Annotated in this window: 94 protein-coding genes (1 of these 94 running past the window's edge); 60 read left to right on the forward strand and 34 right to left on the reverse strand. The window is 38.6% G+C overall.

Features of this window, described 5'->3' with window-relative positions:
• Positions 1-556, reverse strand: a 556-nt coding sequence (locus ACRD64_RS09015; RefSeq protein WP_430932985.1) for a fasciclin domain-containing protein, incomplete at its 3' end; no start/stop codon positions are given.
• A 359-nt stretch (positions 557-915) separates the two neighbouring features.
• On the opposite strand from ACRD64_RS09015, the gene ACRD64_RS09020 reads away from it, so the two are divergent.
• Entirely contained in the window at positions 916-1,662 is a 747-nt protein-coding gene (locus tag ACRD64_RS09020) for an NADPH-dependent oxidoreductase (protein ID WP_430932987.1), read from the forward strand.
• A 368-nt stretch (positions 1,663-2,030) separates the two neighbouring features.
• Here the strand turns inward: ACRD64_RS09020 and ACRD64_RS09025 are convergent, their stop codons facing one another.
• Positions 2,031-3,107: an Ldh family oxidoreductase gene (locus ACRD64_RS09025; RefSeq protein ID WP_430932988.1), complete on the reverse strand. Its 1,077-nt coding sequence runs from the start codon at positions 3,105-3,107 to the stop codon at positions 2,031-2,033.
• 198 nt (positions 3,108-3,305) lie between these two features.
• Between ACRD64_RS09025 and ACRD64_RS09030 the strand changes: the two genes are divergently transcribed.
• The 4 genes from ACRD64_RS09030 (at position 3,306) to ACRD64_RS09045 (ending at position 10,172) form a co-directional block, all read left to right on the forward strand.
• Positions 3,306-5,156 (forward strand): DUF3858 domain-containing protein, encoded by a 1,851-nt coding sequence (locus ACRD64_RS09030; RefSeq protein ID WP_430932989.1) that lies wholly within the window; start codon positions 3,306-3,308, stop codon positions 5,154-5,156.
• On the forward strand, positions 5,140-7,047 hold the full coding sequence (locus ACRD64_RS09035; protein ID WP_430932990.1) for a DUF3857 domain-containing protein: 1,908 nt from the start codon (positions 5,140-5,142) through the stop codon (positions 7,045-7,047). The genes ACRD64_RS09030 and ACRD64_RS09035 overlap by 17 nt, the downstream gene beginning before the upstream one ends.
• Before the next feature lie 108 nt (positions 7,048-7,155).
• Positions 7,156-9,369: a TonB-dependent receptor plug domain-containing protein gene (locus ACRD64_RS09040; RefSeq protein ID WP_430932991.1), complete on the forward strand. Its 2,214-nt coding sequence runs from the start codon at positions 7,156-7,158 to the stop codon at positions 9,367-9,369.
• 20 nt (positions 9,370-9,389) lie between these two features.
• Entirely contained in the window at positions 9,390-10,172 is a 783-nt protein-coding gene (locus ACRD64_RS09045; RefSeq protein ID WP_430932992.1) for a DUF4249 family protein, read from the forward strand.
• 314 nt (positions 10,173-10,486) lie between these two features.
• On the opposite strand, the gene ACRD64_RS09050 is transcribed toward ACRD64_RS09045, so the two are convergent.
• Together ACRD64_RS09050 and pheT are read right to left on the reverse strand one after the other, a co-directional pair.
• Complete coding sequence (locus ACRD64_RS09050) at positions 10,487-11,632, reverse strand: hypothetical protein (protein ID WP_430932993.1); 1,146 nt, start codon at positions 11,630-11,632, stop codon at positions 10,487-10,489.
• Positions 11,633-12,018: 386 nt separating this feature from the next.
• Entirely contained in the window at positions 12,019-14,472 is a 2,454-nt protein-coding gene (gene pheT / locus ACRD64_RS09055; RefSeq protein ID WP_430932994.1) for a phenylalanine--tRNA ligase subunit beta, read from the reverse strand.
• 322 nt (positions 14,473-14,794) lie between these two features.
• Here pheT and surE point away from each other — a divergent pair, with 322 nt between their 5' ends.
• The 9 genes from surE to ACRD64_RS09100 all read left to right on the forward strand — a co-directional run bounded on the left by surE (position 14,795) and on the right by ACRD64_RS09100 (position 25,842).
• Positions 14,795-15,559, forward strand: a complete 765-nt coding sequence (surE, locus tag ACRD64_RS09060; RefSeq protein WP_430932995.1) for a 5'/3'-nucleotidase SurE — start codon at positions 14,795-14,797, stop codon at positions 15,557-15,559.
• Complete coding sequence (locus tag ACRD64_RS09065) at positions 15,549-15,845, forward strand: hypothetical protein (RefSeq protein WP_430932996.1); 297 nt, start codon at positions 15,549-15,551, stop codon at positions 15,843-15,845. Before surE ends, ACRD64_RS09065 begins: the two co-directional genes overlap by 11 nt.
• A gap of 10 nt (positions 15,846-15,855) precedes the next feature.
• A complete protein-coding gene (gene lpxB / locus ACRD64_RS09070; RefSeq protein ID WP_430932997.1) occupies positions 15,856-16,986 on the forward strand; it encodes a lipid-A-disaccharide synthase in 1,131 nt (376 codons plus the stop codon).
• Between the two features lie 7 nt (positions 16,987-16,993).
• A complete protein-coding gene (gene gldF / locus ACRD64_RS09075; protein ID WP_430932998.1) occupies positions 16,994-17,725 on the forward strand; it encodes a gliding motility-associated ABC transporter permease subunit GldF in 732 nt (243 codons plus the stop codon).
• Positions 17,726-17,782: 57 nt separating this feature from the next.
• On the forward strand, positions 17,783-19,477 hold the full coding sequence (gene gldG, locus ACRD64_RS09080; protein ID WP_430932999.1) for a gliding motility-associated ABC transporter substrate-binding protein GldG: 1,695 nt from the start codon (positions 17,783-17,785) through the stop codon (positions 19,475-19,477).
• 13 nt (positions 19,478-19,490) lie between these two features.
• Positions 19,491-20,426, forward strand: a complete 936-nt coding sequence (locus ACRD64_RS09085; RefSeq protein WP_430933000.1) for a hypothetical protein — start codon at positions 19,491-19,493, stop codon at positions 20,424-20,426.
• Between the two features lie 378 nt (positions 20,427-20,804).
• Positions 20,805-21,932, forward strand: a complete 1,128-nt coding sequence (dnaN, locus tag ACRD64_RS09090; protein ID WP_430933001.1) for a DNA polymerase III subunit beta — start codon at positions 20,805-20,807, stop codon at positions 21,930-21,932.
• A gap of 221 nt (positions 21,933-22,153) precedes the next feature.
• A complete protein-coding gene (gene mnmA, locus ACRD64_RS09095) occupies positions 22,154-23,353 on the forward strand; it encodes a tRNA 2-thiouridine(34) synthase MnmA (protein ID WP_430933002.1) in 1,200 nt (399 codons plus the stop codon).
• Between the two features lie 179 nt (positions 23,354-23,532).
• Complete coding sequence (locus ACRD64_RS09100; RefSeq protein ID WP_430933003.1) at positions 23,533-25,842, forward strand: beta-N-acetylhexosaminidase; 2,310 nt, start codon at positions 23,533-23,535, stop codon at positions 25,840-25,842.
• Positions 25,843-25,944: 102 nt separating this feature from the next.
• Here ACRD64_RS09100 and ACRD64_RS09105 read toward each other — a convergent pair whose 3' ends face one another.
• Positions 25,945-26,448, reverse strand: coding sequence for a SixA phosphatase family protein (locus ACRD64_RS09105; protein ID WP_430933004.1), 504 nt, complete (start codon positions 26,446-26,448; stop codon positions 25,945-25,947).
• Between the two features lie 127 nt (positions 26,449-26,575).
• On the opposite strand from ACRD64_RS09105, the gene ACRD64_RS09110 reads away from it, so the two are divergent.
• Positions 26,576-27,088 carry a metallophosphoesterase family protein gene (locus ACRD64_RS09110; RefSeq protein ID WP_430933005.1) on the forward strand — a complete coding sequence of 171 codons (513 nt, stop codon included), beginning with the start codon at positions 26,576-26,578 and terminating at the stop codon, positions 27,086-27,088.
• A 79-nt stretch (positions 27,089-27,167) separates the two neighbouring features.
• On the opposite strand, the gene ACRD64_RS09115 is transcribed toward ACRD64_RS09110, so the two are convergent.
• The gene (locus ACRD64_RS09115; protein ID WP_430933006.1) at positions 27,168-28,010 is read right to left on the reverse strand and encodes a hypothetical protein; all 843 of its coding nucleotides are present in this window, start codon (positions 28,008-28,010) and stop codon (positions 27,168-27,170) included.
• A 102-nt stretch (positions 28,011-28,112) separates the two neighbouring features.
• Complete coding sequence (locus ACRD64_RS09120) at positions 28,113-28,943, reverse strand: hypothetical protein (protein WP_430933007.1); 831 nt, start codon at positions 28,941-28,943, stop codon at positions 28,113-28,115.
• Positions 28,944-29,447: 504 nt separating this feature from the next.
• On the opposite strand from ACRD64_RS09120, the gene ACRD64_RS09125 reads away from it, so the two are divergent.
• Positions 29,448-30,383: a GDSL-type esterase/lipase family protein gene (locus tag ACRD64_RS09125; protein ID WP_430933008.1), complete on the forward strand. Its 936-nt coding sequence runs from the start codon at positions 29,448-29,450 to the stop codon at positions 30,381-30,383.
• 92 nt (positions 30,384-30,475) lie between these two features.
• On the opposite strand, the gene ACRD64_RS09130 is transcribed toward ACRD64_RS09125, so the two are convergent.
• Positions 30,476-31,522 (reverse strand): TRM11 family SAM-dependent methyltransferase, encoded by a 1,047-nt coding sequence (locus ACRD64_RS09130; protein ID WP_430933009.1) that lies wholly within the window; start codon positions 31,520-31,522, stop codon positions 30,476-30,478.
• 214 nt (positions 31,523-31,736) lie between these two features.
• Positions 31,737-33,350 (reverse strand): ABC-F family ATP-binding cassette domain-containing protein, encoded by a 1,614-nt coding sequence (locus ACRD64_RS09135; RefSeq protein ID WP_430933010.1) that lies wholly within the window; start codon positions 33,348-33,350, stop codon positions 31,737-31,739.
• A gap of 511 nt (positions 33,351-33,861) precedes the next feature.
• On the opposite strand from ACRD64_RS09135, the gene ACRD64_RS09140 reads away from it, so the two are divergent.
• From ACRD64_RS09140 to ACRD64_RS09175, 8 genes are all read left to right on the forward strand, one after another.
• Positions 33,862-34,653, forward strand: a complete 792-nt coding sequence (locus ACRD64_RS09140; RefSeq protein WP_430933011.1) for an META domain-containing protein — start codon at positions 33,862-33,864, stop codon at positions 34,651-34,653.
• 173 nt (positions 34,654-34,826) lie between these two features.
• Positions 34,827-35,675, forward strand: a complete 849-nt coding sequence (locus tag ACRD64_RS09145) for an HAD-IIA family hydrolase (protein ID WP_430933012.1) — start codon at positions 34,827-34,829, stop codon at positions 35,673-35,675.
• An 81-nt stretch (positions 35,676-35,756) separates the two neighbouring features.
• On the forward strand, positions 35,757-36,593 hold the full coding sequence (locus ACRD64_RS09150) for a CvfB family protein (protein ID WP_430933013.1): 837 nt from the start codon (positions 35,757-35,759) through the stop codon (positions 36,591-36,593).
• 331 nt (positions 36,594-36,924) lie between these two features.
• Positions 36,925-37,719 (forward strand): sirohydrochlorin cobaltochelatase, encoded by a 795-nt coding sequence (locus tag ACRD64_RS09155; protein ID WP_430933014.1) that lies wholly within the window; start codon positions 36,925-36,927, stop codon positions 37,717-37,719.
• Positions 37,720-37,845: 126 nt separating this feature from the next.
• Entirely contained in the window at positions 37,846-38,439 is a 594-nt protein-coding gene (locus ACRD64_RS09160; RefSeq protein WP_430933015.1) for an ABC transporter ATP-binding protein, read from the forward strand.
• Positions 38,440-38,445: 6 nt separating this feature from the next.
• A complete protein-coding gene (locus ACRD64_RS09165; protein ID WP_430933016.1) occupies positions 38,446-39,234 on the forward strand; it encodes an ABC transporter permease in 789 nt (262 codons plus the stop codon).
• 220 nt (positions 39,235-39,454) lie between these two features.
• The gene (locus tag ACRD64_RS09170; protein ID WP_430933017.1) at positions 39,455-40,225 is read left to right on the forward strand and encodes a polysaccharide biosynthesis/export family protein; all 771 of its coding nucleotides are present in this window, start codon (positions 39,455-39,457) and stop codon (positions 40,223-40,225) included.
• Positions 40,226-40,247: 22 nt separating this feature from the next.
• Positions 40,248-42,653 carry a polysaccharide biosynthesis tyrosine autokinase gene (locus ACRD64_RS09175; RefSeq protein WP_430933018.1) on the forward strand — a complete coding sequence of 802 codons (2,406 nt, stop codon included), beginning with the start codon at positions 40,248-40,250 and terminating at the stop codon, positions 42,651-42,653.
• A 6-nt stretch (positions 42,654-42,659) separates the two neighbouring features.
• On the opposite strand, the gene ACRD64_RS09180 is transcribed toward ACRD64_RS09175, so the two are convergent.
• Both ACRD64_RS09180 and ACRD64_RS09185 read right to left on the reverse strand, forming a co-directional pair.
• On the reverse strand, positions 42,660-45,731 hold the full coding sequence (locus ACRD64_RS09180; RefSeq protein WP_430933019.1) for an AAA family ATPase: 3,072 nt from the start codon (positions 45,729-45,731) through the stop codon (positions 42,660-42,662).
• On the reverse strand, positions 45,728-46,954 hold the full coding sequence (locus ACRD64_RS09185; protein ID WP_430933020.1) for a metallophosphoesterase family protein: 1,227 nt from the start codon (positions 46,952-46,954) through the stop codon (positions 45,728-45,730). Before ACRD64_RS09185 ends, ACRD64_RS09180 begins: the two co-directional genes overlap by 4 nt.
• 543 nt (positions 46,955-47,497) lie before the next feature.
• On the opposite strand from ACRD64_RS09185, the gene ACRD64_RS09190 reads away from it, so the two are divergent.
• From ACRD64_RS09190 to ACRD64_RS09200, 3 genes are all read left to right on the forward strand, one after another.
• Positions 47,498-47,770: an HU family DNA-binding protein gene (locus tag ACRD64_RS09190; protein ID WP_430933021.1), complete on the forward strand. Its 273-nt coding sequence runs from the start codon at positions 47,498-47,500 to the stop codon at positions 47,768-47,770.
• 134 nt (positions 47,771-47,904) lie between these two features.
• A complete protein-coding gene (locus ACRD64_RS09195) occupies positions 47,905-48,576 on the forward strand; it encodes a TrmH family RNA methyltransferase (RefSeq protein WP_430933023.1) in 672 nt (223 codons plus the stop codon).
• A gap of 140 nt (positions 48,577-48,716) precedes the next feature.
• Positions 48,717-49,430: a LytR/AlgR family response regulator transcription factor gene (locus tag ACRD64_RS09200; RefSeq protein ID WP_430933024.1), complete on the forward strand. Its 714-nt coding sequence runs from the start codon at positions 48,717-48,719 to the stop codon at positions 49,428-49,430.
• Between the two features lie 71 nt (positions 49,431-49,501).
• Here the strand turns inward: ACRD64_RS09200 and trmD are convergent, their stop codons facing one another.
• A complete protein-coding gene (gene trmD, locus ACRD64_RS09205) occupies positions 49,502-50,176 on the reverse strand; it encodes a tRNA (guanosine(37)-N1)-methyltransferase TrmD (RefSeq protein ID WP_430933025.1) in 675 nt (224 codons plus the stop codon).
• Positions 50,177-50,395: 219 nt separating this feature from the next.
• Here trmD and ACRD64_RS09210 point away from each other — a divergent pair, with 219 nt between their 5' ends.
• The 9 genes from ACRD64_RS09210 (at position 50,396) to hemF (ending at position 61,649) form a co-directional block, all read left to right on the forward strand.
• On the forward strand, positions 50,396-52,903 hold the full coding sequence (locus tag ACRD64_RS09210; RefSeq protein WP_430933026.1) for a DUF349 domain-containing protein: 2,508 nt from the start codon (positions 50,396-50,398) through the stop codon (positions 52,901-52,903).
• Between the two features lie 634 nt (positions 52,904-53,537).
• On the forward strand, positions 53,538-54,794 hold the full coding sequence (gene hemA, locus ACRD64_RS09215; RefSeq protein WP_430933027.1) for a glutamyl-tRNA reductase: 1,257 nt from the start codon (positions 53,538-53,540) through the stop codon (positions 54,792-54,794).
• A 191-nt stretch (positions 54,795-54,985) separates the two neighbouring features.
• A complete protein-coding gene (gene hemC / locus ACRD64_RS09220; RefSeq protein ID WP_430933028.1) occupies positions 54,986-55,918 on the forward strand; it encodes a hydroxymethylbilane synthase in 933 nt (310 codons plus the stop codon).
• Positions 55,911-56,696: a uroporphyrinogen-III synthase gene (locus ACRD64_RS09225; protein ID WP_430933029.1), complete on the forward strand. Its 786-nt coding sequence runs from the start codon at positions 55,911-55,913 to the stop codon at positions 56,694-56,696. The genes hemC and ACRD64_RS09225 overlap by 8 nt, the downstream gene beginning before the upstream one ends.
• Positions 56,697-56,744: 48 nt before the next feature.
• A complete protein-coding gene (gene hemB, locus ACRD64_RS09230; RefSeq protein ID WP_430933030.1) occupies positions 56,745-57,713 on the forward strand; it encodes a porphobilinogen synthase in 969 nt (322 codons plus the stop codon).
• Positions 57,714-57,883: 170 nt separating this feature from the next.
• Positions 57,884-59,176 carry a glutamate-1-semialdehyde 2,1-aminomutase gene (gene hemL, locus ACRD64_RS09235; protein ID WP_430933031.1) on the forward strand — a complete coding sequence of 431 codons (1,293 nt, stop codon included), beginning with the start codon at positions 57,884-57,886 and terminating at the stop codon, positions 59,174-59,176.
• Positions 59,177-59,245: 69 nt separating this feature from the next.
• Positions 59,246-60,277 (forward strand): uroporphyrinogen decarboxylase, encoded by a 1,032-nt coding sequence (hemE, locus tag ACRD64_RS09240; protein ID WP_430933032.1) that lies wholly within the window; start codon positions 59,246-59,248, stop codon positions 60,275-60,277.
• A gap of 79 nt (positions 60,278-60,356) precedes the next feature.
• Complete coding sequence (locus tag ACRD64_RS09245; RefSeq protein ID WP_430933034.1) at positions 60,357-60,671, forward strand: DUF6787 family protein; 315 nt, start codon at positions 60,357-60,359, stop codon at positions 60,669-60,671.
• A gap of 78 nt (positions 60,672-60,749) precedes the next feature.
• Positions 60,750-61,649, forward strand: coding sequence for an oxygen-dependent coproporphyrinogen oxidase (gene hemF, locus ACRD64_RS09250; protein WP_430933035.1), 900 nt, complete (start codon positions 60,750-60,752; stop codon positions 61,647-61,649).
• Between the two features lie 191 nt (positions 61,650-61,840).
• Here hemF and murB read toward each other — a convergent pair whose 3' ends face one another.
• From murB to ACRD64_RS09265, 3 genes are read right to left on the reverse strand one after another with little or no spacing between them, the layout of a single operon-like run.
• Positions 61,841-62,854, reverse strand: a complete 1,014-nt coding sequence (gene murB, locus ACRD64_RS09255) for a UDP-N-acetylmuramate dehydrogenase (RefSeq protein WP_430933036.1) — start codon at positions 62,852-62,854, stop codon at positions 61,841-61,843.
• A 6-nt stretch (positions 62,855-62,860) separates the two neighbouring features.
• A complete protein-coding gene (locus ACRD64_RS09260; protein ID WP_430933037.1) occupies positions 62,861-65,239 on the reverse strand; it encodes a GumC family protein in 2,379 nt (792 codons plus the stop codon).
• Between the two features lie 31 nt (positions 65,240-65,270).
• Complete coding sequence (locus ACRD64_RS09265; protein ID WP_430933038.1) at positions 65,271-65,798, reverse strand: hypothetical protein; 528 nt, start codon at positions 65,796-65,798, stop codon at positions 65,271-65,273.
• Between the two features lie 252 nt (positions 65,799-66,050).
• Here ACRD64_RS09265 and ACRD64_RS09270 point away from each other — a divergent pair, with 252 nt between their 5' ends.
• From ACRD64_RS09270 to ACRD64_RS09295, 6 genes are all read left to right on the forward strand, one after another.
• Positions 66,051-67,241 carry a pyridoxal phosphate-dependent aminotransferase gene (locus ACRD64_RS09270; protein ID WP_430933039.1) on the forward strand — a complete coding sequence of 397 codons (1,191 nt, stop codon included), beginning with the start codon at positions 66,051-66,053 and terminating at the stop codon, positions 67,239-67,241.
• A gap of 216 nt (positions 67,242-67,457) precedes the next feature.
• Entirely contained in the window at positions 67,458-68,462 is a 1,005-nt protein-coding gene (locus ACRD64_RS09275) for a GntR family transcriptional regulator (RefSeq protein WP_430933040.1), read from the forward strand.
• Between the two features lie 208 nt (positions 68,463-68,670).
• Entirely contained in the window at positions 68,671-69,714 is a 1,044-nt protein-coding gene (locus ACRD64_RS09280) for a UDP-glucose--hexose-1-phosphate uridylyltransferase (protein WP_430933041.1), read from the forward strand.
• A 213-nt stretch (positions 69,715-69,927) separates the two neighbouring features.
• Entirely contained in the window at positions 69,928-70,473 is a 546-nt protein-coding gene (locus tag ACRD64_RS09285; protein WP_430933042.1) for an NADPH-dependent FMN reductase, read from the forward strand.
• A 174-nt stretch (positions 70,474-70,647) separates the two neighbouring features.
• Positions 70,648-71,010, forward strand: a complete 363-nt coding sequence (locus tag ACRD64_RS09290; protein ID WP_430933043.1) for a DoxX family protein — start codon at positions 70,648-70,650, stop codon at positions 71,008-71,010.
• 19 nt (positions 71,011-71,029) lie between these two features.
• Positions 71,030-71,641, forward strand: a complete 612-nt coding sequence (locus tag ACRD64_RS09295; RefSeq protein WP_430933044.1) for a class I SAM-dependent methyltransferase — start codon at positions 71,030-71,032, stop codon at positions 71,639-71,641.
• A 67-nt stretch (positions 71,642-71,708) separates the two neighbouring features.
• On the opposite strand, the gene ACRD64_RS09300 is transcribed toward ACRD64_RS09295, so the two are convergent.
• The gene (locus tag ACRD64_RS09300) at positions 71,709-72,707 is read right to left on the reverse strand and encodes a YhdH/YhfP family quinone oxidoreductase (protein ID WP_430933045.1); all 999 of its coding nucleotides are present in this window, start codon (positions 72,705-72,707) and stop codon (positions 71,709-71,711) included.
• Between the two features lie 136 nt (positions 72,708-72,843).
• On the opposite strand from ACRD64_RS09300, the gene ACRD64_RS09305 reads away from it, so the two are divergent.
• The gene (locus ACRD64_RS09305; protein ID WP_430933046.1) at positions 72,844-73,170 is read left to right on the forward strand and encodes a winged helix-turn-helix transcriptional regulator; all 327 of its coding nucleotides are present in this window, start codon (positions 72,844-72,846) and stop codon (positions 73,168-73,170) included.
• A 150-nt stretch (positions 73,171-73,320) separates the two neighbouring features.
• Here the strand turns inward: ACRD64_RS09305 and ACRD64_RS09310 are convergent, their stop codons facing one another.
• A complete protein-coding gene (locus ACRD64_RS09310) occupies positions 73,321-74,739 on the reverse strand; it encodes an MATE family efflux transporter (RefSeq protein ID WP_430933047.1) in 1,419 nt (472 codons plus the stop codon).
• Positions 74,740-75,325: 586 nt separating this feature from the next.
• On the opposite strand from ACRD64_RS09310, the gene purL reads away from it, so the two are divergent.
• Positions 75,326-79,012, forward strand: coding sequence for a phosphoribosylformylglycinamidine synthase (gene purL, locus ACRD64_RS09315; protein WP_430933048.1), 3,687 nt, complete (start codon positions 75,326-75,328; stop codon positions 79,010-79,012).
• A 77-nt stretch (positions 79,013-79,089) separates the two neighbouring features.
• Here purL and ACRD64_RS09320 read toward each other — a convergent pair whose 3' ends face one another.
• From ACRD64_RS09320 to ACRD64_RS09330, 3 genes are all read right to left on the reverse strand, one after another.
• Positions 79,090-79,452 (reverse strand): DUF5684 domain-containing protein, encoded by a 363-nt coding sequence (locus ACRD64_RS09320; RefSeq protein WP_430933049.1) that lies wholly within the window; start codon positions 79,450-79,452, stop codon positions 79,090-79,092.
• Between the two features lie 129 nt (positions 79,453-79,581).
• Positions 79,582-80,466, reverse strand: a complete 885-nt coding sequence (locus tag ACRD64_RS09325) for an alpha/beta hydrolase (RefSeq protein WP_430933050.1) — start codon at positions 80,464-80,466, stop codon at positions 79,582-79,584.
• A 454-nt stretch (positions 80,467-80,920) separates the two neighbouring features.
• The gene (locus ACRD64_RS09330; RefSeq protein ID WP_430933051.1) at positions 80,921-81,949 is read right to left on the reverse strand and encodes a J domain-containing protein; all 1,029 of its coding nucleotides are present in this window, start codon (positions 81,947-81,949) and stop codon (positions 80,921-80,923) included.
• A 309-nt stretch (positions 81,950-82,258) separates the two neighbouring features.
• On the opposite strand from ACRD64_RS09330, the gene queC reads away from it, so the two are divergent.
• The 7 genes from queC to ACRD64_RS09365 all read left to right on the forward strand — a co-directional run bounded on the left by queC (position 82,259) and on the right by ACRD64_RS09365 (position 89,692).
• Positions 82,259-82,930 carry a 7-cyano-7-deazaguanine synthase QueC gene (gene queC, locus ACRD64_RS09335; RefSeq protein WP_430933052.1) on the forward strand — a complete coding sequence of 224 codons (672 nt, stop codon included), beginning with the start codon at positions 82,259-82,261 and terminating at the stop codon, positions 82,928-82,930.
• A gap of 27 nt (positions 82,931-82,957) precedes the next feature.
• Complete coding sequence (locus ACRD64_RS09340) at positions 82,958-83,890, forward strand: 7-carboxy-7-deazaguanine synthase QueE (RefSeq protein WP_430933053.1); 933 nt, start codon at positions 82,958-82,960, stop codon at positions 83,888-83,890.
• A 210-nt stretch (positions 83,891-84,100) separates the two neighbouring features.
• Positions 84,101-84,982, forward strand: coding sequence for an NADPH-dependent 7-cyano-7-deazaguanine reductase QueF (locus ACRD64_RS09345; RefSeq protein WP_430933054.1), 882 nt, complete (start codon positions 84,101-84,103; stop codon positions 84,980-84,982).
• Between the two features lie 83 nt (positions 84,983-85,065).
• On the forward strand, positions 85,066-85,989 hold the full coding sequence (locus tag ACRD64_RS09350) for a 2-dehydropantoate 2-reductase (RefSeq protein WP_430933055.1): 924 nt from the start codon (positions 85,066-85,068) through the stop codon (positions 85,987-85,989).
• Between the two features lie 201 nt (positions 85,990-86,190).
• Positions 86,191-86,940, forward strand: coding sequence for a class I SAM-dependent methyltransferase (locus tag ACRD64_RS09355; RefSeq protein WP_430933056.1), 750 nt, complete (start codon positions 86,191-86,193; stop codon positions 86,938-86,940).
• Positions 86,940-87,689 carry a DUF429 domain-containing protein gene (locus ACRD64_RS09360; RefSeq protein ID WP_430933057.1) on the forward strand — a complete coding sequence of 250 codons (750 nt, stop codon included), beginning with the start codon at positions 86,940-86,942 and terminating at the stop codon, positions 87,687-87,689. The genes ACRD64_RS09355 and ACRD64_RS09360 overlap by 1 nt, the downstream gene beginning before the upstream one ends.
• 713 nt (positions 87,690-88,402) lie before the next feature.
• The gene (locus ACRD64_RS09365) at positions 88,403-89,692 is read left to right on the forward strand and encodes a DEAD/DEAH box helicase (RefSeq protein WP_430933058.1); all 1,290 of its coding nucleotides are present in this window, start codon (positions 88,403-88,405) and stop codon (positions 89,690-89,692) included.
• A 105-nt stretch (positions 89,693-89,797) separates the two neighbouring features.
• Here ACRD64_RS09365 and ACRD64_RS09370 read toward each other — a convergent pair whose 3' ends face one another.
• Positions 89,798-92,389 carry a T9SS type A sorting domain-containing protein gene (locus ACRD64_RS09370; RefSeq protein WP_430933059.1) on the reverse strand — a complete coding sequence of 864 codons (2,592 nt, stop codon included), beginning with the start codon at positions 92,387-92,389 and terminating at the stop codon, positions 89,798-89,800.
• Positions 92,390-93,000: 611 nt separating this feature from the next.
• Between ACRD64_RS09370 and ACRD64_RS09375 the strand changes: the two genes are divergently transcribed.
• Positions 93,001-93,726, forward strand: coding sequence for a DUF6261 family protein (locus ACRD64_RS09375; RefSeq protein WP_430933060.1), 726 nt, complete (start codon positions 93,001-93,003; stop codon positions 93,724-93,726).
• Between the two features lie 1,137 nt (positions 93,727-94,863).
• On the opposite strand, the gene ACRD64_RS09380 is transcribed toward ACRD64_RS09375, so the two are convergent.
• The 4 genes from ACRD64_RS09380 to ACRD64_RS09395 all read right to left on the reverse strand — a co-directional run bounded on the left by ACRD64_RS09380 (position 94,864) and on the right by ACRD64_RS09395 (position 97,789).
• A complete protein-coding gene (locus tag ACRD64_RS09380) occupies positions 94,864-95,124 on the reverse strand; it encodes a hypothetical protein (protein ID WP_430933061.1) in 261 nt (86 codons plus the stop codon).
• A gap of 175 nt (positions 95,125-95,299) precedes the next feature.
• Positions 95,300-95,479: a hypothetical protein gene (locus ACRD64_RS09385; RefSeq protein WP_430933062.1), complete on the reverse strand. Its 180-nt coding sequence runs from the start codon at positions 95,477-95,479 to the stop codon at positions 95,300-95,302.
• 338 nt (positions 95,480-95,817) lie between these two features.
• Complete coding sequence (locus ACRD64_RS09390; RefSeq protein ID WP_430933063.1) at positions 95,818-96,762, reverse strand: hypothetical protein; 945 nt, start codon at positions 96,760-96,762, stop codon at positions 95,818-95,820.
• Between the two features lie 214 nt (positions 96,763-96,976).
• Complete coding sequence (locus tag ACRD64_RS09395; RefSeq protein WP_430933064.1) at positions 96,977-97,789, reverse strand: LytR/AlgR family response regulator transcription factor; 813 nt, start codon at positions 97,787-97,789, stop codon at positions 96,977-96,979.
• Between the two features lie 259 nt (positions 97,790-98,048).
• Between ACRD64_RS09395 and ACRD64_RS09400 the strand changes: the two genes are divergently transcribed.
• Positions 98,049-98,630 (forward strand): outer membrane beta-barrel protein, encoded by a 582-nt coding sequence (locus ACRD64_RS09400; protein WP_430933065.1) that lies wholly within the window; start codon positions 98,049-98,051, stop codon positions 98,628-98,630.
• A 334-nt stretch (positions 98,631-98,964) separates the two neighbouring features.
• Here the strand turns inward: ACRD64_RS09400 and thpR are convergent, their stop codons facing one another.
• From thpR to ACRD64_RS09425, 5 genes are all read right to left on the reverse strand, one after another.
• Positions 98,965-99,516, reverse strand: a complete 552-nt coding sequence (gene thpR, locus ACRD64_RS09405) for an RNA 2',3'-cyclic phosphodiesterase (RefSeq protein WP_430933066.1) — start codon at positions 99,514-99,516, stop codon at positions 98,965-98,967.
• Between the two features lie 69 nt (positions 99,517-99,585).
• Positions 99,586-100,560: a hypothetical protein gene (locus ACRD64_RS09410; protein WP_430933067.1), complete on the reverse strand. Its 975-nt coding sequence runs from the start codon at positions 100,558-100,560 to the stop codon at positions 99,586-99,588.
• A 109-nt stretch (positions 100,561-100,669) separates the two neighbouring features.
• A complete protein-coding gene (locus tag ACRD64_RS09415) occupies positions 100,670-101,752 on the reverse strand; it encodes a family 10 glycosylhydrolase (protein ID WP_430933068.1) in 1,083 nt (360 codons plus the stop codon).
• Positions 101,753-101,790: 38 nt separating this feature from the next.
• Positions 101,791-102,891 carry a carbohydrate-binding family 9-like protein gene (locus ACRD64_RS09420; RefSeq protein ID WP_430933069.1) on the reverse strand — a complete coding sequence of 367 codons (1,101 nt, stop codon included), beginning with the start codon at positions 102,889-102,891 and terminating at the stop codon, positions 101,791-101,793.
• Between the two features lie 222 nt (positions 102,892-103,113).
• Positions 103,114-103,434, reverse strand: coding sequence for a hypothetical protein (locus tag ACRD64_RS09425; RefSeq protein ID WP_430933070.1), 321 nt, complete (start codon positions 103,432-103,434; stop codon positions 103,114-103,116).
• Between the two features lie 199 nt (positions 103,435-103,633).
• Between ACRD64_RS09425 and ACRD64_RS09430 the strand changes: the two genes are divergently transcribed.
• The 3 genes from ACRD64_RS09430 to ACRD64_RS09440 all read left to right on the forward strand — a co-directional run bounded on the left by ACRD64_RS09430 (position 103,634) and on the right by ACRD64_RS09440 (position 105,016).
• Positions 103,634-104,302, forward strand: a complete 669-nt coding sequence (locus ACRD64_RS09430; protein WP_430933071.1) for a Crp/Fnr family transcriptional regulator — start codon at positions 103,634-103,636, stop codon at positions 104,300-104,302.
• Between the two features lie 78 nt (positions 104,303-104,380).
• On the forward strand, positions 104,381-104,554 hold the full coding sequence (locus ACRD64_RS09435) for a YgaP family membrane protein (protein ID WP_430933140.1): 174 nt from the start codon (positions 104,381-104,383) through the stop codon (positions 104,552-104,554).
• Between the two features lie 93 nt (positions 104,555-104,647).
• On the forward strand, positions 104,648-105,016 hold the full coding sequence (locus tag ACRD64_RS09440; protein WP_430933072.1) for a hypothetical protein: 369 nt from the start codon (positions 104,648-104,650) through the stop codon (positions 105,014-105,016).
• 80 nt (positions 105,017-105,096) lie between these two features.
• Here ACRD64_RS09440 and ACRD64_RS09445 read toward each other — a convergent pair whose 3' ends face one another.
• Positions 105,097-105,579 (reverse strand): hypothetical protein, encoded by a 483-nt coding sequence (locus ACRD64_RS09445; protein WP_430933073.1) that lies wholly within the window; start codon positions 105,577-105,579, stop codon positions 105,097-105,099.
• A gap of 208 nt (positions 105,580-105,787) precedes the next feature.
• On the opposite strand from ACRD64_RS09445, the gene ACRD64_RS09450 reads away from it, so the two are divergent.
• Positions 105,788-105,994: an ERCC4 domain-containing protein gene (locus tag ACRD64_RS09450; protein WP_430933142.1), complete on the forward strand. Its 207-nt coding sequence runs from the start codon at positions 105,788-105,790 to the stop codon at positions 105,992-105,994.
• Between the two features lie 384 nt (positions 105,995-106,378).
• Here ACRD64_RS09450 and ACRD64_RS09455 read toward each other — a convergent pair whose 3' ends face one another.
• Positions 106,379-106,975, reverse strand: a complete 597-nt coding sequence (locus tag ACRD64_RS09455) for a hypothetical protein (protein ID WP_430933074.1) — start codon at positions 106,973-106,975, stop codon at positions 106,379-106,381.
• 485 nt (positions 106,976-107,460) lie between these two features.
• Between ACRD64_RS09455 and ACRD64_RS09460 the strand changes: the two genes are divergently transcribed.
• The 3 genes from ACRD64_RS09460 (at position 107,461) to ACRD64_RS09470 (ending at position 112,292) form a co-directional block, all read left to right on the forward strand.
• Positions 107,461-108,003: a pyridoxamine 5'-phosphate oxidase family protein gene (locus tag ACRD64_RS09460; RefSeq protein ID WP_430933075.1), complete on the forward strand. Its 543-nt coding sequence runs from the start codon at positions 107,461-107,463 to the stop codon at positions 108,001-108,003.
• Between the two features lie 401 nt (positions 108,004-108,404).
• The gene (locus tag ACRD64_RS09465; protein ID WP_430933076.1) at positions 108,405-111,086 is read left to right on the forward strand and encodes a DUF4135 domain-containing protein; all 2,682 of its coding nucleotides are present in this window, start codon (positions 108,405-108,407) and stop codon (positions 111,084-111,086) included.
• 171 nt (positions 111,087-111,257) lie between these two features.
• Positions 111,258-112,292 carry a hypothetical protein gene (locus ACRD64_RS09470; protein WP_430933077.1) on the forward strand — a complete coding sequence of 345 codons (1,035 nt, stop codon included), beginning with the start codon at positions 111,258-111,260 and terminating at the stop codon, positions 112,290-112,292.
• A 13-nt stretch (positions 112,293-112,305) separates the two neighbouring features.
• Here ACRD64_RS09470 and ACRD64_RS09475 read toward each other — a convergent pair whose 3' ends face one another.
• Positions 112,306-114,759 (reverse strand): glycosyl hydrolase family 18 protein, encoded by a 2,454-nt coding sequence (locus ACRD64_RS09475; protein WP_430933078.1) that lies wholly within the window; start codon positions 114,757-114,759, stop codon positions 112,306-112,308.
• A 33-nt stretch (positions 114,760-114,792) separates the two neighbouring features.
• Positions 114,793-115,343: the end of a contractile injection system tape measure protein gene (locus ACRD64_RS09480; protein WP_430933079.1), read on the reverse strand. Its footprint extends 2,794 nt past the window's final position; the window shows 551 of its 3,345 coding nt (coding positions 2,795-3,345); the start codon falls outside the window, past its right edge — the gene reads right to left on this strand; the stop codon is at positions 114,793-114,795.

Below are 115,343 nucleotides of genomic sequence, written 5' to 3' on the forward strand. Positions count from 1 at the left end.
CCAGTTCTGCGGCAATGACGGCCGCTTCCAGGGTGTTATGGTCCTCGCTGTTCACGATAATGTCAACCACGGTTGTTTTAGGTATAATAACCTTGTCAATAAAATGAATGATTGATCGTCCAAAGTGAACATCTGCTCTCCTCACTTTTGAATCATTTACATAAATGTTGTGATCAACATGCGATATTAACAATGGGTTACCATTTATGGCTTCAAGATGAGTGCCATCAGTTAAATCAGTAGAGCTATAAACTCCGGAAACCATATGACCTTTCAGCAAATCAATAAGGTCAATGAAAGGATGCTGGAAGTAGAAATCTTTCTGTTCTTCCGTTAAATGTTCAAAAGCATCTTTGGTAGGTAAAAAAACGGTTAGAGGAGCTTCATCCACAATACTCTGAAAAAGGGAGTTTAAAAATTCATAATGTGGATCATCATAAAAATTGAAAATGTTGCTTTGGGTAGCACTTTTTGTTTGTCCGGAGGTAGAAATAACAATAGGACAGAGTAGTAAAAGAACCAGAAGTCTTTTTACAAAGTAGTAATAGTTTTTCATGACATAAGTTTATTTTGGAAAAAAAAGAATAAAGTAAGAGAGGGAGGGGACCTTAAACAATTAAATTCAGTTGCTTGATGGAGAATTTAATAAAACCTGAATTGAAATAAAAAGATAGTCATAATTAAAATAAATTTCAATGGTTAATAGATATCAATATTTCTTAAACAATAATGTTTAAGAAAAGTTCATAAAAATTAAACAAAAAAACTTAATGTGGTATTTTTATTCTAATATTGTGGTTATATAAAGGCAAAGGAGTGGGTTTATATTTATTTTAAAATGGTTTGAGAAATTGAGCTCAAATATATTTCTTATCGTATTTTTATTTAACAATCATATATTTGTAAATAAAAAAGATGATTGATACTTTGTTAAATCACAAAACCATCCGAAAATATACTTCTCAAAAAATTGATGAAGCGTTACTTAACCAGATTCTGGAAGCAGGAATTCGAGCATCAACAACGGGGAATATGCAATTGTATAGCATTGTGGTATCACAGGATGAAGAAATGAAGGAGAAGTTGGCTCCTTGTCATTTTAACCAGCCCATGATTAGGCAGGCGCCTGTTGTGTTAACCTTTTGTGCAGATTATAACCGCTTTAATAAATGGTGCCAATTAAATAATGCTAATCCGGGTTACGATAACTTTTTATCTTTTATGACAGGAGCAATAGATGCTTTGTTGGTTGCCCAAAATGTTTGTGTTGCAGCAGAAAGCAACGGGTTGGGAATCTGCTATCTGGGTACGGTTATCTATACTTCGGATAAGATAATTGATGTGTTGAATCTTCCCAAAGGTATTGTGCCGGTGGCTACTGTAACCATAGGTTACCCTGATGAGAATCCAGAACAGGCTGAAAGGTTGCCGCTAGAAGGTGTAGTACATTATGAGAAATATGTGGATTATTCGGATGAGATGATAAAACGTATATATTCCGAAAAGGAACAGCTTGCGTCAAATAAGGCTTTTGTAAAAGAGAATGACAAAGAAAGTTTAGCACAAGTGTTCACGGATGTTCGTTATAAAAAGCAAGATAATATTGCCTTTAGTAAGGTGCTGTTGGACGTGCTTAAAAAACAAGGTTTTATGAATCAGTAATAAGCTATTGTTAATTATCGGAATGAAATAATAGTATAGACAGAAATAAAGATGACTTTTTTATAGGATATGATTGAACTTTTTATTGCAAAACTGCGTTTTAAAGGTAGATTATTTATAATAATTTTAAGGTTAACTATTGCATTTTTGTCTGTTTATAGCTAACTTGCTTGATGTATTAGTTTAAAAAATGATATTAAATTATTAAGCAATTCATTTGTTTGTGTTGTGTGTTAACAAATGAATTTTGTGTGTTGTGTTAGTTGAGAATGAAAAGGCCTTTATTTCCCCAAAACAAAGGCCTTTTTCAATAATATTAGCTTAAATATAACGTAATCTTGAAATTTTCCTTTACTCATCAATACGCTCTATGCTTTCTTAAATGTAAGCCCCAACGATTCCCCAATCTCGTTTAATTCATGGATGACCGGAGGCAATAGATTAATCCCGTTTTTCATTCTTTCTTTGGTCAATTCTCTTTCCGGATCACCGGGAACCAAAACTTTTTCAAATCCCTCAGCAGGTGTTGCATTTCTGAATGTGGTAATCCAATTGTCCATGTGTTTCTTGAACTCATCTGCGGGACGAAAGGCGTCTATCCTCATAGCTCCCAGGAAATGACCAATACCTTCTCCTACGGGGTTGTCCGGCACAGGAATATAAGACACAAAAGGCGGAACCCATGGGCCGTAATTTGCACCGGGTAATACAGCCGATAAAATATCAACCAATGCACCCAGACAATAGCCTTTATGGCTTCCGTGTTCGCGGTCGCTACCTAAGGGCAACATGGCACCGCCTTTTCTCAGGATGGCGGCATCGGTTGATGGATTTCCCTTTTCATCTTGCGCCCACCCCAACGGAATATCTTCTCCTTTACGTTGCAGAACTTCCAGTTTTCCGTTGGCAACAGGAGTTGTTGCCATATCAATAACAACAGGAGGTTGTTTATCTGCAGGAATGGAAACCGAAATAGGGTTGGTACCCAAAAACTTACTTTTTGAAAAAGTGGGCGATACCAAAGGACTGGCATTGGTCATCGACCATCCAATCATATCTTCTTCAAGTGGCAACATGGAATGAAATCCGGCAATGCCGTAATGGTTAGAGTTTTTGACCGCAACCCATCCGGTTCCAACATTCCTGGCTTTTTCCATAGCTATCCGCATGGCTTTAGGAGCAACCACCAATCCGGCACCTAAATCACCATCAATAACCGCTGTGCTTGGTGTTTCATGAACAATTTTAATTTTTGGGGTGGCATTGAGCCTTCCTTGTTTCCATAAACGAACATAGCCACCCAGTCTGGCGACACCATGAGAGTCCACCCCTCTTAAATCTGCTGAGAGTAAAACATCGGCAGCTAATGCTGCATCCTCTTTCGAACTTCCCATCTTAAGAAAAATATCACGGGTAAATTCTTTTAAATATTGTATGGTATACATTATGACTTGATTTCGTATGAAATATAAAGATAGATAAAACACGCAATACGGGTTATTTGGTACGATTGTTTTCGTGAATGATTATATTTTTAATATAAACTATTTGTAATTATGTTTCGATTTTTGTTAATTTATAATAAATATTTTATACCCTAAAACTAAATAAATATGGCTAGATCTACTACCCTTGCAATAATTATGTTTATTGCAGTACAGCTGTTTGCTGGAAAACCCCCCATCAAATTTGGTAAAATCGATATTGAGGATCTAAAAATGACCGTGTACGAACCTGATACTAGCGCGGCTGCCGTGGTATTGTGCAAATATGGATATTTTAATGGAAATCAATTTGAGTTTACCACAGTTACCCGCATAAAAATTCTAAAAAAAGCAGGAGTAAGCTTATCCGAGTTTTCTTTTCCGGGAAAGGAAGATATGCAAGTACGTGGCAGAGTATATAATCTCGAAAATGGGGAAATAGTTGAAGAAAAATTAAAAAAGGAATCCATTTATAAACTAAAAATAACGGAAGACTATTATCGATTGAAGGTGGCATTGCCAAATATAAAAGTTGGAAGTGTTTATGATATAGAGACAACTCAAGCCTTACTTCCCGCGGAATTCGCATTTCAAAGAGAGATTCCTATAAAATATTGCGAACTTGTTTTGGAATCAACATCTGAAATTGAATTTAGGAAAAGAGCTCGTGGTTTTGGCAGAATTAATCCAATAGGCAGCGATAAATATGTGGTGGAGGATATGCCTGCTTTTAAAGGAGAATCATTTATGGATTCTAAAGAGAATTATTTGACAAAGTTCGAGTTTGATATTTTAAGCATCAGTATTCCAGGTTATTATAAAGGATTTACTACATCATGGGAAGCTGTAAATAAAATGTTGCGATCGAATCTATATTTTGGTGGGACTTTAACGAATGGTGGTGCTTTCTTGAATAGTATCAAAAAAGAAATTGAAGCAAAGTATACTGATCCTTACGATAAAATGGTAGCTGCCTATGAGGCTATTAAACAGGTAAAATGGAATGAAGTTGAATCACTTTATGCTTCAGAATCTCATTTGGGCGGTGCTTTTAAAGATAAAAAAGCTAATTCGGCAGAAATAAATATGATGTTATATCAGTTGCTACAGAAACTGGATATTTATGGATTGCCGGTAGCAATAAGTACAAGGGAGAACGGACGGTTGCATCAATTTTATCCAAGTCTGGAAAAATTAAACTATATGTTTATTCGTGCAAAAATTGATAATGACGAATATTTATTGGATGCAACAGAGGAATTAATGCCGGTCAACATGCTTCCGATGAGATGTTTGAATAAAAGCGGTAGACTGATTAATAACCAAAGCGGTAGTTGGATTAACTTAAAGACCGATAAGAAGGATAAATCTGCTATAGTTTATAATTTGAAACTTACGAAAGAAATGGTTGCGGAAGGTACAATGGCGTGTAGCAGAAGTGACTATTCTGCCTACTATTTCAGAAAAGATTATAAAGGCTTTGCGAGTGATGATGAATTTATACAGCATATGGAAATGGAACATCCAGGTTTAAGAGTGAAAGATTTTGAAGTAAATAATATAGATTCCATTTATAAACCACTTAAGGAGAAATATAATGTCAAAATTCGTAATTTGGCGCAGCAAGTAGGTGATATGGTGATGATTAATCCATTTATTTACGAGAGAGTAAATGATAATCCTTTTAAACTTGAAGAACGGAAGTATCCTGTGGATTTTGCTTATAAACGAGAGAAGTTAGTTATGTCTTCTATTACAATACCAGATGGGTACACTTTTAATGCCGTTCCAAAACCAACTAAAATTGCTTTGCCTGAAAAAGCGGGTTCTGTTTTGATTAATTATTCAACAAATGGTAATGCGTTAAATGTGCTTTATAAAATTAAAATTAATAAAGCGGTATTTACTCCAGAGGAATATGCTTATTTAAAACAATTGTATGCTTTAATTATTGAAAAACAAGCAGAACCAGTGGTAATTAAAAAGAATCAAGATGCGGCTACGTTATAAATTAATATTTGCATTGTTTGTGTTTACAACGTTAGCTTTCGCCAAAAAAACACCAATGTATCCGGTTTCTGCTATTCCCGCAGAACTATTAAAAGGTGCCGATGCTGTTGTTCGTAAAAAAAGTACGGTAGTAGAAGTAGTATCGGAAAGCAAGATGTACTGTTCTGAGAAATTTGCTATTACCATACTTAAGGAAAGTGGCAAGGATAAAGCATTGTTCCGGGAAAGTTATACCAATTTAAGTAGTGTCAGCAATATTACGGCTATTGTGTATGATGCACTTGGAAAAAAAGTAAAGTCAATCCCTACAGGTGAGATCAATGATTTTACGGCTATATCTGGAGCTTCTTTGTATGAAGATAGAAGGGTGAAAGCAATCGATCCTAAATATTCCGTTTACCCTTTTACAGTAGAATATACTTTTGAAAAAAAATATAATTCGGCCTATTATTTACATGGCTGGTATGCTTTCCAAGGATACAATACGGCAGTTGAGGATTACCGATTTAAACTATTGGTGCCTCTAGACTTTAAGTTTCATTATAAAGAATATAATTTGCCCAAGACAGCTGAGGAGGTTGAGGTGGATGAGAAAAGGCAGTTGTTTTGGCAAATTCAAAATTATAAAGCCCCCCAGAAAGAAGTATTAAGTGCCCATTACGAACATTGGGGGCCTGCTGTGGCTATTGCACCTAACCGTTTTGAAATCAATGATTACAAGGGAGATTTAAACAGTTGGGCAAGTTTTGGTCGTTTTTTCTTTGAACTAAACAAAGGCAGAGACAATGTTCCCCAGGCAACAATTGATCATTTGGCAACTATGTTAAACGAAAATATGTCAGATTATGAAAAGATATCAACAATCTATCAGTATTCACAGAAGAAAAACAGGTATATAAGTATACAGGAAGGTATAGGTGCACAACAGCCATTTGAGGCTGAAACGGTGGACCGATTATCTTATGGAGACTGTAAAGCTTTATCGAACTATGTAGTTTCAATATTGCGTAATTTCGGCTACAATGCATATTATGTACTGGTTCAGGCGGGTGAAGAAAGTTTTTCGGAGAAAGATTTTGTGAATGACTATTTTAATCATGTCATAGCTTGCGTTCCACTTGATACCGATACGATATGGTTAGAGTGTACCAATTCTTTTATTCCATGTGGATATTTAGGCGATTTTACGGATGACAGAAATGTTCTATTGATAACAGAAGAGGGTGGGAAACTGGTAAAAACACCCGGGTTCGATGTAGAAGAAAATAATCAGTCAATAAAAGGAGATATCAAAATTTTTGATGATGGCTCTGCTTCAGGGAAAGCTCTAATATCCTATAAAGGATCATTATATAGCGATGAATATGGCTTATTGTTGATGGATGAGACTGATCGTAGAAAGAAAATAATAAAGTCTATAAATGTCCCCCACTTCGATTTAATAGATTATGAAATAGTTCAACACAAGTTAAGAAAACCATGGTTGGATAAAAGTTTGTCCATATCCATTCCTGGTTTTGCCAGTAAAATGGGAGAGCGGTTATTCTTTTCTTTAAACGGGATGAATAAGTCATCTGTTATTCCGCCATATTCCAGAAACAGAAGATCACCTATGATGATTTCACGTTCATATAGTGAATGCGATTCAATGACCTACCTGCTTCCAGAGGATTATAAGATGGAAGCTATTCCTGAGCCGGTTGAACTGAAATCTGAGTTTGGAGAGTATCGGAGCAAAGCAAAAATAATAGAGAATAGGATTGTTTATGAAAGATCTTTGAAAATTTGGAAAGGGCAATACCCCAAAGAAAGATATAATGACTTTGTAGAGTTTTTAGAGAAGATAGCGAAGTACGATGAAGTAAAGGCTGTACTGGTGAAAAGCTCTTAGGTTAGTGACTGATGAATTACGATACATAAATAAAGCCTGCTTGTTTCAAGTAGGTTTTTTTTATGAAATAATTGTATTTTCACTGCTCTAAACTAAATATTCCAATTCTTGAATCGCTTTACTGTCTGTCTGTTTCTGTTTTTCAGCTGTTCCTGCTTGTTCGCTCAAATCATAGGGGTGGTTGTAAACGCGGAACAGGTGCCAATTGAATCGGTTCATGTTCGGAATGTGAGCACAGGAAAAGGGGTGGTGTCCGATAGCTCGGGTTTTTTTAGCATTGAGGCATCAGTGGGCAACATACTGGAATTTCACCATCTCAATTACAGCAGTTGTTATCTACCCGTTTCATCCCCAAGTTTAGACATAATAGTATTGCAAAAAAAGGATTTTTCCATTGATGAAGTAAATGTAACTTCCCATATCAATCCCGAATTTACCCAATCAACCATAACCAGCATTAATAGGGTGCCTAGTTTTTTGGGGGAGCCCGATGTGATTAGGTACCTGGGCACTTTACCCGGGGTTACCTCTCTGGGAATGCTGGATGCGGGTATTTATGTAAGAGGTGGGAACAGCTCTCAGAATTCCTATTTGGTAAACGGCAACCCGGTAGGTGATCCGCAGCATATCGCCGGTCTCTTGTCAACATTCGATCCTTATATTCTAAACCAATCCAAGTTCTTTAAATCAGGTTTTCCTGCAAAATATAATGGTTATTTATCTTCTTATGTTAATATGAAACCGGTAGATTATTTAATGGAAGATTTTAATGGAGAGGTGTCTTTGGGGTTGTTATCATCATCTGCAAGAATTAAGATTAAACCTGATCGAAAGAAAAAGTCACTTTTAGGAATTTCATTTCGTCAATCTTACTTTCAATTACTTGCCAATGCATATAATAGAGACAAAGAGAGTAACCAACAATTGCCGGCTTATTCTTTTAATGATTTTACGCTATCCTATAATTTTTCGTTAAGCAGAAACTGGAATGCCACGTTTTTTTTCCTGATGACCTCAGATCATTTGCCCATGGATTTTGGCGAGGGTTTCAACTATGGATTGAGGTGGAGTACTTTCTCCAGTTCGGTACAACTAACAGGAAGGATATATGAGGGAATCCGGGCAATTGTGTCGTTAGGATATAATCGCTATATGTCAGACGTCAATATGGATTCATGGGTGAACTCAAACAGTATAAATAAAACCAGGCAGTTCAACGCGAGAGCTCAAATGGTGCAAACCATATCATCAAACATAGGCATCAATTATGGAATCGAAACCACCTTTAAACAATATGATTACAACCAGGAAATAGAGAATTCAACGGAGAACTATTTTGCAAATGAATTGATTTTCGCATTTACCGAAGGCAGAGTAAAGTTGAACAATAGCCTTTCGCTAATTGCCGGAGTAAATGCATCTACTTATTTAAGCGGTAGTGCTAAGTTTTTTTTATCGCCCAGGCTAAAGTTGTCTTATAATAATAGCATTTGGTCGGCATGGATGGACTATTCCAATTCACTGCAGTTTGAAGAACGGATGAATATATTTACGGTTCAAAGCCCGGTGGATATTTGGCTGCCGGTAAAAGAATATTCACCTTCAAAAAGCGATCAGGTATCTTTGGGAGTAAAATTAAGGCTAGGTGCCAAAACTAGTGTTCATCTGGGAGCATTCTATAAAAGTTTAACGGACATTAAAGAATTTGAGACTTTTAACAGGGTTGATCTGAGCGAGAGTATCGATAAGATGATATCAGGGTGGGGAAATTCTAAAGGCGGAGAATTGGATGTTACCTATAATTCGGGCAAAGTATATACACGGGTAAACTATACGCTTTCGCATGTGCGGGCAAAGTTTAAAGGCATCAACAATGGCAACTTTTTTGATCCGCCTTATGATTTGCGTCACAATATCCTGTGCAATACCTCATTTAAGGTTCTGAAAGCATTGAACTTTAACTTATTGTGGACATATAAATCCGGAGTTACGGCAACTGTTCCCGCCGGTGTTGCTATTGCGAAAGATATTGGTGGAAACGGTTCGGAATTTATACCCGTATATGAAGAACGGTATAATTACAGAATGCCTTCGACACATCGCATGGATTTAAATATGGAATACCTGAAAAAAACCAAGGGCAACTTGTTGAAAGTTAATGTGGGTGCTTACAATGTATATAATCAACAGAACCCGAGCTTTGTGTTTGTTCAGGCTGAATCAAAAGATGATTATTTTATTAAGTTTAAACTCAATTCAAAAGTTATATTCCCATTTATGCCGTATTTCTCGGTTAGCTATAATTTTAATGTTAAAAAATAGACAAAGGATATTTTAAAAAGATGAAGTTTACAATTATAGTGGTTTTAGCGTGGTCGTTGTTGTTTTCATGCATCGAAAACAGAGAGCTGCCATACAATGGTTTATTGGCCGAGCCAGGGTATTTTATTGAATGTTATTTGGTGCCGAATGATAGGTACAAATTAACAGCAACGAAATTGCAGCCTTTATACGACGATTATATTTTGGATTATTCGTTGGAGTTTGATGTGAGGATAGATACGTTGAAACTTTGGCAAGGGTTATTTAGAGAGAATAATTCGGATTACGTGTTTAATTATAGGCATAGTTATCGATTTGAACCATCCAATAAAACTTCGATAGATGTACAGGTAATTACACCTGAAATGGATACAGTTGTGGCTACGACAACTATACCGGAGGAAATTGATATTTTAAACGAGAAGAGAACAGGTGATGATATATCATTTGGTTTCGAACTGTCGGAACAGGGGTGGCACAACTATTTCATGATAAATATAAACACGGCACAAAAGGATACCACATTCCGGAAAGTACGCTTTTTAGACTATAGCCATATGAACACAAGAGATACAGTAAATATTAATTATACAGTTTTAAATAGTGAAACTTTTGATCGTATAGAAATAATTCTTCGAAGAATAACAAAGGCCAACTACGATTATCAGATATCTCTTGAAAACGCCAAGGATGCCAACAGCGATAATTTAATTTTACCATCGCCATTGGCAGGGAACTTAAAGAATGCTACGGGTATTTTTACCTGTTTCACTCGGGATAGTGTGGTATGGAACAGGGAGTAAATTATTCAAGAAGAAAGTACGAGCTGCAATAAAAGTGTTGGCCAGAGCGATAGATCTTATCGGTGGTGGCGGGAGGAAGGATTCTATTGGTCTATATTTTTTTGCTTCCGTGCCTGTCAGCAAGACAAGGTTTTTGCAGCGAAGATATAAATGAAGTATCGTCCCAAAATCAAATAAATTATAGAACGAAATTCGTTGACTTAACAATATTACCCCAGCTAGAGGAAAAAGGTTTATTTTGTTGTAAGTAAGGATGTTTCAAGAGGAGAATGCTTAATGTGGACCTCTGTTTTGACTTGGCACATAGTAAGAAGCTACTCAAAATCCAATTTGGTAATAAAAAAGTTAGGCGTAAAAACCAGGCTGATACCATAGGCGTATTCCAGCGCTGATGCTTCAACATCGTAGTAACTCTCCACTTGAGCGTTAAATTTAACTTGTTTCATAAGAGTTTTGTGGTAGGTGAACTTGGCGGTTATTATTTGCCTTTTTTTGGTATAATAATCTAGCTTGTAGTCGGATACTGAATAAAACAGCGCACTTCCTTTTGGGGCAAAGAAATTACTGGCGTTCCAATAACCGGCCATTATTTCACCATGCTTGTAGGTGAGGATTCCGGTAGGATAAATTGCACCACCTTTATTGAATGGGAATGTTCTGGCGTCTGTTAAATCATTATAGCTGCAAAAATAGGTGGCAAGACTAATCTTCTTTATAAAAGCGCCGTCAATCTGCTGTGATACTTTAAAGCCTGATACCAGGTTTATCAATGAATACGATTCGGTTAAATAATCACTGATTTGACCACCTAAATGAAATGCGGTCATTTGAAATGGTATGCTCAGATTAAACCGGGCTTCGGGTTGTGTGATTTTGTAATCGAGGCTGATTCCACCGGTGAACTTCTCGGGAATTTCATCACCATGGAATATAAACTGTTCCCAATCTATCCAGGTGTCTAACCAAAGTCGTTCGGATTGGTGAAAAAACTGAACACCGGTTTCGGTAGGCCTTAAATATTGCCATTCCGGATTAAACAAAGGTTCAATAAGTCGGTGATGAACATCTCCTTTAATATTCCCCAATATCATGTCCCATTTTTTACCCAGCTTAACATACGCGGAAACTACAGGAACAAATTCGCTAAAGTCTTTGATACCACTATATTTTACGAGGTGTGCACCAACTTGCAGACGGACATTTTTACCTGCGTAATACATCAGCGACGGCTGGATTGAATAACCGGGTAGCGTATATCCTTCGGTATATTCGCCAAAATATTCGTTGTTTTTTACAAAGTTGTTGTTTTCTATTCTGAAGTATAATTTTCCTGTCGCACTCGTATCAAATTCCGCAAAGGTATATCTATGTGACAAGTCGATTTGAGCCCTGGAAGTATAAGATGCTCCAATTAGAATAATCGTGAAAAAAAAACTTTTTAAACAAGTATTTGCTTTCATTGAGTCGCTTATATAAAAGTCGGTAATTGGTACATCATACTATCGGGCAAGTATAAGGTTACAAATAGGTATAAAAATATAAAAAAGCCGTAAATACTGTGTAAATACGGCTTTTGTTTATTGTTAATTTATTTTTTTTGCCACGTTAATTGGTCAGTGTGTGCCAATGGGTTTGTCTTTGTATCAAACAAGAATGTAGGTTTGACGTATTTTTGGGAACGGTTTTGAGGAAATCACTACAGCTCAAAACGGCACATTGCTTTTCCTTTCGGCTTTTTACTCTCCGCGTTCCGCTCTCTGCACGTTCCGATTTTCGACTTGTACATCTCGCTTAACGACAACACTGGATTAGTTTTGTTCAACAACTATTGACCAGTTGGCATTGTCTATCTTAATTGCGCACCAACTTCTTTCTCAAAATTGCGGATCATATTATTCATGATCTTGTCAATTTGTTTGTCGGTAAGTGTCTTGTTTTCATCTTGCAGAATGAAGTTTACGGCATATGACTTTTTATCAGCACCCAACTTTTCTCCTTCGTAAATGTCAAATAGCGAAACGCTCTTCAAAAGTTTTCTTTCTGTTTTTTGAGCTACCGTTTTTATCTGGCCAAAAGTCACTTTTTTGTCTACCAGCAATGCCAGGTCGCGACTTACCTCGGGATATTTAGGGATTTCCTTGTAGGTTAAGGATTGTCTTCCTGCTACTTTCAAAAGATTATCCCAATTGAATTCGGCGAAATAAACAATGTCTTTTAGGCCGAAGTTTTTTCCAATCTCAGGACGTACCAAACCATAGTCTACCAGATGGATTTTGTTTTTGGTGGCGACGGTAACTCCCTCTATGAAAATGTCATTTGTGACATCTTCCTCGCTGAGCATACCTTCAGGCAAGTTTAAACGACGCATTACCTGGTCAACCACAGCTCGCATATCCGCAAAAGAAACCTCCCTATCCTGGGCGTTCCAGTTCGCGGCAATCATCTTACCTGACAAGAAAATACCCAAATGGTGTTCCTCGTTATACTTTTCGAGCGATCCTTTTTCTCCTTCAGGGTTCAGATAATAACAATTTCCGAATTCAAAGATCTTAAGATCGCTGTTTCTACGGTTTATGTTATGCGCGATAGATTCCAGTCCCCCCATTACCAATGACTGACGCATTCCTGCCAAGTCGTTGCTCAACGGGTTGAACAATGCTACCACATTCTTTTCGGGGTATTTCTCCAGTTTTTCGTAGAATGATGGCTTCGTCAATGAGTTGCACATGATTTCGTTAAAACCCTGTGCCACCAATTGGTTTGCAATAATATTTTTCACCTTATGATCATCCGGCTTATCCGAATACACCAAGGTAGAGTGCACTTCATTTGGAATTTCGATATTGTTGTAACCGTATATTCTTAAAATATCCTCGATCACATCTACTTCGCGCTGTACGTCTACTCTGTATGGAGGAACGGACAACAACATGCCTTTTTCGTCCTCCCTTACAATCTCCATCTCCAAGGCAGAAACAATGTCTTTAATTTTCTCCTGACCCAGTTTTTTTCCGATTAAACGATCTATGTTTTTCCATGTAACCGCAACCTCAAAGTTTTTAACGGGGTTAGGGTAGATGTCTGTAATATCCGATGAAATGGTTCCGCCGGCCACTTCTTTGATTAATAGCGCAGCTCTTTTTAAAGCATAGACAGTAATGTTCGGATCAATCCCTCTTTCGAAGCGGAAAGAGGCATCGGTGCTCAAGGTATGCCTTTTGGCCGTTTTACGCACAAACACAGGATTAAAGTAGGCACTTTCCAAAAACACCTTGGTGGTAGACTCTTTTACCCCACTTTTTGTTCCACCAAACACACCCGCGATACACATGCCTTCTTCAGCGTTACAAATCATCAGGTCCTGATCGGAAAGTTCTCTTTCCATCTCGTCCAAAGTCATGAACTTGCTTTTTTCAGGCAGAGTTTTTACGATAACTTTGTTGCCTTTTATCTCGTCCCCATCAAAGGCATGCAAGGGTTGGCCCAACTCGTGCAACACATAGTTGGTAACATCTACAATATTATTGATGGGTGACAAACCGATTGAAACCAACTTGTTTTTTAACCACTCCGGAGAATCTTTTACTTCAACATCTGAAATGGTTAAGCCTGCGTATCTTGGACAAGCCTCTTCGTTTTCAACGGCGACATCCACCACAAAGTTTTTGTTTTCTACAGCAAAGTCATCAATCGAAGGAGGCGATAAGACAGCATCCTGGCCGTTTGACTTTAAGTAAGCCGCCAAATCGCGTGCTACACCATAATGTGATGCTCCGTCTACCCGGTTAGGTGTTAAGTCAATTTCAATTACCGTATCGGTCTCCACATTAAAATAATCTTTGGCCAACGTTCCAACGGCAACATCTTCCGGTAAAACCATAATTCCGTCATGGCTGCTTCCCAAACCAATCTCGTCCTCGGCACAAATCATTCCCAAAGAAGCTTCGCCTCTGATCTTTCCTTTTTTTATGGTGAAACTATCTTCGCCATTATATAACACAGTTCCAACAGTTGCCACAACTACCTTTTGTCCTGCAGCCACGTTAGGTGCACCGCATACAATAGCTAGGGCATCTTCGTTACCGATGTTTACGGTTGTTTTGCTAAGTTTGTCGGCGTTAGGGTGCTTTTCACAGGTAAGAACCTCACCAATCACTAAACCTTCCAAACCTCCTTTGATAGATTGAACCTCTTCGATTCCACCTACCTCAAGACCAATGGCTGTAAGTATTTCGGAAACCTTTTGGGTTTCCATATCTATGTTTAAGTAATTCTTTAACCAGTTGTATGAAATCTGCATTTTATACTATTTAAAATAAATTTAGTGTTCGGTAAAATGCCAATATTATAAATGAAAACCGTTAATGATCTAATGAAATTAACGGTTAACTCATTTAAAAATCGGAATTAACTATTTTCTATCCGTTGAAAATGAATACAATCGCAAAAGGTTTTATGGGTGAAATCGGTCATATTGCATTTCAAGGCAACAAAAGTAATTATTTTGATGTCAAGTTGCCAATAACAGAACCGAAAACTAATAATACGTATCATACATTTTTATATATATGCTTATCTATTGTATATTTGGGGACTTATTTTTCAATAAAAAACAACGCAACGTGACCAATAAACCATTGATATTAGTAACCAACGACGATGGAATCCATGCCAAAGGGATGGCCTGTTTGGTTGAAGCTGTGAGCGAATTTGGCAAGATTGTAGTGGTATCTGCCAACAAATCTTTTTCAGGCATGTCACATGCTATTACGGTAAAAAACCCGTTATACATTAAGGATATGGGAGAAAAGGATGGAGTAAGTTATTACGTAACCAACGGAACACCGGTTGATTGTGTAAAGCTTTCTTTGCATACGATCTTGCATCGTCATCCCGATTACATTGTTTCCGGCATTAATCACGGCTCAAATAGTTCAACAAGTGTACATTATTCAGGCACTATTGGGGCTGCTCGCGAAGGCTGTATGAATGGTGTCCCATCTATCGGATTTTCTTTGTTAAGTTATCAATCGGATGCTGATTTTAGTGAAAGTATGAAAGTAGTTAAGTCTGTTTTTAGGTCTGTGCTTGAAGAGGGTTTGGCTAAGGATACTTATTTAAATGTGAACATTCCTGACACAGATAACGTAAAGGGAATTAAAATGTGTCGTCAGGGTAAAGGGAAATGGGTGGAGGAATTTCTGGAAAGGACTGATCCCAGAGGTAGAAATTATTACTGGTTGACAGGTCATTTCGAAAATTTAGAACCGGAAGCTACAGATACTGACGAATATTATTTGGAAAATTATTTTGCAACAGTTGTTCCCTGTGCCATTGATGCAACGGATGCAGCTTCGTTAAAAGAAAATAAAAATTATGAACTGTAAATGTAATAAACTCTATATAGGCCTTTTGATAGGTATTGTACTGCCCTTGATAACCTCATATATAGTATTCTATGTGCGCTTTGGGGATACTTTAACGATACCTGAATTTATATCGGGCTTAATAGAATTGGATGGGTTTACTAAACTGTTAAGTTTAAGTGTTATTCCGAATTTAATATTCTTTTTAATTGCCATTAATTTAGAAAGATTATTGGCGGCCAGAGGAATTGTTACGGCAACGGTGCTATATGCCGTTGTGGTTATGGTATTGCGTTTTTCATTATAAAAGTATAACATTGAAATATTATATCATTGCAGGTGAGCCTTCGGGAGATTTACATGCATCCAATTTAATGAAATCCCTAAAAGTTGAAGACCCTAAATGTGAATTTAGGTTTTGGGGCGGAGACCTGATGAAGGAAGTAGGAGGGGATTTAGTGCGACATTACTCCCAAACGGCTTATATGGGCATTAAGGAAGTGGTTTCCAATTTAGGTAAGATAAAAGCCAATTTTAAGTTGTGTAAGAGCGACTTGCTCAATTATAATCCTGATGTTCTTATTTTGGTAGATTATCCGGGATTCAACCTGCGAATGGCCGAATTTGCCAAGAAAAAAAGCATCAAAGTTTTTTATTATATCTCGCCAAAAATTTGGGCCTGGAATACCGGAAGGGTTAAAAAAATTAAGGCTTATGTAGATAAAATGTTTACCATTCTACCGTTCGAAACCCAGTTTTACCAACAATACGGGGTACCTATCGATTACGTGGGTAATCCGGTTTTAGATGCTATCGACAACAGAAATAACAAAGGTGAGGATTTTAACGCATTTAAGGAGCGTAATGGGTTGGATAAAAGGCCTGTTGTGGGGCTGCTGGCAGGATCCAGGGTGCAAGAAATAAAATACGTTTTGCCCGAAATGGTCAGGATGATCGACCAGTTCCCCGATTATCAATTTGTAATTGCAGGTGCCCCCTCGTTTACCAAAGCGGATTATCAACCATTTGTAGCGGGTAAAGATGTAAAGATTATTTTTAAGCAGACTTATGAATTATTGCAACAGGCTCAGGGTGCCCTGGTTACTTCAGGAACCGCCACTTTGGAAACGGCTTTGTTGGATTGTCCACAGATTGTGTGTTACAAAATGTGGGGAGGAAAGAATTTTCATAAGTTTATCAAAAGATTCGTGTTAAAGGTCGAGCATATCTCTTTGGTAAATCTAATACTGAATAAAGAAGGAGTTCGGGAGATGGTTCAGGAAGAACTAAATTTTAGAGATTTAAAGTCTGAGTTGACTAAACTTTTGACGGATCAGGATTATAGAATAAGGATGTTTAATAATTATAACGAGCTGCACAAAATAATGGGAGAACCGGGAACTAGTTCCCGTGCAGCAAAACTAATGGTTCAGGCATTAAATAATTAGTATTTCCATGTGGAGTTTATATCATAAAGAGATAACATCATTTTTTAGTTCCCTGACCGGATACTTGGTGGTGGGTGTGTTTTTGGTGCTCACAGGTTTGTTTTTATGGGTGATACCGGGCGAAATGAATATTTTATTTGGCGGGTACGCTACCCTGGATTCATTATTTTACCTGGCACCCTGGTTATATTTGTTTTTGGTGCCCGCGGTTACCATGCGTTTGTTTGCCGAAGAAAAAAGAAGCGGAACAATCGAACTTCTATATACCCGACCATTAACGGAATTTCATATTGTTCTGGCTAAATATTTGGCGGGATTTACTTTGGTTGTCATTAGCTTGCTCCCTACCCTTATTTATTTTTATTCGGTAGTACAGCTGGGAAATCCGGTTGGAAATATTGATTACGGTGGTACATGGGGATCGTTTGTGGGGCTGCTTTTTCTGGCAGGAATTTATGTGGCAATAGGGGTTTTTTGCTCTTCGTTGACCGACAATCAGATAGTTTCCTTTGTAATTGCCGTATTGCTTTGCTTTGTTTTTTATTATGGATTTGAGGCTTTGTCGCAATTGGTTCCCGGGAGTAACTCGCAATCGCTAATTGTAAACTTAGGGATAGATGAACACTATCAATCAATGAGTCGCGGGGTAATCGATTCCCGTGATTTGCTTTATTTTATTAGTGTAATCACCCTATTGTTATTTCTTACCCGAACAGTTATGGGAAGCAGAAAGTGGTAGGAGTTAGTTAAAAGTTGAAAGGTATGCGAGTTGCTAATTGCTAAATGCTAAAGAAAAATGTCTAGAGATATTCGATCAAAAAATATTTGGCAGCTGGTTGTTTTGCTGGTTGCCATTGTGGTAGTAAACATGTTGGCAGGTTCCTGGTTCTTTCGCATGGACCTGACCAGTGAGAAGCGTTATTCCCTCTCTGAAAACACAAAGGACTTATTGGTGGATTTGGAGGAAGCCATTTTTGTTAAGGTTTATCTGGAGGGTGATTTAAACGTAGGCTTTTCAAAATTATCGAAGGCTACTTACGAGTTGATGAACGAATTCAGGGTGTATGGCGGAAGTAATATAGAATTTCGTTTTATCGACCCGGCAGAAGGAACCAAAAAGGAAAAGGAATTAGTTCAGAAGGAAATGCAGGAGCTTGGATTAAGTCCTGTGCCGGTGTATGAACAAGCCGAAGACGGGAGAAATACGACATCGTATTTTTATCCATATGCTGTAGTATATTACAACGATATGCAGCTGCCATTAAACCTGTTGGAAAATATCAAAGGTTTTTCCGGTGCGGAGAATCTCAATAAATCCATTGAAAGCCTCGAGTTTAAATTTACCGATGCCATTAGACGGGTTACCATGGACGAAAAACCCAGGGTTGCTTTTATTGAAGGACATGGAGAGCTGGATGATTACGACGTGATGGACATCACTGATCATTTATCACAATACTATCAAGTAGATAGGGGGGTAATCGGAAATGATCCAAGTATTCTTGATCCATACAAGGCTATTATCATTGCAAAACCCCAAAGCAAATTTTCTGAAAGTGATAAGTATGTAATCGACCAATATATGATGAATGGGGGACGGGTGATGTGGTTGGTGGATGCGGTAAACGTTACCTTGGACAGTCTGAGGAAAGCCAGGGAAACCATTGGTATGATGGCCGATTTAAATATCGAAGACCAGCTTTTTAAATATGGTGTCCGTATCAATCCGGTATTGATTCAGGATATCCAATCGGCCATGATTCCCATGTCTGTCTCTACAGGCGGTCAGCCAAGGATAGTTCCTGCGCCATGGTTATACAGTCCTTTGTTAATTCCGCAGCCCGATCATGCTATTTCGCGAAATATGAACGTGGTGCAGGGCGAGTTTGTAAGTTCTATCGATACGGTGAACAGTCAGCTTCATATTAAACGAACGGTTCTGTTGAGGACATCGCGTTATTCAAAGGCTGATCAAGTGCCTGTTTTTGTTAGTTTGGCCTTTGTGAACGAAAAACCGGATCAAAGAACCTTTACACAATCGTTTATGCCGGTTTCCGTTGTTCAGGAAGGGGTGTTTACCTCAGTGTTCGAGAATAGAATGGCACCCGGGAATATTTCCCCACAACCAGTAGAGATTAAAACCCAGAGTGTTCCTACAAAAATGATTGTGGTAGCCGATGGGGATTTAATAAGGAATAAGGTCCGCTTTAAAAACACCAATCCAAAAATCCTACCATTAGGCTATGACGAGCTCACCAAGCAAAATTTTGGCAACAAGGATTTTATCCTGAATGCCATTCACTATTTGTGCGACGATGCCGGTTGGATGGATCTGAGGGCCAGAAGTTATACGTTAAGGTTGCTGGACAAAAGCAAGATAGCCGACCAATCGTTTTTCTGGAAGATGATTAATGTATTACTACCCCTTTTCCTGGTGCTGGCATTGGGGTTTGTAGTTTCGTTCTATAGGAAGTATAAGTATATGAGATAAGTTTGGTATTAAGATGAATAATAAGCGTTACTTTCTGATTCTTCTCGCCTTTTTAACATTAGGCCTTGTTTACTATTTCACTCAATCCAAAAGTACGCTTGAGGATGAGTTTGATATTGCGTTGGCGTCGGTGGAGGAAGTAGATGAAATTGAACTGAGTTCTGGAAACGATGCCGTAAAACTAAGAAAAATTGGAGGACTGTGGGATATCAATAAACAAGGCATTGCCTCAAAAGTTAAGATAGATGCATTCCTTAAGGTGCTTGCTTCTTTATCGGTACGTAATCCGGTAACGGGCAGTAGAGGCCAGCAGATTAAAAACGTACTTTTGGAGGAAGGCGTATGGGTAACTTGCAGCAGCAATGGAAACAAACTATACAAGCTTGGTTTTATATTGAACCCCTCGGATATGGTGGGGAGTTATGCTTTTCGTGAGGATCACAGATATGCAGTGCAGTTAAATGTTGTAGATAAGGAGGCTCGTGTGTTTTCTGCAGATCCTGCCTTTTGGCAAAGCAAACTTATTTTCTCCGTCGCATCTGAAAATGTAAAAGAAATAAACGTGGATTGGGGAAGCGAAGCACACAATTTCGCGGTAAGGGAGAATGCCAATTTAGGTTTTGACTTTTTTAGAGATAAATCCGACCAAACCAAACTAGCTGATGCAAATAAACTGAAGTACTATACCTACGAGTTTGCTAACCTAAGCATGAATGACAAAAATAAAAAATATAAGGAATTGGCAGGTGAATGGATTTGTAAAGTAACCGTTACCGATAATAACTTTCAAAAAACGCAAGCCTTATTTTATCAGTTAAAGAATACAGATGGAACGATTGATAAAAACAATTTAGTGGTCAATATAGCCAATACCGATGTTTGGGGAAAGATACCCTACTTAAAAGTAAATCCTTGCCTTAAAAAAGCATCATTTTTTATCCAATCTTAAATGTTTGGATACGAAATCAGACTAAGTCAAGTTTGTTTTAAATAAAACATTGCCGGTTGAACATTCTTTTTTTGAAAGATAGTAAGCCTAAAAAGCTATTTTTTAATATATTTGGTGAGTGTTCAAAAAAGCTGATAAGTACTTTGGGTTAATTTTGGTTAAATCAAAGAATTGCTTTATAATTACCTTTGTTAATATTTTTAGTCAGTAACTTTTTAAATGGTTCATTACCAGTAGCTGATAGGAGCGAGGGTAAAGGATGTTTAAAATTAAATTGTAATCATATGAAACCGTCATGGCGGGAGCAAATAGATTGGTCGCCTAATAGGAAGATTGAGTTTTGCACCGGTTATTGTGGTTTCGCTAATTTTTAAACGCATGAAATTTGTAGTTTCAAGTTCTGAACTTCTATATCACTTACAGGCGGTAAGTCGTGTTGTTAGTAATAAGAGTACTATTCCTATTTTGGAAAACATTTTATTTGAGTTGGGCGAGGGAAAATTAACCATTACGGCTTCCGATTTGGAATCTACCATGGTAACTTCCATGACGCTAGACAATCTGGACGGGGAAGGAGTAATTGCCTTGCCAGCTAAAATATTACTTGAAACACTAAAAAAATTCCCTGAGCAACCAATTACTTTCGATTTCGCTATGGATACCAAAGCGGTGGACATCATCACCGATAAAGGTAAGTTTAGCGTCATTGGTTTAGATGGGGACGAATTTCCTGAAATACCTAAAATTGATGCAGACAAAGCTTCTCGTTTGCAGTTGCCTGCTTCTTTGGTGCTCTCGGGTATTAACAAAACATTGTTTGCTACTGCAGATGACGAGCTTCGTCCTGTAATGAATGGTATTTTAATAGAGATGTCGCCGGAAAACCTAACTTTTGTGGCCAGCGATTCTCATAAATTGGTTCGTTACCAGCGCACGGATGCAACCACGGAGTTCTCTTCATCTTTCATCTTGCCTAAAAAACCTGCCTCGTTCTTAAAGAATGTTTTGGTAAAAGAAGATGGTGACATTACTATTGAGTTTGACGACAAAAATGCTTTCTTTCAAATGGAAAACCATCAATTGGTTTGTCGTTTGGTTGAAGGGAATTACCCGAGTTATAATGCGGTTATTCCTCAGGATAACCCGAATAAAATTATCATTAACCGTCAGGAAGTGGTGAACTCGCTAGGCAGGGTTTCTTTGTTCTCGAACCAGGCCAGTAACCTGGTGAAGCTTTCTATTGACGGGGATGAATTGATGGTTTCGGCGCAGGATATTGACTTCTCCATTTCTGCATATGAAAAATTGGGCTGCCAGTACGATGGAGATCCCATTGAAATTGGATTTAAATCTGCCTTCCTAGCCGAATTGTTGGACAATATATCTTCTGAAGATGTAGTGATGGAATTGGCTGATCCGGCAAGAGCAGGTATATTTTTACCGGTAGACAATGATGGACCCGAGGACGAGTTGATGTTGCTGATGCCGATGATGATTAACGCATAGTTGTCCGCGGATAAATAGAATTAGACAAACTAATATAACTTAAAAGGGAGCATGTTGCTCCCTTTTTTTTTATGTACGACGGAAAATCTGCTTCATCTGTGGCCTAGAACCGGCTGTGAAACAACCATTTTTAAGTTTTATGATTTGAGGAATGACATGTTACTAATTTAATTTATCTTTGTGCGCTAATTTTTTGTACAAGAATAAGAAGAGGAATTAAAATGCAAAAGAAGAAAGTAGTCATAGGATTATCGGGTGGAGTTGATTCAAGTGTAGCAGCTTATGTGTTGAAGGAACAAGGCTATGAGGTGATCGGTTTGTTTATGAAAAACTGGCATGATACTACCGGTGTACTCGAAGCGGATTGTCCTTGGTTGGATGATAAATTCGACGCTATGGCTGTGGCTAAAAAGTTAGATATTCCTTTTCATTTTGTGGATTTGAGTGAGCAATACCGTGCGCGTGTGGTGGATTATATGTTTGCCGAGTACGAAAAAGGTCGCACACCAAATCCGGATGTGCTTTGCAACCGGGAAATTAAATTTGATGTTTTTCTGGATAAATGTTTTGAGCTGGGAGCCGACTATGTTGCTACGGGGCATTATTGTCGTAAGGAAACCATTGAAAAAGACGGCAAAGAATATCATCGTCTGCTGGCAGGTAGCGATAACAACAAAGACCAAAGTTATTTCCTTTGCCAGCTTTCGCAAGAACAGCTTTCTAAAGCTTTGTTTCCTGTTGGGGATATTATTAAACCAGAGGTGCGCAGGATTGCCAACGAGTTGAATCTAGTAACCGCCCATAAAAAAGATTCACAGGGAATATGTTTTGTGGGTAAAGTGGACTTACCTGTATTTCTTCAGCAAAAGCTCGAAGCCAAAAAAGGCAAGGTTTTCTTGATCGATAACGAAGCTGAATTGTATCAGCGAGACTGGCAACAAGCCAAAGATAATCCTTCGGATGAACTGTTGGAGGATTTATCAAAACCATATATGTTTCATCCTAAATATGGTAAAAAAGTAGGAGAGCACGGTGGAGCGCATTTTTATACCATTGGTCAACGTAAGGGTTTAAATATTGGGGGGTTCCCTGAACCCTTGTTTATCATCGGAACTAACATAGAATACAACCAGGTATATGTGGGTATGGGCAAAGAGAATCCCGGCTTGTTTCGTCAGGTGCTAAAAGTTAATGCCGACGAGTTACATTGGGTTCGGCCGGATTTGGCCATGGAAGTAGGGGAGAGCCGTAGGTTGAAAATTCGTATCCGTTATCGCCAACCGTTGCAAAGCGGAGTTATTCACAGAAGAAAAGAAGGTATGTATGTGGTGTTTGATGAACCGCAACGGGGTATTGCCGCTGGTCAGTTTGCTGCCTGGTATGTGGATGATGAACTGATAGGATCAGGCGTGATTAATTAACAGTTATCGGTTGCAAGTTGATAGCCAATGGTCAACTATCACATGGTAGTATTTGATGCTTTATAGGTTGACGGAAAAAGAGAACAGTTGCTGTTTACTTTGTCTAGAATTTTACCGGGTTATTATAAACAAACGTAATGTGTTAATATTTAGTTTTAATGTTGATAAGAATGATCGCTATGAATAAATTGATATTACTGATAGGTTTAACTGTTTTATGGGTTAGTTGTCATACGAATAGGGAGAAGCAAATAAAGATAATTCCCAAGCCCCTCAAGGTGGTAGATATTTCTTCTGCTTTTGTGCTTAATAAAAATACAAATATTGTATTTAATACAGACAACGAAGAGTTGCTAAATTGCAGCGTATATTTTCAAAAGGAATTGAGCAAGATAGCTGGATCTATAATTCCAATGGCGGAAGCAATTAATTATGAAAATCAGATTATTATTGAGCATAAACCTGAGCTAAAAAGTGATGCATATAATCTGGAAATTACAAATAACAATATTTCAATTTATTCATCTTCTTATGGCGGAGTAGTATACGCATTGCAATCATTAAAGCAACTAATCGCAACCAATAATGAGGAGAATACTACACGAATAACTATTCCTGGCCTATTGATAGAAGATGAACCTGCATTTGTATGGCGAGGGTTTATGCTTGACGTGGTTAGACATATGCAAACGGTCGATCAGCTAAAACAGGTCCTAGATTATATGGTAGAGTTGAAGTTAAATGTGTTTCATATGCATTTAAGCGACGATCAGGGATTTAGAATGGAAATTGAGAGTTATCCTAAACTAAACGAAATTGGTTCGTGGCGGGTTGATTATAATACAACGGATGAAAATGTAAATAGCTACTGGGGAAGGCCTGAACAGAAAAAAGGGGATAAAGCTACTTATGGCGGATATTATACGAAAAGTGAGTTAAAAGAGTTAATCGCTTATGCGCATGAAAGGAATATACAAATCCTCCCTGAGATTGATGTGCCCGGTCACTCAAGGGCCATTATTGCATCATATCCCGAATTGTCGTGTTCAAAAAATAAAACCTATGTGGCAACTGGATGGAGTCGTTTGAATAATACTTTGTGCCCAAGTAATGAGGCCACGTATCAAATGATGAGTAGTGTCATTAAAGAAGTGGCTGAATTATTTCCGATGGAATATATCCATATTGGTGGCGACGAGTGCTATAGGCATTACTGGGAAAAGCATGATCAATGTAATGATTTTATGAAATCAAATAGTTTAAAAGATACTCGTGAATTGCAAAGCTATTTTATTCATAAAATGGAGGAATTGGTAAGGGCAAATGGAAAAAAAATGATGGGTTGGGATGAGGTATTAGATGGAGGATTGGCTCCTAATACAACAGTTATGTCGTGGAGGGGCGAAAAAGGTGGAATTAAAGCTGCTCAGATGAACCACGATGTAGTGATGTGTCCATTCAAATACCATTATCTTGATTTTAAACAGGGCCAGTCCTCGTACGAGCCTAATTTAGGGTATGGACAAAGTTTGTTATCTGATGTGTATGCTTATTCGGTTATACCTAATGAGTTAAGTAAAGAACAAGGGAAATATATCATCGGTACCCAGGCAAATCTTTGGACAGAAAGTGTTTCTGATTGGGGAAAGCTTACTTATATGGCTTTCCCTAGATTGTTTGCAGCGGCAGAAAACGCATGGACACAACAAAGAAATAAAAATTGGGATGATTTTGTCGACAGACTGATACCGCATATGGAGTTGATGGATAAAAAGGGTATCAGGCACGCAAAGAGCGTGTTTAATCCTTGGGTGCATCATAAAGGGAATGGTAAGAGGATTGAAGTTTGGTTTACTTCTGAAATATCAGATCCAGTGATCCGATATACCTTAGATGGATCGGAACCGAATATGCAGAGTCCGATGTATACAGATACGATTGAGATTAATAAAACAGCAACGCTAAAGGCTGCCATTTTTGATAAAGATAAAAGGATGGGAGATGTGTTAAATCAAGTATTTCAAATTCATCAGGCTGCTGGGGCAGAAATGCGACTTATCGAAGGAGAAACCAATAATAATCTTCAGTCCTTAACAGATTTGTCTTATGGCGAATTTTTGCAATCAGGCGATACAAGCTGGGTAGCGTTTCATGGGGATTGCCTGATTGAGGTAAAGCTGCCTGAACCCAAAAATATAAATACTATAACGTTACGATCGTTAAGGCATACCTTACATGGTTTATATGCCATAGCCCGATTCGAGGTGTTTGCAGATATAAATGGTGAATACATAAAAATAGGAGATACAGGAGACATTGCAGAGAATTATACGCAAGGGCGTAATATAAAAACGAATAGCTTAGCTTGTCAGGCTAAAAACATTCAGAATATCCGTATCAAAATATATAAAGTAGATCCAATTCCCGAAACGCATGCGGGAGCAGGCAAAGTATCCCATATGAAAATTGATGAATTACAAATTTTTTAAATACGATGGGTTGATGAACATTGTTTACTCAATTGCACAATTCAACCTAATACCCTTGCGCTTTTATAACTTTATTACCATATACCTTGTTCCCAGTTTCTTTTATTCTTTAAACATCTTTGGATAAATATATAGCTCAACTTTTCCGGCTCTGGCTTCAACGTCGTTCCAGGTATCAGCGGCAAAATTAATCACCGTTGTGCAACTCGTAGGAAAGTGCCATAGGTCTTCAGTAATCAGATTTACGGTTAAGCCGGCAATATCCGGGTTATGACCAAAAACGATGATGGTATCATGTGCTTCTCCTACCTTAGATAAATAACTGAGCATCTCTGAAGTAGTATAACCATCGTAAATAAACTGTTCTTTCCGTATTTTATCCTCTGGATATCCCAGATGTTCTGCAAAAATCTTGGCAGTTTGCTTGGCTCGTTTAGCCTTGCTGGTAACAAAAAGACTTGGAAGAATACTTTTTGCTTTAAGTTGCTCTGCAATAATCACAGAATCTTTATGGCCGCGTGACATAAGCTTGCGGTCAAAATCAGATTTGCTGTAATCGTAAACCTGCTCTGTTTTGGCGTGACGCACTAATATTAGTTTTTTCATTTATGAAGTATCAAGTTTATCGGTCAAACATTTATAATTTAAAACCTTTATACTTTTGTATTTCTTCTTTATGCGATTATTTATTGTCTAAAATAAGCTATTTTCGGGCAAAATAAAACTTTAATTGATGACTCGTATAGGACTATTATCGGATACCCACTCTTATTTCGACCCCAGATTTAAGGAACTTTTTGCCGATTGCGATGAAATATGGCATGCCGGTGATATTGGAGATGTAAAAGTACTTGATGCCCTGCGCGATCTAAAACCAACCCGGGCTGTCTTTGGTAATATTGATGATGCACAAATTAGGGCCGACCTGAAGGAACATCTTCGTTTCGAATGTGACGGAGTTGATGTTTGGGTCACCCATATTGGTGGTTATCCAGGCAGATACTCCCCATCTGTAAAATCAGAAATATACAAGAACCCGCCCAAACTATTTATTTGCGGTCATTCGCACATCCTAAAGGTAATTTACGATGATAAAATCAATTGCCTGCATATGAACCCAGGGGCTGCGGGCCGTTCCGGTTTTCACGCAGTGCGGACGGCCATCCGGTTTGCGCTGGATAAGGGTGAGATTAAAGATTTGGAGGTAATTGAGCTGGATAATAAAAGTTTTGGGGCCAAGTATTAGTTTTTTTCTTTCTAAACACTTGCACTTATATGCATTAAATATGATAATCATTCAGTTCTTAATGTTCCTTTGACTACGCCTAGCCCTGTTCCTTCACCTGTTTCACTAATCTATCAGCTAAAGCTTCTATTAAATCATCAAATTCCGGAGCGTTGGCATCACTTAAGGCTGTTATGTTATTTTTAAGGAATTTGGGTGGTGCAAATAAATAGGTTCGTTTTTTAAATTTCCACTCCCGCTCTATTCCCAGATACTGGTGTGTGCGTTCGTCAACTTTGCCTAATTCGAAGATATCTTTTGCATCATTATCTTTTTGGGATTTTTCATCAATGCTTTTACTTTCAATATTTACCAATACAGCAGTTGTTTGAGGTAGACCCAGCAGTAGTTCACAAATAAAGAAGATATTGCCGCTGCGGCACAGTTTGCGATCCCTGTCACTAAGGTTTTGTTTATCCTGGACACCTTTAACCTGATATGCCATGCCGTTGAACATACTTTTTGAGAAGTTTAGTTTTGAATCAGAAAAATTGCGGTTTAAAACAGTTTGGATAAGTTCTTTCCCCATGGGGCCGCCAACACCTTTATGGCTAAAAACTCCTTCTTCCACATTCATTTCAATAAACATTCCGGACTGGTTTAAAATATTTTTCACCGCTTGGTAGTTGTATATAGTGAACGGTTTATCGGTCACATCATTTTTGACGGAGTGCACGGCTTTAGTCATAGCCGTAAAAAACACACTGACATCAATAAAAGAATCTTTAATATCCTGATCGAAATTTTGGATACTGTCAGTGGTGGCACAAAGCATTATATTACCTGTTTCGTTAAATACATAATGCTTGGTCATGGGGGTATAATATGACTGAGCTTCCTTATCGTTGTTCCCTTTTAAATAACGCCAGATTTTTTTAAACATTATAATGGGTTTAGTTACATATGGTTTTGACAAGCATTTACGGCCTTGCATAATTGCCTGTTGTAGTATTAGCGGTTAATATTCTGTTATGTTTAACCCAGGTTATTTCCCGCTTCCGCCTGGTTTAGGAGTAGGTTGACCTCCTTCGTTTTCGGAAATAGCAGACTTAATGGATTCAACTAGGTTGTTAAATTCCGGATCTGACATCGCCTCATTTAGAGATACCGCGTGTTTGACAAAGGAAGGGGGAACGAATAGGTAAACCGCTTTACGAATGGAGATTTCATACCTTTTATTTTCAAAACTGAGGCAAGGTCCCGCTTTCATAATTCTTGCAGCTTCTTTGGCATCAACAGAAATTATAATCGGAGTTATAGAGACTGCTCCCAATAAATACTCACAAACAAAAACAATGGTACCAACTCTTGTTTTTTTACTTGAACTCTCCGACTCAATTTTAATGGATTCTTCTCCCATGCCAACAATCATATCCATCAGTGATTTCCCGATAGATGCCAGGTTACCGCTCAAACCGAAAAGCGTTTGGATCAATTGGTTTCCGATGGTAAGTCCCCATTGACTGCTTATGAAACGAATATTGCTTTGGGTTACCTTAACAAAGAGGCCAGAAGAAGAGACTAGTTTGTCTAAAGCATCATAATCATATAGATTGGCCCCAGCCTCTGTCATTGCTTTGGTCATAGCAGCAAAAAACAAACTTACCTGGCCAAAGGCTTCTTCCGCTTCGTTAGATATGGTTACATGATCAGTATCGACACCGTTGAGTGTTGTTGCAACAAATAGGTTCCCGGTTGCATTTACGACAAATTGTTTGGTGGCCGGTATTTCGGAGTTTTTGCCACTTGTAAGGTTGGCTGCCCGTGTTTCAGCGTTGCTGATCATGTGATCTTTAGGTGGAGTTACTGCTGGCATAACATTATAGTTTTAAAGTTTTATTAGAATTCCTTTTTTTTAGCAATCGACGGTTATTTTGAGTTATCGATCAATAAATATTTAATTGATACTGCACCGGGTTTCGTCCGGGAAAGTATAAATTACTGAGAGTAAGTTAGGTAAATATACAAAGAACAAGAATGTAAGTCAATAAGGATTTCAAAAGCTTGCAAAGTCTGTTTGGATGCAGTGTACCGTCTTGTCGTTTGCGTTACTCTTTTTAACCTGGCAGCTGAGTACCCAAAAATTAAAGAAGTCACCAATTATTCTTATTAATGCTAATATATTTCTGTTCGAAATAATAGAGGGTGTTGAATTGCCAATCATCTCAAAAGTGGGCAAGTATAGCCATAAGTAAAATCCTTATGGGTGCTTAATTATGAATTGTTAACCGTTCGTTATGGCTTATAAAAACAACCAATATGCATGTTGTCTGTTATAATTTAAGCAAGTTGTAAGAATCGTTTTTTATTACAGTAATCCGTGAAAAAAATAACCCTGTTCATATTTTTTCTGTTTTTGGGTATTGCATCAAGAGGTCAAGAGATACTCGTAAGTAACCCTATTCGTTTTTTGGCGTTGGGAGATTCATATACCATCGGGCAAAGTGTGCTTGTTTCGGAACGGTGGCCAAATCAGCTGGCTAGTTATCTGGAGAATCGTGGTTTTACCATTGGCAAGCTTGAAATTATAGCACGCACAGGTTGGAGAACGGATGACCTACAGAATAATATTGAGCTGCAAAACCCTTCGAATGATTACAACCTGGTATCCCTATTGATTGGTGTAAATAATCAGTTTCAGGGAACCAGTTTTGAAAAATACCCAACAGAGTTTAGGCAATTATTAAACCAGGCCATTCAATTTTGTGGAGGCAAGGTTGCTGGCGTATTTGTTTTGTCCATTCCGGATTATGGCTACACTCCTTTTGGTACTTATAACAGGGCGACGATTAGTGCCCAGATAGATATGTACAACCAGGTGAACAGAAGAATTTCAGAAGAATTAGGCGTTACCTATATTGATATAACAACTATTAGCAGAGAAGCAGAGGAAAAGCCGCAATATATTGCCAGCGATAATCTACATCCCAGTGGTCAAATGTATGCCCAATGGGTTAGAGAGGTAATACAGAATATGGATTTAAATATCGCTCCAGGTGTTCCTTCAAACAAGGAACGATATCGCTGGAATTTATACCCAAACCCTGTTATTGATGAAGTTAGAGGTACTTCGGCCGTTCCGATTGCCTCTATTATAATCTATGATTTATCAGGGGAGCAAATTATATACCGGAGTATTCAGGACAATGCGTTTAGTATGGATATCTCCGATTTATCTTCAGGTGTTTATTTTTACCGGACTATATTGGTTAACAAAGCGGAGATATCAGGAAAATTTTACGTTCGTAAAAATTAAGGATGTTCTGTTGCCAGTGTATACCTAATCAAAAGCGACATTGTTGTTTCAATTTCCCTAGGATCTGATCCCCTGCTTCTTTTACATGTCTTTTACCTTTTCCTGGCCACAACAATATCTCTTTTTATAGATTTGTCCACCATATGTTCAAATTCGTCGTAAGGAGAATCAGATAATACCTCAAGTCCATGTTTAGTAAATGTTTCCGAAAGTTTTTGTCGGTTAACAATGAAGGAATTCCATGCTACGATTATTGCGCCGCCTTTTTTTAATACTTTCACCCATTCCGGTAAACATTCATCCAGAAGGTGGGATGGGTTTCTGGTTTTGGAGGCAGTTTTTTTACCTTTTACGTTTCCATGCGCAATGCCATAGGGTAAGTCACCAACAATAATGTTAAACAATTCCTTTTTAAAATATTTAAAAGCATTTTGAGAATTGCCATTCACCATACCCAGGGTTTTGATCGTTTCTCTTGATTTGAATTGTTCTTTGCTGGTAGCATATTCAAATTTCTGAATCTCCACAGCATCAGATTTATTTGAACCATAAATCTGCTTCTTGCTCATTAGATGTTTTACTCTTTCTGTCTGCAAATATTTCCTAAAAAAAATACTCGCTTCGTGCACCGACTTTGGTTCTATTTCAATACCGTATGTGTCAAAGCCATAGGTTGTTCCTTCAAACAAAGTGGTTCCCTTCCCGGCAACCGGGTCCAGCATTTTTATTTTATCGCCGTAGGTAAAATCACTTGAAAGCATAGCAACGTTAATCATCATCTTGGTAAATAACTCGTTGGTTTTGCCGGGGTATTTAAGGAGCGAGCTGATTTTATTGTTCAGGTATTCGTATTCGTCCCTTTGTATTGGAATTAAATAATCTTCATTGTCCTTGTGCTTCAGCACAAAAATGGCAAAAACAAAGGATAGCCTCGCTATTAAATTTAAATCTTTTGGGGTAAGAGTGCCATCTGATTCGATGGATAAATAGCGGATATTTTTAATCTCTACAATATCAATATTGGTGCAATCAGCTGATAATCTTGTGCTGGCCAATTTTAATTCTGCCAACGCTAACTTGTCGGCTATACTGTAATAAACCCGGTTGTGCCCGGGATGCTGTAGTATTAGGTACTTCATCTGATATAAAAATCTATCAACCGATAAACAAATTCCTATTTATAATGGGGAGTTCAGAAATCCCCCAATAGTATTAGTAAGAATGGCTATTGGCTAACCTTTGTTAAACCAATAGCCATTAATGTCATCATTAAACCAAATGAACGTTTTGTAAGTCAAGTGCTAAAAACGTTCAACTTGTTACTTTTAACTTTATGAAGTTACAAAGTTGTATTTAAACGTACATACTGTCTCTTCTTTTCATCAACTCTTCGTCGGCAATGTAATCGTCATAGTCCATCTGCTTGTCGATAATTCCCGACGGTGTTAACTCGATGATGCGATTACTTACTGTTTGAATAAATTCGTGGTCGTGGCTGGAGAACAACACGATTCCTTTAAACTGCTCCAGCTTCTCGTTAAAAGCCTGTATAGATTCCAGGTCCAGGTGGTTAGTAGGCGTATCTAAAATCATGGTGTTGGCATTCTTTAACATCATACGCGCAATCATACAACGCATTTTTTCGCCACCGGAAAGCACTTTGCTTTTCTTGTAGATTTCCTCTCCTGAAAAAAGCATTTTACCTAAGTAGCCTCGGATAAAAATTTCGGTTGTATCATGAGAATACTGTGCCAGCCAATCCTGAATATTCATGTCGTTATTAAAGAACCCAGAGTTTTCAACAGGGAGATAGGCTTTGGTAATGGTCTGACCCCAGCGGTATTCCCCGGTATCCGGTTTGTGTATATCGTTGATAATGTCAAACAAAGCACTCATGGCTCGAGGGTCTTTAGAAAGGAAAACGATTTTATCGTTTTTTTCCACATTAAACGAAACGTCTTTGAACAAGGTTTCTCCCTCGATGGAAGCACTTAAATCTCGAACCTCCAAAATGGTATTTCCCGGCTCTCTTTCCGGGGTAAAAATGATGGCAGGATACTTACGGGTGGAAGGGTGAATTTCTTCCACGTTTAATTTTTCTAACATCTTTTTACGACTGGTGGTCTGCTTACTTTTGGCCACGTTAGCACTAAAGCGGGCAATAAACTCCTGAAGCTCTTTTTTCTTTTCCTCGGCCTTCTTGTTTTGTTGCTGTTGCTGACGAAGCGCCAACTGACTCGACTCGTACCAGAAACTGTAGTTACCCGAGAATAACTGAACCTTACCAAAGTCAATGTCAACCGTATGCGTACAGATGGAGTCCAGGAAGTGACGGTCGTGGGATACCACCAATACCGTATTTTCGAAGTTCGACAGATAATGTTCCAACCAACTCACCGAATCCAGATCCAGGTCGTTGGTAGGCTCATCCAGCAGGAGGTTTTCAGGTTTACCGAATAGGGCGCGGGCCAAAAGGATTTTTACTTTTTGCTTACCGCTCAAAGTACTCATTTGGGTGGTGTGCAAATCTTCCTTGATACCCAATCCGCTTAACAAACTGGCCGCATCACTCTCTGCATTCCAGCCGTCCATTTCTGCGAATTTCTCCTCCAACTCCGAAGCTTTGATACCATCCTCGTCCGTAAAATCGGGTTTGGCATATAAAGCATCCTTTTCGTGCATCACTTCCCAAAGATGAGTGTGTCCCATCATCACGGTATCTAAAACAGTCAGTTCATCAAATTCGTGATGGTCCTGCTTAAGCACGGACAAACGTTCATTGGGGCCAAAAACAACCGTTCCGCCGGTTGAATCCAATTCGCCGCTCAATATTCTTAAAAGGGTAGATTTTCCGGCGCCATTGGCTCCAATAATACCATAGCAATTGCCTTGTGTAAACTTTAAATTCACATCCTGAAAAAGAACCCTTTTCCCAAACTGAATCCTTAAATTCGAAACTGTAATCATTTATATCGTTTTTTTTATTTTCACTTAAATAGTCTTATGGCTAAGCTAGCTTGTTGGGTTTGTAGACTGGAACAGAGATATTGCCTGTAATTTAGTAGCTTAATATATCTTGAAAATAAGTATATTATCTTATGTCTAAAATCTGACGATCTATTCAATAAAATGCGCGCAAAAATAGGTATTATAATTGAGCTTAAAGTACCTTGGGTAGTTTTTAATTGTTAAGGAATGTTTAATGGATGGAAAACGTTAATGAATGAACACCAGAGAACTTGGGTTTATTTCTTCAGACAAGATTTGCAGGATTTGCAATAGAATCCAATCAAGGCTTAAATAATAAGATTTTTGCCGGAGGAATTCAATAGATCAGGATTAAGTTGACACAGAGGAATATTTCTTCTCATGCCTTACCTATTGCGTAACTAATCCTGAATATTATTTATTTCAACTTACTATGGTTGAAAATTAATGTGTAAATTAGTTTTTCAACAATAACAAAAAGGTAGTTCATATGATAAGGAATATTTTAATAACATTTACTGTTTTCTTTGCATGCGCTTGCGCAACCTTAAAAGATAAAACGCATAAAGAGCAAGGTGCTATATTAAGTATGCAGGAATCAAATGTCAATTACGAAATGCAAAAGAAAGGAGTAGATTTCTTGGCCTCGGGAAATGACTCGGTTTGGTTGCTGGAAATTGATTTTGATAAAAAGGTAAGATTCACATCATCCCAATTGGAGAAAGATTTTGAAGTAAATATACTTGCGCTGGGTAAAGGATTAAAAGGTTCGGAGGCAACACACGAAGTGATCAGCAAAGACGGAAAACTGACCGTAAGTATTAAAAACAAAGAAAAAAAGTTTATTCTGCCTGGAGAAAAGCCATTTGATGTTGTTGTGGCTTATGAAGACCATAAAACTAAATCGTTACAAGTGTTTAATGGTGAGGGTGAATTTTATGGTGCCATTGGTTTACATGATAGGTGGAACCTGGATAAGATCAATGGAGAAAAGCTAGATGCTTCAGGCCTTCGCAACCATCCGTTCATGGAAATTTATTTGGATAAAGGAAAAGCCATGGGTTTTTTAGGGTGCAATAATTTTTCATCAAACATTTATTTTGGAAGGGAAGAAATTTGTTTCACTGCAGTTTTGAGCACAAAAAGGGCTTGCCTCAACGATGTGGTTGAACCAAAATTCACAAAAGCAATTTCGGGTAAAGCACTTAAATATAACTTCAATGACTTATATCTAATATTGGAGAATGAAACGGATACTTTGGTTTTTAAGAAAGGAGATTAGATTTGAGTATAAATATGTCACAATGCCTATCTAATAGCTATCAAACAAATCTAAAAACAATTTTTGCCACATAATGAATATAGTCTGATCTAAAAATTATCTTTGCGGCCATGTAAACATATGAGATAAATTTATTTTGCTTAATAAATTAGGGTCTCATTATTCAACGTTTAATGGAAATTGCAAAGTTTAAAGAAGTAGTTCGGCAATATAAAGTCGTGTTTTTTGATGCTTATGGTGTATTGAAAAAGCACAATGGAATAATGAATGGCGTAAAAGAGATGTTGGATTTTCTTAAGGAAGAAGGCATCGAATTTTATATTATCACCAACGATGCTTCCCGTTCGCCCGAGCTGCTGGCAAAAACCTATCACGAAGCGGGTATTGAGATTATAAAAGCAGATAACCTGATTTCGTCGGCTATGATGAGCATGACGTTTTTAAAAGAAAATATTCACCCTGGCGCTTCAGTAGCATATCTGGGGCGTAATACTTCGGAGTTTTTTATTAAAGGTGCCGACTTGGTGCCGGTAAGAATAGAAAATGTTGAACCCAAAGACTATCCTGATATAGAAGCAATTGTTCTGTTTGATGATGGTGGTTACGAATTTCACCCGGGAATTAACAAAACCCTTAATCTAATTAGAGGTACTGATGTTCCGGTTGTGGTAGCCAATCCAGATTTAATTTATCCGGTTAATAATGGTGAAACAGCGTTGGCTATTGGAAGTATTGCCAATATGTTTGAAGCGGTGGCCAATCGTAAATTTTTTAGATTCGGCAAACCGGATGTCAGTGTTTTTAAATATGCTTTTGATAGAGTGAACAAGGAGCGCAAAATTTCGAAGCGTGAAATTTTGATGGTTGGGGATACCCTGGCAACCGATATTATTGGTGGAAATAATTTTGGTATCGATACTGCACTTGTTTTATCGGGCAGTACTATTCCTAAGCAAGCTGAAGTTATGATACAGGAAACGGGGATTAAACCAACCCATATTTGTATCTCAGTGGTGGATTAAAACTTATCTTACCATCTTAATACTTGCGTCTTGTTACTTGCTACTTTAAAAGTATCTTTGCAATATAAATAGATAAATACAATGACAGAAATAGGTAAATATAATGTGTTGAAAGTGGTGAAGGACCTGGACTTTGGCCTTTATTTAGATGCGGGTGAAGATTTGGGGGAAATTCTGTTGCCCCGCAGATATGTACCGGTTAACTGTACCGTGGATGACGAGTTGGAAGTGTTTATTTATCTGGATTCGGAAGACCGGTTGATAGCCACCACAGAAATGCCGGAAGCAACGGTTGGAGAGTTCGCTTTTTTGGAAGTAGTATCCGTGGGTAAAGTAGGAGCTTTTTTGGATTGGGGTTTGCCCAAGGATTTGTTGGTGCCGTTCCGTGAGCAAAAAATGGACATGGAGAAGGGCAAGAAATATGTTGTTTACGTTTATCTGGATGATGAAAGCCGCAGAATAGCCGCATCGTCTAAAATCGAGAAGTTTCTGGATAACCTGCCGCCGGAATTTGAGGAAGGACAGGAAGTGGACTTGATTGTTTATCATCAGTCGGAACTGGGATTTAAAGCGATTGTTAACGGTACACATACAGGAATACTTTATGACAATGAGGTTTATCGTAACTTAAGGCGTGGCGATAAAGTTAAAGGCTACATTAAAAAAGTAAGGGAAGACGATAAAATTGATCTGGTTCTTGAAAAACCGGGATATGGAAAAGTGGAAGGCATTGCCCAGTCGTTGTTGAATAGACTGGAAAAGGCCAATGGATTTATAGATATGACCGATAAAAGTTCGGCAGATGAGATTAACCGCCGTTTGGGAATAAGCAAAAAGAACTTTAAAAAAGCTGTCGGCTCACTCTATAAGCAAAAAATCATCGATATTGAACAAGGCGGAATCAGGCTTTTGAAATAGTACTACAATGGAAAATAAAATTTGTCAATGGCAACTTTAATACCTCTAGTCTGAAAATTAAGATTACTTTACCCAGACTTTCCAAAGCTGTTGACGAAGGGTTTAGTGATATCAGAATATTTTCGGATAAGCCGACTTATTTAAATTTTGAAGCATGAGGAGGTGGAGAAACGTATGTTAGCCCTGCCATTAAAACTCCTAATAAGGTAGAGCTATTAATTTATGGAAGTGTGAATATTGGGGTAGGTAATTCAAACAATGGATTGAGTTAACCGCAGTAGATATTATTTATCCTATAATCGGAACTACACATATGCTATCGAAAAATAAAATGGAAAAACCAATTAAGAAAGGAATTTTATTGGTGTCCTTCGGATCGTCGGTCCCTTCTTCAAAGGTGGCATTGGAGAATATGCATCGTGAGGTGAAAAAATCTTTTCCCGGCACAAAAATCCAATGGGCTTATACCTCTGCCTTCATCAGAAAAAAGTTGCGGGAACAAGGAGAAGCTATTGATTCTCCGGTTGTGGCATTGTCGAAAATGGCAGATGACGGTTATACCCATATTGCGGTTCAATCAATGCATACTATCCCTGGTTTGGAGTATGATTATTTATTACAGACAGTAAAAGGTATCACGGAAATTCCCAAAGGTCCTGTGAAAGTGAAAGTGGGACGGCCACTCTTATACTCCCATCAGGATATTGAGTTGGCCGTAGATGCCATGATCGCTAATTTTCCGGAAAGGGAGCTGAATGAAGGTGTGGTTCTTATGGGACATGGCACTCCTCACTTTTCCAATGTTTTTTATCCAGCACTCAATTATTACTTTGCCGAAAAAACCGATGGTGTATTTTTAGCAACAGTTGAAGGATTCCCAACGATACAGGATATAATTGTAAAGCTTAAACGAAACAAAATCGACAAAGTATTTTTAATGCCTTTTGTGAGTGTGGCCGGAGGTCATGTAAAAAACGATATGTGTGGAGATGATCAAGGCAGTTGGTATCATTTATTAACTTCTGCCGGGGTTAAGGTGGAATGTATCTTAAAAGGAACGGGTGAAATAAATGAAGTGGTTTCTATCTGGGTACAACACCTAAAGGATGCCTTTTATAGTCTCTGACGTGGGATGCTTTTTTCATTACAAAAACAATACTCTCGCTATTTTTTCTAAATTGCACTGCAAAGAATTAATCTTCATGTTCATAAGTTAAGCATTCTTTATGAGCATCTATCTCAATACCTGATTATGATTGAATGTAAAAACATATCCCTCTCGTTCGATAAACTGGAAGTATTCAAGAGGTTCAATTTAAAAATTGAGAGAGGGGAATCGGTATGTATTTCAGGAGAGTCTGGCAAAGGAAAATCGACGTTGTTGAAATTGTTGCAAGGTTTTGAGTTGGTAAATGAAGGAACTGTTATCGTTGCAGGAGACGAACTAAATGAGAAGTCAGTCGGGCAGATTAGAAATAAGATTGTCTGGGTTCCGCAAAATATCAATTTACCCGTTAAAAATGGGAATGAATTGATGGGGCTATTGCAGATAGGGGACCAAAAAGAAAAGGTATTAACCTTTTTAAAACAGCTTGGTGTCGACGCAAGGAATTTGGGGAAAGATTTTTCAGACGTCAGTGGAGGGCAAAAACAGCGTATCATCATTGCTATTTGCCTATGTTTAAATAAAGAAATAATATTTTTGGATGAACCCACATCATCGTTAGACGAGCATTCTGTTCGGCTGTTGGTGAGCACAGTGAAGTCGTTGAAGGGGAAAACTATTGTTTCGGCATCGCACAATAAAATCTGGTTGCAAAGCGTAGACCGGGTAATTGAATTGTAGGCTTTTATGGGAAAAACCATCGACATACAATTGTTTGATCTTAGCCTGGCGTTTTTGGTAATGATCATACCTGTTTCATTGTTTCTGTATCACAGGGTTAAAATAGTGAAAAGCGTTTTTATAGCTTTGTTGCGAATGATTGTGCAATTAAGCATGATTGCTTTGTATTTGGACCAACTCTTTGAACTGAACAATGCCTATGTAAATACTGGTTGGGTTTTTATAATGATTCTTGTAGGTGTTTCTACAGCTATTACCCGAGTGGGGCTGAATTGGAAATACTTTATTGTCCCCTTGTTTTTCTCGGCTTTGACATCAGTACTGGTTATTGACAGTTTCTTTCTGGGAATGGTAATAAAACCCAATTATTTTTTCGATGCCCGTTATTTTGTGCCAATCACAGGCATGGTGTTAGGAAGTTCGTTGAATCATAATATTGTAGGCTTAACTGCCTATTTTAAAGGCCTTACGGAGAAAAAAGAACTATTTTTTTTCCTCTTGACCAATACCGGAGAAAATAAACTGGCCTTGCGACCATTTATTACTGAAGCAGTAAAAAGGGGGTTGAACCCGATGATAGCCAATATGACGGTTATTGGCCTAATCTCTCTTCCGGGAATGATGACAGGACAACTGTTGGGAGGTAGCGATCCTGTGGTAGCAGTTAAATATCAAATAATGATTATGTTGGCCATTTTTACCGGAAGTACCATGAATCTTTTCCTGAGTATTTTGTTTTCCAATCGGTTTATCTTTGATAAGTTTAATAGATTGAAGAAAGAAGTTTTAAAATAATAACTCGAATCGATGTTTAAAACCTAAATTATCATTAGTGTAATGTGCATATCTCCATAAAAAGATTATTTTTGCTTGTTTAATTATACAATCCATAACAGGATTTATCATTTCTTACGTTGAAAACATTAAAAAACCCTGATAATCAATGTAATATATTTTTATATTCCTTTTTGCCATTTTGTTTGTTCTGGCCTTGCCGGTTATGTACCATACTAACATGAAGCGTTTAAAGGGAAAAATTATTTGGTTGCCTTTGTTGTTGATTTTGGCAGTATCGTGTATACCGCAAAAAGAATTGCTATATCTGCAGGAAAAAGAATCAATTGTTGAGTACGAGGCAGTTACTGAAATTACAGGAAAGTACACGCTACAGCCGAATGATTATTTGTTTATCCAGGTATCAACCTTCGACCCTAAGCTTTCGGAGTTTTTCAATACGACACAGGGAACCGGTGTAAATCAGTCAACACAAAACAACCTTTTTATGTACATGGTGGACGACGACATGAATATCGATTTCCCTTATGCCGGAAAAATAAACCTGAAAGGGTGTAACCTGGAGCTTGCCAAGGAAAAAATCAAAGCGGACTTAAAACCCTATTTGAAGGAATTCAATTTAATTGTGCGTTTGGGAAGTAATTCTTTTACTATATTGGGTGAGGTCTCGAGTCCGGGACAACACAAAATGAGCAAGGATCAAATCACAATTTATGAGGCAATTGGTATCGCAGGTGATTTGACAGCTTACGGTAAAAAGAAGGATGTGAAAATTGTTAGGCCACAAGCGGATGGAACCTACAAAACATTCATGGTAGATATTACAGACCATAAGATTATCGGTTCCGATATGTATTTTATATATCCCAATGATTTAATTTATGTTCGACCCATAAGAGCCAAGCAATTGGGTATTGGAGAATCTTTTAGCTTGGGTATTTTTTCTTCGTTATTAGCTTTGGCTTTAACTATTGTAACTTTAACAAGATAGTCGGTAAAGTATTATTTATTGTATGCAAAATTCACCAAACAACACCACTACCGATTCAGGATTAAATATAAACCTCGATTACAAAAAACTAATAAGGGATATACTTCTGTATTGGTGGCTGTTTGCAATAACACTACCAATCGCTTTGGGGGGCGTGTATCTCAAGCATCGCTGGGTTACCGAGATATACAGTGCTTCCATGCGGATATTGATGGAAGAGCGGGGCAATGACATGCCCCAGACGGATATGATGGAAGGTTTCGGTTTAACGCCTGGAATGAGAAATCTGGATAATCAATTGGCTGTATTAACTTCGTGGGACATGGTAAGCAATGCCATCAACTCCCTTAATTTTAATGTAAGTTATTTTGTAAAAGGTAACTTTAAAACTACCGAAATATATCCGGCATATGATTATTGGGTGGAGTTTGATACATTGCATCCCCAACTATTGAATACTGCGTTTTATATTGAAAAGATTGATGCCAATACATTTGAGTTAAAATATTCAACAGAGGGACAAGCCACCTATAATTACAGTAATGGTAACATGAGTTCCGTACCCGGTACATTGCAGGTATCGGAGCGGTATCGAATTGGCGAATGGATTAGTAAGGATTATTTTCGCTTTAGGATAATGAGTGGCCGATTTTCTTTGTCTTCGGAAAACCAATATTATTTTCAGTTTAATCATCCGGGAGCCTTAACGGGCCAATATTCCCGGTTGTTAAGAGCAGAAAAAAATGGTGAGTCTTCTATCGTTCGAATCTCTGTTACAGGAGCCAACAAAGGCAAGAACATAAAGTTTCTTAATACTTTGGCCGATGTGTTTATTGCATCAAATCTTCAAAAAAAGAATCAGATAGCTACCAATACCATCAAGTTTATCGAGTCGCAGCTGATCAATATCAAGGATTCGTTAAGCGATACAGGTAAGGAGCTGAGTAGTTTTAGGACTTTTAACAGGATTCAAAGCATCGATTCTAAAACGGAATATTTGTTTACCCAATTACAGGAGTCGGAACAAAAACTTGCAGAGCTGTACATTATGCAAAACTATTACGACTACCTTATTAACTATTTTGCTAACAGTGAAATAGATAACGAGATTATAGCGCCGGCCATTTATAAGGTTGACAATCAGTTGTTGACTTCCCAAATTCAAAAAATAATTGATTTAAATGCTGAGCGTTTGGCCGTGGGAATCCCTTTGGGAGAAACCAATATTAATCCTTATTCGGAGCAAAAGGAAATGGAGTTGAAGCTGGCAAAGGAAGTGTTGATTAAATCTATCGAGAACCAAAAAGGAAATTTATCCGATCAAATAAGTAGAATTAAGGAAGAAAAAGACAAGTTTGAAGCTGATTTATATGGTTTGCCCGAAACAGAACGAAAGCTGCTGGGGATAGAACGTAAGTTCGACTTGAACAACGAGGTCTTCACCTTTTTGTTACGGAAAAGATCCGAAGCACAAATCCAAAAGGCATCCAATACGCCCGATCATCAAGTTTTAGAAGCTGCCAGGAGTGGGGGGCAAGTAACGCCAAGTTTGCAAAGTAATTTGCAAAAAGCCGGGATGATTGGGCTTCTAATACCTTTACTCATTTTGGTTGTCAGGCAGTTGCTAAACAATAAAATTACCGGCGTAGATGATGTCGAGAAGATTACCTCGATTCCTATTATTGGCCAGGTAATCCATAGTAGTAAAAAGGAGGTGAACGTGGTAAGTACGCACCCAAAATCTGTTGTTACGGAAACCTTCCGTAGGGTTCGGACCAGGCTGGAATTTTTGGTGGGCGATAAAAAAGCACCGATTCTTACGGTAACATCCTCTATGCCAGGTGAAGGGAAAACTTTCTGCTCCTTGAATTTGGCTTCCGTATTTGCTTTGTCGGGAAAAAAGACCGTTATCATCGGTTTTGACATGAGAAAACCGGGATTGAACAAAGTTTTAGGTTTGAATGATTACGGAGGGGTGTCCAATTACCTGATTGGAAAGGCTGAACTGAAAGATATTATTTTGCCGGACCCATCCGGGTTGGAAAATTTATATATTATTCCTTCCGGCGTGATTCCTCCGAATCCGTCAGAATTGATTAACTCTGATAAAACCAGTGAATTGTTCGCCGTGTTACGTCAGCAGTTTGATATTATTATACTCGATTCACCACCCATGGGGGTGGTTGCAGATCCATATATTTTAGCGCGACATTCGGATGCTTTAATATTTTTGGTCCGTCATAACCATACTATCCGCCAGGTATTCGCACATACGGTATCTAATTTAAAAGCAGAAGGCATCACAACCAATGTGGGCATTTTGCTGAACGACCTGAATGTTAAACAGGGGGGGTATGGTTCGAATTATGGTTATGGTTATGGCTACGGTTATGGCTACGGATACGGGCATGGATATTACGAGGAATAGGTTGTATTACCTATTCCAACTTTCTTCTATGTGACTTCCTGTTTCTTGATCCTGTGATATGTTTAGGTAGGTGGGAATTTCCTGTTGCATTTCTTCAACGTGGGATATCACCCCAACAATACGATTCTCTTTTCTCAAATTCTTAAGCGTACCAAATACTATGTTTAACGATTCCTTGTCCAATGAACCAAATCCTTCGTCTAAGAAGAAGAAGTTGCGTTCCGTTTCGGTAAGTCTTTGGATATTATCGGCCAAAGCCAGCGCCAAAGCTAATGCTGCCTGAAAAGTTTGCCCACCTGATAGCGTCTTAACGCTGCGTAATTTACCTCCGTTCATATAATCGCGCACCTCAAAATTATTGTCCTCACTCAACTCAAGGCTTAGGGTTTGACGGGTCATTTTGTAAAAACGTTCGTTGGCTGTCGCACACAAATTCTGGAGGTAAACCGAAGAAACATAGTTGACAAATCCACTTTTGTAAAAAAGTTTTCGCAAGGTATCGATATCTGCGGCTCTTAGTTGCAGCTTGTTCAACTGTTCTTTTAAGTCCTTTTGCAAAATCAACTTCCGAGTAAGGTCAGTCAGTATCGATTGTGTTTTACCATGTTGGCGGTTGGCTTCTGTTAATTTCTCTTTTATGTCCTTGGCTTGAGCTATGGCCAGCATATGTTTTTCGGCTTCATATTTTTTTTCGCCCATTTCTTTTGTCAACTTCTGTATTTCAGAGTCGATGGACTGCATGCTGTGATGATACGCTTCTATCTTATGCTTAGATGCTTCAATATCCAGGTCGAGTTTTAGCAAGGACAGAACATGATCAATGCTTTTGTAATCTGATTTTTCAACATCCTTGTTGAGTTTTGTCTCGAGTAGGGAGTTTTGTTTTGATTCTGTTTCCAGGTGTTTTTGGTTAACGTCAATTTTGCCTTGCAGAATGGACATGGTATTCTGGTTATCTTCAACCAATTTACGGGTTTTTTCATAATTGGTGTTAATCTCTGAGATTTTACTTTCCAGCTTTTGAGATCTTTCTATAATAATTTCACTCTGGTCGTCCCTGTGTTTTATGATGAGCTCGCCGGGCAATTGTCCTTCCAGTAACTCTTTAGAATTGATGTTCTTGTCCAGGTCGCGTTGAATCTCACTTAGGACTGTCTGATAGCGTTCCTTATTTTTTGTTTCCTTGGAAAGAGTATCTTTCAGCCGAATGAGTTTGGCTTCGCTTGTTTCAATTTGCTTTTTTACCTGCCGATACGTTTCAAAGGATTTATCCAGCTGCTGTTTGTCTTGATAAATTTTAATACTACCTTTTTGATGCGTTTCGCGTTCCTTTTTTAGACTGTTTATTTTAATATCGATATTTTTAAGCTGGTTTTCCACGGTATTTATGCCGGCAATTTGTTTGTCAATAAATAAGTTCAGTTTTCGTGTTTGCTGGATAATTTTTTCCTGTTTATCGGTTTTGTTCTTTAGTTGATTAATTTGGTTGCTTATTTTGTTAGAATTCAGTGGTTTTGGGTGGTGTTCAGAGCCGCACAGCGGACATGCTTCCCCCGCGTTCAGTTCTTTTGCATATTTTTCCAGTCCTGATTGAATAAGTAAGTGCTCTTTTCGGTCATTCAACAGTTTGAGCTCTTTTTCTTCTTCTTTTAGTTTTTTGCTGAGTCCCTGAATCAAAAGTGGTTTGTTGTCAGGCGAAAAAGGAAGGGTTTGCTCGTTTAGTTTGTTTTGTATTTCTTCCTCCAACCTATTGGTCTGCCCAATTAAGGTGTTTCGTTCTAACGTGGCGTCGTCAATGCGCCCGGCAATATTATTCTCTTTCAGGTGCCATTGTTGAGCCTGGTTGATGATCTCGATGTCGGGCAGCTGCCTTTTTAACGAGGTTAGGGATGCTTGTTCTATTTTTTCTTCTTGCTCTAATTTGTGAATAGTATCAAGAACATGAGCCACTGTTTTTTCGCCATTTTTTAGTCTTTGGGTTCCTTCCTCCACTCCGGCATTCAATCTTTTAACCTCAACCAATTTTTTTAGGTTTTCGGCTTCCCTCTTTAACGCATCCAACCCATTAAATTCGTCACTTAACTGTGTAAAGATTGCTTGTAGTTTATGATGCTCGATTTGTTTTTCTTTTAAGGTTTGGGAATCCAAACTTAAGGCGTCTTTAAGGGCATGTAGTTTTTGCTTATGAAGGCTTAAGGTATCGATGGTATTTTTAAAATTTACCAGGCAGTATTCGTAGTCGGCTAGGTTTTTTTCAAGCTGACCAATGGTGTTTTTTTGTTGGTTCAGGGTTGCTTTTCTGTTTTGTAAATCCTCCAACAGTTCGGAGTTTTCTTTGAGTTTATCAAAGGCCAACACTGTTTGGTCTTTTTGTTTCTGAAGAGAAGAGAGTATGGTTATGTTTTTTTCAACTTGGGTAAGTTGTAACTTCAAATCGTCCAGCTGTTCTGTTGAAATAACCCCAATTTGTTCCAGTCTGCCCTCCAGGTTCTGCATATTGGCATTATTCTTCAATTCCAAATCCTTCACTTTGGGCGACAACTCGTATTTCTGCAGGTTAAATAATTCCTTCATCATACGGGTTCGATCGGTGCTTTTAAGCTGCAAAAACTCCTGGAACTTACCTTGCGGGATAATAATGGTTCGTTTAAAGTTATCATAGCTTAAACCAATGTTGTTTTCAATTTCAGCTTCGTTAATTGGTATATATTCTTCGCCCTTCTTTTTATAAAAGGTGCGAGGCGATGATTTTACATCGTGGTATTTTTTGCTGTTTCGCTTAGCGGTATATTGAATTCTGTATGCCTGGCTATCCTTACCTGCCAAAAAATCAAACTCAATAAATAGTAGGTTCGATTTTAGGTTCATCATATTGTAATTGCGGTTGTCGCCACTTAACAATAATCGGTCGGTTTTTCCATAGAGGGCAAAAGTAATGGCTTCAAGAATGGATGATTTGCCACTGCCAACAGTGCCAAATATCCCAAAAAGATGATTGGAAGTAAGTTTGTTAAAGTCTATGGTTTGCCTTTTCTGGTAGGAATAAAGGCCTTCTAGGGTAAGAGTAATAGGGATCATGCGTTTGAGTCTTTTTGTGCAATAACTTCATCCAGCAAGTTTAGTATGCTCTCACCTGGATCAATGCCGTTAGAATGCTTAAAGTAATCGGAAAATAGTGATCTGATATCTTTGTTGATATTAATGTTTTTGTGATTCCGCGTTTCTGGTTCCCGGTTTTTAAATTGAGGTATCAACGTAACAATACCCTCATGAATCTGATGAAGGTGTTGTCGCTCCTTGGCAGAGATATATTCATCGGTTTTTAAGGTGAGCTCAATTAGACAGTTGGGGCTGTTTTTAAGTTGAGCTTCCGCGTCTTCCATTCCGTCCGCTACAATCCGTAATAATTTTTTGCCCAGAATTAGTTCAACGGGTTTTACCCGGGCTTCTTGGTTGGGCTCAACATCTACTATCATTACATATTTTTTTTGGTCAGCTTCGGCAAAAGAATAGGACAAAGGACTTCCCGAATAAACTACAGGATGATGCGTTGAGGCTATGATTTGTTGACGATGCAAGTGCCCTAAGGCAACATACTGTATTTGTTTAGGGAAGTTAGAGGTATAAATGGCTTGTGCGCCGCCAACATGCAAAATAGGTTTTTCGTCCTCAGGTTCGTTCTGGGGTGTTTCCCCCTTGTTAATGACAAATAAATGCGTGGCCAAAATGTTTACGCCTTTGTCGTCGCAATTTTTGCCGGCAATTTTGTGCCAGTTTTTTTGCAGTATATCCCTGAGGTCAGCCTCCTTATCTTCCGCATCTAAAGCTTGTTTCATCCTGTATTCGTTGGCATAAGGCGTTGTTATTACACGAAGTGGATACGCCACATATGGTAAGTTAAATTCTATAAAACCTTCCTCCGATTTTGATACACGTAAACCGGATTCAAGTACAAAAGGAGTTGTTTTGCTATTGGGGTAACCCAAAAAAACAATGCCACATTCTCTCGCCAAAGGATCTGCCGTTTCAATTCTATCGGGCGAGTCGTGGTTGCCCGAAATAGCTATTACCGGTCGTAAACCCTGTTTGCTCAGCTTTTTCAGTGTTTTATAGAATAATTCAATGGCTTCCGATGATGGGTTGAACGTGTCAAAAAGATCGCCAGATATAATGACAGCGTTAACGTTTTCCGAATCCGCTATATTACATATCTCGTCCAAAACAAGAGTTTGCTCTTCGATACGGGTAAAGCTTTCCAGTTTTTTTCCTGTATGCCAATCGGCGGTATGTAATATTTTCATAATTGTTGAATAAGTAAAGTTTTGCCTCCATCACAATTTAGTCATCTTTCCATGGGCCTGAACTACTTGTTTCCGGACGAATTCGAAAGATTTCGTGTATTATGATAGTTTTATGGTTTGTTTTGGGCATCCTCAAGCCATCTTTAGAAAAGCAAATGTAAAATAAAAACAGGATTTAATCTCAAAAACAATATAGCATCTCCTTTAATCAAATTGAAGATAATAATATAACCATGTTAATAAAACATTAAACCATAGGGGGGTAGGGCAATTTTGATAGGGAATCATCTGAAGGAATGAATATTCATACGAAATAGGTTATTTTTTGATGCCATTTGGGTATTTTGATTAGAGCGTTGATAATTAGCGGTTAACGTGGGATTGTATGGGTTTAAGGGTTATATTAGTTATTTATTTCTTGGGTTAAAAATACGAAATCCCTTTATTTTATTGGCTTTGGATTTGGTTTATACTAGGAATAATCTATATTTGTAGAGCAAATTTGGTGAACTTAGTTGTTAACCCTAAAAATTATCAATTATTATGAACAAAGCTCAATTGATTGATGCTATCGCCGGAGATTCTGGTTTAACAAAAGCAGACGCAAAAAAAGCGTTAGATTCATTTATTAACGTTACAAGTGACGCACTTAAAGGTGGTGACCGTATTTCTTTGATCGGTTTTGGTTCTTTCTCTGTTTCTGAGAGAAGTGCAAGAACAGGAAGAAATCCTCAGACAGGTAAAGAAATTCAAATTGCTGCTAAAAAGGTAGTTAAATTTAAAGCTGGTAGCGAACTAGGTGACGCTGTAAACTAGTTCTCTGTTAAGGAAAAAATATAAGAGAGTACTTTTGGTGCTCTCTTTTTTTGTACCCGAAAGTTTGGTTGTATTGCAGTTATCTGATCATATATGTTTAATGTCTAAATAATTTATTGTTAAATAAGTTCAGGATGAAAGAGGAGTTGGTTCGGTTTTTAAGCGAGCATGTAACGGAAAATAGGAATGCGCTGTTTGATAGGGTTTTAAAGGATAGGACAAAATATATTACTGTAGTTTTAGAAGATATTTTTCAATCGCACAATGCCAGTGCGGTGCTTCGTTCATGCGATTGTTTTGGAATTCAGGATATACATGTTATCGAAAACAGAAACGTGCTTAATGTTAGCAGGGACGTAGCGCTAGGTTCAACTAAATGGCTGACTATAAACAAGTATAACAATGAAAAGAACAATTCCAAGTCAACACTGCAAAAGTTAAAAAAAGAAGGGTATCGTATTGTTGCAACCACTCCTCATACCAATGATGTTGAACTTTATGATTTTGATGTTTCAAGAGGTAAATCGGCGATCGTATTCGGAACGGAGCTGACAGGTATATCAGATATTGTCAAGGAGGAGGCGGATGAGTTTTTGCGCATCCCGATGTACGGTTTTACCGAGAGTTTTAATATATCAGTTTCGGCAGCTTTGGTATTGCAACATTTAGCCCATGAAATAAGACGGAAGAACGTAAATTGGCATTTGGCTGACGAAGAAATGTTGGAGATTAAATTACAGTGGTTAAAAAGAGCGATAAAGAGTGCTGAATTGATTGAAAGGGAATTTTATCGAAAAAAAATATAATGACCAAATTAGTTTGATATTGGATAAACATGTTTTTTTTGATGATTAAAATTGTTTTTCGTATATTTCACCTTTAAAGATTGTTCACGTAACTTTTTCTTTAAACTAAATTTTCTATTTTTGAAAAAAAGAAGCGCTCTATGAATTGTATAATTATTGACGACGATAAGTTATCAACCAAGATTATTGCAGAGTTTGTAGAAAAAACAGACGAACTTAACCTAATTGAGACCTACGAAAATGCTGTTGATGGTATCAACTATCTGAACGGTAAAAATAACAAACAAATTGATATTCTTTTCCTAGATATAGAAATGCCTGAAATGACTGGTATTGATGTTTTGAAAACGCTGAATGTATTGCCCCAAGTAATTATTTATTCTTCGAAAGAAAAGTATGCACTTGAATCGTATGAATATAACGTGACAGACTATCTGTTAAAGCCAGTTACATATCCTCGATTTTTAAAGGCGATCAATAAGGTTAAGGAAAAGAATGAGAAAAGCGAAGATGTTACGAAAAGTTCATCTGAAATATTCATAAAAAACAACTCTTCGTTGGTAAGGGTTAAATATGAAGATATTCTTTGGATTGAAGCCTTGGAGAACTATGTGGTAGTAAACACGTTTAGAGATAAATACACCATTCACTTCACCATGAAAGCTATCTCGGATAAAATGCCTTCTGATAAATTTGTCCGGGTTCACCGTTCTTTTATTGTTAACCTGAGCAAAATTAAGGTGATTGAAGATAATTCGGTAGTGATTAAAACAGAGTCAGGATCTAAGGTTATACCAATCGGTAAATCATATAAAGATCAATTAATGAACGATATTAATTTGATTACCAAGTAAATAAGAATAATGAAATGATAAAGCCGTAAGTGATTTTTTCGCTTACGGCTTTTGTTATTTGGCCTTGTTGTTTACTTTAACAAGTCGGGCCTGCGTTGTTTGGTTCTTTTGTATGCTTGTTGTTCTTTCCAGGCCTCAATTTTTTTGGTGTCACCGGATAAAAGGATTTCAGGAACCTTCATTCCTTTGTAATCTGCAGGGCGCGTGTAAACCGGAGGGGCCAACAGGTTATCCTGAAAGGAGTCAGTAAGGGCGGAGGTCTCGTCAGAGATTACACCAGGTATCAGCCTGATTACTGAATCTGCAATAACCGCCGCAGCCAGTTCGCCTCCTGTTAACACATAATCACCAATAGATAGTTCCAGGGTAATGTAATGATCCCTGACTCTTTGATCAACACCTTTGTAGTGTCCGCATAATATCATCAAATTACCGGTAAGTGATAGCTGATTGGAGATGCCTTGATTTAAGGTTTTACCATCCGGAGTAGTATAAATAATTTCGTCGTATTCGCGTTCTGCCTTTAGTTTTTCTATCAAAATGGCTATTGGCTCAATGCTCATGACCATTCCGGCACCACCGCTAAAGGCATAGTCGTCAACTTTTTTGTGCTTGTTGGTTGAGTAGTCTCTAATGTTGTGGCAATGGATTTCGACAGAGCCTTTTTCTTGTGCCCTTTTAATAATAGATTCACTAAACGGACCTTGAAACATGTCGGGAAACAAAGTTAATATGTCAATTCGCATCGTTATATGTTTGGTGTACAAATATAGTTAAATACAAAGTAAACATTTCATACTTTTTGCTTTTAACCGCAGCAAGCCCAAAAATACGTAAGCCACATGTATTAATTGACGGAAAAAATTTGACATTTTATGTATATATGATATATTCGTACTATAAATTAAATCAATTATTTATTTGCATGTGCAAATGAATTTGATGTACCAAGAACTTAAATGCTGATGGAAGCTAATGATCTAAATAAAACTGGCAACGAAGAAAAAGATTTGAGTAAAACCAATCCAAATTCGGAAGTAAAAAAAGAGGAGACTTCTTCTAATACAGAAACACCTGAAGAATCTGTAGTTGAGCCAGAATCCACGGAAAAGGATAGCGAGCAGGTTACAATAAATAAAACAGATACCGAAGAGCCGGTTGTGGAAGAGTCGGATAAGATAGATACGGCAGAAGCCGAGAAGGTAGAGAAAGTATTTTCGGAAGAGAAGCAAACAGTTCCTGAATCAGCAGCTGAGTCCGTTGCTGAAAGAAATGAGGGTTTAGAGGATGAAAGCCAGGATAAAGTTGCGCCTGAAACGGTAAATACTGATGAAGTGGAAAAGACTCAACCGGAAAAAGAAAGCTCAACCATTGTACCTGCCGAGGAAGTAACTGCCGAGACTCCAATCAAAGGGAAAGATATCGATCTAACACCGAAGTCGCAAGAGGCTGAGGAAATTAAAGCAGAGGCGACTTCCGGTGAGGAGGGAAAAACTGTAGAAACGAAAGTTGAACCGGAAAAAGTTGAACCGGAAAAAGAAAGCTCAACCATTGTACCTGCCGGGGAAGTAACTGCCGAGACTCCAATCAAAGGGAAAGATACCGATCTAACACCGAAGTCCCAAGAGGCTGTGGAAGTTAATGCAGAGGCGACTTCCGGTGAGGAGGGAGAAGCGGTAGAAACGAAAGCTGAATCGGAAAAAGTTGAACCGGAAAAGAGTGAAGAGGAAGAGGCAAAACCCGTACTCGAAAAGGTGGATTTGTCTACTTTGAATCGCGAGCAGCTGGTAAATAGGTTAAGACATATTAATAAAATATTTGATGTTCCCACGATCAGGGAGGAAGTGGAGGACATAAAGTCTGTATTTTATAAGCTGTTTAACGAAGAAGTCGAAGAACTTAAGGCACGGTTTCTTGAATCAGGCGAAGTCGAAGAAAATTTTGCGCCACCGGTAGATGCGTTTGAGGTGGAGATGAAAGAGTTGCTGAAGGATTTCAGATACAAGAAGGCAGCTTACATGCATAAGCTCGACACCCAGAAGGAGAAAAACCTGGAAGCCAAGATGGAAGTTATCGAGGCTATTAAAAACTTGATCAACCGTCAGGAATCGTTGAATGAAACGTTTAACGAGTTTAAGATGCTTCAGCAAAAATTTCACGATATAGGATCTATTCCCCAAAACAAGGTTAGGGATGTTTGGGATACTTATAACTTGCATATCGAGAATTTTTACAATTACGTTAAAATAAATAAGGAACTTCGTGACCTCGATCTTAAAAAGAACCTGGTACTGAAAACCGAGCTTTGTGAAAAAGCGGAGGCGTTATTGGAAGAAACAGCTGTGGTGAACAGTTTTAAGACATTGCAAAAATACCACGACAGATGGCGTGAAATAGGTCCTGTTCCTAAGGAGAAAAAGGACGAGTTGTGGGAGCGTTTTAAAGCGGCAACAACAAAAATAAACCAAAAACATCAGGAATATTTCGAAGGATTAAAAGATCAGTTGAAAGAGAACTTGAAGCAGAAGACCGCTTTGTGCGAAAAAGCCGAGGAAATTGTAAAGGAGGAGGCGCATTCGCCAAAAGAGTGGGAGGGGAAGAGCAAGAAGCTGATCGAACTTCAACAAACCTGGAAAACGATTGGTTTTGCACCTAAAAAGGATAATAACGCTATTTATGAGCGTTTTAGAAGTGCTTGCGATAAATTCTTCGAGAATAAGAGAGCGTTTTTTAAGTCGTATAAAAACGAGCAGCAACAACATTTAATCCAGAAAACGGAACTGTGTGAAAAGGCCGAGGCCATGAAGGACAGCACCGATTGGAGAAAGACTACCGAGGAATACATAAGAATACAGAAAGAATGGAAACAAATCGGGCCAGTGCCTCGCCGTCAGTCGGATGCTATTTGGCATAGGTTTAGAACGGCTTGTGATGCGTTCTTCGACAATAAATCCAAATTCTTCAATAAGATCGATGAATCACAAGAAGAGAACTTAAAGAAGAAAATGGCGCTCATAGAAGAAATTAAAGGTTTTAAAAACCTTGAGGATAACGAGGATACATTTAATATGCTTCAGGATTACCAGCGTAAATTTTCTGAGATAGGGCATGTGCCGTTCAAGTTAAAAGATAATGTGAACCAAGAGTTTCGTAACGAAATAAACAAGCATTTTGATGCACTGAATATGGACGAGTACCACAGAAATGTGCAAAAGTTCAGAAACAGGCTAGAGAATATAAAACACTCCGATCATCAGGATGATAAAGTTTCGCAAGAGAGACATAAGCTGATGACCAAGCTAAAGCAATTGGAGAACGATATTATTGTTTGGGAAAACAATATCGGCTTCTTTGCAAAAAGCAAAAATTCAGATTCGCTCATTAAAGATTTTCAGCATAAAATTGAAAATGGGAAACGCAATGCCAAGCTGTTACAAGAGAAAATTAGAATGCTGAACAAATTAGAAGATTAGTGTTGTTACATAGATTCCGTAAAGAGCGAATGTCATCACATTCGCTCTTTCTGTTTCATTTATGGTGTCGCTTGCCGATAAAATCAGGAATCAACAAAACAAAACACGTCTAGAATTGTATTATCGTTGATATTCTCAATTGTAAGTATTACTTTTGGGTCGTTAACCTTTAATTTCAGTTGTGGTTTTAATCGGGATTTTTTCTACACATGTAATGTATTTGTTGCTGGCTGCAGTATATATCTTCGGCTTTGGGGCATATGCCTTAAATTGTAAGAAAAATGATTGTAAACTGGCAGAAGCCGCTCCCAAGGAAATTAATTATAAGGAATCTTCTTCTAATCCTGAATATTCGCAGCAAAATGATTGTTATTGCTGGAATCAACATCAAGAAGAAACGTTAATTGAAACAGAAGCACAGTCCAAATTAAAATACGATTATCATATTTTTAAGAATGCTTTAAAGGGCAAAGAACATTTCTGCACTTTATATTGCGATATTAAGTTTTCTTTACAGATAGCTTCCCGCCCGCCACCGTTTTCTGTCTAATTTTTTTAGATATCAGCGTAAGGATTCAATTTCTTATGACACTAATAATTAGCACAAGAAAGTATCATTAAAAAAAACAATTAAATGATAGGTGTACTTGGTGTAAACCATAAAACAGCTTCTCTGGATATCAGAGATTTATTTTCAATTGCTCAAGACGATATCATTCCACTTTCAGAGAATATTCTACTGAACCAGGATATTGCCGGAGTGGTAGTTGTGGCTACCTGCAATCGTACGGAAATATATTATTCGCATCATCAATCGGATGTATCCGAACTGAAGTTGGCGTTGTTAAAAAAGCTTCATCTATTCCTGGGCATAGAAAAAAACTATAACCAACATTTCTATCACTTCTCACAATCGGAAGCTATCAACCATCTTTTTAAAGTAATATCGGGGGTTGATTCAATGGTAATTGGTGAAAACCAAATTGTGAGCCAGATGAAAAAATGCTATTTGTACAGCACCGAAGCCAACCTGACTGACGCGGTTTTAATGCGATTATTCCAAAAATCTTTTGAATGTAGCAAAAGGGTGCGTACCGAGACTGCCATTCAGCAAGGAGCAACTTCCATTGGCTATGTGGGAATTGATTTATGCAGCAGGGAGTTCGATAATATCAAGAATAAAAGTGTGTTGGTAGTTGGTGCCGGCGAAACAGGCGAGTTGTCGATTCGGGGTCTATTAAAACGTGGTGTAGATGATATTTATGTGACCAACCGTACCGATAAAAAAGCGCTGGATGTAGCCGAGAAAAACAATATTAAGCCCGTACTGTTCGGTAATTACAAGGATCAACTATATAAAGTTGATATTGTTATAACGGCAACAGATGCAGGCAAGTACCTGATAGAAAAAGAAGATGTGGAAATTGCATCAGATCTGAGAAACGGGAAAAAGCAGTTGTTTGTTGACTTGTCTGTTCCGCGAAATATTGACATGGAGGTGGCAGAAGTTAAAGGGGCAGAACTCTACTCGGTGGATAATCTGCAGAGCATTTTGGATGAGCATAAAGATATGCGCGAACAAAGTCTCGAAAAAGCGGAAATCATCATCGATGAACTGGTAGATGAATCAATGGCCTGGTTAAACAGCCGGTCGCTCAGGCCTGTTATTAACACAATTACAACCAACATGCAGGAATTAACCAAAAGCGAACTGGCCGAATACCGCCGTTGCTTGGGGGATGATACCTGCGATCAATTGGAAAAGTTAACAGGTTTGCTCACACAGAAATATGTTAGGTATTTTATAAAAAACCTGAAGGAACTCACCGATAATGGTAGTTCGACCCAATCATTGGAGGATATCAACCATTTATTTAAATTTGATACCTAACTTAAACAAACCAAAACAACATATATCTATAAAATTATACCGGTAACACTGTTTTGGTTTAATTCAAGTTAATGGGCAAAATAATTTAATACATAATTTGTATTTATGGGTAATATTTCTCTCATGAAACAACAAGGCATTATAAATTTTGCATACGTACCTTACAAATCACTCACGCGCAATAAACCTATATGGAGTCTGACAAAATAATTATTGGTACCAGAGGAAGTCGATTAGCACTTTATCAAGCCAATAAAGTCAAGCAGGAGTTGGAGAATCAATGTCCTGATCTGACTGTGGAAATAAAAATTATAAAAACCAAAGGGGATAAAATTCTGGATGTAGCGCTGTCGAAAATCGGAGACAAAGGGCTTTTTACAAAAGAATTGGAAGTAGCCTTGTTGTGTAAGGAAATTGATTTGGCGGTTCATAGTTTAAAAGATTTACCTACTGAATTGCCACAAGAATTTACGATTGGGGCTGTTTTGGAACGTGCTGATTTCAGAGATGCCTTAGTAAGCAAAGGTGGACTAAAACTGCGTGAGCTGACCGGTGATCATACGATTGCCACCTCCAGTCTTCGAAGAATTGCCGGACTAAAAAAAGTAAATGCTGATTTTACCATAGTGGATATCCGGGGAAATGTGAATACACGGCTTCAAAAAATGGAGGACGGATACTGTGACGCCATGATAATGGCTGCTGCCGGACTAAAAAGGCTGGGGCTTGATAAATACATTACCGAAGTTTTGGAACCTGCTGAGTTTATTCCTGCAGTGGCACAGGGAGCTATAGCAGTAGAAACGCGCGCAGGAGATAGTGGCGTAAACAACGTGTTGCAACGGATCAATCATATGCCTACCCAGCAAGCGGTCACTGCCGAAAGAGCCTTTATGAGAAGCCTGGAGGGAGGGTGTCAGGTGCCCGTTGGAGCCTATAGTACTTCACGGAACGGGGAAATCACCTTGACGGGATTTGTTTCTTCATTAAACGGAGACAATTATCTAAAAGAAACCTTGACGGATAAAGCGGAAAATGCCGGGATGCTAGGAGAAAAGCTTGCGGAGAAATTAGTGGAGAAGGGCGCAAAGGAAATTTTAAAAGATATACGTAGCAATGGTTGACTCACCTCAAAAAAAAACTACCGTATCACTTAAAGGTAGGTGTTTTATTTCCACTCGACCACCAGGTAAATCCAATGAGTTAAGAGATTTGCTAAAACAACATGGTGCCGAATTGCTTGAGTTTCCAATGATTGAATTGTCAGAGCTGGAATGCGACGAGGTATGTAAGGATATTTTGGCTAACTACTGCCATTATACGCATATCGCTTTTACCAGTGCCTACGGGTTTGAGTTTTTCTACCAAAAAATCAGCAAGCATCAACATTTCGAAAAAATCATAGCTACATTTAAGATAGCTTCCATTGGTTATAAAACATCAGCGTTGATTCGTAGAAAAGGTTTAAAGATTGATTTTGATGCCAACGCAAAAACAGGAGAAGAGTTTGCCCGTAAATTAGTAAAATACCTTTCCGGAAAAAAAGCCCACCTAATTTGGGCAACAGGTTACATATCTCCCAATAATCTGATGAAAAAAGCGGGTGCAGTTGCGCAAGTAACCCGGGTAAACCTTTATAAAAATGAATTACCTGATAAAATTGACAGTAAATTACTCCAAAAGATTAAACAGCAACAATATGATATGATTGTATTGACCAGTCCTTCTGCTTTTAAAAATTTATTCAGATTATTGGAGGCAAAGGATTTAAAGGTGGTTTGTATTGGGCGTACTACCGCATCCGAGGTGGAGAGGCACGGTGTTAAACCCCTGGCTGTTGCCGATGAACCCAGTTCAAAGGGAATTGCCGAGGCTATTTTGAAATATTACAGAAGCCTGTAGCTACTAGCCTGTAGTCACTAGCTTATAACAAATAAAACAAATATAATTATGGCTTTCCCAATAACAAGACTGCGAAGACTAAGAAAAACAGAAGTTTCCCGTAATATGATTCGTGAAACTCAGCTGACAAGAAACGATTTAATCATGCCTTTGTTCGTGCGTCCAGGAAAACGAGTGCAGAATCCGATTAACTCCATGCCGGGTAATCATCAGCTTTCGGTAGATATGCTGGTTGAAAAGTGCAAGGAGCTTTACGGTAAGGGTGTGCAATCGGTCTTGCTGTTTGGAATTCCGGAACATAAGGACGAACATGGTTTGGTGGCTTGCGAGGAAAATGGAATTGTACAACAAGCCACCAGAGCCATTAAAAAAGAATTGCCCGAACTTTTTGTGATTGCCGATGTTTGTAACTGTGAATATACCACACACGGCCATTGCGGAACGATTATAGATGGTGATGTGGATAACGATTCTACCTTAATTACATTGGGAAAACAATCGGTTTCGCTGGCGCATGCAGGTGTTGATATGATTGCTCCAAGCGATATGATGGACGGTCGTGTAGGTTTTATAAGACAGGCGTTGGACGAGAATAAATTTACCAACATGCCCATTATGGCTTATTCTGCCAAGTATGCCTCTGCCTTTTATGGCCCGTTTCGCGATGCGGCCGAGAGTGCACCACAATTTGGAAACCGTGCCACCTATCAGATGGATCCCGCGAACAGCAACGAGGCCGTCCGCGAAGTGGAACAGGATATTATTGAGGGGGCGGATATTGTAATGGTAAAGCCTGCATTAAGTTACCTGGACATTATCAACCGGGTGAAAACTGAATTTAATATGCCGGTATGTGCTTACAATGTGAGTGGTGAGTTTTCAATGGTAAAAGCAGCTGCCGAAAAAGGTTGGATAGACGAGGATAGAATCACCTTGGAGATTTTAACCTCTATTAAACGAGCTGGCTCTGATATCATTATATCCTATCATACACAGGATGTTGTTGAAAAATTATAGAGATGGACACTGAGAAAATAAGGTAGAGAATTGAGAATAAATCAAAAGAATAAAACCGACGTATCATGATCTGTATTAAATATACTAAGTGAATGTTCGTTGAAAATTAATAAAGTTAGTTTGATAAAGGATAATAGACTTTGTGTTTATCTTTTATCTAAAAATCTATCATGAATATACAAAATAGCAAATCTGCTTACCAGGAGGCGGTAAAACATATCCCGGGCGGTGTTAATTCACCTGTGAGAGCTTTTAATTCAGTGGGAGGTAATCCTCTATTTATAAAAAAAGCCATCGGTGCAAGAATAACAGATATTGATGACAATGAGTATATCGATTATGTTGGCTCGTGGGGACCAATGATCCTGGGGCACACACATGCCGATGTGGTGAATGCCTTGCATCACACAGCTATCAACGGAACCAGTTTTGGGGCACCTACTCTAATGGAAACCGAAATGGCAAACCTGATTTGTGCGATGGTTCCTTCCATTGAAAGCGTCCGAATGGTAAACTCGGGAACCGAAGCCACCATGAGCGCCCTTCGTTTGGCACGTGGTTATACCCAACGCGATTTGGTCATCAAATTCGAAGGGTGTTATCACGGGCATGGCGACAGCTTTTTGATTAAAGCCGGTTCAGGGGCGTTAACCCTGGGCACACCCAATTCGCCGGGAGTAACCAGGGGAACTGCCAGCGATACCCTGACGGCCGGTTATAATAATTTGGATTCCGTCCTGCATCTTTTCTCTGAATATAAGGACCGGATTGCCGCTGTAATTATCGAGCCTGTTACGGGAAATATGGGCGTCATCAAACCCAGTGATGAATTTATTAAAGGTGTTCGAAAAGCCTGTACTGATAATGGTGCCTTGTTAATATTCGATGAGGTTATGACGGGGTTCAGGGTGGCCAAAGGTGGTGCCCAGGAACTATTGGGCATCACTCCTGATTTAACCACCTTGGGTAAGATTATCGGGGGAGGATTGCCCGTTGGTGCTTATGGGGGTAAAAAGGAAATTATGGATATGCTGGCACCCAATGGGCCTGTTTATCAGGCAGGAACCCTATCGGGAAACCCAATGGCCATGGCAGCCGGATTAACCACCTTAAAAATTCTGAACGAAACAGAAGGTTTTTATGATCGCCTGGAAGAAAAAGCTGCCTTTTTAGCAGATGGACTTCAAAAGAATATGGATGACTTAAATTTTCCCGGAGTCATCAATAGGGTGGGTTCAATGTTTACATTGTTTTTCACAAATGAAGCCGAGGTGAACAACTTCTCCGATGTGATGAAGTGTGATACGGAATTATTCGCCCAATACTTTAGGCTTGGATTGGAAAGCGGTATTTATGCGGCTCCATCCCAATTTGAAGCGGGTTTCGTATCCATAGCCCACACCAATGAAGATTTACAGACAACTATTGATAAGAGCTTTGAAGCTTTAAAACAGTTGAAATAAGTTTTAAAGTCTTTGATTCAAAGTCTCTTATCTACTCCCGCAATACTGTGGGACAAGTAACCTAAATACATGAACGACTCGATTTTATTGAAAACCCTTGCGGGAGAACAAACGGAACGACCGCCATTTTGGTTTATGCGACAGGCAGGCAGGGTTTTGCCATCTTACATGAAACTCAAAGAGAAACATTCTTTTTGGGAAATGATGCAAAAACCTGAACTGGGAGCCAAGGTAACCTTGCTGCCTGTGGATGATTTGGGAGTTGATGCCGCCATTTTGTTCTCCGATATTTTGGTGATCCCCTACGCCATGGGAATGGGACTGGAATTTACCGATAGAGGCCCTGAATTTGAGGTTCCGCTGGTGGCACGGGATAACCCTGTGGAAGCTTTAAATCCCGATCCGGATAAGCTCAATTATATTTACGAGGTCATCCAACAAATCATAGCCACAAAGCCCACTCATATTCCATTGATCGGTTTTTGCGGGGCGCCATTAACCGTGCTTTGTTATATGCTGCAGGGAATTGGTCGAAGCAAGGATTTTCCGTTGGCCACCACCTTTATCTATCAGCATAAAGAGACGGTAAAAAAGTTGGTGGATGCCATCACCGAGTTGTCCATCATCTATGCCAAAGGACAGATAAAACAGGGCATCAAGGTTTTTCAGCTGTTCGAAACACATGGCGGCCTGCTCCCATTTGAGTTGTACAAGGAGCTGTTTGTTCCATCGGTGAAAAAGATAGCGGCGGCGGTTAGGGAGGAAGGTATTCCTTTTATTTATTTTCCCAAAGATCTGGGAACAGGGATCGCAGAGGTAACACCTGATATGTGTGACTATTTAAGCATCGATTGGCAAACGCCCATAGAGGTGGCCAGAAAGATGGTAGATAAAAATATTGGCTTGCAAGGAAATATAGATCCAAGATTACTGTATGCCGATCAGAACACTATTGAAGCTACTTTAAACAGGTATATCAACTTTGGCAGCAAAAACCGGGATTGGATTATCAACCTGGGGCACGGCTTTTTGCCTGATATCCCATACGATAACGCTAAGTTCCTGGCCGATTGGATAAAACAAACCGACTGGAAAAGGTAGGGTCCACGAGAAACGAAGAACCCGGGTAAAACAGTGTGGCGAAGTAGTTTGTTATTAACAATTATTCGAGGATAAACATATGTTGGAAAAACTAAAAACACGATGGGGTATCCACTCCAACTGGCAGATCATCATTATCCTGATCGTATTCTCGGTGACGGGAAGTGCGGCGGTATATGTAAAAAAAATAATCTTCGATTTGTTGGGGATTGATGCCGATACCTCCCTGTGGATTAAAATACCCATGTATATTTTGACCATATTACCGGCCTATCAAATCTTATTGTTGGTATTTGGGTTTGTTTTCGGTCAGTTTCGGTTTTTCTATAATTTCCAGAAAAAGAGTTTTGGGCGTTTTGTTCGCAAAAAGAAGAAAGCAGAAGAAAGCGCCTAGCTACAATACGTTTTCTAAAGTTCAAAACCTTTAAAAAGATTTGATATCTCAAATTTCTATCTCAATAACGCCTGTCGCATGATACATACTTCGCGAATAGCATCCATTTACAAACCATTACAGCAACAAATGTGTCGCCAACTGGAGGAGGGCGATGGCAAAGGTGTGTTTCGACAGATACCATGGACAAAAGAAATAGGTTCGGGCTTGACTTGCGTGATGAAAGATGGTAATGTGATAGAAAAGGCCGGGCTTAATTTTTCGCATGTGGAAGGGGAATTTACCGATAGGATGAAAACTATTTTAGGTATGAAGGCCAATCGATATTCCGCAACGGGCATCTCTTCCATTATTCATCCCTATAACCCGTTTGTGCCTATCATCCATATGAACGTGCGCTACTTTGAGCTGGATAATGGTGTGTACTGGTTTGGTGGAGGTATTGATCTAACGCCGCATTATGTGGATAAAGCGGAAGCAGCGTGGTTTCATCATACTTTAAAAGATATCTGCGATAAATACGGAAAAAACTATTATCCCGACTATAAAGCCTGGGCGGATAATTATTTCTTTATCAGACACCGAAACGAAACGCGCGGTATAGGGGGAATCTTTTTCGACCGTATTCAACCTGGGGGAGTTGATGGACTGGCTAACTTCTTGAGCTTTACTGTCGATCTGGCGAAAGCCTACCCACAGATTTATTGCGATATTATGGATAAAAAGCGCAATACTCCTTTCGACGAATCCAATAAACAATGGCAAGCTTTGCGCAGAGGACGCTATGTGGAATATAACCTCGTATACGACCGTGGTACCAAGTTCGGTTTAGAATCAGGAGGAAACACGGAATCCATCCTGGTCAGCATGCCGCCTATGGCACAATGGGAATATAGTCATCTACCTAAAGTAAATTCACCGGAACAGCAAACAATGGATTTGCTGAAGAAGGGGGTTGATTGGGTAAAGAAGGAATAGCCAGCCAAAAATATTCCCATCATTGTCATCAGACTTCATCTAAATGCCCATTCGATTAACAAAATCTGAACATTATTAAAAACCATTTCGTCCAGAGAGGTTCTCGAGTAAAGGACTTTTGTTGACTGAAAGAAAATCAAACTAAGCCTGATAAGACGCATAATGCATATGGTCAGATCTCGGATGATGGACTAAACCACGTTAACTTCTTTTTCGATGTCGATGCCAAATTTATCTTTTACTGATTTCTGAATCTCAGCGGCGAGGGCAAGAATTTCATTGCCGTTAGCTTCCCCGGTTTTATTGATAAGCACTAAGGCTTGTTTGTCGTGAACTGCTGCATTGCCCATTGCCTTGCCTTTCCAACCACTTTGTTCAATCATCCAACCAGCCGGAATTTTTGTGTATTGATCATCAACCTTATAATAGGGAGCGTTAGGATAAGCTGAAAGAAGCTTATCGGCGATTTGCTTTTCAACCACCGGGTTTTTGAAGAAACTTCCGGCATTTCCGGCAGCTTCGGGGTCGGGTAGTTTGGATTCCCTGATATTGATAACCGCTTTTCTTACATTAGATAGATTGACTTCGCCCAGCTTTTCCAGCTCTTCTTTTACACCACGATAATCGGTTTTTAATTCACCTTGCTTGTGCAATAAAAATTGAACCGATGTAATGATGGTTTTTCCTTTTAAGGTATTTTTAAAAATACTGTTTCTGTATGAAAATTTACATTCTCTATTTTTAAAGCTGAATGGTTCCAGTGTGTCCAGGTATATGCCATTTACCTGGGTAATCACATCCATTATTTCCACACCATAGGCACCAATGTTTTGCACCGGGCTAGCCCCAACGTTGCCCGGTATCAGGGATAGATTTTCAATGCCAAAGTATCCTTTTTCAACACTCCATGCCACAAAACTGTCCCAATCGACACCTGCACCAGCCTCCACCCAAATGCTATGTGTGTTTTCGTCTATGATATTGATCACCTGAATATTCGGTTTAACAACCAGCCCTTTGAAATCTGACTTGAAAAGCACGTTGCTGCCGGCTCCTAATACAAAAAGAGGGAGGGCCTTGAATCTAACATTGCTTAAAACCTCAATTATTTCCTCTTCGTTTTGTGGTGCCGAAAAATAATCGGCATATATATCAAAGTGAAAAGTATTGTGTTTTTTAAGGGGAAAATGTTCTTGTATTATCATGGTAAATTATGACTTATTTGAGTCGGTATAATATCTTTTGGAATAATAGCCGTATCCTCCTCCATTGCTTGAAATATCGTTAAAAATGATACCCAAAGGAAATACTTTTTCTTCCAAAAGATTCTGGTAGGTGTGTTTAAAATGTTCCTTAATTGTTTTGTTGGCTCTTACCACAAACAAATGACAGTTGCTGTGTTCCATTAATAATCGGGCGTCTGCCACAACACCAATTGGTGGAGAGTCGACCACAACCACGTCAAACTCATCTTTGAGTTCTCGGAAAAGTTTTTCCGTGTTGTCGCTCGATATAAGTTCTGATGGGTTTGGAGGTATGGCTCCGGATGGTATAATGGTTAAGTTGTCAATAGGTCCTTGAAATTTTATTTCCTCAAGGGTTGCACGCCCTATAAGGTAATTTGAAAGCCCTGTATGTTTATGATGGTCAAATATTTCGGTAAGTCTGGGTTTTCTTAGGTCAAAGCCAAGCAAGACCGTCTTTTTGCCGGATATGGCAAAAACAGAGGCCAGATTAAGTGCGCAAAAGGTTTTGCCTTCGCCCATACCGGTTGAGGTAACGCTTAAAACCAGTTTTTCCTCGTTTGTGGTCAAGTATTTTAGTTTGGTTCTTAGTGCTCTAAACGACTCGGAAATACTTGAAAGGGGTTCTGACGCTATCACGATATGGTTGGTCCCTTTGTACTCGGGAATATAGCCTAATACGGTAGATTGGGGCGCCAATGAAGTCAAGTCATTTTTGTCTCTGATCTTATTGTTCAGATATTCTTTTAATACAATAATCACCACCGGAAATAAGAAGGCCAGAAATAAAGCCTGCCTGTTATTCTTAGATTTATTGGGCGATACAATGCCTGTAATACCGGCATCATCCAATATTTCGTTATCGGGCGTGTTTGATGCTTTTGTGATTTGAGTTTCGGATTGCTTCTGTAACAAAAAGGTATAAATGGCATCGTTAAGGTTATATTCCCTTTCAATATCCAGATACTGACGTTCCGTTTCGGGCAGATGGTTCATTTTAGCGGCAGCTTTGTTCATTTGCGCAACCAGCTTTTCTTTTTTGATGCCCAGGTTTTTTAAAATTTTACGGAGTGCAACCAACAGGTTTTCCTTGCTAACCTCAATTTTCCGATCTAATTCGGTTAAAATGGGATTGTCCTCATTCGTTTGCGATTCGATCAATGATCGTTCGTTATGCAGCGACAACAGATCAGTAACAAAAGAAGTGATAAAGCTGTTGGCATCCAGCGAAAAAGCGGGTAACAGATAGTCATCGCTCAACGGCGCGTTAACCAAATGTTGGCTTAACTGATTGTAGTAGTTCTCGCTTACTTCCAGCATGCTAATTTCTTTTTCGTATTCAAAATACTGGTCCGCCAGTCGTTCCGATAATTCGGTAGGGGCATTGAAAACATGTTGGCGCCTGAACTCCATCATTTTCCGTTGTGTTTCTCGCAGCGTGTCGGACACCTGTATTAATTGTGTTTTGATAAAAGCAAGGGTTCGTTCGGCAATTTCGTTTTTGCGTTCCAGACTTTGCTCTAAATATACATCGCTCAAAGCGCTTAAAAAAGCGTTTATTTTCAAGGTGTTAGTGCCTGTGGCCGAGATGTATATAATCGAGCTGCCATCCATATACGGACTTACTGAAATGCGATTTCGATAGTTGGATGCGAGCCAATCATTAGAACGAAAATAGAAATAATAGCCTACATCAATAGTTGCTCCTGCCTTACAATTTATTTTGAACTTGCAGAATGAAGTATTTATCTCATCACCAAGGTTAATGGTTTTATCGAAGTTTATGCCTCCCGAACCACCGTGGTTTTTTTCATCTATATAGGAGTGCAGCCCTGCATTTTCGGTTTTGATCTTAATTTTTACTTGCGAAGCGCTAACCGGCTCAATATAGATAGGGGTATTTAAAAGTTGCACGTGCGATGAGTCCATGACAATAGTGTATGGACTCTTGTGATACATGTCAACGTCTTTAAATAATCCATCACTATGAATTTCTATTCCAAAATCTAATTTATCAATAACCCGTTTGACTATTTTTTTGGACCTTAATATGATGGTTTGGTTTTCGATGCTTTTGGTTTCCGGCGAAAGGCCAAATCCTTCGATGATACCGGCACCAGATACAGTTCTTTGTTCGTCACTTTTCATCATAACAGTAACCGAACCTTTGTAAATAACCGGGGTGTATCGGTGATACAGATGTGTTAAGCCAACAAAAAGAGGAAACGATATCAGCATAAGGTACCAATTTTTTTTAGCTAACTGAACAATCTTACGGAAGTCGGGAAGGGCATCCGAAACAGGTTGTGGTTGTGTGTATTGGGTGTTATGGTTGTTTTTATCCACGTAAATTACTTTTTAAAAATGGTCAACAGGATTAAAAATTATAAAAGGACTGTACATCAAGTTTTAAGTTATCCAATGCTTTTTTAACGTGGTAAGCAGCAGCGTTGGGGTACTGTTCCAATATTGTTTTACCCAGAGCCATTGAGGCATGGGCCGGATTTACCATGTTTGCGGAAATATTTACCGTACGAATCATCTCTTCTTTCGCATTGCGAACCAATAACCAGGTAGCAGGCGGCAGGTGTACTTGCATGGCCATATTGTGTTCGTATTCCGTTCTAATGGCAGCTAATAGATTAGCTTGTAGTTCTTTAGCGGTTGCCGCATGTGGCTGCTCCCGTATAACGATTGATTCCGCACTTATTCTTTCCAAAAATAAGGTGAGTCTTTCATAGGCCGCTATTCTTAAGGGCAGCGCATCCTTGTTTTGACCGATCAACAATTCTTGTTTTCTTCTGTCGTTTTCACTTTTTAAAAACCATCTCACCAATAGTAAAGTAAAAATAAATGCCACTATGCTGGGTACTGTATATCTCAATAGTTCAAGAAAGACTTCCATAATCTCGAAAAATGTTACTTTTGCAGAATTAGTATTAATATTCGGTGAAAATAATGGTAATTGCGTTGATTTGCAACCGTTACTGATGATAGTTCGCCGAATGTTTTTTTAAGTTGACTATTTTGTGATTTTTTATCTTTGTCTTCTTTTTAATTTATGTTATGAATAAAGCTCTTCAGGCCTAAGCATCCTAAAAGGGTTAGGTTTACAGAGCGTGAATCGATTATTTTATTGTAGAATAAACTACTTATTATGAATATTTCCGAAAGATTAGCAAACGTAAACGAATCGGCCACGTTGGCCATGTCTCAAAAAAGCAGGGAGTTGCAAGAGCAAGGGCATGATGTGATTAATTTGAGCATCGGTCAGCCCGATTTTAATACCCCCGATCATATTAAAGAGGCAGCTAAAAAAGCCATTGACGATAACTTTTCGAAATATACACCGGTTCCCGGACTGCCAGCTATTCGGGAGGCGGTTTGTACCAAGTTTAAACGGGATAACGACCTGTTTTTTAAACCATCACAGGTGGTAGTGTCTAACGGGGCTAAACAATCCATCGCAAATATTATTCTGAGTTTGGTTGGCCCGGGCGACGAAGTAATTATTCCTGCTCCGTACTGGGTGAGTTATATCGAGATTGTGAATCTGGCCCAAGCCTCAAATGTAATTATTGAAGCTGGGTTAGATCAGGACTTTAAGATTACCCCGGCACAGTTGGAGGCTGCTATCACACCTCGTACTAAGGTGTTTTTATTTAGTTCACCATCTAATCCAACGGGTAGTTTATATACAAAAGATGAGTTAAGGGCATTGGCTGATGTATTTGCGAAACATCCGCACGTGGTTGTGATATCTGACGAAATATATGAGCTAATCACCTTTGAGGGCAAACACGAGAGTATCGCACAGTTCGAAGAAATAAAGGATCGTGTAGTAATCGTCAATGGAGTTTCAAAAGGATACGCGATGACGGGGTGGAGGATAGGTTATATTGCCGCACCACAGTGGATTGCTGATGCCTGCATCAAGTTGCAAGGACAATATACTTCCGGAGCCTGTGCGGTTTCGCAGGTTGCATCTGCGGCTGCTTTAACCCAAACCCAAGTTCCTTCATTGGAAATGAAAGAAGTGTTTTTGCGCAGAAGAGATTTGGTAGTGAAAATGGCCAGGGAAATAAAAGGGATGAAAGTGAACGTTCCGCAAGGTGCATTTTACCTGTTTCCGGAAGTGGACAACTACTTCGGGAAATCAGCAGATGGTTATACCATTAATAATTCGACCGACCTGGCGATGTACCTTTTGGAAAAAGCGCATGTTGCAACCGTATCGGGAGAAGCGTTCGGAAGTCCGAAATGCTTGCGGTTTTCATATGCCACATCTGATGAGCAATTGGTAGAGGCCATGAAAAGGATTAAGGTGGCTCTGGAAAAGCTGAACTAGGTATTTGTTTTTATACAGTAATTATGGCTGCCCAAAAAGGTAAAGCTATTTAAAATATATTACTCAATAACTTCGTCCACACTATCCTATTTGTATGCGAAACAAAGGCATCTGTTACTTCTCTTGTTAGGAGTGACCAGGTCAACCCAATTTGCAGTTGATATTAAAATATTTATTTTTGCATACTGGTAGACACTAGTAGGTAAAATTAGGTTTATGGTAAAGAAAATCATTAAAATATCAGCTGCACATACACAGGCAAAGTACCGCCAAATAATACAGTCCGTTATAAATTCAATTGCGGACGGGGTTATAAAAAAAGGCGACAAAGTTCCTTCTATCAACGAAATAGCCAACGAATATAACCTTTCCAGAGATACAGTTATGCTTGCCTTTAGCGAATTGAAGGCACGAGGAATACTGGGAGCAGTGCCGGGCAAAGGATATTTTGTGGAGAGTGATAATATTGGAATCGAAAAACGCGTTTTGTTGCTTTTTGATGAGCTGAATAGCTTTAAGGAGGAACTCTATAATGCTTTTCTTGACAGTGTTTCGGATGATACACAGGTGGATATCTATTTCCACCATTTCGATATTAACGTGTTTTCTTCCTTAATTAAGGAAAGGGTGGGGAAGTATTCTGCCTATGTAATTATGCCCGCTAACCTGACGGACATATTGCCGTTGATTCAACTGTTGCCCAAAGATAAGGTGTATATACTCGATAGAAAGATCGATGAATTGAGCGGATACCCGGTAATTTATCAGTCGTTTGATGAAGATATGTATAGTGGTTTGAGCGCTGGATATGATTTATTGAAGAAATATGAAAAAATAATTTTGGCCTACCCCGGCGGCAAAGAACCTGAAGGTTTTTTGACTGGTTTTAAACGTTTTTGTAAGGATAGAAAACTCAAATACGATGTATACGAACAGATTAAAGACCGACCGATCAAAAAAGGCGAGGTATATATATTGCCTTCTGACAGAAATCTGATTAACCTTGTAAAACGTTGTTGGGAAAAGGGGTGGAAGTTGGGTGAAGACGTTGGCGTAATTTCGATCAACGAATCTGCTTTAAAAGAAGTGGTAGCCAATGGTATTTCAACTATTTCAACCGATTTTAAGCAAATGGGGAGAACTTTAGCCGATTTTGTGGAGAACAAAAAAACAGGTGAAATGAAAAATATATCCAGATTTACCCAGCGGAACTCTTTGTGAATACTTGTATGTATCAGTATCAGACCGTATTAATTAGGGTTTGTAGTTTTTAATGAGTTTAAAAAAAGTTCTTTTTTTATTTGCAAAATAAAAATAAATTGTAAATTTGCCTATCAGTACCTACCGGTACCTACCAGTTGAGTAGGTTGGTTCAAAGATAAGATTTCTAGTTTCAAGATTATAAACCATTGTAACTAAAAAAAATAGAATGGCACAATTTAACATGGAGGATCATCCTCACAAAAGATTGAATGTATTAACTGGAGAGTGGGTCTTGGTATCTCCACATAGGGCCAAACGTCCCTGGCAAGGACAGGTTGAAAAAGTATCTGAGGAAAAGAGACCTGAGTACGACCCTAAGTGCTATTTATGTCCGGGCAATGAACGTATTGGTGGTCATATGAATCCCAAGTACACCGAACCTTACGTATTTGTAAACGATTTTTCAGCTTTGTTAAGCGATACTCCGGGAGGTGGAGTTGATGAAGGATTGTTTCAGGCAAAAAGTGAAAGCGGCATTTGTAAGGTAATCTGTTTTTCTCCTCGTCACGATTTAACGGTTCCGGAAATGGAAGTTTCTGAAATCAAAAAAGTGGTTGATTTATGGACTTCGGAATATAAGTCGATTGGAGAAAATGATTTTGTAAACTACGTTCAGATATTTGAAAATAAAGGAAGTGTGATGGGATGTAGTAACCCGCACCCGCACGGACAAATATGGTCGAACAGTACTGTACCTAATGAGCCAGCTAAAAAGCAGGCGAAAATGAAGGAGTACTACGAAAAGAACGGAAAGAGTTTACTGGCTGACTATATAGCTGCCGAGTTCGAGAAGAAAGAGCGTATTCTTTTCGAAAACGATCATTTTGTAGGTTTGGTTCCTTATTGGGCGGTATGGCCATTTGAAGCGATGATTGTGAGCAAACGTCATGTTTCGAACTTAACGGAACTTACCGAAGAAGAAAAAGAATCATTTGCAGCTGCATACAAAGAGTTAACCGTAATGTATGATAACCTTTTTGAGGTATCCTTTCCTTATTCGGCTGGTATCCACCAGGCCCCAACCGATGGCGAAGAGCATCCGGAGTGGCACTTGCATATGAGTTTTTATCCACCATTGTTGCGTTCGGCAACAGTGAAGAAGTTTATGGTAGGATATGAAATGTTGGGCACGCCCCAGCGTGACATTACTGCCGAAACTAGTGCACAAAGGCTTCGAGACCTTTCTAAGGTTCATTATAAGCACAGGTAGTTTTTTGGTTTTAGAGTAAAAGAGGTTACTGTGGTAGGTAACCTCTTTTTTTTGCCTTTTTTTGTCCTCAGATCACACAGATTAAAACGAATTTTATTCACAAGTCTATGTGAGGGTGTAGGTATTGCCATAAGAATTGTGTTTTCGAGAACTCGTTAAAGATTTTTTAAAACGATTCTTTGTTTGCGTTGTTATTAACTTAAAATAATAAACATGAATAAAATGAAGATATTGCTTACGCTTGGGGGTAGTAACAGTTTAAAATCCATTAATAAACAATTGGCAGTTTATGCAGCCAGCCTTGTTGAAAATACTCAAATGGTTGTGGCAGATTTAAATGACTTTAATTTACCGGTTTATAGTGTCGATTTGCAAGAAGAAAAAGGAATACCGGATAATGCCTTTAGATTTGATAACCTAATAAAAGAAGCTGATGGTATTGTGTTGTCCTTGGCAGAAAATAATGGTTTGCCTACGGTAGCATATAAAAACTTGCTGGATTGGGTTTCCAGGATCAATAAGAAGTTATGGCGAAACAAACCAATGCTATTAATGGCCACGTCGCCGGGAGAAAGGGGAGGTGAAAATGTATTGGAAATAATGAAAAAATTAATGCCATTCCATGGAGGTAAGGTCGTTGCTGACTATACATTGCCATTGTTTTTTGAGAATTTTTCGGACGAAGGAATTAAAGATCCTCAAAAAAAACAGGAACTGGAACAGAAGCTGAAGATCTTTAAAAATGAATTGGGTAAATAACGGGTGAGTAACCGAACATTGAGGTAATTCTTTAATTGAAGTAAGATTACCTTTGTTATATTGTCCTTCTAAAAGACAGATAATGGTAGGAAGTAAAAAAAGAAAACAGTTTTATTTATAACGATTCTTTCTTAATGTTGTTATAAACTTTGAAACTATAAAACATGGGATGATATGAAGAAACTTAAAATTGTTAATTGGATAAGTACCGGGTTGTTGACGGTGATGATGCTGATGTCGGCTTCCATGTATTTTATAAAGCATGCCGATATGGTTCAGACTTTCGAAGGGTTTGGGTACCCTTCTTATATCATCTACCCATTGGCAATAGCTAAAATATTAGGATTGTTGGCCATTTGGTTTTGCAGAAGGAATAATGTTAAGGAATGGGCTTATGCCGGGTTTTTCTTTGACTTTGTTTTGGCGTTTTTTGCGCATTATATGACGGATGATGGAAAGTTTATTCCTGCACTGGTTGCATTACTGTTGTTAGCCACCTCATACTTTAGCCGGAAAAAACTGGACAATATCAGTTAAGTGATAAACAGAAAAGAATATGAAAGAAATGTGGGATAAAAGGTATAGTGCCGAAGATTATGCCTATGGAACGGAGCCGAATGATTTTTTTGCAGAGCAACTAGCTAAAATAAAATCTGGAAGCATTTTATTGCCTGCCGAAGGCGAAGGACGTAATGCCGTCTACGCAGCCCGGATGGGTTGGGACGTGCATGCTTTTGATTTAAGCCGGGAGGGGAAATCGAAAGCGCAAAAGCTGGCGGAAACACATCAGGTCAATATCCAATACCAGATAGCAGAGTGTAGTGAAATCAGTTTTCGGAAAGGCACTTTTGATGCCATTGGTTTGGTGTATGCACACTTTCCGCCGGATAAGAAATCGATGTACCATAAACAGTTGGATCAATATTTGAAAAATGGTGGTATCGTTATTTTAGAGGGGTTCAGTAAATCTCATCCTGAAGTAAGTAAAAGCAACGAAAAACCCATGGGACCCCCTAATTCAGCCATGCTTTTCTCGCTGGATGAAATCAAGAAGGACTTCAATAATTATGAAATTATTGATCTTAAGGAAGAGCAGGTTGCTTTAAACGAAGGTGAGTATCATGTAGGCATGGGTGCAGTAATCAGGTTTGTGGGGAGGAAAAAGTAGTCGGCAGTCATAAGTCGGCAGTCCTGTGTTGCTGGCCGCTGACAGAGAATTGCCGACCGCTGACTGGTTATATTTTTACTACAACACGTCCTTTGCTTTTCTTGTCGAGCATCAGATCAATGTGGGTTCTAAGAGATTCCAGCGAAGATTCTCTGATTAAACCCGGGTCAAAATCAATAGACCAATCCCCGGCTAATAGATTCCAGATTTCCTGACGAATCTCCATCGGGCAGTTTTGAGAATCGATACCTAAAAGACTTACTCCTCTCAAAATAAAAGGATACACTGTCATTTCAAGCTCACCGGAACCAATATTTCCACATGTAGTGACGTTACCTAGAGGCATACAGCCTTTTAGCATGGTTGTAAGCGTATTTCCTCCGACCACATCAACGGCTCCGGCCCATTGGGTTTTTAACATTGGTCGGCCCGATTTGTCATCAGAAACACTGCGATCGATTTGTGATTTGGCACCAATCTTCTGAATTTCTGCTTCGGGAGCCAATTCGTAATTAGCTGCAATAACCTCAAAACCTATTTTATTCAGAATCTGGCAGGCAATGTTTCCAACACCGCCTAAAGCACCTGTCACAGCAACAGGTCCCATTTCTGGTTTTTGCCCATTGTTTAACAGTCGAAATACGGATAGTGCTGCTGTGAAACCAGCTGTGCCATACGTCATTGCCTGGCGGGCATTCATGTTTTGGGGCATAGCAACAATCCACGAATCCGGCACTTTAATATATTCGGCAAATCCACCAGGATGGTTCATGCCAAGTTCATAACTGGTTGCTATAACCGAAACACCTGCTTTATACAATTCACTATTACTTTTTTCGACGACTCCGGCAGCATCAATGCCCGGAGTGTGAGGATACTTTCTGGTTACGCCTTTGTTACCAATGCTTGATAAAGCATCCTTGTAATTTAAGGAGCTGTATTCTACTTTAATAAGAACTTCACCCTTTTCTAAAATATCAAATGGCATGTCTTTAATAGAAGTGATGTAATTGCCGTTTTCCTCTTCTACGCGAAATGCCTTGAATGTTGTATCGCTATTTTTCATTGCTTATTTATTATTTTTTGAATACTTTTGTACAAAGTACGTTATAAAAGAGCTGTAAAACAAGAGCTTACAAATATGTTGCTAACGAACATTTTGTTCCATATTGAGTGGAATAAGGCAAGCCAGGAGAAAAAATATGGAAAAAAGTTATTGCCCTATTGATACATTCATCAATGTTATAAAGGGAAAACGTAAAGGAACTATTGTTTTACATCTTTTTCAGGGAAGTAAAAGATACCATGAATTGGTTAAGCTGTTACCGGACATCAGCGAGCGAATGCTTACAAAGCAACTAAGGGAACTGGAAGATGACGGTTTAATCGGGCGCACAGTGTTCCCCGAAGTACCGCCCAGGGTAGAGTATTATTTGACAGAATTAGGTCAAAGAACGCAACCTGTTCTAAAAGCAATGTTTAAAGGAGGATTGGTGTTTGAATCCATCATAGATGACGTTAAGGAATGATGATTTTCAGTTGCACTGTATTTTAGAAAGAATAAAATGGTGAATAATGCTATCGTGTTTTACTCAAATCTTAATTCTCCGTGCGCGTCATCCTCGCTACTAGGTTTATCATTACTGAATACTTTTATCTGCCTTTTGTTTAAACAGTGACTACTCTTTGTCCACGAAAATCTGCTGCCTTAACCTGTTTGGAATTAGGCTGATAAGAATATTCTTTCTGGATTTGCCGGATTTTCTGTTTAAAACGGTCAGGTACCAGCCCATTGATACGAATCCTTTGACCACGCTTGAAAGGCTGATGGCCCACCAAATGCCAAACATGCCCAGTAATTTTGAGGAGGACAATATGTAGCCTGCCGGTACCCGAGCGCCTGTAAATACGATGCCAACAATGGAAGGTGGGACTGTTCGGCCAATACCATTGAATGCTCCTCGTGTAACAATTTCAATAATCATAAACGTTTGCGAAACGGCCAATATTTTTAGATAGGTGATGCCCATTTGTAAGGGCTCAGATTCTCTTAAAAACAATGAGAAGATCTGCTTGCCAAATACAAAGAACGACATCGTTACTGTTAATCCTAAAAATATACCAACGCCCAAAGTGGTGAAATAACCTTTTTTGATCCTGTCCCAGTTTCCAGCTCCAAAGTTTTGTCCGGTAAAACTACTCAAAGCAGTTGCAAAGCCCGAAGAAGTCATCCAGGATAAGGCCTCAATTTGGGCGCCCACACTTTGAACCGCAATGGGCATATCTCCCCACTTGGTTATCATTCGGGCCAGTATCAATGCAAAAATGGCAAACAGGCTGCTTTCCATAGCAACCGGTGAACCCAGTCTGAAAACATTCTTTGTAATGTCTTTGCATAATTTAAATTGTTTGAATTCCGGATTCATGATTTCCTTTTTCCAGACAAAGCGAATGACAAAAATAATATAAACCACCGCTTGTGCAGTTACCGTAGCTATGGCGGCACCTTTTACTCCTAGCGAAGGAACAGGGCCAAGGCCAAAGATAAGAAGGGGATCTAAAACCATGTTTAAACCTAAGCCAACAAGCAGATAATAAAAAGGTAGTTTGCTGTTGCCTGCACCATTATAAATACCCTGAAAAGTAGGGTTCATAAACGTAAAAATAAAACCCATAGCTACAATTCGCAGGTATCCTATTGCTCCGTTTTCAACGACCCCTTCCGACAATCGAAAAACACCAATTAACTGCGGTGTAAAAACAAGTACGACCATGGATATGAAAGCAGAAAGTACCAATGCCCAAAATAGGGAATGCCTTGCGTAGCGGGCGGCTTCTTCTTTTTCTTTTCTTCCCAGGGCTTGCGATACGCCAATCTCGGCGCCTATTCGGGTGATGAGTAACACAGAAATTCCTAACCACACGAAAAAACCGGCAGCTCCTGCAGATGCCACAGCATTACTTCCCACTTGGCCCAGCCAAATCATGTCGGTCAGGTTATAAGCCATTTGCATGAGCGATGTGCCGATAATGGGAATTGCCAGCTTGAGCAATTGCTTGAAAATAGGGCCGCTTGTTAAATCAATTGTCCTGTTCATATCGCCGGCGAAAGTAAGGAAAAAAGGGTAAAGAAGGAAGTGGGAAGTGTTTTGTGACTTGTAAAGTAGAACGCTCCAGTTTCTGCAAAGCGCATTAACCCTAACGTGGATCGCATAGACGTTTTAAAGATAGGATGTTCGACCTCTCTGTGGTCGGTGTGTGGATGCTTCGGTTTCTATAAACGGACAACACCGCTGGTGTTGGTGTATGTTATGGGCGTGTTTTTCTATAAACGTGACACCATGGGTGGCAGAAGTGTATAGTAACTAATCTGCAAAAAATAATACTGTTCTCCGGGGATGAAAATAGCAAATAGGAACGATATGATTTAAAACCCATGCGTCATGGTAATAAGATGCTAGCGGCATCGAGCGTTTAAAACAGAAGGTACGCAATATGGGGATCGACCCCAGTTGCGGTAGTATGTTTGCTGCAACTAATTAAAAATTCCTCTGTGCCCCTGTGTCTCCATGTTTGTTTTTTGTTAATAACTGCTTAAAAAACAATGAGGCAGGATTACGTAATTTGGTCGGTTTGTTGTATTTTTGCGGTTTATTAGAATAATCTCATAAAACAGGAAAATTCATGGTCCTTTTCTTTAAAGGTAAATCGGAACAGATTTTAGCAGTGGGCTGCGAAAAACATTTTGCGGCAGAAGATATAAAAAAGCTGGAATGGCTATTTGGCGGCGCCACCAAAACGGATGAAACAGAGCTAGGTGGCTTTTTTGTTGGCCCCCGTAAAGAGATGATTACGCCCTGGAGCACAAACGCCGTTGAAATTACCCAAAATATGGGATTGCACGGAATCACCCGTATGGAAGAGTTTTTTGGCGTTGCCGATGAAAATGCCGAGTACGACCCAATGTTACAAGTGCTGTATACCGGATTAGGACAAGATATTTTTACTATCGACAAAAAACCTGACCCAATCGTGGAGATTGATGATGTAGCGGCGTACAATAAAAAAGAGGGACTCGCCTTAAGCGACGATGAGGTGGATTATTTGGATGGTTTGGCAAAAAAGCTGGGAAGAAAATTAACCGACAGCGAGGTGTTTGGTTTCTCTCAGGTAAATTCGGAGCATTGTCGTCATAAAATATTCAACGGTACCTTTATTATCGATGGAGAAGAAAAAGAAAGTTCTTTATTTCAATTGATCAAGCGTACTTCAAAGGAAAATCATAATTATCTGGTTTCGGCATATAAAGATAACGTGGCCTTTGTTGAAGGGCCCAAAGCGGTGCAATTTGCACCGGTAAGCCATGATAAACCGGACTTTTTTGAGACCAAAGAGATTGATACCGTATTGTCGCTGAAAGCGGAAACACATAATTTCCCAACCACAGTTGAGCCTTTTAACGGAGCTGCTACCGGTTCAGGTGGCGAGATCCGTGACCGGCTGGGGGGAGGTAAAGCTTCTTTGCCATTGGCCGGAACAGCCGTTTACATGACTTCATATTCCCGTTCGGTGGAAGGAAGGGCCTGGGAAAAGGCTACCGAGGCACGCCCGTGGTTATACCAGACGCCGGAACAAATATTAATTAAAGCTTCAAACGGAGCCAGTGACTTTGGCAATAAATTTGGTCAGCCCATGATTTGTGGTTCGGTGCTTACTTTTGAGCATTTCGAAAACCACAAGAAATTTGCTTTTGATAAGGTGATTATGATGGCGGGAGGTATTGGTTTTGCCAAAAAATCGGATGCTATCAAAGATACTCCAAAGAAAGGAGACAAGGTAGTTGTCCTTGGAGGAGATAATTATAGAATTGGAATGGGAGGTGGCGCTGTTTCTTCGGTTGCCACGGGAGAATTCGATAATCATATTGAACTAAACGCGGTTCAGCGTTCTAATCCTGAGATGCAAAAGCGTGCCATGAATGCCATTCGCGCCATGGCTGAAGGCGAAGAAAATCCGATCGTGTTGATTCACGACCATGGAGCCGGTGGTCACTTAAACTGTCTTTCGGAGCTGGTGGAAGAAACGGGAGGTACCATCCATCTGGATAAACTGCCTGTAGGTGACCCAACATTATCTGCCAAAGAAATTGCAGGAAACGAGTCGCAGGAGCGAATGGGACTTGTAATACATGAAAAAGATATCGACCGGTTGAAGAAAGTGGCCGACCGTGAGCGTTCGCCAATGTACGTGGTGGGTGAAACCACTGGAGATATGAGTTTTGTTTTTAAAGATAACAAAGGAAATACACCTATCAACTGGCAGTTGTCCGATATGTTCGGGAATCCACCTAAAACTATAATGAAAGATGTTACCGTGGAAGAGACATTCGAACCGGTAGCATACGATGACTCCAGAATTGAAGAATACTTAAAAAATGTGTTACAGTTAGAGGCGGTAGCAAGTAAGGACTGGTTAACCAACAAGGTAGACCGCTCAGTTACCGGGAAAGTAGCCAAACAGCAATGTGCAGGTGAAGTGCAGATTCCGTTGAATAACCTGGGGGCAACTGCCATCGATTATACCGGGACTGCAGGTATGGCAACTTCAGTAGGACATGCCCCGGCAGTTGCTATGATTGACCCGGCTGCCGGTTCCAAAATTGCCATAGCTGAATCATTAACTAACTTGGTGTGGGCGCCGTTTACACATGGTATCAAAGGGGTTTCGTTAAGTGCCAACTGGATGTGGCCCTGTAAAAACAAAGGTGAAGATGCTCGTTTGTATAAAGCGGTTGAGGCGGTTAGTGATTTTGCCACTGATTTGGGTATCAATATCCCAACCGGCAAGGATTCGCTTTCCATGACACAAAAATACAAAGATGGTGAGGTCGTTTACTCTCCGGGTACGGTAATAATTTCGGCTGCTGCTGAGGTGAGTGATGTAAAAAAGATTGTGGAACCGGTTTTGGTGAAGGATACCGACTCTTCTTTAATTTATATCGATTTTTCTTTTGATAGTCACAAACTGGGAGGTAGCTCTTTTGCGCAGGTGGTGAACAAACTGGGGGCAGAAGCACCTACTGTTGTTGATACCGATTATTTTAAATTGGGAATAAATACTATACAGGCCTTGGTTAATGAAGGATTAATTTTAGCCGGTCATGATATTTCCGCAGGAGGAATGGTTACTGCCTTGTTGGAAATGTGTTTTGCCAACAACAGTTTTGGTATCGATGTTGATCTGTCTGGCATCGAAGAAACTGACTTGGTGAAAATTCTATTTGCTGAAAATCCGGGTGTATTGATCCAGGTGAAAGAGGTTGCCCAAGTAACGTCAATGCTTGATGAAAAAGAATTAGGTTACCTGGTTATCGGTTCGCCAATGGAGGAGAGATTCCTAAAGATTAATAAGTCTGGTAAAGAACTCAAATTCGATATTAACGAAATGCGTGATACCTGGTACAAGACTTCCTACTTGTTGGACCGAAAACAAAGTGGAGATAAGTTGGCCAAAGAGCGCTTCGATAATTATAAAAAGCAACCATTGGAGTACAAATTTAATATGGACTTTAATGGCAGGCTGGCAGATTACGGACTGGCTTTAAACCGTAACAAGAAATCAGGAATTAAAGCTGCCATTATTCGGGAAAAAGGGGTGAACGGCGATCGAGAGATGGCTTACGCTATGTATCTGGCAGGTTTCGATGTGAAAGATGTTCATATGACCGATCTTATCACAGGAAGAGAGACATTGGAAGATGTGAACTTCATTGTATTTGTTGGTGGATTTTCTAATTCAGATGTATTGGGTTCTGCCAAAGGATGGGCCGGTGCTTTCCTGTATAACGAAAAAGCAAAAGCTGCATTGGATGCTTTCTATCAGCGCAATGATACATTGAGTTTGGGCGTTTGTAATGGATGCCAGTTAATGGTTGAGCTTGGTTTGGTTTATCCGGATCATGAAGAAAAGCCTAAAATGCTCCACAATGAATCTCATAAGTTCGAGTCTAATTTTGTAAACATGAATATTGCCGAGAACAACTCGGTTATGTTAAAATCGCTGGCAGGAAATAGACTTGGAGTGTGGGTTGCACACGGAGAAGGTAAGTTCAGCATGCCATATGCCGAAGACCAATACAATATTCCAGGTAAATATTCTTACGAAGCGTATCCTGCTAATCCTAATGGAAGTGATTTCAGTGCTGCTGCTATCTGTTCCAACGATGGTCGTCATTTGGCGATGATGCCCCATCTGGAAAGGGCCATCTTCCCTTGGCAATGGGCCCACTATCCTGAAAACAGAAAGAAGGATGAGGTTTCTCCATGGATAGAAGCGTTTATTAATGCACGCAAGTGGGTGGAAAGTAAATAGTACCTAGTTGAAAGTTAAAAGTTTAAAACATCAAAGCCGGACTCGAAAGCCCGGCTTTGATGTTTTATTATAGTTGCCTAACCTTGATACTTGGCATCTCCAAACCCTAACACAGGATAAAATATAAATGGAAGGAATATTAAACCAAGTGTGTAACCTGCACCTTTTCCAAAACTTTTTGATAGTTGATTGATAACAATAATTCCGAATACTATGTTAACAATAGGTATTATCAGTAAAATAATCCACCAAATTGGTTTTTTTACAATTTCCAGCATTACAATTGTATTATAAATTGGAATGATTGCAGCCCAACCTGGTTTTTCAGCTTTAGTAAAAACTTTCCATAATGCTGCGATTAATAAAATAATTATTGCCATGTACACTATGCCAAGAGCACCAAAAGCGGCATACATTCCTGAAGAATCACTCATTTCCATAATAGATTAAATTAGTTTATTTATTTTCCTACTCTTAAGGTTTTTCGGATTCACCCCGTTTGAATGGTTGCCAGACTCCATGAACAATTCATACGAATATTAGAAACAGTTGTTTCATTATTACGTATTTTATTTCAACAGGAATTCTAATGGAATATGTAATCTTTTGGCCCAACTTCTTTCGTCATGCGCATCTCCGGCAAACACTTTTGTTATCCAGTTGTCCGGGGTGAAGCCTTTTTTCATCATAACGGTATCTACCATCATCTGATAAGGTTTATAAAGGCTGTCCAGAGTTTCTGTCCCATAGTCGAAGTAAATTTTATGATTATCGGCCGAGGGTAGGTTATTTTCCAGATAATCCCTAAATGCAGCAGGAATCTCCATGTTGCTTTCGAATGTTCCCGGCCAATGTGTCGACAGGCAAGCCGCACCGCCAAATATTTCAGGATACTCGCAAATGGCATACATCGAAATTAAACCGCCCATACTTGAACCGGCAATAAAAGTATGCTGCATATCCCCATAGGTACTGTAGGTGTCATCGATATAGGGTTTTAGTTCCTGCGTGATAAACCTTAAATAATTATCTGATTCAGGTGACTTCTTTAATCGGTTCTTACCTAAATTATTTTTAATGCTATCCGATAGGAGTTGATACGCTTTGTTCGGAAAGTACTCTATGGTCCTGAGCTCATTAATATTCCATATGGCTACGACAATTGTAGGCCGTATTATTTTTTCATTTATTAACCTGTCCATTGTTTCGCCAACCATCCATGCTTGTTTGTTCCAGCTGTTTGTGCTGTCAAAAAGCATTTGTCCATCGTGCATGTATAATACATTGTATTTTGTATCTGCAGAATATGATGCCGGAATCCATATATCGATATTCCTGGCAGGTACATATTTTGAGGAGAACGATTCCACATGAATAATTTTAGTTTTTTTTCCGAATGGGGCACTGCATGCCCAAAGGCATATCATTATTAATAATAATATAGTATACTTCATGATTGTATGTGTGTTTAATTAACCAGTGAACCAAGTTTTACTACCTTTGCAATCCACCTGTCTCTTTGTTCGAGACAGGAAGCTCTGACCATGGCGAACTCCACGATCTTGACGGGTTTTATTCCAAACATACTGTCTTTGTCCGGATGGCATTGGAAGATAAGTACATTTTTTATCTATTTAAAATTTTTGTCTATAGAAAATGTGTCAAACCAGGTAGTTGCCGGACAGGAACTTTCATGGATGTTTATAATTCCGAATCAAGTACGGGAATGCCTCCCGAAATTCTTGAGGACAGGTCGTTCGGCAGTATTGCGGAAGGCTATTCTCCCTTGCATACTTTATGATTTATAAGGTGGATGATCGTTTCATGGGTTTTAGTTATGATAAATCATATCCATAAAATTAAAGAATAAATGTTGAATTGGACTCATAAGAATCGGGATTTAAGAAGTTATTGAGAATAAATCCGGTGTGTTTCGATTGATCTGGCAACCCTTATCCCGAACAAGCCTTCTTCAAATTTATAGGTAATGCCATTGTTGCCTATTAACTTTTCTTTGAAAAAGAATGATCGGATGTTGGCAAATTCCATGTAGGCATTGTTTTCCAGTTCTATAGTTGTGTATAAAGGTGAAGAATTAAAATCCAGGCTGTACTCGTATGTTTCGATCCGCGGGTTGGAGGAAAAATAGAAATTAAGCACAAAAAACAAGCTTACTATACCGGGAGCAAAATCGAAGCGTACCAAATATTTATAGTACCAGCTTTTTATTATCCTGGCAATCGAAATTCCTAAAACTATCGCCACCCCATATATTATAAAGATCATATGGGTTTCAATGAGTGTGTTTAAAACTATCACATTAAAAACCATGATATTGACAAGGAATCCAAGGAAAATATTTCTTACCTTCGACCGGATGGTGGGTCTGGTCTTTACCAGCATATGCCGTACGTCCACACTGTTGACCCTGCGTACAATGAAACGAAACCATAGCGGGGATGAAGGCAACAGGATTAAGATACTCAATATAATCGCTTTAGTCCCGTACTCTCTAATGGTTAGGAAAGGCAGGACAATGACAAAAAGTATAATAACTCCGGTAATTAAAATATCAAATATCACATTAATGGCTTCTGTTGCTTTGTATACGTCCGATTTTAGGAAGGCCTCATATTTCATACGAGCCCTTTCCTGCGCACGTTCCCTGGCTTTCTCTCTTTCTTGTTGTTCCCACTGTTGTTGATAGGCGGCTTGTTTTTCTGCTTTCTCTTTGGCTCTTTTAATTCGGTTAACACTGTTGCCGGTAATATTAATAAGATATTCGTAGGCTTCGTTAATTAAAATGAAACGTTCGTTGGCATCACTGGCCTTATTGATATCCGGATGATATAATTTAGCCTTTGACCGGTAAGCTTTTTTTATCTGCTCCAACGTGGCATCTGGTGTAACCCCTAATATATGGTAGTAGTTGTTCATAGAGTTGGTTTTCTGCACGAATATCATCATCAGTCTGAATACTAAACTACAGAAATGTTTTTAAAGTATACGGAATAGGAAGCAATTAAGTTTTTGTATATCTTTGCATGGATTTTCAAGACAGTTCGTTTACGCCATCCTGTCTGTAAACAAAACCAGGGTATGATAAAGAATATTTTCTTTTGCACATTCCTGTGCGCATATCTTTCGTTTATATTTTAGATGGTTTGTCTTGGTATTAAGTCTTAATGACCGAAGGGAAATCCCGATGCCTTCAATTTTATAATCTTCGGGAATACTTATTTTAAGATGAACAAAGCTGTAGTATTATTATCGGGCGGAATGGATTCTGCTGTAGCATTATATTTGGCCAAGAGTATAGGTTATGACGAGGTTCATGCCCTTTCGTTTGATTATGGCCAACGTCACGAAACGGAATTGAACCATGCCAAGGCTATTGCCGAAAAGGCTGGTGTGGCGGCACATAAAATTGTGACTTTAAACTTGGGTGATTTTGGAGGTTCTTCGCTGACCGATAAAAATATAGAAGTGGAAGATGGGGATGTAACCCGTACAGATATTCCGGTGACCTACGTTCCTGCGCGAAATATGGTGTTCTTATCCATTGCAGCATCTTATGCGGAGAGCATTGATGCACAAAATATTTATATTGGTGTAAGCCAGGTAGATTATTCGGGTTATGTGGATTGCCGTCAGGAGTTTATCGATGCCATGGAAATAGCCATCAATAAAGGGACAGTGATGGGGGCCGAAGAAGGAAAGCCCATTACAATACATGCTCCTTTTGTCAATAAAACCAAGGCAGAAGAGATAAAGTTGGGGATGGAGCTGGGCGTGGACTTTGGCTTGACCTGGTCGTGTTACAGAGGCGGAGAAAAACCTTGCGGAACCTGCGATAGCTGTCTGTTAAGGGCAAAGGCGTTTGAGGAAGCAGGGTATGAAGATGCGGCACTAAGATAAGGTATACGGCAGACAGAGAAGAAAGAATTGAAAAATATTACAGAGGGAATAGCGATGATAGTACAAGAGAAAGTTAACAGAGGCATAGATGCAGATATAAATAATGCCAAACTGGTTTTGGTGGGAGAGGGTGTGTTTCCCATAACGAAAGACGCCGAAGGAAAGGCTGTTCATGAGTTGCCAAACACAGGTTTAGCTATCTCGGGTACGATCCAGGGAGAAGGAAAACTGGCCGGTACACCGTCTTTGTTTGTTCGTTTGGCCAGCTGTAACCTACGTTGTATCTGGCAAATGGAGGATGGTAGTTTTTGTAAGTGCGATACTTCGTACGCTTCGTTCCATCCTGACGATAAAAAAGCGTGGAGCATAGAAGCGGTGATTGAAACCATAAAGCAGAATATTGGTGAGATGAAACATGTGGTTATTACAGGTGGTGAACCCATGTTGCAAAAAAAAGGTGTAGCTGCACTTTGTCGAGTGATCAAAGAAAAACTGCACTTACACATCACCTTGGAAACCAATGGGACTATCTTTGATAAAGATGTGGCTAAATATGTTGATTTGTTCAGTATTTCTCCAAAATTAAGTAACTCGGTTCCATCTAAAGAAAAACTGCATTCGTACGGAGAAGAGGAGTCAGGAGCATCCAGATACCATCACGAGGTTCGTCTTAATGTAGATGTATTGCAAAGTTATATCTATTTTGCCAATTCAACCGAAAAGGATTTGCAGCTAAAGTTTGTAGTGGGTAGAATCGATGATGCAAAAGAAATTAAACGGGACTATCTGGATGAGTTGGTGGCATATAATCAAGAGGATATCATGTTGATGCCACTGGGCGCGAAGACAGAACAGATAGCTAAGTCCAACCCGATTGTTCTTCACCAGTGCATACAGAACGGCTGGAAATATACGCCTCGGATTCACATCGATATTTTTGGAAGTAAGATAGGAGTGTGATCAGTAGGCAGAACTGGTAAACAGTAATTGGTGATCGGTGATCAGAATTTGTTACAGGTACTAAAGCCACCGGTCATTTGTCACTGGTCATTCAAGTTAAAACCTGATAAAGGCCAAAGGTGAAAATCGTTTGCAACGCCCATCGAGGTTCGGAAATTAAATGTTTATTCGGAATTTTTAAAGGTTACTATTGACTAATCGCTATTGCCTATGACCAATAATATGGAAGGAAAAGTACTTGGCAAACAAATTAACCATCCCAGGGAATATGCCCCTGAAATATTGGTGGCGGTGCCTCGTAAACTAAATCGAGAACAATATCAAATTAGTGATAGCCACCTACCATTTGTAGGAGTAGATGCCTGGCATGCCTACGAATTGGGTTTTTTAACCGAAAAGGGGTTGCCGGTGACAGGTGTTCTTAAAATTGTTTATGCATGCGAGAGTGAATTTCTGGTTGAGAGCAAATCGCTCAAACTTTATCTGAACTCCTTCAATATGGGTAAATATGGCGGAAATAAGGAAGAGGGAATTGCGATGGTTCTGGAAACGGTTAAAAAAGACTTGTCTTCGCTTTTGAAAACGGAGGTAGAAGCCTCGTTTCATCATAGGTATAATGAAGGTATATCTGATTTTGGAGAGTTTAGCCTATTGGAAGAATTGCCTGGAGCGGATAATGCAACGTTTGACAGATTTAAGGAAGATGCAAGACTTTTGGTTTCTGCGCCAACAAGTGAAACACATGAATTAAAAGTATCCTCCAACCTCTTGCGAAGTAATTGTAAAATAACCCATCAGCCGGATTGGGGCAGTGCTTTTATCCACATTAAAAGCAAGCACCGTGTAGATTTAATGTCCTTGTTGAAATATTTGGTTTCCATAAGAGACGAGAATCATTTTCATGAAGAAATCTGTGAGATGCTTTATAAACGGTTGATGGACAAATTTGAGCCGGAAGCTCTGATGGTGTCTTGTCTTTATACACGCAGAGGGGGAATTGACATTTGTCCGGTACGTGCCAATAAAAAAGAATATTTACCCAAGAATATCATTCAATCAAATGTGTTAACTTCACCTGCATTTAGGCAATAAATCTCAGTCAATGGTCATTTGACATTAGTCAGTAGTTAATTCATTACTAATAGCCATAGACCAATGACTAATAAACCAATACAATGAACATAGCAATTATAGGTGCTGGCGGTGTGGGCGGATACTTTGGTGCCCGATTGGCTCAGGCCGGAAACAAGGTAACTTTTGTAGCCCGAGGGAAGCATGGCAAAACCATGGGCGGGAAAGGCCTTCAACTATTAAGTCCGAATGGCGATTATCTGGTTGAGCATGCACATGTAGTAGATACTCCATTAAAGTTACATACGCCAAAATTGGTTTTGATCGGCACAAAAGCTTGGCAGGTGAAAGAGGTGGCCGAACAGTTGAAAGAAGTTATCTCTGATGATACCGTGGTGATTCCTTTGCAGAATGGGGTGATGGCAGCCAAAGAATTATCTGAGTCGTTACCCACGCAAAATGTAATGGCCGGACTGTGTAATATTTTCAGTAAGATAAAAGAACCCGGTGTTATTGAGCATATGAGCGCCGAACCTTATTTGATTTTTGGAGAGCTGGACAATTCCTTGTCTGACAGGGCTCGGCTTATTAAAAAAGTATTTGATGCGGCCGGAATAAAAAACAAATTATCGGAATATATACAGGGAGATACCTGGAAAAAATTCTTATTGATCTGTTTGGGCGGACTTGGGGCATTGACAAGAGCCAATTATGGTGTTTTGTGCAATACGCCGGAACTCAAAGGGTTGATGGAGAAAATGATAGATGAAATGTATGCTGTAGCGATTGCCGAGGGGATCAAACTGCCCGAAGAAGTCAAAGAAAAAACCTTAAAGGCTACCATGTCTTTTGCGCCCACGGCCAATTCATCGATGGCACGCGATATTTGGGCAGGTCGCCCTTCGGAATTGGATTATCAAAACGGAAGTGTAGTAAAACTGGCTCAAAAGCATGGAATTGACGTACCGGTGAATTACATGATTTATCACTGTCTATTACCACAGGAAAAAGAAGCACGTAATTGCTAGTCGGTTTTCGGCAATCAGTTTTCAGTAAAATATGGTTTAGGTTCTTCCCTTATACCAAAGGCTGGGGGAAGTGCTCCACGGGAGTTGGAGGGATGGGGGAAAAAAAGAACACAGACCATTTGGCGGACAGGGGCATAATATACACAAGGTTTTCTTGCAGAGGGAATGGCTTCAATAATAATATGTTAGCTGATATGTGATATGGATTATTTAGAATTACTGGTTGATTTTCACCTGAACAATTATAGACAAGGTCCCGGCAGCAAAGAGGCCACTTTGAAAGCTTTGTCGTTTATCCCCAAAAACGACAAAGAAAAGATTAAGATAGCCGATATTGGTTGTGGTTCAGGACAGCAGACCATTGACTTGGCAAAAAATACCAATTCCCAAATTGCAGCTGTTGATCTATTTCCCCGGTTTCTGGATAAACTAAATTATATATCCAAAGAACTTGGACTCTCAAATAGGATTAAGACCGTATGCGAGTCAATGGAGAACTTATCGTTTAAAAAGGAAAGTCTGGATATGATTTGGTCGGAAGGGGCCATTTATAATATGGGGTTTAAGAATGGACTGCAGCAGTGGCGTAAGTTTTTGAAAAAGGGTGGATTTATGGCAGTTTCCGAGATATGCTGGATCAGGCCCAATCGGCCAAAGAAACTATGCGATTTCTGGAATAAGGCCTATTCCGGGATGGATTCTTTCAGTAATAAAATTCAAGTGGTGGAAGAATGTGGCTTTGCTCCACTTGGCGCTTTTGTTCTTCCCCAAGAATGCTGGGTAAACAACTACTATGAGCCTTCGCTAAAACAGATTCCGGATTTTCTTCAACGTCACAACAATTCCGATGAGGCGAAAGCCACTGTAAAGGAGCATATGGAAGAGATGGAGATGTACGTTAAGTACAGGGATTATTACAGTTATGGTTTTTTTATCGGCACAAAAATATAATGGATTCAGGTTGGTACATAGGTATTGATGGTTGCAGGGGTGGCTGGCTTTTTTCTGTATTGGATGATAACAGGGAGCTGAATATTAAACTGTTCAGGAATCTTACCGATGGTATTGATTTGTTGCGGCAATCAGAGGCGGTTTCCATTGATATGCCGATGGGAATTGTTTCTGAAAAAGGCGAGGAGCGCGTTTGTGATGCCTTAGCCAGAAAAGAATTAGGTCACCCTTTTAGTTCTTCGGTTTTTAATGTGCCATGCCGCCAGGCAGTTTACGCAGGAAGCTATCCGGAAGCTAATGCTTTGAATAGAGAGATTCAGGGTAAAGGAATCTCCATTCAAGCCTGGAATATCGTGCCCAAAATAAAAGAGCTGGATATGTTTTTAGATGAACACCCAATATTAAAGGAAAAACTGCATGAAAGCCATCCCGAACTTTGTTTCAAAAATTTGAAAGGAGCAGCTTTAAGCTATAAAAAGAAAACAGTAGAAGGGGTACGGGAACGGTTAGTGCTATTAAAAACTTTATACCCGAATATTGAAAAGCACTTTCATGTTTTTAGAAATCAGTTCTTTAAAAAAGATGTCGTCGATGACGATGTGTTAGACAGTATGGTATTGGTTTTTAATGCTATGGAAATTGCAAAAGGCAACTATAACCAATTTCCAGATTGTGAACGAAAAAACAATTGTGGAATTCGGATGGTGGTGTTTATTGGTAATATGGATCTCACGATACGAAATAAGTAGCGGATTTAACCCCTGAAATTCGTGATAATAATCTCTGCTTCTGACGGCGAATAAGGTTTGCAACCAAATTTGCTAAACAAAAATAGACTCAACTTTGTCGGGATTCGCCTGCCACAAACCGTGGGTTTGCACTCGAAGCTTTCGTGCAGGCGCTTAGCCGATGCAGGGAAACCGGTATTTGCATACATCTTTCTGAAAGTGATGAATAATCCGGGTTAAATGGTGCCGTATTCCTCGGCAATCAGTTATTTTTTTATATTCATAGGCAATTAATGGAAATGTTAGCTTATATTTGTGCGCATTTTCAGAAGACAGCCATTAATAAGGGAGTGTCTTTCTAGATGGTCTTTGCAAGAAAATACCAAATACTTCGCCTGCCTTACCGTAGGCAGGTTATTCTCATTTTTGAAACAGTCTTATTTACATCACGGACTTCTTAGCTCAAAAATCGAAAGCCTTGTCTTTGACACCTTCTTATTAAAGACAAAAAATAGCAAGCGTAAAGTTAAGTATTACAATTTGAGTACAATGGATTGATAATGTGGCTTATTCATTAGCACCGCCTTTCAATGGGGTGTGGGGTATGTTTTCTCCCTGTAATAAAGCACAGGGCTAATGGAATAATATAGTTGTCGATAAATTATTAGCCATAACTCATTCAACTTTTGAACCCGATTTTACGTCGATATTTTAACAGATACTAAATAATATATATGACATTTAAATCATTAGGATTAACTCCTGCTTTATTAAAGGCAGTTGAAAAGAAAAATTATACGGAACCTTCAGTAATTCAGGAAAAAGCCATTCCCCCTATTTTGGAAGGAAGAGATGTGCTGGCTTCCGCGCAGACAGGAACCGGGAAAACCGCCGGTTTTACCTTACCTATGTTGCAAATTTTATCACAAGAGCCTCCTTTAAGGCGAAGACCGATACGCGCTCTTGTATTAACTCCAACGAGAGAGTTGGCTGCCCAGGTATTCGAGAACGTAAAAGAATATAGCGAGTTTTTAAACTTAAGATCTGCCGTTGTATTCGGCGGGGTTAACATCAAACCGCAAATAGCCAAGCTCAGAAACGGGGTAGATATATTGGTGGCTACGCCCGGCAGATTGCTTGATTTGCAAACACAAAGGGTGATATCTTTAGCGAAAATTGAAATTTTTGTGTTGGATGAGGCCGACAGAATGTTGGATATGGGTTTTGCCCGCGATGTGAATAAAATACTTAGCCTAATGCCGGAGAGGAGACAAAACCTGTTGTTCTCGGCTACTTTTTCTAAAGAAATTCGAAAACTGGCCGACCGATTTTTAAGCCATCCGGTTACCGTAAAAGCTGCTCCTGAAAATACAACTGTAGAAAAGATTATTCAAAAAGCGTTTCATGTGGCTAAAGTGGATAAAACAGCGGTCCTGGTCAGGTTGATTCAAGATGGGGATTGGAAACAGGTACTAATTTTTACCAGGACAAAAAGTGGCGCCAACAGACTGGGTAAAAAGTTAAATAAAAGAGGGGTGTTGTCTGCAGAGATTCACGGCGATAAAAGCCAGAATGCCAGGGTTAAAGCCTTGGATGCCTTCAAAAAAGGAACGGTAAGAGCCCTGGTAGCCACCGATGTGGCCGCCAGAGGATTGGATATACCTTTGTTGCCCCATGTGGTTAATTTTGAATTGCCTAATGTCCCCGAAGATTATGTGCACAGAATAGGTCGTACGGGCAGGGCAGGGGCCAATGGTGAAGCGGTTTCGTTGGTAGGACATGAAGAGCTGGATTATTTAAAAAGCATCGAAAAATTGTTAGACCATTCTATCCCACTCGAAATCATCGAAGGTTTTGAACCGGGAGAACCACCGGTGGAAGAGGCAAAACCAGCCAAGAAACCGTTTAGGAGGAATAATCATTCATCGGGTAACAGAAATAATAGAAGTAGGCAGTCAGCTAATAAAAGTTCGAAGAATACGAATTCAAAAAAGTCAAATTCTCAAAATAAAGTAAAAATGTAACAGCAATTTTATTATTGCTAATACAAATAATCTCAAAAAAGCCATCTAATTCGGATGGCTTTTTGAGATATTAAAAGTGTCCTATATCCTAAGATATTCAAAATTTTACTTTTTTATGACTTTATATACTTCTGAATGATTAGAATATAGTAGCTCAATAAGGTATATTCCACTTTCATATCCAGATAGGTCAATTTCAAGTTCATCTAAGCCATTAACATTCTTGCTAATTATTTTACGTCCAGTAGTATTGGTAACATATACTTTTTCAGGTTTTGTATCTTGGTTTGATAATTCCAGATTGACAATGTCGCATGTTGGGTTGGGGTAGTAAATCGGTAATTGTGTATTTAGATCCGTTACATTTGTGGCATCTTCAATGTTATAGATATAAGCAGAACCACTTTTAAGTCCATTCTCATCATCATAAATAGCTCCTATAATTGCATTATTACCATAGATAAATACCGATTTGCCAAAACGATCATTAGCGCCACCATCTGATGTTATAAGTTTGGTAGTTTCAGTCATATCTGTCCAGCCAGTTGAGGGCTTATTATAAATATAAGCAGCACCTCCAAATTTATCATTATCGTCATCACCATATGCACCAACTATTACATTTTCATTTGAAATACTGATTGAACTTCCAAAATAATCATATTTGTCACCGTCAGAAGCTGTTAGGCAGGCAGTTTCTGATTTGTTTTGCCAACCTGTTTCCGGTTTTTCATAAATATAAACTGCTTCATTACTACTGCCGGAAGCTCCTACAATAATATTATCTTCATTTATTTTGAGAGAACAACCAAAATTAAAACAATCATCATTATTAGAAGGATATAAAGTAGCAATCCATTCACTATCTCCCCAGTCTGCACCTGTTTTTTCATAAACATATACTCTGCCTCCAAACAAATTATCTTTATCATTCCTTACTCGTTGACTGATGGCAGAATAATTCTCGGATAAAGCAACTGAATGTCCAAAATTATTTTCTGTGCTGGTATATCTTTTTACCCTCTTTTCCCATCCATAAGATGTTTTTTCAAACATATATATTGATTCATCAGCACCAATGATAATGTTATTTCCACAAATGTCTAATGACATGCCAAAATATTCATAACTCAACCTTTCCCAAGCTACTAGCTTATCTGTTTCCGTCATGTCTGTCCAACCTGCTTCAGTTTTTTCAAAAATATATACTGCTCCCATTCGGTCATCATCATAAGCTGCCACACAAATAATATCGTTGGAAATACTAACGGAAATGCCTAATTCATCATCTGCAACTCCATCAGAAGCAGTAAGTGTTGCTATTGTTTTCCATTCATTATTGTTGTTATACATTACGTATGCACATCCTTTGCCATTGGAATATCCAGGAGCTCCAATAACAGCATAGTTTTCATTTATACAAACCGAAGTGCCATAATTATCATATTCATTATTAAAATATGGAGTTGAAGGTGTTACTTCTATTTCACTGATAGAAGTCCAATCTGTAGAAGTTTTGTTAAAGAAATAAGCTGCGCCACTATTATAGCCTAGTTTATTGGAATATTCACTAGTTACTATTGCATGGTCATCTGATATACATACTGTACTTCTAAAAATATCTGATTCATTTTCTCCCGAGATCTTGACTTTTGTAGTTTCAGTCATATTTGTCCATCCGCTTTCTGGTTTTTCAAAAATATAAGCCTGACTATCTCCTGTGTTATCTGTGGTTCCTATAATTATAGCATCATCATCTGCATATACTGACCAACCAAAGTGGCAGGTAGTTCGTGTAGAAGGGGCGAGTTTTACAGATTCCTCCATGTTTTCCCACCCACCTATTGGTTTTTCAAATAGATAAACTGCACCACAATTATCATCATTGTCTCTTGAGCCGATTATTGCAACATCATTATTTATGTTTACCGAAAATCCAAAATCATCGCTTTCAGCTATATCTGAAGCGTTAAGTTTAGCTGTTTCGTTCATATTTGACCAACCAGATTCAGGTTTTTCAAATATATAAGCGGCTCCAAAATCATCTTTACCATAAGCACCTATTACAGCAGTTCCATTATATAAACTTACAGAGCATCCAAATCTATCATAAACATGTCTATCCGAAACTGTAAGTCTACTTGTCTCGTTCATATCTAACCAACCGGTTGTTGGCTTAACAAAAATATAGGCTGCACCACTATAACTAGTTTCTAACCAAGCCCCAATAATAATCTCGTCCTGATATATGTCAATAGCGCAGCCGAATTTATCACTCGAACCTGAGGGGAGGAGTTTAGCTGTTTCAGTCATACTTGACCATCCTGTTTCTGGTTTCTCATAAACATAGGCTGCACCATCGTTTTCGTTATTCTCTGCACCTACCACGATTATATCTTCAGAAATACTAACTGAACATCCAAAATAGTCTAAATATTCACCATCCGACGAAGTAAGCTGTGCAATTTTATCCCAACCTGTACCATTAAAATGAAGAACGTATGCACATCCGATTTTATCAGAATATTCTGCTGCCCCAATGACAGCATAGTCACCGTCTAAATCAACTGAGCTCCCATAATGATCCCCTTCGTTTTTTTGGTAAGGTATTGGTAATGTTTTTTGTATCTCGTTCCAGTCTTGGGCTGTAATTGTACAGCTCAATAATAAAAAATAAACAAGTATAAATGGTTTCATTTTTAGTAGGTTTAATTTTTGAGATACAAGTAACGCCATTATTTTTCTTGTTTCAAGAGGGTAGTTCTGATATGGCAGGTCAGTGGTTGTAATTCATCACTGAACGGTTAAAATGTATAGCCGAACGGAATTTTTCGAATTGAAAGTAAAGATGTCTCCCTTATACTTCTCCATAACTGTTTTGAAACTCCAACAGTTGCGCTTAAGGTTCAATCAAATCATTTTGAAATTTAAGTACCTGTGCAGGGTATCCGTTGTAATTGAGGTGAATCATATTGTATTGATGTTGAGGATTCGCTGCGATATTGGGACGCGACCTTGTAATTACTTTTCGTTCAAAAAAACACAGCCGGATACCCGGAACAAGTAATTTTTATTCAAAATACTTTGGCTGTAGCTTTTCAGAAGTTCTTTTGACTTTAAATGGATATAGACAATAGGTGTTGACTATCGTTTAAATTTAACACCTTGTTATTTTTTTCTTACGGTTTCCTGTTTTTGAATTGTCGCGTTCTTGCTTATATAAAGATATTTAAATTTCCCATAGGTTTTGAATAGATATATTAATTTGTTAAATTAGAACTGGTTATCAAACTTAAATCTTATGAATTATGATTGAATCCCCAATGTTTTACAAGTTCCATACTCGAGAATACCTTTCTTTCAGCGATCGGGTATTGCAAATCTCAGAGCGTTATAACCTCGAAGATCTTTCTTTAATAGCTCCTTTTGCTTCTGTAAGCACAGCGCATAGTCAAATGAAAGAAGCCCTCACTAAGGCAGTTTCTACTGAGTTGACAACAGATGTGGTTGAGGCCGATGCAGAGCGGGACAACTCCTTTATTGCTTTCAAGCACTACTTGCAGGCTTGTCAAAAATGTATCAGACCATCGTGGCAAGAAGCTGCTGATTTGTTGATTGCCCGGGTTCGCCATTATGGTTGGGCTATGAACACGGCCAGCTACAATAAGCAAAGTGCACAAACCCTCAATTTGATGAACGATTTAGAGAACATGCCGGAGTTGGTAGAGGCTGCTATTACTATTGAGGCCGCAAACTGGGTGGCCGATCTTAAAACGGCACAAACTAATTTTGAGCAAGCACTTGAAGTACGAACACAGGCTAAAGCCAGCCAAACCAAGGTTAGTAGCGAAGATGCCACAAAAGCTCTACGGCTTTCGTACGTATCGTTGTTTACTTTTATCGAAGCGCTTCAAGTGGTTTCGCCAAAAGATGGTTTACAGCTTCTTATTGACGAAATAAATACTGTTATCAAAGAGTTCAATACCAACGTTAGGTCACGTATAACGCGACTTGAGACATCTAACGAAATGTAGTATTAAGTATCTTTATTAACCCAGTTTGATAATCAAAACAAAAGCCACTGGATATTTCGGTGGTTTTTGTATATACAAAAATTATTATGGAAAACGAGCCGTATTAATTCGTTTCGTCAAGTGCTGTTTTATTACCTTGTAATCTTCATACCCTTTCCTGATAGCCTTAATCTCATAATCAAATTGGTATGATCCTGATCCGTTCATTTATTCTATTGCTTCTATTGTAGTATTCGACTTACCTATTACAGCTAACCCTTTTGAAGCCGCTGATAAAGGAGTAACTAATACTGTTAAATTTTTATTGCTACTAACACTTGTAAAATGTTCGGGTACATTTGCCACCGGTTAAATTTGCAGAACCTCTGTAATATGCGGCAACTTCAGGACTTTCTAAAGAGGCATAGTTTATAGTTTGCTAATTATTGTTTGGGTCGGTTATCTAAAAGTTTTACACTTCGGCAAACAAATATCCCTGGCTATCTGAATCAACGCCCATTCCGGCTTATGATGCACCGCTTTCGTCTTTAACTGTAACCAGACCACCATTCATATTAGTGACTAGCGAATCAATATTTGCATTTTGGTATGTGTTGGGGGCTAACAGTTCTATGACACCAAAGGCTTAATCTCCTTCGTTAGAATTTGTTAAATGGGCGGTAAGCGAACCTGTATTTTAATAAATGCTAAATATACCACCGGTATTACTATTGCTTAGCAGTAATTGACAGTTGCTATTGTCGTACATTATTAACGCCGGGTTAACGTCAAAGTATCCAAAAGAAAGGTAAGAGTTTGTATTCCAAAAAGTAATGCTCTCGTCAGTTATATTTGTTTTTATGGCATTGTCTGCATCAAGGGACATTAGTTTTTTTTCTGATAATAAAAGATTGTTTTCTTCTGTGTTTGATTGAAAACCAAGTAAGGGAGAACCATCTTTAAGACTAACAAATGCCCCCTTAATGCTATCCTCATAATATGCGTTAATGCTTTGAGAAGAAAAACTATTTTGTGCTATAATGAATATGGAACACTGTTTAATTCACACGTCCCTTCAATAGTATAATTTGTACTACCGTTAATTTCAATTTTAGTTTTAACAAAGTAATTGGTTTTACCCCATGGTACAGCTATAAGCTAATCAGTAGAACTACCGTTTACTATATATAAGTTGATTAAAACATTTGAATTTGAGGTCACGGTTTGTGTTTCGGTATAAATAATAGAGCCATCTTCGGAGTTTTCGATAATACTAATTTCAATTCCAATTTCTTGATTTTGCATTAAATGGCCATCTGAATCTCTTATTATAGCCTGATAGTTGATTTTTTGAGGAGCCTCAGAATACAATATAGGTGCTATTAAAATAAATGATAGCAAAAATGCAAATTGTTTCATAGTTATTTTTTTAGAATTTTATAAGCTTTTAGTACTTTGTCATCTTTTATAATTCTGATGATATAATTACTCGCAGGTAGGTTTTGCATTGAAATAGTCGATTTATGAGCTTCAACTTGCTTTTCTAATATAACTTTCCATTCATATCATATACTTCATATTTCTAGGTAGATGATTATTCTGTAGGTGTTTCAATGGTGATATATTCTGTTGCCGGATTAGGATATAGTTTAACGTTTGGTTCATTTGTTGGAGTACTTATGTTTGTAATTAGCAGTATTTCGTATGCTTGTTGCACTCCGGCAGAAAACCTATAATCTGCATTGGTTAAACTTTTACCTATGGTATGACTCAAACATCCGTTGTTTCCAGTACATTCACCTCCTGAACTTGCTGTTGTTAGTTGTGAATATAATTGGGGAAATATAAAAAGTATGAGTATTGCCCCAAAAGGCCATTTGCTTTTAATAGAGTTGGTATTATGTTGTTATATTTATTGGTTTAATCATATTCCCAGAAGTGTGAGCGTAGATTATTTGAGCTTTTTATGCCAGAACCGTAATATCTTGTTGTCTATTAATACAGAAAAGGCTTCGTTTCGGTAATCCATACATTCATGAACCATGGCATCTGACCAGGTTAGAAATTTGGCATCAAAAACATAAAGAACCATAGGGAATTTGAGGCTATATATTAAAATCCACCAATAATATACCTAAAGAATATATATTCGGTGTCTATGATAAAACCTAGTTCATCTTCGTTACCTATACCTTCTTCGTATTCGTAGTAAAAATTTTGGTTATAACCTATTTGTATCTCGGTTAAGCAGGCGTTGCTATTGTACTTCATAATGTATTCTAATTCCCATTGTTCACTATCTTCGTCGTAATAAAACCATTGTATGTCCGAAACATTGTTTTCTACATAAGAGTATACTCCCTTGTAGATATTCTTCCACTCGCGGTCGGTTAAATATTCCCAGTCGTCATCGATACCAAAATAATATTCGGTACACTCAGTTATGCAATCACCGGAATAAGTGAATGTCCATTTGAGATTTTCGTACCATTGATCATCTGAATCAAGAAATGAGTATTTTATTTGCTGAAGTTCTGTGTCCTGGTAGATATACTCTCCTTTTAAATCTTTTTCAGTAATTCCATTGATTTCATGAAAATAGAAGGAGCTTAAATTGTCATTTTTATATTGATAGGTAAGTTTTTTACATTCTGTCCAAGGTGATGAAGTAATATTCCAATAGCTTTCGGTTGCAATGTTTTCTCCTTCGAATGTAAATGTGTGTCGAATACTGTGTTCAAAACCATCAGCATCAGTTTCTATGATACAAACTTGATTTCCGTCGTAATTTACTTGTGTTTTGTATTGTATTGTCCACAATCCGTTTTCTATACGATATGTTTCCACTGTTCCCAGCTTATCATCTTCGTACGAAAAAGTTTGATATTGAATTTTAGTCCCGTTTTCATCTAATAAGTATGACTGTTTTACCCTGAAGGATTTTTGTTCGGGTTCATTATTTATGTTTGTATCCTCATCTTTTGAACAAGAAATACATGCCATTAGAATAAGGGATGATATAATAAAAGGTGTTTTTAGGTTAATTAGGTAGTGCATTGTGGTCTGTTTATAAGTTTTCAGAAGCAATTAACTACTAAAAGAGATGTTTTGCAATCTTGATTTTGCTAGAGCGTTGGGCAATGGTTGGTAGGTTGCTTAAAATGGTAAAACAGAGGTGTCGAAAGGTGAAAAAACTTTTCTGCAAGTTCTAATCTGCTAAGGTATATTCGCAGTACATTTAATCATATTGTATTTTAGAAGATTAAACTTATTATACCCTACATTTCTCTCTAAATTTCTTTAACCTCCCTCTGGAAATAGATAAATGTATAACTTCGTCACATTTGTTAAGAATGCAGGTTCTTGTTTTAACTTCAATATCGGTTAAATAGTCAAGGTTGATGATGGTGTGACGGTCAATTTGAAAAAAATCTTGTTCAGGTAATAAGTCGATTAAGTTTTTGAGTGATATATGGCCGGGGATGAATTCTGAATGAGAAATCCCGTAACAGATTTCTACCTTTTCTATTTTATTATGTTCTTTCTGGAAGTAGAGCACACTATCCAGCGAAATTTGTTTTAGTCCGGTAATGTTAGGAAGAAGGATTCTCTTGTTTTTTATACTGTTTTTTGCCAGGACTTCGAGTTTGTGGTTCTCGTTTTTTTCCATGATTACTTTTTTGTATCGTTGTATGGCCATGGTCAGTTCAAAATTGTCTATTGGTTTTGTAAGGTAATCAATTGCGTTGTGGTGTAGTGCTTTAATGGCATATAGCCCATGCTCCGAGGTAAAGATTACTTTGGGAATTCGAATACCTGTGTTTGTTAATTCGTTATAAAATTCGTATCCGGTTTTGTTTGGCATTTCCTCATCTAAAAACAGCAAGTCGGGCGAGGAACAAATCACTTTCTTTAAACCATCCCTGATATTTGTAGCGAAGTCAATAACTTCTATTTCGTTAAAATGCCTTAGCTGTTTAATTAGGTCTTGAATGGTTTCCTGATGGTTGTCTATAATTAAGGTTCTAATAATCTTTTGAAGTAGTTTTTGGGATTTATTATTTACTAGTGTTTGGGTACTCATGTCTTGTGGTTTGTATAATGCTATTATTTATTCGAACGGTTAAGTTTGTTTAAGATACTGAAAATAAATGCTTGAACGGAATAGTTTTGATATAGTGAAAAAAAACATAGGTAAAATGAATGAATTGTTCGATAAGTTAATTATTGTGTTGTTACACTGTATATAGGGTGTTTGAAAACAATATTATACGTGTATATTTGAACTTAATTGTCATTTATTACAAATACAGCAATATTAATTATTAAATACCTATTTTATTATGAAGAAGATTTTATTGGTATGTGCATTTATTGGATTGGTAAGTGCGGCATCTGCGCAAGATAGAATTGCTGTCGGTTTAAAGACTGGCTTCAATAGTACGAAGATCAATTTGTCGAGCATTCCATCCGGGACTGAAATCAAGAATGAAGCTAAAAATGGTTTCTTATTTGGAGCTTACGGCCGTTTAAAACTTGTGGGAAAATTATCTTTTCAACCGGAACTTTATTATGCAAAAAAGCAAACGCAGTATAAGTTTACCGAGACCGGAAACACGGTTGTAGTCAATAACGATATTAAGTCATGGGATATTCCTTTGTTAGCAAATTTACAATTGCTTGATTTAAAAGTGGCCAGTATTTATGGCGTTGCCGGTCCTGTCGCATCATTCATTTCAAAAGATGACCTTAAAAGTATGAAAGATGCTAACTGGTCGTTCCAGGCAGGTTTGGGTGCCCAGGTTTGGAGAATTTCGGCCGACGTACGATATGAGTGGGGGATAAAAGACATCTCAAAATTAGAATTCGGTCAAAAGACAGATGTGCTAACTTTTACCATTGGCTATAAATTATTTGGCATTTAGGAATTAAAATTCCCCCAAAAATTGTCAAGGTCGGTTCTTTTTGAATCGGCCTTTTTTGTTTTTTATGGGTTGTTACTATAATCCGAGATCTGTCATTGCTGCGTATAAGTGAAATATATATTGTTCATCTAATGGGCGTTCAGTTGAGTTCTAAAGACAATTTTTGGAAAAAAGATGAACATTTTTACAGAGTTTGTTGGCGGTAACAGCATGTTTGGATAATCAATTGTTTGTGAGATTGGAAAAAATACACGTGTTTTTAAGCAAATCCACGCGTGATCTTTTAACGCCTCACTTGCACATACCACAACCAAGTCGGACTGGCTTGTTTAGGTTAATTGATGGCTGACAATTTAAACTTCTCCAGTACATTATATTCAACCCCATTTGGTGCAGAAACACTTTCATAGAGGATGACCTCGGAAACAGATTGTGTTGTGCTGATATTTGCCTGTTCGAGCAGCTGACGGTATTTGGTAAGTAGATCTTTGTTTTTTAACCGGGCGACCGTAATGTGCGGGGTATAAGCCATATGTTGTGGTTTCAACGAGGGCATCAACTGAAGTATGGTCCTGTTTATATCGTCCTTTAGTTTGTTTAAAGTTTCGGAATTTTCCACTCCTAACCAAAGTACCCCGCTGCTCCTTCTTTTCTGAAAAGTTCCCGCTCCTTTAATAATAAAGTTAAACGGCGCATGGCTTCGAACGATATTCTTCAAGGCAGCTGATATTTTTTTCAGATCTTGCTGTTGGGCCTGACCAATAAAAACCAGGGTTAAGTGAAAATTGTGCTCCTTTACCCATTTGTTGTGCTCCTCGGAAATATGTTGTCTTATTGTGGCAAGTTTTGTTGGAGCCTTGACTTTAATCCCGATAAATATTCGCATAACTTTGATAAATCAGTTTCCACATATTCACTATATCGGTATAATTGGGTTCCTGAGTTAATGAATTTTTTAATTTTCCTGTGCCGGATTTAACCCTTTCTTCTTATTTTTAAGGGATGTATCTGTCTCGGTTTTTTCCTGTGTACCTGATCCTCTTAATTTGATGAGCTTATTCAGCAAATCAAACCAAAATGGTGCGCCAACCGATAATGCGATAGCTGTCAGCAAACAACCCAAGATATAGGTAAACCAACTTGGGCTATCCATGTCGAGGCTGGGAAATTTAATATCTATGATTGAATCTACGGTCTTTGTTTCATTCAGTAATTCTTCTATTTGAGTTGTTAACGCATCAACCTTTTCGAGTCCTTTATCCGGTATTGAATCCAGGGAGCCATAGCTGGCAACATAACCACTTGCCGCTTCTACCATAGCAATCCGCGACTTTTCGTCTTTGCCCAATCTTTTTGCGATTTCAATGGTGTTTACATTCATGGAATAAGCGATGGCCAAACCAACAATAAATGTGGTTAGCTGTGCTTTCTTTTTGTACCAACCCGATACCCGTTCCATGGTTTCGCTGTACCATTCTTCGGCACCCGCTTTAAATTCTTCGGTTTTGTTTTCTGCACCTTCTATCAATCCTATCAGATACTGATGGGTGGGACTATTCGGGTTCAATTTACTTTTTACGACCGACAGATCCATCTGACTGTCGTAAACCTTGTCGAGCATGTTTAACAGGGTTTTCGCAAATGTCTTGGGCTTGAGGTACGAAGGCAGTTTGCTTTTACCTGTAAACATACTTTTTTTGCCCAGGTATTTAAACTCCGGTCTTTCCAGGAAAATGTTGCTTAATATTTCATCAGTATCACTTTTATTATCCTGATCGTCCAGCATTCGTTTTATACCGGTACGCAATACTTTCCCTCTCAGGTTCAGCCAGGAATTGATAAGCTCGGTTAAAGTGGTGGCTATGAGGCTGTACACGGCATAAATAAAAACAAGCCCGATGGCGATGTCGATAGCTGGATTGTTAAGCATCTGGTGGAATTTTACCGGTTATAAAAATAAGTAAAGGGGGTATTCAGATACAAATATCCAATAAGTATGATTCAAAGTCAATAAAAAAAGTACGTTTTCTTTAGTTATTTTACAATTCCTGGCTCAGCCTTTTAAACACCTCCTGCATTTCAGGGCTTAAACCATCCGCCGTATAAATTGAAACACCACTTGCCCCTTTTTCTTTAGCTAGCAAGATAGCTTTTTCCAATTCTTCGGGAGATTTAAAGGCTGGCATAAATAACCCCGCGTTAATTGGAAAATCGACATCTTTAACACCTTGTTCCGTTGCGAAACCTATCCAATTGATATTTTCGCGGTAAAAGTTTTGGTATAACATGGGGTAAGCCGCATCCAGGTTCCAATCGTTCCAGGCTTGACGTACCATTTGACGCGACATTTCGGGGAAAGGGAAAACCGCCGCAGTCATTTTGTGTCCTTCTCCATGGGCTATTTCAACCAATTCGTTTACCAGGGTTGTGATAGCGTTGAGCCTGTATTGGCGCCATTCGGTGCTCAGCTCGGGATGTTCCAAATCCAACGGGTCTTTGTCGAATATTTTTTTAAATCCTTCGCGTGCTATAGGATGGTAACCAAAATCGTATTCCGGCATTTCATGATCCTGTACCAGGTCATATTTGGGTTGCAGGTCAGCACCTAAGATAACATCAACATATCTGACATAATCCAGGTGGATAGATGCCAATCCTTTTACCTTAGTCAGTTTACGTACATTGTTTTTGATATGTTCACGTGCCTCGGGGTGGTGCGGACTAAGCCATTGGTAATAATCAACGTAGGCTCTGTATTCCAGAGAGTTTTTACCCAGTCGGTTAACGGCATACCATTCGGGATGTTTATTAGCAATAGTATCGCCAGGACGGTTTAAGGTCCACATCCAACCATGTATTTTTAGTCCTCTTTCATCAGCCAAAGGAATGATTTGTTCCAGTACCTCAGGATTTCCATTTATTAATACTTCCGAAAGGCCAATGGACTTGTAATAGTCGAGCTTTTCTTCCCATTTGTCCTGCTTAAACTCTTTGCCGGCTGACACCCAGGTGGCAAACACAAATTTATCATCTCCCGCTTTTGTTTCAATCGTAGTTTTTTGTGTTACATTGTTGCAAGAACATAATACTACGATAGTAATAATGGCAATTAAACTTTTCATGGTGATCATTTGATATGTTTCTATTATTATTATTAATATTATTTGCTCATTTTTAGCCAACCATCCTGGTTAATCATAAATACCATGTTGGTTTTAGGATGATGGATGAAAAAACTAAATCCGTTTTTGGTTTTCTCGAAAACTGCTTTAGTGGTTATTTCGTCACTTAGAACTACGGTTAACTGTTCTTTATATTCGGTTTCCGCTTCCAATAAATATTTTAATGAACCAAAACGCGTCAGACGGAAAAGGGCGTATGCGGCCTGTTTAAATATCAGGTCTTTGTCCGCACGAAACGCAACATTTTCAATGCTGGGCTGCCCGGTAAATTGCAAAAAGCCCCATTTTTCGGGTTCGTGCATATTAATAACACCCTGCGGGCTCCATACCCAATTGTATTCGGGAAGATATTTCCCGTCCATTTTTTTTCGATCGTATCTTCCATTAATTATGTCAAAATCCCATTCCACCCTCGAAAAATTAATGCGCCATTGTTCTCCGTTGGCAGGTTTGTCCTTTAAAGAACCTTTTAATTTCATGATCGGCTTATGCGGAATAGCCATCTCAACTGCCCAGAAAGAATCTGTGTCATTGGGAAGGTTTAATGTACCCTCAAGGTGCACCGCACATTTAAGGTGGTCAAGGTTCCAGCTGTTATCGGGTTTCCCGCCAACGCGGTAGGGTTTGTCCAGTTTCAGATCCCAAATCGTATTTAAGGCGTTTACTTCTATCTCGCCATAATTGTAGGTGGTATTAGACGGATCCAGGAATATTTCAAAATCGTTGTTGTAAAAGATAACAGTATCTCTTTGTTTCAGGGTTCCCCATATATGTGGCTCTTCCAGCAAGGCATAAACGTACAAAAACGCATCGTCCCAAAGCATTTTTACTTGGGTATTGTACTTAGGTTGTTTTATGCCCTCAATATCCATGAATGATTTGGTAAAAGGAACCGTATGCCATTGCTCTTCGTCTGCCATTCCATCGATAATTATGGGTTCTGTAGTTTTGGGAACGATGTAGTGTAATGGAACAAAAATTTCGGACTTCAGGTCTATCTCTTTCTGTTTATTGGTTTGGGTATTGCTAACACAAGATAGGAATACCAAAGATAATACAATGTACGTTAGAAATCTCATATGAATTAATTTTACTTGTGTTGCCAAAGTTAAAATTATTGATCAATGGTTTCCTATTCGTATCGTAATACCGTAATCATTCACCAGAATGAGATAACAATCAGATGACAAATAAAAAAAAGGTTGTCCATCTATCCGATCGACAACCTTTAATATTGATAACATTCTGATGTTGCTCGCCATGCCAATCAGCAGTTGGACCCCTGATTCACATTAGAAAATTTAATTTCTTGATAAACCATTGTGTTTTTTTACATAAACATTGGCGCTTGCCTTGTTTTGTTTATGTTGGATGATGGCCCTTTCTTTGTTGGTTACCACTCCATCTGCTTTTGCAACCTGCTTTGTCCTGTTAATATGTTTTTGTTGTTTTTCTAATTGTATTACTTCACCCTTGGTAAGCGCACCGTTTTTAACACCATGTACAATACGCTTTTGCTGATTAATTTGACGTTTGGTTGTAACAGGTGTTTTCTTTTGTGCTTCTGCATATCCTACTGCCGTCAATAAAATTAGTCCTAATATAAATGTCGCCTTTTTCATGTTTTCTAATTTTAAAATTGTTGTTTTTAATTTCCCGGGTTTTTAATTGCTTTCGGTTCTTTGATGTTTGCGGACTAAAAAGGTTTAATAGAAAAAAAATAATTATTTGAATATTGTTGTAAGGGGAAGTAATTTAGATAGATATGGGTGTTTATTTATAAGCCGAAATGCATTTGTTTAAAACTTAAACTAATTCATATTGTTAGGTTCAGTAAGTAATAACTTAAGCTGGTATCCAAGAAAAATGGAATTAAACGCCTTATTAAAAATACTATTTGAACCTAAACTTTTACAGGAAATAGGTGGACTTGGTAAAATTTCGATTCCTAAAAATACAATCATTCTGACCGAGAATATGTATATCAAAGAGATTCCTTTGGTATTGGACGGAGATATTAAGGTTAGAAAAACAGATGAAAATGGGAAGGAGCTTGTTTTATATCATATAGAGAAAGGAGAAAGCTGTGTTCTTTCGATCACTTCTTGCCTGAACAAGAAAAAAAGCACTGTAGAGGCTATTGCACAGAAAGATACCAGAATTGTAAAGATACCAGTTGAGAAAGTAGAACGTTGGATGGACGAGTATAAATCGTGGAAGCACTTTGTTTTTAAGATGTACTACGATCGTTTAGACAGTATTTTAACATTGGTGAATAGTATTATGTTTAAGCAAACCGACAACAGGTTGTACGATAAACTTCGTGAATTACAGGCTAAGAACGGTAATCTACTGCGCTTTACACACCAGGAATTAGCCAGTGAAATTGGAACAGCCAGAGAGGTTATATCCAGGCTTTTAAAACTAATGGAAAAGGATGGTTTGATAGAGTTGGATCGGGGGGAAATAAAATTATTACAGAGTCTGTAACCTAGGTCACATATTTTTTATACCAACGTGTCGTATATTTGTTTAGATTAAAATAAGTATTTGACTATGATAAAAAATATGGGTGCAGCGGATAAGACAATCCGCATTATTTTGGGTATTATAATTATTGTAGGTGGATTTTATTACAAGAGTTGGTGGGGATTGGTTGGTCTTATCCCTTTATTGACTGCTTTTATTAGCTGGTGTCCTTTATATGCGCCGTTTGGAATAAGTACTTGCCGTAAAAAATAGGTTTACCATAATGGTCCAAAATCTACCTTAGCCTCAATTCTATGGATACCAAGTATGGCATAGATATTCTATAAATCATTAAAATTGTTCATTATGGAAAAGTTAATATTCTTGAGTATGCTGTGTCTGGTGTTGGTTGCATGTTCCAACTCCGACGATGAGGAAGTAGATGTACCTGTATCAGTAGAAGAAACTGCAGAGTATAAAGCAGCAGAAGCATATTATAATTCTACCTTAAAATCTGTTATTACTGCTAGTTGCACTTCATGTCACGCAGGTTATCACAGCAATAGTAATACCAGCAATTATGGAACATTTACAAATGCCATGAACAGGGCCACAGGTATGTATAGCCAAGTCAACTCTGGAGGTATGCCAAAAGGAGGCGACAAATTGCCTCAGGACGATATTGACAAGTTCGAAGATTTCAAGGATTTAGTGGGTTTAATACCAAGTGAATAATTTTGATTTATTAGAATCAGAAGTAGTAAATGGCCATTTTTTTACATTAAAAAGTTGTGCGTTGAATGGGGTATTGTTTCCTAAATTTCCCCATTAAAAAGGGTATCATCATCCGGATCTTTATCATGAGGTCCCACGCCAGGCGGGTTGAACAGCCCCCAGCGATCGATGATGTAATTCCATTTATCGAAACCTGCTACCCAGTCAATAAAAAGCAATCGGTATTCTTCGATCAACTCGCGCACCATCTCAAAATATTCAACATCTTCGAAGCCAAACATAATGAGAGAATGCTTCTGCACCATCAAATCTTTGGCCGCTTTTCGAATAATAGATGCAGCTTCCATTTTCAAGTCGTAAAGCGTAGAAGCCTCTGCACCAGCTACTTTTGTTGTTAGTAATGAGGCGTCGGACAGCATTATTTCTTTGATACTCTGTAAGTGATCTTCATCTTCCGGAATTAATTCTGAAATTTGATGGACTACTTCAAAAATCTCTTCGCCTTTTTTGAAGATGGGTAGTCTTCTATAGTCAACAAAATCATTATCACCTTCTTCCAACATAGATTAGTCTGATTTTAGGGTTAAATTATACGATATTTAAATAAGATAATATTATAAATTTAATCAAGAATAAACAAACCGATTTAACATTATTGCCGATTACCCAGCGGAATGTACAGGTATTCCGGCTATTCTTAACGAGAAAGAGTGTTTTGTCAAAGTCGGGGTCTTAAAAACAGGAGATTACATCATTGATGGGTAGGTTGTTATAGAACGAAATACCAAAGATGATTTTGTTGTTTCCTGGTTGCAGGGCCGACTGTATAAGCAATGCTATGAACTTAGAAAAAGTACATATATTCCCACTCTGATCATTGAGGGAAATTCTTTTAATACCAGGCACGACATTTCGCGGGAAGCCATAAGGGGAGCCCTACTTTCTATCTCAATAGCCTGGCAAATTCCTGTTAACTAAACATCCAGTTCCAAATATACCGTGCAAATGCTGTTGATGATAGCACAGCCAAAATTAAAGGAGCAGCAGGTTGTCTTTAGGCAAACCTATAAACCAAAAACATTATGTAAGCAACTCAGTAAAGCGCCTCGTTTTGAAGTGGTTGAATTGCGTAACAGGATTTATATTATTATGGTGGGTATATGCAAGGCCTGCCAATGGCCGGGGCAGACTGGGAGAAGAACTATGACAGCACGTTGGCCGTTTTCAGCAGGTATTGTTAGCTGATGAAAAGTTCCTGTTGAAAGTTCAGGAGATTGGTAAGGAGCGGGTTAGGTGGATTAAAAAGTTTGTGGAGAGTGGCATAAAAGGCGCAGGTTAAAATTGCGTAACAAACGAAATAGGTCAATCCTCCAGCAAAGTATAGGTAAACTTTGAGCCCCATTGCCTTGATGCCTTGGTACAAACGTCCATGAACTCCTGAAAATCTTTTGGCGCTGCAATAACCTGGCAACCTGCTGACCATTTGAATACTTTAACACTGGGTTGGTATGCAGAAGCCCTGTGGATATTGATGCCAAACATTCCGGTACTTTCTTGCACATCATGATCCAACATGTTATCTCGGTTTGGATCGCGATAAACCGTTACAGGGGCAGCTTGTCTTAATGCTCTATATTTACCCGCATGCAGTCCAATGGTGTATGCCTGTCGGTATTGACCGGCTTTGAGGATCGCAGTACCTGCCAGCATCATGGGCTTGTCAAGCCAATATTGTCCAGGGTCGGTAGTTGCTGGATATAGTTTAAAAGTCCATTTACCGCGGAAATGGTAGAAGTAACCCACAAAATCATCAAAAGCATTGGCGATTCTGCTTGTCGTTCTTATGCCTATCAGATTCAAATTATATGGTTTACGATCGTTTTTAAAAACACTGTAATTGTTGTTTTCCATCCTTTTGATGATGTCGTTTAACTGATAACCGTGGCTTGATACCTCCATAATTAAATGTATTAATGAATATTGTTTTAACGTATGTTACATAAATAGATCGTTACTTTAGCAACTAGGAAAATTAGATATTAATATCCGATTTAATTCTCTCTTTGTCAATATGTTTTTAAATAAAAATATGAACTCTATTAAAAAGGTATTATATCCTTATGGGTGTAAAGGTCATATCTGACATCATTCTAATTGTTTACGTTATGGTTTACGCAAGTGGAGCAGGAAGTTATTTGTTCATCTTTGATATCTTAACAGGAAAATAAAAGACGGGCTTACTTGGGAATGAAACAAAGCATCTGGAGCAAATTTTAAGGCAATAGACTTCCCCAATTCTGGGTAATGGGTACTACAGGAAGCACCTTGTGTTATTAAAAATGATGTTGATTAGTAATTTTATTAAGTAAATAAATGGATATCCTCTATATACCGCAAATAGCATGAAGTTTTTGAATCCGTGTAGACTTCAAAATTAGTTTTTTTTGTTAATCTTTTTACCTAATTTTTTATTGACAAGAGCTGGTGTTCTTTGTAACTTTATGCATGTTTTTACAATGAATGGAGGTATTAATTTAGAGGAAGTTGCTATGAAAAGGGAAGAAATTATCAAGTTTGCCAATGAGAACAAAATCTGTTTCATGGCAATAAATGAAAAGGGAATGGCTCATGTAAGAATTATGAAGCTATGGTTTGCTGACAAATCAGGGTTTTATTTTGAAACTCTTTCTCCTTTGGATATTAGCAGACAGATTCATTCAAATCCCAAAGTAGAAGTTTGCTTTTATAATAACCCAAAAGATTTAAAGGAAGGACGTGAATTGCGTATTGCCGGCGATATTGAATTTGTAACTGATGCGGCTATTTTAAACAAAGCTCGAAAAGAACGTCAATATTTAGGTGATTTAGGAGAGCAGCCAGTTGAATCTTATATCGAAGTTTTTAAATTATCTCATGGTGAAGCTCATTTTTGGCGTTTTAAAGCCAATGTTCTTGAGGAAAGCGTGCTTGATCACATGATGTTTTAGAAACATGGTGGGAAAAAGCTTATAGGGTAAAAAAGAGCTCAACAAATATTGTTGAGCTCTTTTTTTTAGGTATGCCGTGCATGGTAAATAACTAGATGCTGAAAGTTCATTATGGGGGTTTGTAGTAGCCAACCATTAGCTGACGGCAAGGGTGCTTACTGCGAGGTATAATCCGAAGGAAGCCGGCGGCAAATTTCCGACTCGAGGTACACGAACATCAACTCAACCGCTGGGTTCTGTTTGCTAAACACAACAAAAATGACTTATCAATGATCTTATTTTTTGTTGGCCTTATTGATCAAATATAGTTGACATGTAGCCGTACTTTGTTGTAACTTACAGTTATTTCGGATAAAAAAGTATTTTATTCCTTTGGTAGATCACACAAATTTTAAATAGTTATGTATACTCATGCAGAAAATTTGCCGGAGAGCACAAGTCGGGTTGTTAATGACAGTCAGTCTGGGCAGTTTAAAACAAACGAATCTTCTTTTACATTTGCTGATAACAGGCAAGAATCTGTTATGCAAGGGAAACTTAATAGAATGTTTAATAATAGCCAACAAACCCAACGAGCCCTTCAATTAAGGGATGTCTTAAACAATAACTCCCAATACCCAATACAAAAAGAAGAAAGATTAGAAGAGGAAGAACTAATGCAACCCAAAGAGATACAACGAGCGGGAAAACTAGAGGAAGAGAAACTATTACAATCAAAAGCTATTCAGCGACAGCCAGAACCTGAGGAGGAGGAATTACTACAGGGCAAATTCAACACTATCCCCAAAGTAGAAGAAGAGGAAGCATTGCACGAAAGAGCCATGCCCATACAGAAAAGAGAGAACAACACCGGCTTGCCCGATACTTTAAAAGCTGGAATCGAAAATCTTTCGGGTTATTCAATGGAAAATGTTAAAGTACATTACAATTCCGCTAAACCGGCAATTATTCAAGCCCATGCCTATGCACAAGGTACTGATATCCACCTGGCGTCAGGACAAGAAAAACACCTTCCTCACGAAGCCTGGCATGTGGTTCAGCAAAAACAGGGTAGGGTGAAGCCGACCATGCAGATGAAGGGAAACATACAGGTAAATGATGATAAAGAATTGGAGAAAGAGGCGGATGTAATGGGAAGTAAAGCACTGAATATTACAATGCCTATCGTTCAAAGAAAACAAGCAAGTCATCATGTTTCATCTTCAACAATTCAAAGTCAGGATATCGATATTATAAAAGATGACGTCTTTTATACACCCGAAATTTTGATGCAACGGGTTAGGATTGCAGGCGTACGTTATAAAACAGTTGGTGTTATTCCAGGCTCAAATTACCGCTTGGTGCGACTGCCCAACACTACCCAAAGGTTAATTAATGATATGGGTGCGGGAACAGTATTGGCAGGAGGCTTGAGTGTGGCCGATGCTGATCAGTTGATACGGGTTATGCGTAATTTCAGTACCAGTGGTGTAACTAACATAAATGCACTTGTAAACCATGTGAGTGGTGCTGTAAACGGCGGTGCGGCAATGGCCATAACCTTAGCTGGAATAATGGTAACCGGTAATTTAGGGTGTGTACATGCCAATGTAATTCCGCACACACGTTTTAGCGTATATCATGCGTTAGGTAGCGCTAACTATTATATGTATGATCCTCGGGGACGCAAACTATTGGGTACGACAATGAATTTGGCCGAGGCGGGTCAGTTGACAACCGTTTTTGCCGATTTGCATACCCAGGGTGTAAGTGGATTGGATTCCCTGGTTAAATCTGTTGACAAAGCACGTGAGCTGACCATCCCAATCAATGTCACGCTTGAGCGTATGCGGATGATTCACGATAATATTCGCGATGTAATTCGGGTGCGCATTGCTGCTGATCATGCTACAATTTGCGGCATGCCCGGAGGAGGAGCGCTAGATCCCGTTTTTGCCAATGCCTTTGTTAGTATCGAAATTCCCGGGAGTGATCCGCACAAACATGGACAGGTAGTAGCTTTTATTAATTACCGAACCATGGCGGGAGGTACACATAGGGTGGTCTACAAACCAGGTGACCTATCCATGGATCAGGTGCTGTTCAACGACCAAAATTCAGTTGCCTCGACCTTGGGTCACGGGGTTGAATCGTACCGGATAGAAAATATGCCTGCAGACGCACTGGCTGGTGCCCAACCTCATTTGGCCCACTATGGCTATATGGAATTTGTACAAACAGGTGCGCCAAGAACCGCGGCACAATTAAGGTCTGTTTTTAAAAGTCTAGGCGCAAACCTGGCCGTGGCTTATGTGTTCGGGCTGCGTGATGTTCACGGGGAGAATTTCGTGTTGAAGAACGATTCTATCCAGCTCATTGATATGGAGGCTTCAACAAACACCTTTGACGATTTTGCTGCCATGGAGTTGACGACAGCGGCCAAACAGTTGCCCGATGAACTCTACAAGCGCATTGCAAAGGGCATGAGGGATTTGACAGCGGTTCAAGTTGCAGGTCTGGTTCCCGATCAAGCCACCCTAATACAACAGGTTCGTGTGGGTTTTAAAAATAGATTGCGCTCCATGAGCCCGAACAGACACAGGGATGCGGCATTGACCGGATTGATCAATCAATCTACAAATACTGAAACACGGTTTGTTCCTATTCCCACCGAGATCTTACAGCAACTGTCAGGATTATTTTATGGACAACTTGCGGTTGTTGGTGGGCCAAGTGAAGCATTGTTCCAGGCTGCAACAAATGATCGGGCGAATCAAGTGGCACATACATCGGGCAATCCTCCCGGACTTGCAGATGAGTTTCGAACCATGTTGCGGGCTAATGGAGCAAGAACGGCACTACACAGAGGTGATGTGCCTTTTTGGACACGGCAGGGGAACGATATTTACGGTGAAGATGGCGCATTAGAGGTATCTCCATCAGTACATCCAAGGTTGAATACTTCTGGCCAGAACGAGATAGATGCCAACAACCGCCGAGCAAGTGGAAACAGACACACGGCTTATGATGAACTCGATAATGATTTGATTCCGCTACTAGGTGACCCTACAGCTGCCATTATTGCTGCGCATGCAGCGTTATAAATTATTTAGATGAGTGGTCAGGGTGTAGAATACATATTATACGACAGTAAAACAAGGATGTATCAGGTTACTGTTCAATAGCAGTGGGCGTTTTGCCAATAGGTATCAGTGGAACTTCAATATATGGAGTATGAGTTTAATTTCAAGTTTCAATTCATAAAAATAATGAGAATGACTCGGAAAGTTTTTATCACATTTTTCTTTTTACCTATTGCCATATTTGCATCTTCGACCAATAGAAAGATGACGCCTCCACCAGGAAATTTACCTTTAAAAGTGGATGTAAATCTGCGTATTAATAAAGTATATAACATTAATACGGTTGATGAGACCTATCAAATTGATGGTTACCTTGTATATTTATGGAAAGATGAAAGGTGGAAACGATCGGATGGCCATAATAACATTAGGATTTATGAAAACGACAGAGCAAATGAAGTTTTAGATACAGGGCTCTGGATGCCGATTCTTGAGTTTATTAATATTCAGGGAGAAAAGGAATGCCCCAACAGGAGAATTGTTATACAGACCGATGGTGAAATTAAATATAAGGAAAGGTTCTTTGGGACCTTTAGCTCAAATATGAATTTTATAAACTTTCCTTTTGATTCGCAGACTTTTCAGATACAGATTGAAGCTTTTTCGTATGATAAAGAGCAGCTTGTGTTTAATTTCATTAAGTTGTTGAAACCCCAAAATATGAATGATTTTTTGGGTGAGAAATGGACCTATAAAGATAATACCGCATACATCGAGGATATAATATATGATGAAATTTCGAGTTCAACCATTTATTCGAGAGCCGTTTTTAAAGTGGATACAACAAGAAAACCAGAATATTATATGTGGCAGGTATTGCTGCCTTTGTCAATCATCATAATGGCTTCGTTCGTCATATTCTGGATTAAGGATTTTGGTACCCAAATGGGAGTCGGTTTCACGCTTATGCTGACCGTGGTGGCATTTAATTTTTATTCTGCCTCCATACTGCCCAAATTACCCTATAATACGTTTTTGGAGACGATTATCATTGTTGGGTATGTATTTATATTTGTTGGGATTATTCTAGCGATAGTGAATTATCGCATATACGGTCATAAACCAGAGTCTGATACAAACAAGTGGATAAGATTATTCAGAATTGGCTTGCCCATGACCTTTTTTACAACCATATTGATCTTGTTCCTTAAGTTTAATGTAATTTAATACAATGATATGGTCAGGATTTTTTATGTTTAAAATACCGATAGGTAATAAATACCCCCGTAGCAATTCCAATGAATAAGGTATAAAGCATTAATAATGTATCACTATCCTTTGCACTACCTGCTCCATATCCAGTAAGGAACGGATCGAAATACAACCAAAGGGCTAAAAAAATTATGGTGAAAATAGTTAAAACGGAAGGTAAATTTCTAATGATTTTTCTGGTTTTAATACTGCCAAGTTTATATCTATCCGAATTATTGGACAAGAAAAATATACCTATGGTTAGTATGGCGAAGATTATGGCGAAGTATTTAAGAAAAAGCGCATAAATTTTCCACCTGGCATACAGCGAATAACAATTGGATTTATGTTCGAGTAGTCCCAGATATAACGTTGCCGAATCTTCCTTAAATATGGTTGTATCGTTCCAGATGCTGCTATCTGTGATCATATAATCTCGGATTGTGTCTTTAATTTCGGTATTGATTATTTTGAGAATCTTATCTATGGAATCATTCGAAAGACTGTCTTTAACTGATTCATATTTAAAGACACAAGTGCTATCGCCGGATTTATATCTTAGATAGCTTTCGCGAGCCCATCTCGCATCTTTACTGAGGGTAGTAAAATGGAATCCTGAGCTTGTGTTTTTGATGATGGTTATTAGTTTTTTTAGACCTTTGATACTGGGTTCATTGGGATTTTTAACATAAGTTGTGTCGATCTTGATTAAGGAAGCTGCCAAAGCGTTCCACAATTCGGGATAAATACAGTTGTCGTCGTGGCTAAGGTCACTTATGGCCACTCCTCCCAGTTCTTGGCCCGATGCCCAATTGTACTTCAGGTACAGACTTCTGAAATCATCGTACCATAATTGATTATTCGTTTTTATATTCTTTCCGATTATATTTAAATACGATCCAACCTGTATGGGGTCAAACCCTTGGATGATGGAGCTGTTGTTGCTGTATAAATATACGTTAAGAATGTCGGAATAACTTAGGGTTCTGTATTTGGCCTTATTCACCAAGCTGCCGGAAAAATTTTTGACCCGCCATAGTGTGCCACTGTAACTAACAGTCATTATAAGTTTGGAGCTTGCAATGCCCTGTGCGAGGTAGAAATCCATCGTTCTTTTAATGGAGGGAAACCCTGGTTCCTTATCTTTGAAAAGGGGACTTGATGGTTGTGCAATAGTAGCGTTGGATGGTATCAAATCGTCCGTTAATATCATATAGTAATCCACCATCGAATCCAGTTTTGCCAAATCGTATTTGCGTATTTGATTTAAACTGTCTTGATCTTTCCAAGCGGGAACAGAAATGCCGAGTTGTATTTTCGGGTTTATAGATTTTAGCTTTTTATATAGATTTCCGATAAATTGAACAAATAATTGTGAATCGGAGATCTGGGTAAAATAGATATTGATACCATTTAAATCATTGTCTCTGATAATTTGACTTACCTCATTAAAAAACGTCTCTTGTGCATCAGCACTTTTTAAAAAAGCATTTATATCTGCTACGCTTTTATCGTAAACGGTTAGCACAACGTTGCAACCATTATTGTGGGCATATTTTATAACACCATTCTCTTTTTTAAATTCGTCAATGTCATTGGGTTTGCTGTTTTTACCGGTTTCCGTCAATTCGTATCCAAATAAATTAATGGCCGATAAATAGTTATATTTATAATAATTCCTAAATTTAAATTCATCCTCTTGCTGTGAGCTGGTGCTGTGCCACCCAATAATTTTCATTTTAGGGATCAGGCTTCTTTTAAAATAACGAAGCGTATCATTTATTTTTGCACTTTCAACTTTTGCCAGATTAGAGGCCTTAGAATACTTCACTTTCTGGATTTCTTTCATAGTGGTATCTATCTTGGCCGAAATCGCTTGCCCTTCCATGTTATTGATATTGGCATTTTCTTGCAGGATGGCTGACATTAATATATTTAAAGAGTCGATTGCCGAAGTGTATGCAACTTTGTTGGTATCCATTTTTAGATACGCATCTTCGATTGTTTTTTTTAATGATTGACTGGTGGAATCATTGCTTTTAATGGCACTATCAAGCTGTATATGGTTAGAATTGGTGAAGGATTCAATAATGGCTAGCTGTTCTGTGATCTGTTCAACCGTTTTCGGGTTTATTTTAAGTTTTTTATTGTCAATTAAGCTTTTGACATATTCATGAAATTCCTTGTTCAATTTTTTTTCTCTATTCTCCTTAAATTTAAGAGGCTGTAGGATTTTTTTTAAACCTTTAGTGGATGAGGTATCCTGATAACGGTCTATATGGATAGTGGACGGTTTTATGGTTACCGCCGTATCGTGCTGTGCAATGGCTGTATTTGTCGTTTGTGCAAACATTTCATTTTGAAAAAATAAAGCAACAAAAAGCAACATAGCAACCAACAATTTTGTCAGATATAGTTTACATATTTTTGTCAGATTACCCATTTCCATTTTTTTAATGATTAATTATTTGCGGTATTAGTTCCAATCCACATATATTGGTTTCTTCATCCATGAGAGCTTGATTAAAGAAATGTTCCAGGGTATTGAATCCATTAACACATCAACCCCTTTTTTTTCAACCTTAAGCGTTATTTTGTCTTCATGAAATTTTATAATTCCATCCCGTTGTATAAATGTTTCTTGTATTCCTTCCGGAGTTGAGTTTTTAACTTTCTCCCAATTATGTATTAAACCGCCTAACAGGCTTTTGGTACTTTCCTGTTCTTCTTCGGTCAGCGAATCAACCGGTACCAAATGTTCTTGTGATGGTATTCCAGCCAGTAACTTGTTTAGAACCAGGGTGTATTCAGGGAAGTTAACTTGGTTGCAGGACAGGTGTTGAAGAATATAGACGGCCCTGTTCTTGCATTCCCAATTGATGAAAGCACCATTTTTTACTAAGGCAAGCATTTCGAAAAGTCGGGTTAAAAAGGGCCAGAATAAAATTAGTCCTGCATTGTGTACTAGCACCTCAATGCCTGGTTCGTCATCATTGATCATTGTGTCCATGTTTCGGTTAAAATTAT

The organism is Saccharicrinis sp. 156 (assembly GCF_050589685.1).
In the GTDB taxonomy this organism is placed as follows: Bacteria; Bacteroidota; Bacteroidia; order Bacteroidales; family Marinilabiliaceae; genus Saccharicrinis.

Coding starts and splice junctions, on each gene's coding strand:
- ACRD64_RS09020 (WP_430932987.1), top strand. CDS start 916: ATGATTGATACTTTGTTAAATCACAAAACCATCCGAAAATATACTTCT.
- ACRD64_RS09025 (WP_430932988.1), bottom strand. CDS start 3,107: ATGTATACCATACAATATTTAAAAGAATTTACCCGTGATATTTTTCTT.
- ACRD64_RS09030 (WP_430932989.1), top strand. CDS start 3,306: ATGTTTATTGCAGTACAGCTGTTTGCTGGAAAACCCCCCATCAAATTT.
- ACRD64_RS09035 (WP_430932990.1), top strand. CDS start 5,140: ATGCGGCTACGTTATAAATTAATATTTGCATTGTTTGTGTTTACAACG.
- ACRD64_RS09045 (WP_430932992.1), top strand. CDS start 9,390: ATGAAGTTTACAATTATAGTGGTTTTAGCGTGGTCGTTGTTGTTTTCA.
- ACRD64_RS09050 (WP_430932993.1), bottom strand. CDS start 11,632: ATGAAAGCAAATACTTGTTTAAAAAGTTTTTTTTTCACGATTATTCTA.
- pheT (WP_430932994.1), bottom strand. CDS start 14,472: ATGCAGATTTCATACAACTGGTTAAAGAATTACTTAAACATAGATATG.
- ACRD64_RS09065 (WP_430932996.1), top strand. CDS start 15,549: ATGAACTGTAAATGTAATAAACTCTATATAGGCCTTTTGATAGGTATT.
- gldF (WP_430932998.1), top strand. CDS start 16,994: ATGTGGAGTTTATATCATAAAGAGATAACATCATTTTTTAGTTCCCTG.
- gldG (WP_430932999.1), top strand. CDS start 17,783: ATGTCTAGAGATATTCGATCAAAAAATATTTGGCAGCTGGTTGTTTTG.
- ACRD64_RS09085 (WP_430933000.1), top strand. CDS start 19,491: ATGAATAATAAGCGTTACTTTCTGATTCTTCTCGCCTTTTTAACATTA.
- dnaN (WP_430933001.1), top strand. CDS start 20,805: ATGAAATTTGTAGTTTCAAGTTCTGAACTTCTATATCACTTACAGGCG.
- mnmA (WP_430933002.1), top strand. CDS start 22,154: ATGCAAAAGAAGAAAGTAGTCATAGGATTATCGGGTGGAGTTGATTCA.
- ACRD64_RS09100 (WP_430933003.1), top strand. CDS start 23,533: ATGAATAAATTGATATTACTGATAGGTTTAACTGTTTTATGGGTTAGT.
- ACRD64_RS09105 (WP_430933004.1), bottom strand. CDS start 26,448: ATGAAAAAACTAATATTAGTGCGTCACGCCAAAACAGAGCAGGTTTAC.
- ACRD64_RS09110 (WP_430933005.1), top strand. CDS start 26,576: ATGACTCGTATAGGACTATTATCGGATACCCACTCTTATTTCGACCCC.
- ACRD64_RS09115 (WP_430933006.1), bottom strand. CDS start 28,010: ATGTTTAAAAAAATCTGGCGTTATTTAAAAGGGAACAACGATAAGGAA.
- ACRD64_RS09120 (WP_430933007.1), bottom strand. CDS start 28,943: ATGCCAGCAGTAACTCCACCTAAAGATCACATGATCAGCAACGCTGAA.
- ACRD64_RS09130 (WP_430933009.1), bottom strand. CDS start 31,522: ATGAAGTACCTAATACTACAGCATCCCGGGCACAACCGGGTTTATTAC.
- ACRD64_RS09135 (WP_430933010.1), bottom strand. CDS start 33,350: ATGATTACAGTTTCGAATTTAAGGATTCAGTTTGGGAAAAGGGTTCTT.
- ACRD64_RS09140 (WP_430933011.1), top strand. CDS start 33,862: ATGATAAGGAATATTTTAATAACATTTACTGTTTTCTTTGCATGCGCT.
- ACRD64_RS09145 (WP_430933012.1), top strand. CDS start 34,827: ATGGAAATTGCAAAGTTTAAAGAAGTAGTTCGGCAATATAAAGTCGTG.
- ACRD64_RS09150 (WP_430933013.1), top strand. CDS start 35,757: ATGACAGAAATAGGTAAATATAATGTGTTGAAAGTGGTGAAGGACCTG.
- ACRD64_RS09155 (WP_430933014.1), top strand. CDS start 36,925: ATGGAAAAACCAATTAAGAAAGGAATTTTATTGGTGTCCTTCGGATCG.
- ACRD64_RS09160 (WP_430933015.1), top strand. CDS start 37,846: ATGATTGAATGTAAAAACATATCCCTCTCGTTCGATAAACTGGAAGTA.
- ACRD64_RS09165 (WP_430933016.1), top strand. CDS start 38,446: ATGGGAAAAACCATCGACATACAATTGTTTGATCTTAGCCTGGCGTTT.
- ACRD64_RS09170 (WP_430933017.1), top strand. CDS start 39,455: ATGAAGCGTTTAAAGGGAAAAATTATTTGGTTGCCTTTGTTGTTGATT.
- ACRD64_RS09175 (WP_430933018.1), top strand. CDS start 40,248: ATGCAAAATTCACCAAACAACACCACTACCGATTCAGGATTAAATATA.
- ACRD64_RS09180 (WP_430933019.1), bottom strand. CDS start 45,731: ATGATCCCTATTACTCTTACCCTAGAAGGCCTTTATTCCTACCAGAAA.
- ACRD64_RS09185 (WP_430933020.1), bottom strand. CDS start 46,954: ATGAAAATATTACATACCGCCGATTGGCATACAGGAAAAAAACTGGAA.
- ACRD64_RS09190 (WP_430933021.1), top strand. CDS start 47,498: ATGAACAAAGCTCAATTGATTGATGCTATCGCCGGAGATTCTGGTTTA.
- ACRD64_RS09195 (WP_430933023.1), top strand. CDS start 47,905: ATGAAAGAGGAGTTGGTTCGGTTTTTAAGCGAGCATGTAACGGAAAAT.
- ACRD64_RS09200 (WP_430933024.1), top strand. CDS start 48,717: ATGAATTGTATAATTATTGACGACGATAAGTTATCAACCAAGATTATT.
- trmD (WP_430933025.1), bottom strand. CDS start 50,176: ATGCGAATTGACATATTAACTTTGTTTCCCGACATGTTTCAAGGTCCG.
- ACRD64_RS09210 (WP_430933026.1), top strand. CDS start 50,396: ATGGAAGCTAATGATCTAAATAAAACTGGCAACGAAGAAAAAGATTTG.
- hemA (WP_430933027.1), top strand. CDS start 53,538: ATGATAGGTGTACTTGGTGTAAACCATAAAACAGCTTCTCTGGATATC.
- hemC (WP_430933028.1), top strand. CDS start 54,986: ATGGAGTCTGACAAAATAATTATTGGTACCAGAGGAAGTCGATTAGCA.
- ACRD64_RS09225 (WP_430933029.1), top strand. CDS start 55,911: ATGGTTGACTCACCTCAAAAAAAAACTACCGTATCACTTAAAGGTAGG.
- hemB (WP_430933030.1), top strand. CDS start 56,745: ATGGCTTTCCCAATAACAAGACTGCGAAGACTAAGAAAAACAGAAGTT.
- hemL (WP_430933031.1), top strand. CDS start 57,884: ATGAATATACAAAATAGCAAATCTGCTTACCAGGAGGCGGTAAAACAT.
- hemE (WP_430933032.1), top strand. CDS start 59,246: ATGAACGACTCGATTTTATTGAAAACCCTTGCGGGAGAACAAACGGAA.
- ACRD64_RS09245 (WP_430933034.1), top strand. CDS start 60,357: ATGTTGGAAAAACTAAAAACACGATGGGGTATCCACTCCAACTGGCAG.
- hemF (WP_430933035.1), top strand. CDS start 60,750: ATGATACATACTTCGCGAATAGCATCCATTTACAAACCATTACAGCAA.
- murB (WP_430933036.1), bottom strand. CDS start 62,854: ATGATAATACAAGAACATTTTCCCCTTAAAAAACACAATACTTTTCAC.
- ACRD64_RS09265 (WP_430933038.1), bottom strand. CDS start 65,798: ATGGAAGTCTTTCTTGAACTATTGAGATATACAGTACCCAGCATAGTG.
- ACRD64_RS09270 (WP_430933039.1), top strand. CDS start 66,051: ATGAATATTTCCGAAAGATTAGCAAACGTAAACGAATCGGCCACGTTG.
- ACRD64_RS09275 (WP_430933040.1), top strand. CDS start 67,458: ATGGTAAAGAAAATCATTAAAATATCAGCTGCACATACACAGGCAAAG.
- ACRD64_RS09280 (WP_430933041.1), top strand. CDS start 68,671: ATGGCACAATTTAACATGGAGGATCATCCTCACAAAAGATTGAATGTA.
- ACRD64_RS09285 (WP_430933042.1), top strand. CDS start 69,928: ATGAATAAAATGAAGATATTGCTTACGCTTGGGGGTAGTAACAGTTTA.
- ACRD64_RS09290 (WP_430933043.1), top strand. CDS start 70,648: ATGAAGAAACTTAAAATTGTTAATTGGATAAGTACCGGGTTGTTGACG.
- ACRD64_RS09295 (WP_430933044.1), top strand. CDS start 71,030: ATGAAAGAAATGTGGGATAAAAGGTATAGTGCCGAAGATTATGCCTAT.
- ACRD64_RS09300 (WP_430933045.1), bottom strand. CDS start 72,707: ATGAAAAATAGCGATACAACATTCAAGGCATTTCGCGTAGAAGAGGAA.
- ACRD64_RS09305 (WP_430933046.1), top strand. CDS start 72,844: ATGGAAAAAAGTTATTGCCCTATTGATACATTCATCAATGTTATAAAG.
- ACRD64_RS09310 (WP_430933047.1), bottom strand. CDS start 74,739: ATGAACAGGACAATTGATTTAACAAGCGGCCCTATTTTCAAGCAATTG.
- purL (WP_430933048.1), top strand. CDS start 75,326: ATGGTCCTTTTCTTTAAAGGTAAATCGGAACAGATTTTAGCAGTGGGC.
- ACRD64_RS09320 (WP_430933049.1), bottom strand. CDS start 79,452: ATGGAAATGAGTGATTCTTCAGGAATGTATGCCGCTTTTGGTGCTCTT.
- ACRD64_RS09325 (WP_430933050.1), bottom strand. CDS start 80,466: ATGAAGTATACTATATTATTATTAATAATGATATGCCTTTGGGCATGC.
- ACRD64_RS09330 (WP_430933051.1), bottom strand. CDS start 81,949: ATGAACAACTACTACCATATATTAGGGGTTACACCAGATGCCACGTTG.
- queC (WP_430933052.1), top strand. CDS start 82,259: ATGAACAAAGCTGTAGTATTATTATCGGGCGGAATGGATTCTGCTGTA.
- ACRD64_RS09345 (WP_430933054.1), top strand. CDS start 84,101: ATGACCAATAATATGGAAGGAAAAGTACTTGGCAAACAAATTAACCAT.
- ACRD64_RS09350 (WP_430933055.1), top strand. CDS start 85,066: ATGAACATAGCAATTATAGGTGCTGGCGGTGTGGGCGGATACTTTGGT.
- ACRD64_RS09355 (WP_430933056.1), top strand. CDS start 86,191: ATGGATTATTTAGAATTACTGGTTGATTTTCACCTGAACAATTATAGA.
- ACRD64_RS09360 (WP_430933057.1), top strand. CDS start 86,940: ATGGATTCAGGTTGGTACATAGGTATTGATGGTTGCAGGGGTGGCTGG.
- ACRD64_RS09365 (WP_430933058.1), top strand. CDS start 88,403: ATGACATTTAAATCATTAGGATTAACTCCTGCTTTATTAAAGGCAGTT.
- ACRD64_RS09370 (WP_430933059.1), bottom strand. CDS start 92,389: ATGAAACCATTTATACTTGTTTATTTTTTATTATTGAGCTGTACAATT.
- ACRD64_RS09375 (WP_430933060.1), top strand. CDS start 93,001: ATGATTGAATCCCCAATGTTTTACAAGTTCCATACTCGAGAATACCTT.
- ACRD64_RS09380 (WP_430933061.1), bottom strand. CDS start 95,124: ATGAAACAATTTGCATTTTTGCTATCATTTATTTTAATAGCACCTATA.
- ACRD64_RS09390 (WP_430933063.1), bottom strand. CDS start 96,762: ATGCACTACCTAATTAACCTAAAAACACCTTTTATTATATCATCCCTT.
- ACRD64_RS09395 (WP_430933064.1), bottom strand. CDS start 97,789: ATGAGTACCCAAACACTAGTAAATAATAAATCCCAAAAACTACTTCAA.
- ACRD64_RS09400 (WP_430933065.1), top strand. CDS start 98,049: ATGAAGAAGATTTTATTGGTATGTGCATTTATTGGATTGGTAAGTGCG.
- thpR (WP_430933066.1), bottom strand. CDS start 99,516: ATGCGAATATTTATCGGGATTAAAGTCAAGGCTCCAACAAAACTTGCC.
- ACRD64_RS09410 (WP_430933067.1), bottom strand. CDS start 100,560: ATGCTTAACAATCCAGCTATCGACATCGCCATCGGGCTTGTTTTTATT.
- ACRD64_RS09415 (WP_430933068.1), bottom strand. CDS start 101,752: ATGAAAAGTTTAATTGCCATTATTACTATCGTAGTATTATGTTCTTGC.
- ACRD64_RS09420 (WP_430933069.1), bottom strand. CDS start 102,891: ATGAGATTTCTAACGTACATTGTATTATCTTTGGTATTCCTATCTTGT.
- ACRD64_RS09425 (WP_430933070.1), bottom strand. CDS start 103,434: ATGAAAAAGGCGACATTTATATTAGGACTAATTTTATTGACGGCAGTA.
- ACRD64_RS09435 (WP_430933140.1), top strand. CDS start 104,381: ATGGGTGCAGCGGATAAGACAATCCGCATTATTTTGGGTATTATAATT.
- ACRD64_RS09440 (WP_430933072.1), top strand. CDS start 104,648: ATGGAAAAGTTAATATTCTTGAGTATGCTGTGTCTGGTGTTGGTTGCA.
- ACRD64_RS09445 (WP_430933073.1), bottom strand. CDS start 105,579: ATGTTGGAAGAAGGTGATAATGATTTTGTTGACTATAGAAGACTACCC.
- ACRD64_RS09455 (WP_430933074.1), bottom strand. CDS start 106,975: ATGGAGGTATCAAGCCACGGTTATCAGTTAAACGACATCATCAAAAGG.
- ACRD64_RS09465 (WP_430933076.1), top strand. CDS start 108,405: ATGTATACTCATGCAGAAAATTTGCCGGAGAGCACAAGTCGGGTTGTT.
- ACRD64_RS09470 (WP_430933077.1), top strand. CDS start 111,258: ATGACTCGGAAAGTTTTTATCACATTTTTCTTTTTACCTATTGCCATA.
- ACRD64_RS09475 (WP_430933078.1), bottom strand. CDS start 114,759: ATGGGTAATCTGACAAAAATATGTAAACTATATCTGACAAAATTGTTG.